114 protein-coding genes, 1 tRNA gene and 2 pseudogenes (2 of these 117 running past the window's edge) are annotated in these 109861 nt (G+C 70.2%); 57 read left to right on the top strand and 60 right to left on the bottom strand.

Annotated elements, in window-relative coordinates:
• From Leucomu_RS14020 to Leucomu_RS13995, 6 genes are all read right to left on the bottom strand, one after another.
• A protein-coding gene (locus Leucomu_RS14020; RefSeq protein ID WP_128387592.1) for an ABC transporter ATP-binding protein crosses the window boundary here: on the bottom strand, positions 1-644 show its 5' portion. Its footprint begins 427 nt before the window's first position; 644 of the gene's 1071 nt are visible here — the first part of the coding sequence; it begins with the start codon at positions 642-644; its stop codon lies off the left edge, out of view.
• Between the two features lies 1 nt (position 645).
• Positions 646-1536: an ABC transporter permease gene (locus Leucomu_RS14015; protein WP_128387591.1), complete on the bottom strand. Its 891-nt coding sequence runs from the start codon at positions 1534-1536 to the stop codon at positions 646-648.
• Positions 1533-2381, bottom strand: coding sequence for an ABC transporter permease (locus Leucomu_RS14010; protein ID WP_128387590.1), 849 nt, complete (start codon positions 2379-2381; stop codon positions 1533-1535). The genes Leucomu_RS14015 and Leucomu_RS14010 overlap by 4 nt, the downstream gene beginning before the upstream one ends.
• 65 nt (positions 2382-2446) lie before the next feature.
• Positions 2447-3589 (bottom strand): ABC transporter substrate-binding protein, encoded by a 1143-nt coding sequence (locus tag Leucomu_RS14005; protein WP_128387589.1) that lies wholly within the window; start codon positions 3587-3589, stop codon positions 2447-2449.
• Between the two features lie 153 nt (positions 3590-3742).
• Positions 3743-4045, bottom strand: coding sequence for a hypothetical protein (locus Leucomu_RS14000; protein WP_128387588.1), 303 nt, complete (start codon positions 4043-4045; stop codon positions 3743-3745).
• A 53-nt stretch (positions 4046-4098) separates the two neighbouring features.
• Positions 4099-5067, bottom strand: coding sequence for an AraC-like ligand-binding domain-containing protein (locus Leucomu_RS13995; RefSeq protein ID WP_164884576.1), 969 nt, complete (start codon positions 5065-5067; stop codon positions 4099-4101).
• A gap of 212 nt (positions 5068-5279) precedes the next feature.
• On the opposite strand from Leucomu_RS13995, the gene Leucomu_RS13990 reads away from it, so the two are divergent.
• The 8 genes from Leucomu_RS13990 (at position 5280) to Leucomu_RS13955 (ending at position 13744) form a co-directional block, all read left to right on the top strand.
• Positions 5280-5693 (top strand): carboxymuconolactone decarboxylase family protein, encoded by a 414-nt coding sequence (locus Leucomu_RS13990; RefSeq protein ID WP_017882624.1) that lies wholly within the window; start codon positions 5280-5282, stop codon positions 5691-5693.
• A 24-nt stretch (positions 5694-5717) separates the two neighbouring features.
• Complete coding sequence (locus Leucomu_RS13985; RefSeq protein WP_128387586.1) at positions 5718-6605, top strand: NAD(P)-dependent oxidoreductase; 888 nt, start codon at positions 5718-5720, stop codon at positions 6603-6605.
• An 8-nt stretch (positions 6606-6613) separates the two neighbouring features.
• Complete coding sequence (locus Leucomu_RS13980; protein WP_128387585.1) at positions 6614-7159, top strand: TRAP transporter small permease; 546 nt, start codon at positions 6614-6616, stop codon at positions 7157-7159.
• Between the two features lie 39 nt (positions 7160-7198).
• The gene (locus Leucomu_RS13975) at positions 7199-8656 is read left to right on the top strand and encodes a TRAP transporter large permease (RefSeq protein ID WP_017882627.1); all 1458 of its coding nucleotides are present in this window, start codon (positions 7199-7201) and stop codon (positions 8654-8656) included.
• A 121-nt stretch (positions 8657-8777) separates the two neighbouring features.
• Positions 8778-9935 carry a TRAP transporter substrate-binding protein DctP gene (gene dctP / locus Leucomu_RS13970; protein ID WP_164884575.1) on the top strand — a complete coding sequence of 386 codons (1158 nt, stop codon included), beginning with the start codon at positions 8778-8780 and terminating at the stop codon, positions 9933-9935.
• Between the two features lie 35 nt (positions 9936-9970).
• Positions 9971-11374, top strand: coding sequence for an aldehyde dehydrogenase family protein (locus tag Leucomu_RS13965; protein WP_128387583.1), 1404 nt, complete (start codon positions 9971-9973; stop codon positions 11372-11374).
• Between the two features lie 29 nt (positions 11375-11403).
• Positions 11404-12258, top strand: a complete 855-nt coding sequence (proC, locus tag Leucomu_RS13960) for a pyrroline-5-carboxylate reductase (protein WP_128387582.1) — start codon at positions 11404-11406, stop codon at positions 12256-12258.
• Between the two features lie 148 nt (positions 12259-12406).
• Positions 12407-13744, top strand: coding sequence for an MFS transporter (locus tag Leucomu_RS13955; RefSeq protein WP_017882632.1), 1338 nt, complete (start codon positions 12407-12409; stop codon positions 13742-13744).
• A 10-nt stretch (positions 13745-13754) separates the two neighbouring features.
• Here the strand turns inward: Leucomu_RS13955 and Leucomu_RS13950 are convergent, their stop codons facing one another.
• Together Leucomu_RS13950 and Leucomu_RS13945 are read right to left on the bottom strand one after the other, a co-directional pair.
• Positions 13755-14678, bottom strand: a complete 924-nt coding sequence (locus Leucomu_RS13950; protein WP_017882633.1) for a LysR family transcriptional regulator — start codon at positions 14676-14678, stop codon at positions 13755-13757.
• Entirely contained in the window at positions 14671-15171 is a 501-nt protein-coding gene (locus Leucomu_RS13945; RefSeq protein WP_128387581.1) for an HtaA domain-containing protein, read from the bottom strand. Before Leucomu_RS13945 ends, Leucomu_RS13950 begins: the two co-directional genes overlap by 8 nt.
• A gap of 114 nt (positions 15172-15285) precedes the next feature.
• Between Leucomu_RS13945 and Leucomu_RS13940 the strand changes: the two genes are divergently transcribed.
• Entirely contained in the window at positions 15286-18291 is a 3006-nt protein-coding gene (locus tag Leucomu_RS13940; protein WP_128387580.1) for a cytochrome P450, read from the top strand.
• Between the two features lie 132 nt (positions 18292-18423).
• On the opposite strand, the gene Leucomu_RS13935 is transcribed toward Leucomu_RS13940, so the two are convergent.
• Together Leucomu_RS13935 and Leucomu_RS13930 are read right to left on the bottom strand one after the other, a co-directional pair.
• A complete protein-coding gene (locus Leucomu_RS13935; protein ID WP_031289485.1) occupies positions 18424-19089 on the bottom strand; it encodes a potassium channel family protein in 666 nt (221 codons plus the stop codon).
• A gap of 56 nt (positions 19090-19145) precedes the next feature.
• Positions 19146-20519, bottom strand: coding sequence for a TrkH family potassium uptake protein (locus Leucomu_RS13930; RefSeq protein ID WP_128387890.1), 1374 nt, complete (start codon positions 20517-20519; stop codon positions 19146-19148).
• Positions 20520-20721: 202 nt separating this feature from the next.
• Between Leucomu_RS13930 and Leucomu_RS13925 the strand changes: the two genes are divergently transcribed.
• From Leucomu_RS13925 to Leucomu_RS13910, 4 genes are all read left to right on the top strand, one after another.
• Entirely contained in the window at positions 20722-21204 is a 483-nt protein-coding gene (locus Leucomu_RS13925; RefSeq protein ID WP_017882637.1) for an ArsR/SmtB family transcription factor, read from the top strand.
• Positions 21205-21316: 112 nt separating this feature from the next.
• Positions 21317-21415 carry a 30S ribosomal protein bS22 gene (locus Leucomu_RS13920; protein ID WP_005504750.1) on the top strand — a complete coding sequence of 33 codons (99 nt, stop codon included), beginning with the start codon at positions 21317-21319 and terminating at the stop codon, positions 21413-21415.
• Between the two features lie 109 nt (positions 21416-21524).
• A complete protein-coding gene (locus tag Leucomu_RS13915) occupies positions 21525-21815 on the top strand; it encodes a glutaredoxin family protein (protein WP_017882638.1) in 291 nt (96 codons plus the stop codon).
• A gap of 50 nt (positions 21816-21865) precedes the next feature.
• Positions 21866-22168: a Dabb family protein gene (locus tag Leucomu_RS13910; protein WP_128387579.1), complete on the top strand. Its 303-nt coding sequence runs from the start codon at positions 21866-21868 to the stop codon at positions 22166-22168.
• Between the two features lie 87 nt (positions 22169-22255).
• Here the strand turns inward: Leucomu_RS13910 and Leucomu_RS13905 are convergent, their stop codons facing one another.
• Positions 22256-23056, bottom strand: a complete 801-nt coding sequence (locus tag Leucomu_RS13905) for a helix-turn-helix domain-containing protein (protein WP_128387578.1) — start codon at positions 23054-23056, stop codon at positions 22256-22258.
• A gap of 96 nt (positions 23057-23152) precedes the next feature.
• On the opposite strand from Leucomu_RS13905, the gene Leucomu_RS13900 reads away from it, so the two are divergent.
• On the top strand, positions 23153-23656 hold the full coding sequence (locus Leucomu_RS13900) for a VOC family protein (protein WP_017882641.1): 504 nt from the start codon (positions 23153-23155) through the stop codon (positions 23654-23656).
• A gap of 16 nt (positions 23657-23672) precedes the next feature.
• Here the strand turns inward: Leucomu_RS13900 and Leucomu_RS13895 are convergent, their stop codons facing one another.
• Positions 23673-24236 carry a helix-turn-helix domain-containing protein gene (locus Leucomu_RS13895; protein ID WP_017882642.1) on the bottom strand — a complete coding sequence of 188 codons (564 nt, stop codon included), beginning with the start codon at positions 24234-24236 and terminating at the stop codon, positions 23673-23675.
• Positions 24237-24304: 68 nt separating this feature from the next.
• Between Leucomu_RS13895 and Leucomu_RS13890 the strand changes: the two genes are divergently transcribed.
• Positions 24305-26068 (top strand): FAD-dependent oxidoreductase, encoded by a 1764-nt coding sequence (locus Leucomu_RS13890; RefSeq protein ID WP_128387577.1) that lies wholly within the window; start codon positions 24305-24307, stop codon positions 26066-26068.
• A 22-nt stretch (positions 26069-26090) separates the two neighbouring features.
• Here Leucomu_RS13890 and Leucomu_RS13885 read toward each other — a convergent pair whose 3' ends face one another.
• The 5 genes from Leucomu_RS13885 to aspS all read right to left on the bottom strand — a co-directional run bounded on the left by Leucomu_RS13885 (position 26091) and on the right by aspS (position 31884).
• Positions 26091-28004 (bottom strand): choice-of-anchor G family protein, encoded by a 1914-nt coding sequence (locus Leucomu_RS13885; protein WP_128387576.1) that lies wholly within the window; start codon positions 28002-28004, stop codon positions 26091-26093.
• Complete coding sequence (locus tag Leucomu_RS13880; RefSeq protein ID WP_128387575.1) at positions 28001-28723, bottom strand: hypothetical protein; 723 nt, start codon at positions 28721-28723, stop codon at positions 28001-28003. Before Leucomu_RS13880 ends, Leucomu_RS13885 begins: the two co-directional genes overlap by 4 nt.
• Positions 28720-29433, bottom strand: coding sequence for a S24/S26 family peptidase (locus Leucomu_RS13875; RefSeq protein WP_128387574.1), 714 nt, complete (start codon positions 29431-29433; stop codon positions 28720-28722). Before Leucomu_RS13875 ends, Leucomu_RS13880 begins: the two co-directional genes overlap by 4 nt.
• Before the next feature lie 97 nt (positions 29434-29530).
• Entirely contained in the window at positions 29531-30238 is a 708-nt protein-coding gene (locus Leucomu_RS13870) for a hypothetical protein (RefSeq protein ID WP_031289490.1), read from the bottom strand.
• A gap of 302 nt (positions 30239-30540) precedes the next feature.
• The gene (gene aspS / locus Leucomu_RS13865; protein ID WP_228407119.1) at positions 30541-31884 is read right to left on the bottom strand and encodes an aspartate--tRNA(Asn) ligase; all 1344 of its coding nucleotides are present in this window, start codon (positions 31882-31884) and stop codon (positions 30541-30543) included.
• Between the two features lie 136 nt (positions 31885-32020).
• Between aspS and Leucomu_RS13860 the strand changes: the two genes are divergently transcribed.
• Genes Leucomu_RS13860 through resB form a run of 4 tightly spaced genes read left to right on the top strand, consistent with a single transcriptional unit; the run spans position 32021 to position 35742 of the window.
• Complete coding sequence (locus Leucomu_RS13860; protein ID WP_017882650.1) at positions 32021-32665, top strand: histidine phosphatase family protein; 645 nt, start codon at positions 32021-32023, stop codon at positions 32663-32665.
• The gene (locus Leucomu_RS13855) at positions 32662-33348 is read left to right on the top strand and encodes a TlpA family protein disulfide reductase (RefSeq protein WP_128387573.1); all 687 of its coding nucleotides are present in this window, start codon (positions 32662-32664) and stop codon (positions 33346-33348) included. Before Leucomu_RS13860 ends, Leucomu_RS13855 begins: the two co-directional genes overlap by 4 nt.
• A gap of 2 nt (positions 33349-33350) precedes the next feature.
• A complete protein-coding gene (locus Leucomu_RS13850) occupies positions 33351-34094 on the top strand; it encodes a cytochrome c biogenesis CcdA family protein (RefSeq protein ID WP_128387572.1) in 744 nt (247 codons plus the stop codon).
• Positions 34078-35742 carry a cytochrome c biogenesis protein ResB gene (gene resB / locus Leucomu_RS13845; protein WP_128387571.1) on the top strand — a complete coding sequence of 555 codons (1665 nt, stop codon included), beginning with the start codon at positions 34078-34080 and terminating at the stop codon, positions 35740-35742. Before Leucomu_RS13850 ends, resB begins: the two co-directional genes overlap by 17 nt.
• A gap of 289 nt (positions 35743-36031) precedes the next feature.
• Here resB and Leucomu_RS13840 read toward each other — a convergent pair whose 3' ends face one another.
• From Leucomu_RS13840 to Leucomu_RS13830, 3 genes are all read right to left on the bottom strand, one after another.
• Positions 36032-36736 (bottom strand): hypothetical protein, encoded by a 705-nt coding sequence (locus Leucomu_RS13840; RefSeq protein ID WP_128387570.1) that lies wholly within the window; start codon positions 36734-36736, stop codon positions 36032-36034.
• 552 nt (positions 36737-37288) lie between these two features.
• Positions 37289-38542, bottom strand: coding sequence for an IS256 family transposase (locus Leucomu_RS13835; RefSeq protein ID WP_228407350.1), 1254 nt, complete (start codon positions 38540-38542; stop codon positions 37289-37291).
• Positions 38543-38900: 358 nt separating this feature from the next.
• The gene (locus Leucomu_RS13830; RefSeq protein WP_017882655.1) at positions 38901-39536 is read right to left on the bottom strand and encodes a CHAP domain-containing protein; all 636 of its coding nucleotides are present in this window, start codon (positions 39534-39536) and stop codon (positions 38901-38903) included.
• Positions 39537-39727: 191 nt separating this feature from the next.
• On the opposite strand from Leucomu_RS13830, the gene Leucomu_RS13825 reads away from it, so the two are divergent.
• The 3 genes from Leucomu_RS13825 (at position 39728) to Leucomu_RS13815 (ending at position 43111) form a co-directional block, all read left to right on the top strand.
• Positions 39728-39815 (top strand) — tRNA-Ser (locus Leucomu_RS13825).
• Between the two features lie 227 nt (positions 39816-40042).
• A complete protein-coding gene (locus tag Leucomu_RS13820; RefSeq protein WP_128387569.1) occupies positions 40043-42325 on the top strand; it encodes an ABC transporter substrate-binding protein/permease in 2283 nt (760 codons plus the stop codon).
• A gap of 3 nt (positions 42326-42328) precedes the next feature.
• Entirely contained in the window at positions 42329-43111 is a 783-nt protein-coding gene (locus Leucomu_RS13815) for an amino acid ABC transporter ATP-binding protein (protein WP_017882657.1), read from the top strand.
• 81 nt (positions 43112-43192) lie between these two features.
• Here the strand turns inward: Leucomu_RS13815 and Leucomu_RS13810 are convergent, their stop codons facing one another.
• The 4 genes from Leucomu_RS13810 to Leucomu_RS13795 all read right to left on the bottom strand — a co-directional run bounded on the left by Leucomu_RS13810 (position 43193) and on the right by Leucomu_RS13795 (position 47354).
• Positions 43193-44002 carry an ABC transporter permease gene (locus tag Leucomu_RS13810; RefSeq protein WP_017882658.1) on the bottom strand — a complete coding sequence of 270 codons (810 nt, stop codon included), beginning with the start codon at positions 44000-44002 and terminating at the stop codon, positions 43193-43195.
• Between the two features lie 18 nt (positions 44003-44020).
• Entirely contained in the window at positions 44021-44905 is an 885-nt protein-coding gene (locus Leucomu_RS13805; protein ID WP_017882659.1) for an ABC transporter permease, read from the bottom strand.
• Positions 44906-45033: 128 nt separating this feature from the next.
• Entirely contained in the window at positions 45034-46215 is a 1182-nt protein-coding gene (locus Leucomu_RS13800; RefSeq protein WP_017882660.1) for an extracellular solute-binding protein, read from the bottom strand.
• Between the two features lie 50 nt (positions 46216-46265).
• Positions 46266-47354: an ABC transporter ATP-binding protein gene (locus Leucomu_RS13795; RefSeq protein ID WP_017882661.1), complete on the bottom strand. Its 1089-nt coding sequence runs from the start codon at positions 47352-47354 to the stop codon at positions 46266-46268.
• A gap of 196 nt (positions 47355-47550) precedes the next feature.
• Between Leucomu_RS13795 and Leucomu_RS13790 the strand changes: the two genes are divergently transcribed.
• From Leucomu_RS13790 to Leucomu_RS13750, 9 genes and pseudogenes are all read left to right on the top strand, one after another.
• Complete coding sequence (locus Leucomu_RS13790; RefSeq protein ID WP_017882662.1) at positions 47551-48366, top strand: FadR/GntR family transcriptional regulator; 816 nt, start codon at positions 47551-47553, stop codon at positions 48364-48366.
• A gap of 25 nt (positions 48367-48391) precedes the next feature.
• The gene (locus Leucomu_RS13785; RefSeq protein ID WP_128387568.1) at positions 48392-49102 is read left to right on the top strand and encodes a cache domain-containing protein; all 711 of its coding nucleotides are present in this window, start codon (positions 48392-48394) and stop codon (positions 49100-49102) included.
• A 240-nt stretch (positions 49103-49342) separates the two neighbouring features.
• Entirely contained in the window at positions 49343-50272 is a 930-nt protein-coding gene (locus Leucomu_RS13780) for a ribokinase (RefSeq protein WP_017882664.1), read from the top strand.
• Positions 50269-51267, top strand: coding sequence for an ABC transporter permease (locus Leucomu_RS13775; RefSeq protein ID WP_017882665.1), 999 nt, complete (start codon positions 50269-50271; stop codon positions 51265-51267). The genes Leucomu_RS13780 and Leucomu_RS13775 overlap by 4 nt, the downstream gene beginning before the upstream one ends.
• A 54-nt stretch (positions 51268-51321) precedes the next feature.
• Positions 51322-52347: pseudogene (locus tag Leucomu_RS13770) on the top strand (sugar ABC transporter substrate-binding protein).
• Between the two features lie 42 nt (positions 52348-52389).
• Positions 52390-53910, top strand: a complete 1521-nt coding sequence (locus Leucomu_RS13765; RefSeq protein ID WP_128387567.1) for a sugar ABC transporter ATP-binding protein — start codon at positions 52390-52392, stop codon at positions 53908-53910.
• A 19-nt stretch (positions 53911-53929) separates the two neighbouring features.
• Entirely contained in the window at positions 53930-54385 is a 456-nt protein-coding gene (gene rbsD / locus Leucomu_RS13760; RefSeq protein ID WP_128387566.1) for a D-ribose pyranase, read from the top strand.
• 47 nt (positions 54386-54432) lie between these two features.
• On the top strand, positions 54433-55134 hold the full coding sequence (gene deoC, locus Leucomu_RS13755; protein WP_128387565.1) for a deoxyribose-phosphate aldolase: 702 nt from the start codon (positions 54433-54435) through the stop codon (positions 55132-55134).
• 92 nt (positions 55135-55226) lie between these two features.
• The gene (locus Leucomu_RS13750; protein ID WP_031289496.1) at positions 55227-55964 is read left to right on the top strand and encodes a GntR family transcriptional regulator; all 738 of its coding nucleotides are present in this window, start codon (positions 55227-55229) and stop codon (positions 55962-55964) included.
• Between the two features lie 28 nt (positions 55965-55992).
• On the opposite strand, the gene Leucomu_RS13745 is transcribed toward Leucomu_RS13750, so the two are convergent.
• Complete coding sequence (locus tag Leucomu_RS13745) at positions 55993-57123, bottom strand: mannose-1-phosphate guanylyltransferase (RefSeq protein WP_017883866.1); 1131 nt, start codon at positions 57121-57123, stop codon at positions 55993-55995.
• Positions 57124-57442: 319 nt separating this feature from the next.
• On the opposite strand from Leucomu_RS13745, the gene sdhC reads away from it, so the two are divergent.
• The 6 genes from sdhC to Leucomu_RS13715 all read left to right on the top strand — a co-directional run bounded on the left by sdhC (position 57443) and on the right by Leucomu_RS13715 (position 63403).
• Positions 57443-57775 (top strand): succinate dehydrogenase, cytochrome b556 subunit, encoded by a 333-nt coding sequence (sdhC, locus tag Leucomu_RS13740; RefSeq protein ID WP_031289961.1) that lies wholly within the window; start codon positions 57443-57445, stop codon positions 57773-57775.
• 16 nt (positions 57776-57791) lie between these two features.
• Positions 57792-58238 (top strand): succinate dehydrogenase hydrophobic membrane anchor subunit, encoded by a 447-nt coding sequence (locus Leucomu_RS13735; protein ID WP_017883864.1) that lies wholly within the window; start codon positions 57792-57794, stop codon positions 58236-58238.
• Positions 58239-58283: 45 nt separating this feature from the next.
• A complete protein-coding gene (sdhA, locus tag Leucomu_RS13730) occupies positions 58284-60116 on the top strand; it encodes a succinate dehydrogenase flavoprotein subunit (protein WP_017883863.1) in 1833 nt (610 codons plus the stop codon).
• A 3-nt stretch (positions 60117-60119) separates the two neighbouring features.
• The gene (locus Leucomu_RS13725) at positions 60120-60917 is read left to right on the top strand and encodes a succinate dehydrogenase iron-sulfur subunit (protein WP_017883862.1); all 798 of its coding nucleotides are present in this window, start codon (positions 60120-60122) and stop codon (positions 60915-60917) included.
• A 37-nt stretch (positions 60918-60954) separates the two neighbouring features.
• Entirely contained in the window at positions 60955-61953 is a 999-nt protein-coding gene (locus Leucomu_RS13720; protein ID WP_228407118.1) for a YihY/virulence factor BrkB family protein, read from the top strand.
• 145 nt (positions 61954-62098) lie between these two features.
• Positions 62099-63403, top strand: a complete 1305-nt coding sequence (locus Leucomu_RS13715; protein WP_128387563.1) for a thymidine phosphorylase — start codon at positions 62099-62101, stop codon at positions 63401-63403.
• A gap of 8 nt (positions 63404-63411) precedes the next feature.
• Here Leucomu_RS13715 and Leucomu_RS13710 read toward each other — a convergent pair whose 3' ends face one another.
• From Leucomu_RS13710 to Leucomu_RS13695, 4 genes are all read right to left on the bottom strand, one after another.
• The gene (locus tag Leucomu_RS13710) at positions 63412-64353 is read right to left on the bottom strand and encodes an ADP-dependent NAD(P)H-hydrate dehydratase (RefSeq protein WP_128387562.1); all 942 of its coding nucleotides are present in this window, start codon (positions 64351-64353) and stop codon (positions 63412-63414) included.
• Entirely contained in the window at positions 64350-66203 is a 1854-nt protein-coding gene (locus Leucomu_RS13705) for a phospho-sugar mutase (protein WP_128387561.1), read from the bottom strand. The genes Leucomu_RS13710 and Leucomu_RS13705 overlap by 4 nt, the downstream gene beginning before the upstream one ends.
• A gap of 118 nt (positions 66204-66321) precedes the next feature.
• Entirely contained in the window at positions 66322-67485 is a 1164-nt protein-coding gene (locus Leucomu_RS13700) for a PucR family transcriptional regulator (protein ID WP_128387560.1), read from the bottom strand.
• Between the two features lie 28 nt (positions 67486-67513).
• Entirely contained in the window at positions 67514-68743 is a 1230-nt protein-coding gene (locus Leucomu_RS13695) for a flavin monoamine oxidase family protein (protein WP_128387559.1), read from the bottom strand.
• Between the two features lie 291 nt (positions 68744-69034).
• Here Leucomu_RS13695 and Leucomu_RS13690 point away from each other — a divergent pair, with 291 nt between their 5' ends.
• From Leucomu_RS13690 to Leucomu_RS13675, 4 genes are read left to right on the top strand one after another with little or no spacing between them, the layout of a single operon-like run.
• A complete protein-coding gene (locus tag Leucomu_RS13690) occupies positions 69035-70162 on the top strand; it encodes an extracellular solute-binding protein (RefSeq protein ID WP_128387558.1) in 1128 nt (375 codons plus the stop codon).
• Between the two features lie 3 nt (positions 70163-70165).
• On the top strand, positions 70166-71065 hold the full coding sequence (locus tag Leucomu_RS13685; RefSeq protein WP_017883854.1) for an ABC transporter permease: 900 nt from the start codon (positions 70166-70168) through the stop codon (positions 71063-71065).
• A complete protein-coding gene (locus Leucomu_RS13680) occupies positions 71065-71850 on the top strand; it encodes an ABC transporter permease (protein ID WP_017883853.1) in 786 nt (261 codons plus the stop codon). Before Leucomu_RS13685 ends, Leucomu_RS13680 begins: the two co-directional genes overlap by 1 nt.
• Positions 71851-71855: 5 nt before the next feature.
• A complete protein-coding gene (locus Leucomu_RS13675; protein WP_128387557.1) occupies positions 71856-73037 on the top strand; it encodes an ABC transporter ATP-binding protein in 1182 nt (393 codons plus the stop codon).
• 111 nt (positions 73038-73148) lie between these two features.
• Here the strand turns inward: Leucomu_RS13675 and Leucomu_RS13670 are convergent, their stop codons facing one another.
• From Leucomu_RS13670 to Leucomu_RS13660, 3 genes are all read right to left on the bottom strand, one after another.
• The gene (locus tag Leucomu_RS13670) at positions 73149-74558 is read right to left on the bottom strand and encodes an MFS transporter (protein WP_164884574.1); all 1410 of its coding nucleotides are present in this window, start codon (positions 74556-74558) and stop codon (positions 73149-73151) included.
• Between the two features lie 140 nt (positions 74559-74698).
• Positions 74699-75949, bottom strand: coding sequence for a M24 family metallopeptidase (locus tag Leucomu_RS13665; protein ID WP_128387556.1), 1251 nt, complete (start codon positions 75947-75949; stop codon positions 74699-74701).
• A gap of 143 nt (positions 75950-76092) precedes the next feature.
• Positions 76093-76833 (bottom strand): TetR/AcrR family transcriptional regulator, encoded by a 741-nt coding sequence (locus Leucomu_RS13660; RefSeq protein WP_128387555.1) that lies wholly within the window; start codon positions 76831-76833, stop codon positions 76093-76095.
• Between the two features lie 138 nt (positions 76834-76971).
• Between Leucomu_RS13660 and Leucomu_RS13655 the strand changes: the two genes are divergently transcribed.
• The 16 genes and pseudogenes from Leucomu_RS13655 (at position 76972) to Leucomu_RS13580 (ending at position 89567) form a co-directional block, all read left to right on the top strand.
• The gene (locus Leucomu_RS13655) at positions 76972-78027 is read left to right on the top strand and encodes a polyamine ABC transporter substrate-binding protein (protein WP_128387554.1); all 1056 of its coding nucleotides are present in this window, start codon (positions 76972-76974) and stop codon (positions 78025-78027) included.
• A gap of 88 nt (positions 78028-78115) precedes the next feature.
• On the top strand, positions 78116-78967 hold the full coding sequence (locus Leucomu_RS13650) for an ABC transporter permease (RefSeq protein WP_128387553.1): 852 nt from the start codon (positions 78116-78118) through the stop codon (positions 78965-78967).
• A complete protein-coding gene (locus Leucomu_RS13645; RefSeq protein WP_017883846.1) occupies positions 78964-79782 on the top strand; it encodes an ABC transporter permease in 819 nt (272 codons plus the stop codon). Before Leucomu_RS13650 ends, Leucomu_RS13645 begins: the two co-directional genes overlap by 4 nt.
• Positions 79779-80912, top strand: coding sequence for an ABC transporter ATP-binding protein (locus Leucomu_RS13640; protein WP_128387552.1), 1134 nt, complete (start codon positions 79779-79781; stop codon positions 80910-80912). The genes Leucomu_RS13645 and Leucomu_RS13640 overlap by 4 nt, the downstream gene beginning before the upstream one ends.
• Positions 80867-81268: a cupin domain-containing protein gene (locus Leucomu_RS13635; protein WP_128387551.1), complete on the top strand. Its 402-nt coding sequence runs from the start codon at positions 80867-80869 to the stop codon at positions 81266-81268. The genes Leucomu_RS13640 and Leucomu_RS13635 overlap by 46 nt, the downstream gene beginning before the upstream one ends.
• 34 nt (positions 81269-81302) lie before the next feature.
• Positions 81303-82424 (top strand): arginase family protein, encoded by a 1122-nt coding sequence (locus Leucomu_RS13630; protein WP_128387550.1) that lies wholly within the window; start codon positions 81303-81305, stop codon positions 82422-82424.
• Positions 82425-82557: 133 nt separating this feature from the next.
• Positions 82558-83196, top strand: a complete 639-nt coding sequence (locus tag Leucomu_RS13625; RefSeq protein ID WP_017883842.1) for a helix-turn-helix domain-containing protein — start codon at positions 82558-82560, stop codon at positions 83194-83196.
• Positions 83193-84563, top strand: a complete 1371-nt coding sequence (locus tag Leucomu_RS13620) for an NAD(P)/FAD-dependent oxidoreductase (RefSeq protein ID WP_128387549.1) — start codon at positions 83193-83195, stop codon at positions 84561-84563. Before Leucomu_RS13625 ends, Leucomu_RS13620 begins: the two co-directional genes overlap by 4 nt.
• A 40-nt stretch (positions 84564-84603) precedes the next feature.
• Positions 84604-84843: pseudogene (locus tag Leucomu_RS13615) on the top strand (cupin domain-containing protein); the annotation flags it as partial.
• A 226-nt stretch (positions 84844-85069) separates the two neighbouring features.
• Positions 85070-86239 carry an FAD-dependent oxidoreductase gene (locus Leucomu_RS13610; protein ID WP_128387548.1) on the top strand — a complete coding sequence of 390 codons (1170 nt, stop codon included), beginning with the start codon at positions 85070-85072 and terminating at the stop codon, positions 86237-86239.
• 238 nt (positions 86240-86477) lie between these two features.
• Complete coding sequence (locus Leucomu_RS13605; protein WP_128387547.1) at positions 86478-86753, top strand: hypothetical protein; 276 nt, start codon at positions 86478-86480, stop codon at positions 86751-86753.
• A 56-nt stretch (positions 86754-86809) separates the two neighbouring features.
• Positions 86810-87055, top strand: a complete 246-nt coding sequence (locus Leucomu_RS13600) for a hypothetical protein (protein ID WP_128386391.1) — start codon at positions 86810-86812, stop codon at positions 87053-87055.
• A 366-nt stretch (positions 87056-87421) separates the two neighbouring features.
• A complete protein-coding gene (locus tag Leucomu_RS13595; RefSeq protein ID WP_128387546.1) occupies positions 87422-87628 on the top strand; it encodes a hypothetical protein in 207 nt (68 codons plus the stop codon).
• A 60-nt stretch (positions 87629-87688) separates the two neighbouring features.
• A complete protein-coding gene (locus Leucomu_RS13590) occupies positions 87689-88318 on the top strand; it encodes an SOS response-associated peptidase family protein (protein ID WP_128387545.1) in 630 nt (209 codons plus the stop codon).
• Between the two features lie 122 nt (positions 88319-88440).
• Positions 88441-88776: a hypothetical protein gene (locus tag Leucomu_RS13585; protein WP_128387544.1), complete on the top strand. Its 336-nt coding sequence runs from the start codon at positions 88441-88443 to the stop codon at positions 88774-88776.
• Positions 88773-89567 carry a hypothetical protein gene (locus Leucomu_RS13580; protein WP_128387543.1) on the top strand — a complete coding sequence of 265 codons (795 nt, stop codon included), beginning with the start codon at positions 88773-88775 and terminating at the stop codon, positions 89565-89567. The genes Leucomu_RS13585 and Leucomu_RS13580 overlap by 4 nt, the downstream gene beginning before the upstream one ends.
• 67 nt (positions 89568-89634) lie before the next feature.
• Here the strand turns inward: Leucomu_RS13580 and Leucomu_RS13575 are convergent, their stop codons facing one another.
• The 28 genes from Leucomu_RS13575 to Leucomu_RS13440 all read right to left on the bottom strand — a co-directional run.
• A complete protein-coding gene (locus tag Leucomu_RS13575; protein ID WP_128386627.1) occupies positions 89635-89958 on the bottom strand; it encodes a hypothetical protein in 324 nt (107 codons plus the stop codon).
• Between the two features lie 4 nt (positions 89959-89962).
• Entirely contained in the window at positions 89963-90211 is a 249-nt protein-coding gene (locus Leucomu_RS13570; RefSeq protein ID WP_017883455.1) for a hypothetical protein, read from the bottom strand.
• Positions 90212-90214: 3 nt separating this feature from the next.
• Positions 90215-90745 carry a hypothetical protein gene (locus tag Leucomu_RS13565; RefSeq protein ID WP_128387542.1) on the bottom strand — a complete coding sequence of 177 codons (531 nt, stop codon included), beginning with the start codon at positions 90743-90745 and terminating at the stop codon, positions 90215-90217.
• Entirely contained in the window at positions 90742-91488 is a 747-nt protein-coding gene (locus Leucomu_RS13560) for a hypothetical protein (protein ID WP_128387541.1), read from the bottom strand. The genes Leucomu_RS13565 and Leucomu_RS13560 overlap by 4 nt, the downstream gene beginning before the upstream one ends.
• A 22-nt stretch (positions 91489-91510) precedes the next feature.
• A complete protein-coding gene (locus Leucomu_RS13555; RefSeq protein WP_128387540.1) occupies positions 91511-92425 on the bottom strand; it encodes a hypothetical protein in 915 nt (304 codons plus the stop codon).
• A 22-nt stretch (positions 92426-92447) separates the two neighbouring features.
• Positions 92448-93002 carry a hypothetical protein gene (locus Leucomu_RS13550; protein WP_128387539.1) on the bottom strand — a complete coding sequence of 185 codons (555 nt, stop codon included), beginning with the start codon at positions 93000-93002 and terminating at the stop codon, positions 92448-92450.
• Complete coding sequence (locus Leucomu_RS13545; protein WP_128387538.1) at positions 92995-93612, bottom strand: hypothetical protein; 618 nt, start codon at positions 93610-93612, stop codon at positions 92995-92997. The genes Leucomu_RS13550 and Leucomu_RS13545 overlap by 8 nt, the downstream gene beginning before the upstream one ends.
• Entirely contained in the window at positions 93609-94127 is a 519-nt protein-coding gene (locus tag Leucomu_RS13540; protein ID WP_128387537.1) for a hypothetical protein, read from the bottom strand. Before Leucomu_RS13540 ends, Leucomu_RS13545 begins: the two co-directional genes overlap by 4 nt.
• Positions 94124-94972 carry a hypothetical protein gene (locus Leucomu_RS13535; protein ID WP_128387536.1) on the bottom strand — a complete coding sequence of 283 codons (849 nt, stop codon included), beginning with the start codon at positions 94970-94972 and terminating at the stop codon, positions 94124-94126. Before Leucomu_RS13535 ends, Leucomu_RS13540 begins: the two co-directional genes overlap by 4 nt.
• 1 nt (position 94973) lies before the next feature.
• A complete protein-coding gene (locus Leucomu_RS13530) occupies positions 94974-98426 on the bottom strand; it encodes a phage tail protein (RefSeq protein ID WP_128387535.1) in 3453 nt (1150 codons plus the stop codon).
• A gap of 18 nt (positions 98427-98444) precedes the next feature.
• On the bottom strand, positions 98445-98738 hold the full coding sequence (locus Leucomu_RS13525) for a hypothetical protein (RefSeq protein ID WP_228407117.1): 294 nt from the start codon (positions 98736-98738) through the stop codon (positions 98445-98447).
• Positions 98739-98803: 65 nt separating this feature from the next.
• Complete coding sequence (locus tag Leucomu_RS13520; protein WP_128387534.1) at positions 98804-99202, bottom strand: hypothetical protein; 399 nt, start codon at positions 99200-99202, stop codon at positions 98804-98806.
• An 85-nt stretch (positions 99203-99287) separates the two neighbouring features.
• A complete protein-coding gene (locus Leucomu_RS13515; protein WP_128387533.1) occupies positions 99288-100061 on the bottom strand; it encodes a hypothetical protein in 774 nt (257 codons plus the stop codon).
• Between the two features lie 69 nt (positions 100062-100130).
• Positions 100131-100550 (bottom strand): hypothetical protein, encoded by a 420-nt coding sequence (locus tag Leucomu_RS13510; protein ID WP_128387532.1) that lies wholly within the window; start codon positions 100548-100550, stop codon positions 100131-100133.
• Positions 100547-100837 carry an HK97 gp10 family phage protein gene (locus Leucomu_RS13505; RefSeq protein WP_128387531.1) on the bottom strand — a complete coding sequence of 97 codons (291 nt, stop codon included), beginning with the start codon at positions 100835-100837 and terminating at the stop codon, positions 100547-100549. The genes Leucomu_RS13510 and Leucomu_RS13505 overlap by 4 nt, the downstream gene beginning before the upstream one ends.
• Positions 100838-100854: 17 nt before the next feature.
• Complete coding sequence (locus Leucomu_RS13500) at positions 100855-101256, bottom strand: hypothetical protein (RefSeq protein WP_128387530.1); 402 nt, start codon at positions 101254-101256, stop codon at positions 100855-100857.
• Positions 101253-101780, bottom strand: a complete 528-nt coding sequence (locus Leucomu_RS13495; protein WP_128387529.1) for a hypothetical protein — start codon at positions 101778-101780, stop codon at positions 101253-101255. The genes Leucomu_RS13500 and Leucomu_RS13495 overlap by 4 nt, the downstream gene beginning before the upstream one ends.
• 8 nt (positions 101781-101788) lie before the next feature.
• Positions 101789-102166 (bottom strand): hypothetical protein, encoded by a 378-nt coding sequence (locus tag Leucomu_RS13490; protein ID WP_128387528.1) that lies wholly within the window; start codon positions 102164-102166, stop codon positions 101789-101791.
• Between the two features lie 2 nt (positions 102167-102168).
• Positions 102169-103398: a phage major capsid protein gene (locus Leucomu_RS13485; protein WP_128387527.1), complete on the bottom strand. Its 1230-nt coding sequence runs from the start codon at positions 103396-103398 to the stop codon at positions 102169-102171.
• Positions 103395-104210 (bottom strand): HK97 family phage prohead protease, encoded by an 816-nt coding sequence (locus Leucomu_RS13480; protein WP_164884573.1) that lies wholly within the window; start codon positions 104208-104210, stop codon positions 103395-103397. Before Leucomu_RS13480 ends, Leucomu_RS13485 begins: the two co-directional genes overlap by 4 nt.
• Complete coding sequence (locus Leucomu_RS13475; protein WP_128387525.1) at positions 104207-105886, bottom strand: phage portal protein; 1680 nt, start codon at positions 105884-105886, stop codon at positions 104207-104209. The genes Leucomu_RS13480 and Leucomu_RS13475 overlap by 4 nt, the downstream gene beginning before the upstream one ends.
• Positions 105856-107472, bottom strand: coding sequence for a terminase large subunit (locus tag Leucomu_RS13470; protein ID WP_128387524.1), 1617 nt, complete (start codon positions 107470-107472; stop codon positions 105856-105858). Before Leucomu_RS13470 ends, Leucomu_RS13475 begins: the two co-directional genes overlap by 31 nt.
• A 13-nt stretch (positions 107473-107485) precedes the next feature.
• Entirely contained in the window at positions 107486-107845 is a 360-nt protein-coding gene (locus tag Leucomu_RS13465) for a terminase small subunit (RefSeq protein ID WP_194294559.1), read from the bottom strand.
• A gap of 90 nt (positions 107846-107935) precedes the next feature.
• A complete protein-coding gene (locus Leucomu_RS13460) occupies positions 107936-108238 on the bottom strand; it encodes a hypothetical protein (protein ID WP_128387523.1) in 303 nt (100 codons plus the stop codon).
• A 14-nt stretch (positions 108239-108252) separates the two neighbouring features.
• Entirely contained in the window at positions 108253-108558 is a 306-nt protein-coding gene (locus Leucomu_RS13455; protein WP_228407116.1) for a hypothetical protein, read from the bottom strand.
• Positions 108559-108622: 64 nt separating this feature from the next.
• A complete protein-coding gene (locus tag Leucomu_RS13450; RefSeq protein ID WP_128387522.1) occupies positions 108623-108925 on the bottom strand; it encodes a hypothetical protein in 303 nt (100 codons plus the stop codon).
• Between the two features lie 119 nt (positions 108926-109044).
• A complete protein-coding gene (locus Leucomu_RS13445) occupies positions 109045-109368 on the bottom strand; it encodes a hypothetical protein (RefSeq protein WP_128387521.1) in 324 nt (107 codons plus the stop codon).
• Positions 109365-109861 carry the 3' portion of a hypothetical protein gene (locus Leucomu_RS13440; protein WP_128387520.1) on the bottom strand. The gene runs 445 nt beyond the window's last position, so 497 of the gene's 942 nt are visible here — the last part of the coding sequence; the start codon falls outside the window, past its right edge; it ends in the stop codon at positions 109365-109367. Before Leucomu_RS13440 ends, Leucomu_RS13445 begins: the two co-directional genes overlap by 4 nt.

Below are 109861 nucleotides of genomic sequence, written 5' to 3'. Positions count from 1 at the left end.
ATCACGGCGACCCGGTCCGAGACGGCGAGCGCCTCCTCCTGATCGTGGGTGACGAACACGGTCGTGATGCCGAGCTCGGTCTGGATGAGCCGGATCTGCTCGCGCAGCCGCACGCGCACCTTGGCGTCGAGCGCCGAGAGCGGCTCGTCGAGCAGCAGGGCCCGCGGCCGGGTGACGAGGGCGCGGGCGAGCGCCACGCGCTGCTGCTGGCCGCCCGACAGCTCGTGCGGAAAGCGCTCGGCGAGGTGCGAGAGGCCCACGATGTCGAGCAGGTCGGCGCTGCGCGCCGCCCGCTCGGCCCTCGGCACGCGCCGCATCTCGAGGCCGAACTCGACGTTGCGCGCCACCGTGAGGTGGGGGAAGAGCGAGTACTGCTGGAAGACCATGCCGATGTCGCGGCGGTTCACGGGCACCTCCGTGACGTCGTCGCCGCCGATGAGCACGCGGCCGCCCGAGACGGGCTCGAGCCCGGCGATGCAGCGCAGCGCGGTCGTCTTGCCGCAGCCCGAGGGGCCGAGCAGGCAGATCAGCTCTCCGGGGGCGAGCTCGAGGTCGACGCCGTGCAGCACCGTGGTGGAGCCGTAGGACTTGGCGACCCGCTCCAGGCGGACCGAGGAACCGGTGGTCGAGGGATCGGTGGACACGTCAGGACTCCTTGGCGGTGGCGGAAACGGGGGCGGGCGCGGCCGGGGCGCCGGGTGCGGCGAGCGCGCCCGCGACGGGGCCGCCGACGCGTCGCGCGCGTCGCCGCGTCGCCGATCCGGTGCTGCTCACCGCGAGCAGCACGGCGAAGGCGCCGATGAGCGAGAGCAGCGAGACGATGACGGCCGCGAACGGGTCGGACTTCGACACCTGCAGCAGCGCGACCTGCAGGGTCGTGCGGTTGAGCAGCGACGAGACGGTGAACTCGCCGAGCACGATCGCGATGGTGAGCAGCGAGGCGGCGAGCAGGCCTCGCCGCACGCCCGGCGCGATGACCCGCACGAGCACGGTGCCCCAGCCCGCGCCGAGCGACCGGGCGGCCTCGGCGCGGGTGCGGGCGTCCATGCCCTGCAGATCGGCCACGATGGCGCGGTACGCGAACGGCAGCACGAGCACGCCGTAGGCGAGTCCCAGCGTCCAGACCCCCGACCCGAACAGCTGCCCGATCACCCGGTAGACGGGTGCGAAGCCCACCACGAGCACGATCGCGGGGATCGCGATCGGCAGCACGGTGAGCAGGTCGAGCGCGCGCTCGAGGCGCGGGAAGCGCAGGTGCACCAGCACGATCGTGGGGAAGAACAGCACGAGCACGATCGCGAGTGCGATGGCCGCGAGCGCGAAGGAGTTGCCGATGCCCTGGAACAGCGTGCGGTACCTGCGCGCGTTCTCGGGATCGAACAGCGCCGCCCAGTGCTCGAGGCCGTAGCCGCCGGCGGTCTGCCGCAGTGTGAACTCGAGCATGGCGACCAGCGGGATCAGGAAGAGGCCGCCGACGACCGCGACGACGATGCGGGCGGCGACGGGCGAGGGGCGCCCGGGCACTCGCGCGCTCATCGCTGCCACCTCGCGGCGCGCGCCATGAGCCGCCCGTAGACGAGCATCACCGCGGTCATCACGACGATCATGCCGAGCGCGAGGGCGCCCGCCGTGCTCGCGCTGCTGCCGCCGGTCTCGCCGATGAGGGCGGCGCGGATCTGCAGCGGCACGATCTGCGAGCCCTGGCTGATGAGCGCCGCCGCGGTCGCGTACGACGAGAACGCGTTGGCGAACAGCAGCAGCAGCGAGCCGAGGAAGGCGGGCGCGAGCACCGGCAGGCCGACCCGCAGCCAGTACGCGCCGCTCGACCCGCCCAGCGTGGCGACCGCCTCTGCCCAGCCCGGACGCAGCGCGCTGACGGCGGGCAGGAAGGTGATGACCATGAGGGGCACCTGGAAGTAGAGATAGGGCAGGATGAGGCCGGGCAGCTCGTAGAGCCAGACGCCGCCCGAATAGATGTCGACCCCGCCCCGCTCGCGCAGCAGCACCGTGACGATGCCTTGGATGCCGATGGTCGCGATGAACGCGAAGGCGAGCATGACACCGCCGAACTGCGCCAGCACGGAGCTGGCCGAGTCGACGACCCGGCGCAGCGGCCCCGTCTCGGGCAGAGCCGCGAGGGCCCAGCAGAGCACCGCTCCCACCACCGCGCCGATGGCGGCGGTGAGGGCGCTCACCCAGACGCTGGCGCCGAACGCCTCGAGCGTGGCGGGGGCGAGCAGCGCGCCCAGGTTGTCGAGGGTGAACCCCTCGTCGTCGAAGAACCCGCTGCCGATGGCGAGCAGCGTGGGCACGGCGAGGAACAGCAGCACGTAGGCCGCGAACGGGGCGAGCCCGAGTGCCGGGAGGATGCGCGACTTCATGAGGGAAGCGGAGCGGCGCCCCGCGCGACCCGGCTCGACCGGGAGGCGCGGGGCGCCGCGAGCCGTCACTTGATCGTCGCGGCCCAGCGCTCGGCGAGCACCGCGTTCGCGGCCTCGGTCTGCGCCTGGTCGGGCGAGATCCAGTCGTCGCCCTCCGTTCCGAACGTCGCTGCCTCGATGAGACCCTCATCGGCGGCGCCCGAGGCCTTCAGGGCGTCGACGCGCACGGGCACGGCGTTCCCCTCGAGGAACAGGGCCTGCGCCTCGTCCGAGAAGATCCACTCCTGCCAGAGGCGGGCGGCCGCCGGGTGCGGGGCGTCGGCATTGATGGCCTCGTTGTAGAAGCTGACGTACGCGGCGCCGGGGATGACCGTGGTCTTCCAGCTCGGCTTGTCGGCCGCGGCGGCGACGTTGTTGAACGACCAGTCGAACACGGCCGGGGTCTCGCCCGACGCGATGGTCGCGGGCGTGGGGTCGAGGGTGAGGAAGTTGCCCGCTCCGCGCAGCTGACCCACGAAGTCGATGCCGGGGCCGAAGTCGTCGACGCCGCCGCCGTTCAGCGCCGCGATCCAGCCCACCGCGGCGAACGCCGCACCGGCCTGCGTCGGGTCGCCGTTCAGCGCGACCGCACCGCGGTAGTCGTCGCTCAGCAGATCGTCGAGCGAGGTGGGCTCGGGCAGCTTGTCGCTGTCGTAGCCGATCGACATGACGCCCGAGTAGTTGTTCACCCAGAGCCCTTCGGGGTGCTTGTTCTCGTCGGGGATGTCATCCCAGGTCTCGACCTTGTAGGGCGCGAACTTGTCGGTGTTCTCGAGCGCGACGGCCGCGCCGAGATCGAAGACGTCGGGGGCGGTGTCCTGGCCCTTGAGGTTCTCGGCGGCCTGGATCTCCTCGGCGCTCGACGCGTCGGGCGACGCGGAGTTGACCGTGATGCCGTACTCCTCCTCGAAGCCGGCGATGATCGCGCCGTAGTTGGCCCAGTCCTCGGGCAGCGCGATCACGTTGAGCTCGCCCTCGGCCTGAGCGGCCTCGACGAGCGCGTCGAAGCCGCCGAGATCGGCGGCGCTGGTGGCGGTCGAGGCATCGACGACGCTCCCAGAAGCGGTGTCGTCGCCGTCGCCGTTCGAGGAGCAGGCCGCGAGGGTGCCGCCCAGCAGGAGGGCGGTGGTGACCAGGGCTGCGGAGCGCAGGAGTGCGCGAGAATTCACGTGGATTCCCTTTCGTGACGTGGGTGCGGATCGCCGGGCCGGCGCTCGCGGCACCGCCCGGGGCGGTGCCGATCCGACACCACGCTAGGGAGCGCGGATGTCCTCGTGGGGCTCGGCGCGTGACGCGCCGGTGAACTCTCGGTGCCCGACGGGTCAGTCGTACGACAGCGTGACGATGGAGCTGGTCGACGGCGTCGCCGCGTTCGGGTCGAGGTAGACGTCGGGCTCGAGGTAGATCACGGCGACCTCGGCGACCGCGGCCTGCACCCGGCGCTTGGCCTGGTGCAGCACGAACGAGACCTCGCGCATCGTGAGATCGGGATCGAGGTCCACCTTCGCCGCGACCATGAGTTCGCCGTCGACCTCTCCGAGGTCGAGGCTGATCACCCGGGAGATCCTCGCGCCGTCCAGCAGCGCCTCTTCGATGTGTGCCCGGTGCTCGCTACTCGCGGTCATCTCGATCCCTTCGTCGCTTGCCCACATTCTACGGGGGAGGCCTCCGGATCGGGTCATTGAAGCGGGACTGCGCGGAGATGCGCGAGTCGGTGCTCGCGCGGCGTGCGACCGTAGGTCGACTTGAAGAGCTTGCTGAAGTGGCTGAGGTCGACGAACCCCCCGGCCTGCGCGATCTGCAGCACCGTGCGCTCCTGCAGCGCGGAGTCCTCGAGGTCGATGCGGCAGCGCTCGAGGCGCCGCGACCGGATGTAGCCCGAGACGGTGAGCCCCTCCTCCTGGAACAGGTACTGCAGCTGGCGCGTGGAGATGAAGTGGGTCTTCGCGATGGAGTCGGTGTTGAGATCGGGGTCGCAGAGGTGCGAGTCGATGTACATGCGCACCGACTCGAACGCCACGCCGTGCTCGTCGCGCGTCGACGTCGCCTGGATCTCGGACGAGAGCAGCGCCGTGATGAGCTCGAAGGCGCTGTGCATGATGCGCGAGCCGTTCACGCCCTCGAGCTGGTCGAGGTTCTCGGCCATGTGCTGCATGAAGGGGCAGATCACGCGGCCGATCCCCGTGTCGCCCGCGAGCCGCGCCGCGGTGACCGTGTGCACCATGCTCGCCGAGAGCCCCAGCATGGAGTGGGGGAAGAGCATGACGAGCGACCGCATGGGCCCGCCGTACTCGAGGGTGTAGGGGCGCGACGTGTCGTAGATGGCGGCGTCGCCCGGGTTGAGGTGGGCGCTGCGACCGTCCTGCATCACGAGACCGGTGCCCTCGAGCTGCATGCTCAGCTTGAGGTGGTCGTTCTTGTCGCGGCGGATGGCGTTCGAGAGCCGGTGCACGCTGTGCGACGACGCGGCGATGTCGGTGACGCAGATGCCGCCGATGGTGCGGGTGCGGATCGTGCCCGTGAAGGTCTCGGGCGAGCCGGTCGACAGCGCGAGCGGCACGAAGCGGTTGCCGACCAGCCGCACCCACTCGTCGAATCCGACCGACTCGTGCGACTCCATCGAATACTGGGGATCGTGCGCCGACATCGGCATGCCTCCTTGCCCGTTGAACATCATCGTCCGTGTGCAAGAGTACGACCAACCTGCCGCCGCTTCCAGCCCGGGCGGCGGGCCGCGCGACGGGCTGCGCGATCTGCCAGCGGGACTGCGGCAGCGGACAAGTGACGCGCCCGCCGCCTCGGGCACACTGATGAGCAGCGCGGCGACGCGGCCGCGGCGAATCTTCGAAGGAGTGGATCGTGATCCGAGACGAGCTGTACGACGTCGGCCTGCGTCAGCGACGCACCATGTTCGGACCCGAGGGGGCGGAGGGTCAGGTGGAGCACACCACCGACCTCAACGACAAGCTGCAGGACTTCGTCACCCGGTACTGCTTCGGCGATATCTGGCAGCGCGACGGGCTCTCGTACGCCGAGCGCAGCCGCATCACGTTCGCGATGCTGATCGCGCAGGGCAAGTCGCACGAGCTGCGGGTGCACGCGCGCGGTGCGCTGGCCAACGGCGTCTCCCCGGTCGAGCTGCGCGAGGTCGTCGTGCACTCGATCCTCTACTGCGGCATCCCCGCCGCGGTCGAGGGGCTGCGCGCGCTCGAGGAGATCCTCGAGGAGCGGGGCATCGCGCTGGATCTCGACGGGGAAGCGGAGCGCCCCTAGCGGGTGCGGGAGAGGAGCAACGACATGAACGAGCGGATCATACGGGTCGGCTTCATCGGTCTGGGCACGATGGGCGACCCCATGTCCAGCAACATCGCGGCGTCGGGGGAGTTCGACCTGGCCCTGTTCGACGTCGATCACGACCGTGCGCGAGAGCTCGCGGGACGCGTCGGCGCGTCGGCCGTGGAGCGCGTCGCAGACCTCGCCGATCGCGAGGTGATCGTCATGATGCTGCCGACCAGCGCCATCGTGCGCGAGGCGCTGCTCGACGGCGACGGCGCCCCCCGTATCCCGGCCCGCCCCGGCACGGTCTTCGTCGACATGAGCTCGTCGGATCCGACCGAGACCGTCGAGACGGGCGAGGCGCTGCACCGCGCGGGGTACGCCCTCGTCGACGCCCCCGTGTCGGGTGCGCGGGAACGAGCGGTCGACGGCACCCTCTCGATCATGCTCGGCGCCGACGACGCCGCCGCGGCCGAGCGGGCGATCCCCGTGATCGAGACGATGAGCTCGCGCATCTTCCGCACCGGCAGGCTGGGCACCGGGCACGCGATGAAGGCCCTCAACAACTTCGTGGCCGCGGCGGCGTTCACCGCGGCCTCCGAGGCGCTCGCCGCGGGCGCCGACTTCGGCCTCGACCCCGATGTGATGGTCGAGGTGTTCAACGCCTCGACGGGGCAGAGCTTCGTCACCACCCACGTGCTGCCCGCGCACGTCGTGGGCGAGCAGTACGCGAGCGGCTTCGCGCTGCCGCTCTTCACGAAGGACGTGAGGATCGCGCAGCGGGTGCAGCAGGCCGCCGGCCGCGAGGCGCCCGTCTGCGACGCCGTGACCCGCGTCATGGGCGAGGCGCTGGACGCCCTCGGCAACGTGGACCACACGCGCGCCTTCGAGTTCTGGCGGGACCGCTAGGGCGCGCCATGGAGACCTCGGCAGAACCCGGCGGGTCGGCCTTCGACCGCTGGCTGAAGCGGTGCAGCGCCGCGCTCGGCGTCATCGCGGCGGGCGCCCTCGTGGTGCTCATGCTCGCGACCGTGATCGACGTGCTCGTGCGCTGGACCACCCGCGCGAGCCTGCCCGGCATGATGGAGATCGCCGAGACGGCGCTCGTCGCGTCGGTGTTCCTCGGCCTCGCGTGGACCTCGATCCAGGGCGGCCATGTAGCCGTCACGATCGTCACCGACCGCTTGAAGCCCGGCCTCGCGCGGGCGGTGTCGGTGCTCATCTGGGCGCTCAACGCCGTGATCCTCGCCTGGATGACCGCCGCCCTCCTCGCGCGCGCCGTGCAGTCGACGAGCATGAGCGAGACCCGCTTCGGCCTCGTGCAGTGGCCCATCTGGCCGCTGCGCTGGATCATCGCGGCCGGCGTGCTGTTCTGGGCGATCGTCGCGCTCGTCAACCTGGTGCGCGTGATCCGCGGCCGCACCGCCTACGGAGAAGACGCGGAGGTGGTGCTCGATGCGTAGCGCCCGCCCCCGTTCCACACCTCGGACAGGAGACCCGTCATGCTCGTCACAGTGATCGTGCTCACGATCGTCGTGCTGCTGCTCGTGCTGCTGATGCTGCGCATGCCGGTCGCCCTCTCGCTCGCCCTCTCGGGCGCGCTGGGCCTCGGCATCCTGCAGGGCACCGGCTACACCACGAACGTGCTCGGCTCCGTGCCCTTCAGCGCGACCGCGAGCTTCTCGCTGACGATCATCCCCATGTTCATACTCATGGGCATGTTCGCCATGCGGGCCCGGATCGCGGAGCACGTGTTCGCGGTCGCGAACCACATGGTCAGCCGCTTTCCGGGAGGCCTCGGCGTCGCCACCGTCATGGCGTGCGCGGGCTTCTCGGCGGTCTCGGGGTCGAGCATCGGCACGGCCGCCACCATGTCGAAGCTGTCGGTCGGCCAGATGCGCGCCTACGGCTACCCCGCGGCGCTCGCGACGGGCATCGTGGCCATCGCCGGCACCCTCGGCGTCGTGATCCCGCCGAGCACCTTCCTCGTGCTGTACGCGATCATGACGGGCGAGTCGGTCGCGCAGATCCTCGCCGCGGGCATCATCCCGGGCGTGCTCTCGGCGCTCGGCTACATCGTGTACATCCTGGTCGTCGGGCACCGGCAGATCGTGCGGCCCGAGGCGACGCTCGCCGAGGCGGTCGCGGTCGCGCACTCCGACGCCGCCGAGGCGCGCGGCGCGAGTCGCGCCCGCACCGCGGAGCCGACCGCGGCCGCCGCCGCGCTGCCTCCGGGCACCCCGGACACGGAGGCCGTGCAGCAGGTCTACGGCCGCACGCTGCGCACCCTGCCGTGGCGGGGGCTCGTGCGCCTGAGCGTGATCTTCCTGATCATCCTCGGCGGCATGTTCTCCGGCGTCTTCACCTCGACCGAGTCGGCCGCGATCGCCGCGTTCGTGGCGCTCCTCATCCTGCTCTGGGAGTTCCGGCGCGACGGCTGGAGCACCATGTGGGGCAACGTGAAGGGCGCACTGCTCGACACGGCGCAGACCACGTCGATGGTGTTCATGATCCTCGTCGGCTCGAGCGTGTTCTCGACCTTCCTCATCGCGGCCCACGTGCCCGACACCGTGACCAGCTGGGTCGCGGGGCTCGACGTGCCGCCGCTGCTGACGATCGGGCTGCTCCTGCTGCTCCTGCTGCCGCTCGGCACCGCCCTCGACGAGATCTCGGTGCTCATCATCACGATCCCGATCATCTATCCGATCGCGATGGAGCTCGGCTTCGACGGCATCTGGCTCGGCCTCATGGTCGTGAAGCTCACGGCGATCGGCATGGTGACGCCACCGGTCGGCATGACGTGCTTCGTCGTCTCCGGGGCCACGGGCGTGCGCACCGAGACGGTGTTCAAGGGCGTGCTGCCGCTCATGCTGATGGATCTCGTGGTCTCGGCGATCCTCTTCTTCGTGCCCGCGATCACGCTCTTCCTGCCGTCGCTCGTCGCTCAGAGCGCCGGCTGAGACTCCTTGCGCGAACGCCTCATCCGTCTGCGCCGCCTGCCAAAGACAGTGCCGGCGCACCGCTGAACAATGAAGTCAACCTCGCTCCGTACGGCAGCGGGACACCCACGAAAGGACAATGATGTTCTCCACCCACCAGCACCCCCGTCGGGTCGGCCGCACCGCCGCCTCGATCGGCCTCATCGCGGTCGCGGGCCTCGTGCTCGCCGGCTGCTCCGGCATCAACAACGCGTCGTCGGGCGGAGACGGCGGAGACGGCGGGGAATCGGTCACCTGGACGCTCGTGACCGGCGCTCAGGCCGACACCCCGAACGCGGCCGTGCAGAACTGGTTCCTCGACCGCGTCGAGGAGGTCGCCGAGGGCCGCATCACCTTCGAGCGCACCGCCACCGAGGCGCTCTGCAAGGCGCCCGAGGTCGCCGAATGCGTGCGCGACGGCCGCGCCCAGATCGGCGTCACGGTGCCCGACTACACGCCCCAGTACTTCCCCTCCACCAGCATGGTGAGCATCCCGTTCCTCAGCCAGAACGCCCAGGCCGCGATGCAGTCCATCTACGACCTGCACGAGGACTACGATCCCGCGAAGGCGATCATGGAGCGCAACGGCCTGCACCACGTCGCGACGTGGCCGGTCGGCCGCTTCCTGATCGGCGGGCACGAGCCGATCACGAGCGTCGCCCAGTTCCGGGGCGCCCAGGTGCGCGTCTCGGGCCCGATCATCCAGCAGGCCATCGGCAACGAGGGCGCGAACATCGTCGCCGTCACGGCGCCGGAGACCTACGAGGCGGTCGAGCGCGGGGTCGTCTCCACGATCGGCGGCGCCATCGACTTCCCGGTGAACTACGGGCTGATGGAACTGCTGCCCGACTGGACCGACCCGGGCATCGGCCAGTACTCGACCTTCGGCATGTGGGTGAACGCCGACGCCTACAACGCGCTCCCCGACGACCTGCGCGAGCAGTTCGACCAGGTGACCGAGGAGCTGAACACCGGTGAGGGCATCGCGGCGTTCAACGAGGTCGCGGCCGGCCAGTGCCAGCAGATGAAGGATGCCCCGACCGTGAAATCGCTCACGGCGTGGGCCGAGCAGGACACCCAGGCCTGGAAGGACGCGCTCGGCGACTCGGGTCAGGAGATGTGGATCGAGCTCGCCACCGAGCAGGGGCTCGAGGACGCCGAGGGGGTGCTCGAGCAGTACCTCGCCGGGCTGGAGAGCTACGACGACGTGGCCTACGACGACGCGACGAGCGCCTGCGTGGCCTCCTTCGGCGACCGTTGAGCGGTGCGCCGGTACGAGACGAGAGGAAGACTGAGATGACCGACAACACGCTGCTGGACGCGATCTCCGCGACGCAGGAGGAGGGGCGCCCGATTCCGGACGCCGCCACGGGCGAGACCATGGGCTACGCCCCGGTGCACACGACGGCCGATCTCGACGCCGCGGTGGAGGCGGCGCGGGCCGCCCAGCCGGCCTGGGCCGGCCTCGGGCACGACGAGCGCGCGCGACTGCTGCGGCTCGCCGCCGACGAGATCGAGGCGAACGCCGAGGATCTCGCGCGGATCATCGCGCGGGAGCAGGGCAAGCCGTTGAACGGCGCCGGGGCGCGGTTCGAGGCCGGCGGCTGCGCGGTCTGGGTGCGCAGCGCGGCCGACACCGCGATCGAGCCCGAGGTGCTGTTCGAGGCGGAGGGCACCCGCTCCGAGCTGCACTACGTGCCGCTCGGCGTGGTGGCGGCGATCGGGCCGTGGAACTGGCCCGCGCTGATCGGCATCTGGCAGATCGCCCCGTCGCTGCGCATGGGGAACGCGGTGGTGGTGAAGCCGAGCAGCTACACCCCGCTCAGCGTGCTCGCGGTCGTCGAACTCATGAACCGGCGCCTGCCGGAGGGGGTGCTGACCGTCGTCTCGGGCAACCGGGAGGTAGGAGCGCGCATCGCGAGCCACCCCGGCATCGACAAGGTGATGTTCACCGGGTCGACCGAGACGGGCCGGGAGATCGTGCGCAGCTCGGCCGACAACCTCGCGAGGCTCACGCTCGAGCTGGGCGGCAACGACCCGGGGATCGTGCTCCCCGGAGCCGATGCGCGGGCGATCGCCGAGGGGCTCTTCTGGGGCATCTTCATCAACACCGGCCAGACCTGCGCCGCGTTGAAGCGCCTGTACGTGCACGACTCCGTGCACGACGAGGTGGTCGCCGCGCTCGCGGAGCTGGCGGAGTCGATCCCGATGGGGCCCGGGACGGATGAGGGCAGCCTGCTCGGGCCGCTGACGACGCCGCAGCAGTTCGAGATCGTCTCGCGCCTCGTCGACGACGCGCGCGCCCGGGGGGCGAGGATCGTGACCGGCGGCGAGCCCGCGGAGGAGCTCGGCGCGCAGTTCTACCGCGCGACGATCGTCACCAACATCGAGGACGGCGCGGCTCTCGTCGACGAGGAGCAGTTCGGCCCGGTGATCCCGGTGATCCGCTACTCCGATCTCGACGACGCGATCGCCCGCGCCAACGCCTCCGAGCAGGGCCTCGGGGCCTCGGTCTGGGGGGATCCGGGGGAGGCGCGTCGCGTGGCGGAGCGCATCGAAGCCGGCACGGTCTGGATCAACCAGCACGGCACGCTCAACCCGATGGTGCCGTTCGGCGGGGTGAAGGCCTCGGGCTACGGACTCGAGTTCGGCGCGCACGGTCTGAAGGCCGTCGCCGCCCCGAAGGTCATCACGGTCTGATCCCCGGGGAGTACCTACACTGGGGAAGCATGAGCAACTCAACGCAGTCAGCAGCACTTCCGCGCACCGCCATGATCGGCGTCGGCTCCATGGGCGGCGCGATCCTGGCGGGGCTGCGCGCCCCCGGGGTGGAGATCGAGCTCCCGATCGCGGTCACCGCCCGGTCGGTCTCGAGCGCCGCGGCGTTCGAGGGCGCGGATGACGTGGTCGCCTACGCGGGCGAGAGCGATCCCGACGCCAACCGCCACGCGGTGCGCGGCGCCGGGCTCGTGATCCTCGCGGTGAAGCCGTGGACGGTCGCCGAAGCGGCGCGAGGGATCGCCGACGCCCTCGAGCCGGGGGCGATCGTCGTGAGCGTCGCCGCGGGCGTGCCGAGCAGTGCGATCGAGGCCGAGCTCCCGGAGGGCGTGGCGGTCGTGCGGGCGATGCCGAACACCCCGTCGCACATCGGGCGCGGGGTGACCGGCATCGCCGGCGGGGCCTCGGCGGGCGAGGAGGCCGTCGCCACGGTGCGGCGCCTGTTCGAGACCGTCGGCGAGGTGCTGGTGGTGCGCGAGGATCAGATCAACGACGTCGCGGCAGTCTCGGGATCCGGCCCGGCCTACGTGTACCTCTACGCCGAGCACATGATCGCGGCGGCGCGGAGGCTCGGCTTCGACGCGGATCAGGCCCGCCTGCTCGTGCAGCAGACGATCGCGGGCGCGGCCGAGCTGATGGTGCGCAGCGACGATGAGCCCGAGCAGCTGCGCCGCAACGTGACGAGCCCGAAGGGCACCACCGAGCGGGCCGTCGAGGTGCTGCAGGCGGCCGACTGGGGCGATCTCTTCGACCGGGCGCTCGCCGCGAACGTGCGGCGATCGGAGGAGCTGGAGCGGGGCGAGTAGACCGGCACCCTCCCTATTCTTCGGTTTTGCAGCATTTGATATGCAGTTAAATCCGTTTGATCCGTGTATGGCCGACGGCCGATGATGTGTGTGGCCCGCGCCGAGGAGGTGCGGGCCGCACATCTCACTACGGACAAGGGAGTCTGTCATGTCCACGTCGGCACCGAGCCGCCCGCGTCGCGAAAGCCGCCGCGTCGCCATCGCCACCATGGTCGGCACCACCATCGAGTGGTACGACTTCTTCATCTACGCGAACACGGCCGCGCTCGTGTTCGCCCAGCTCTTCTTCGAGCCGCTGGGTCAGCAGGCCTCGCTGCTCGTCTCGTTCGCGACGGTCGGCATCAGCTTCCTGTTCCGACCCCTCGGAGCCATCGTCGCCGGGCACCTCGGCGACCGCGTCGGGCGCCGGGCCATGCTCGTCATGACCCTCGTGCTCATGGGCGCCGCGACCACGCTCATCGGCGTGCTGCCGACCTACGCGCAGGTGGGTGTGCTCGCGCCGGTGCTGCTCGTGCTGCTGCGCATCCTGCAGGGCTTCTCGGCCGGCGGGGAGTGGGGCGGCGCGGCGCTCATGGCCGTGGAGCACGCCCCCGACGGCAAGCGCGGGCTGTTCGGCTCGGCGCCGCAGCTCGGCGTGCCCTTCGGCATGCTGCTCGCCTCGGGCGTGCTCGCCATCACCACCGCGGCCTACGGCCCCGAGGGCTTCCTCGAGTTCGGCTGGCGCATCCCGTTCCTCATCGGCGTCGTGCTGCTCGTGGTGGGCTTCATCATCCGCCGCTCGGTCGAGGAGAGCCCCGTGTTCCTCGAGCTGCGCGAGAGCAAGGCCCGCTCCAAGATGCCGCTCGTGGAGCTGCTGAAGAAGCACTGGTGGCTCGTGATCCTCGTCGCCCTCACCTTCGCGGGCAACAACGCCGCCGGCTACATGTCGACGGGCGGCTACGTGCTCTCGTACGCCACGACCGTGCACGGCATGGACCGCACGGCGGTGCTGTGGTGCGTCACGCTCGCCTCGGCGGTGTGGGCGCTCACCACGCTGCTCGGCGGCTGGCTGTCGGACCGCTGGCAGAGCCGCCGCAAGGTGTATCTCGTCGGCTACGCCCTGCAGATCCTGTGGGCGTTCCCGCTCTTCCTGCTCGTCGACACGCAGATCGTGGCGATGGTGGCCGTCTCGCTCGCCGCCTGGATGGTGTCCACCGGACTCACCTACGGCCCGCAGGCCGCGTACTTCGCCGAGATCTTCCCCTCGCGGGTGCGCTACTCGGGAGTCTCCCTCTCCTACGCGCTCGGCGCGATCCTCGGCGGCGCGTTCGCCCCCACGATCGCGACCTGGCTGCAGCAGAGCACCGGGTGGATCGGATCCGTGTCGATCTACCTCGCCGTCATGGGCGCCATCTCGCTCGTGGCCGTGCTCGTCATCAAGGACCGCTGGGGCACCCCGCTCATCGAGCGCTCCGAGGAGCCGCAGCGGGAGGCGGCCACGGTCTGACCCGCGGCCCTCACGAGGGCCAGGCGACGCCCCGCGCGAACTCGATCAGGGCCCGGGTTCGCGCGGGGACCGGCCGATCCGGAGCCCAGATCATGTCGATCGCGACCGGGCGCACCGGCGGAACGATCGTCTTCGCGACGAGGGGCAGGCCCTCGTAGCTCTCGGGGTTGGCGACCCGCGTCACCAGGACGCCGTACCCGAGGCCGCGGGCGACGAGCGTGCGCACCACCTCGTAGCTCGCCGTGCGATGCCTGATGCGCGGGCGCAGACCGCGCTCGGCGAACACGGAGAGGGTGTGCTCGCTCGAGGGCGGCGCATCGAGCAGGATCAGGTCGTCGCCCACGAGCTCGTCGAGCCGCACGCTCGCTCGCCCCGCGAGCGGGTGGTCGGCGGCGAGCAGCGCGTGCGCCTGCAGCTCGTAGAGCCTGGCGCGCTCGGTGTCGCCGGGCACCAGCATGTCGTAGACGAACGCCACGTCGATGCGGCCCGACGCGAGATCCTCGGCCAGCCGATCCTGCGTCGCCTCGCGGATCGAGAGGTCGATGTGCGGGTGCAGCTCGGCGAAGTCCTGCAGCAGCGGCGGCAGGACGGTCGGCGCGAGCGTCGGATAGCAGCCGATCACCACGGGGCCGGACAGCTGCCCGCCGCCCCCGACGGAGCGGCGCAGCTCCTCGGCCTCGGCGAGCATGAGCCGGGCGTGGCGCACGAGCTGAGCCCCCGCGGGCGTGAGGGTGAGCCCGTGGGCCCGGCGGCGCACGCACAGCCGCTCGCGCATGACCGATTCGAGCTCGGTGATGGCGTCGGACATCGCCGAGGGCGAGACGCGCAGCAGCTCGGCGGCGCCCGTGATGGTGCCCTCGTCGGCGGCCGCGACGAAGTAGGCCAGCTGGCGCAGGGTGAACCCGGGCAGGGGCGCGTCGAGCGGTTCAGCCACGCGCGACCACCACCGGGTCGTCGAGCTCGGTGCCGGCGGCGTAGGGACCCGAGGCGAAGAGGTCGGCGCCCGCCGCGGTGAGGCGGGTGCCGTTCGCTGCGCCGCCGCCGGCCGCGTCGAGTTCGAGGCGCTCGATGGCGGCGAAAGCCAGGCGCGATCCCGGTTCGTAGGGGTCTGCGATCGTGAGCTCCCACGCCTGGCCGGGGCGCGCACCCGGCACCAGCCAGGGGTCCTCGAACACGAGCCTCAGCATGCCGCTGTGCCCGCTGAGCGTCACCGTTCCGGTGAAGCGGAGCGTTCGGTCGGAGACGCCGGCGGCATCGGGGTCAGTGGTCCGAGCGGGGTCCGCCGCCGGGAAGCGGAACCCCTCGCGGGCCACCCGGGCGGGAGGGAGCACGCTCGCCGAGCCGTCGGGCATGCCGATCACGTACTGCACGAGGGAGCGCTTGATACCCCACTCGAGCGCGGGGCCTTCGGACGAGGTGCGGATCATGCCGCCTATTGTTGCACGTTATCGAATAAACAATGCAGATAATTCCGCTTTTGTTTCGTTTATGCGCCGAGCATACTCGAAGGCGTACGGCAGTTCAGAACGACGAGGTGCGCCATGACGAGCAACGAGGCTCCGGTCGCCGACTGGGTGACCATTCCCGATCTCTATCGCGATCCATTCCCCATCTACGAGCGGCTGCGCGCCGAGGGCGGCGTGCACTGGGTGCCGCAGGTCGGCCGCTACCTCATCACCTCCTACGAGGCCGTGCACGAGACCGAGCTCGACCAGCAGATCTTCTCGGCCGACGAACAGGGTTCGCTGCAGATCCGCGCGATGGGCCACTCGATGCTGCGCCGGGACGACCCCGAGCACTACATCGAGCGCAAGGCCTGGCAGCCGGCGCTGCGCCCGGGCGCCGTGCAGCGGGTCTGGAAGTCGAAGTTCCAGCGCAACGCCGAGCGCTACCTCGAGGAGTTCATCGCGAAGGGCCCCGGCGCAGACCTGATCTGGGACTTCTCGGCCCCCTTCGCCGCCGAGAGCCTGCGCGAGCTCATCGGCCTGCACAACGCCACCCAGCAGGATCTGCAGCGCTGGTCGCAGACGATGATCGACGCCACCGGCAACTACGCCGACGACCCCGACGTGTGGGCGCTCGGCAAGCAGTCGTTCGACGAGGTCGACGCGGCGCTCGACGAGATGCTCGCGTGGCACGCCGCCAACCCGAACGAGTCGCTGCTCTCGCAGCTGCTGCGCATCCCCGACTACGAGATGCCGCTCGACCGCATCCGGGCCAACGTGAAGATGACGATCGGCGGCGGCCTCAACGAGCCCCGCGACGCCCTCGGCGTCGCCGCCTGGGGGCTGCTCACCCACCCCGAGCAGCGCGCCGCCGTCGAGAGCGACCCCTCGCTGTGGCAGGCCGTCTTCGACGAGACGATCCGGTGGGTGGCGCCCATCGGCCTCTACTCGCGCCAGGTGACGCGCGACACCGACCTCGTCGGCGTGCGGCTGCCCGCGGGCGCCCGCCTCGGCATCTGCATCCTCTCCGCCAACCGCGACGAGCGGGTCTGGGACGATCCCGCGTCGTTCGACATCCGCCGCGAGTCCAAGCCGCACCTCGCCTTCGGCAAGGGCGTGCACGTGTGCCTCGGCGCCTGGGCCGCCCGAGCCGAGGTCGCGGAGGTCGCGCTGCCGCTCCTCTTCTCATCGCTCGACGGCCTCTCGCTCGTGGAAGACGATCCGGCCGAGATCGGCGGGTGGGTGTTCCGGGGCATGACGAAGCTGCCCGTCGCCTGGAGCGGCCGCCGCTCGGCCCGCCCCGCTGCTGCCGCAGCGGGCGAGGCGGCGCCGCGCGTCGCGATCGTGGGATCCGGCCCCGCGGGCAGCTTCACCGCCCAGGCGATGCGACGCAGCTTCCCCACCGCGCCGATCGAGGTGTTCGACGAGCTGCCCACGCCCTACGGCCTCGTGCGCTACGGGGTCGCCGCCGATCATCAGGGCACGAAGGCCGTGGCCCGGCAGTTCGATCGGCTCTTCACCGAGGAGGGCGTGCGATTCCGCGGCAGCTGCCGCGTCGGCGCCGACGTCTCGCTCGAAGACCTGCGCGGAGCGTACGACGCGGTGGTGCTCGCGACCGGCATGCACCGCGACGCGCGGCTCCCCGTTCCCGGCGCAGACCTCGTCCGTGTGCGCGGGGCGGGCGCGGTGACCCGCTTCCTCAACTGCCACCCCGACGAGCCCGTGCCCGACCCGCTCGGGGAGCGCGTCGCCGTCGTCGGCCACGGCAACGTGGCCATGGACATCGTGCGGCTCATCGCGCGCGACGCCGCAGGCCTCGAGGGATCCGACATCGACGACGCCGCGCACCGGCGCTTCACCGAGCGCGTGCGCACCGTGCACGTGGTGGGCCGCAGCGGTCCGGCGACCGCGCGCTTCGACCCGGTCATGGTGCGGGAGCTCGCGGGCCTCGCGGGCGTGCGGCACGTCGTGCACGGGGCGGGCGAGCTCGCCGACGACGGCCGCGACGCGCGCATCGACGCCGTGCGGGCGCTCACCGCGCGGGGCGCGGGTGCGGGCGGCGCTGGCGGTGCGGGTGCCGCGGGACCCGGGGCACCCGCGGGGGAAGCCGAGCCGCGCATCACGATCGAGTGGTGGTTCGGGCTCGCGCCCGAGCGGCTCGAGGGCGAGGGGCGCGTCGAGACCGCGGTGTTCCGGGGAGCTGAGGGCGAGACGAGGATCGCCGTCGACGACGTCATCACGGCGATCGGCTTCGCGGCCGACGACGGCAGCCCGCTCGAGCCGGGGGCGCACCCCGACGGGCGGGTAGAGCCCGGCCTCTACACGGCCGGGTGGCTGCGCCGCGGCCCGCAGGGCACGATCCCGGACCAGCGCGCCGACGCCCGCGATCTCGCCCGCGTCATCGCGGCCGACCTCCAATCGGGAGCGGTGACCGTGTCGGCCGCCGGCCTGCCCCCGATCGCGGGTGAGACCGACTTCGACGGCTGGCGCCGCATCGACCTGCGCGAGCGCCTCACGGCCGCGCCCGGTCGCGAACGCGCGAAACTGCCCACCCGGGAAGCGCAGCTCGAGACCGCGGCCGACACCGGCCTCGAACTGCCACCGCTCGAGACGGGTGCGGCATCGGGCATCGGGCCGGCGGCGCCCACCACGATCCTCTTCGGCACCGAGTCGGGCGGGGCCGAGCTCGTGGCCGACGAGCTCGCCCGCGCGTTCGGCGAGGGAGCGGACCTGGTGGTGCGCGATCTCGCCGAGGTGCGCGCGGCCGACCTCGACCCGTCGCGCATGCACCTCGTGATCTGCTCCACCTACGGCGACGGCGAGGTGCCGAGTGCGGCGCAGCCCTTCGTGCGGGAGCTGACGGACGACCGGCCGGAGCTCGCGGGCGTGCGCTACGCCGTCTTCGGCATGGGCGACCGCAGCTACGAGCGCACCTACTCGCGGGGCAGCGAGCTCGTCGACGAGGCGCTGCAGGCGTGCGGCGCGACGCGAGTGGGGGAGTACGGGCGGCACGACGCCGGCGGCTCGATCCCGGCCGCCGAGGCGGCGCGCGACTGGGCGGCGGGGGTCTTCGCCGAGGTCGCCGCGGCCGTCGCCGGCTGACGAGGCGGTCGATCCGCGCCCGCGGGCCCTGCGCGATACCCGCCGAGAGGCGAGAAAAGCATGTGACCGGCGCCGATCACGTGCGTTTCCCGCCTCTCGACGGGTCCGGGACGCGCTCGCGCGATCCCGAGCTCAGCCGATCGCGGCGAAGCGCTCCACGTCGGCCGCGGTGCCGCTCACGATGATGAGGTCGTGCGGCGAGACCACCGTGTCCTGCGTAGCGTGCGTGAACGGCTGCCCCGGGGTCTTCACGCCGACCACCGTCACGCGGTAGCGCGTGCGCACGCCGCTCTCCGAGAGCGAGCGGCCCCGGATCGAGCGCGGCGGGTACATCTTCGCGATGACGTAGTTGTTGTCGAACTGGATGAAGTCGAGCATGCTGCCGCTCAGCAGGTGCGCGACCCGCTCGCCGGCCTCGCGCTCGGGGTAGATGACGTGGTTCACCCCGATGCGCTCGAGGATCTTGCCGTGCGAGAGCGAGATCGCCTTCGCCCAGATCTGGGGGATGCCGAGGTCGACGAGGTTCGCGGCGATGAGCACGCTCGACTCGATCGAGGCGCCCGTCGCGACGACCGCGATCTGGAACTCGTCGGCGCCGATCTGGCGCAGCGCGTCCATCGAGCGGGCGTCGGCCTGCACGGCGTGGGTCACACGATCCGCCCACTTCTGCACGAGCTGAGGGTCGGTGTCGACCACCAGCACCTCGCGGTCCTGGCGGTCGAGCTGTCCTGCGGTCGCGGCGCCGAACCGGCCGAGGCCGATCACGATCACCGGGGCGTCACTGCGAATGTCAACCAACGATCTCCCTTTCGTGGGGTGCTATCACCGGTGCGGCGGTGATCTCAACACGGATGTCAACCAACGATCGGCCTCTCCTCGGGGAGCTTGAAGAGGCGGGAACGGCTCGAGGCCGCGACGGCGGCGGCCAGCGTCACCGTGCCCACCCGGCCCGCCCACATGGTGGCCGCGAGAATGTACTTTCCCGGGTCGGAGACCTCGCTCGACAGGCCCGTCGAGAGCCCGCAGGTGCCGAACGCCGAGATCACCTCGAACAGCACGATGTCGAGCGGACGGCCCGTCAGCTGCAGCAGCGCGACCGTCGCGACGAGCACGATCGTCGCGCCCCAGATGAGGATCGAGACCGACACGCGCAGCACCTCGTTCGGGATGCGGCGGTCGAACACCTGGATGTCGCGGTAGCCGCGGGCCTCGGCGTAGGCGGCGAGGAAGAGCACGGCGAGCGTGGTGACCTTGATGCCGCCCGCGGTCGACGCCGATCCGCCGCCCACGAACATCAGCATGTCCATGACCAGCAGCGTCGAGCCGTTCATGTCGACCGGGTCGATGATCCCGAGCCCGCCCGAGCGGGTCATGACCGACATGTAGCCCGAGCTGAGCAGCGTCTCCCAGAAGCCCTGGCCGCCGAGCGTGGCAGGGTTCGCGAACTCGAGCCCGGCGATCGCGATCCACCCCACCACGACGAAGATGAGCGTCGTCGAGAGGGTGAGCTTCGCGTGCAGGCCGAGGCGCTTGTGCGCGCGCCAGCCGCCGCCGGTGATGTAGCGGTAGAGCGCGAAGATCACGGGGAAGCCGATGGCGCCGAGGAACACGCCGATGGCGAGCACGCTCAGCAGGTAGAGGTCGGTGTTGAACGGCTCGAGGCCGCCGGGCAGCGGCACGAAGCCGGTGTTGGTGAACGCCGAGGCCGCGAGGTAGAAGCCGTTCCAGAGCGCGTGCCAGAAGTCGTAGCCGGCGGCCATGAGCCGCGGCGTGATGAGCGCCGTGAGCGCGACCTCGATCACCACGAGGCTCGCCGCCACCGCCACCAGCAGCCCGCCGATCTCGCCGAGGCCCACCGCCTGGCTCTCCGAGACGTCGCGGCCCATGCGCATCGGGTTCGTGTCGCCCGCCGCGAGCAGGCGCTGCCTGAGGCCCAGCCGGCGGGTGACGGTGAGACCGAGGATGCTCGCGAGGGTGAGCACGCCGATGCCCCCGATCTGCAGGCCGGCGAGGATCAGCAGCTCGCCGAACAGCGACCAGTGACCCGACATGTCGACCGTCGAGAGGCCGGTCACGCAGATCGCGGAGACCGCGGTGAAGAGCGCGTCGGCGAGCGGCGTCATCTCACCCGTGCGGCTCGCGATGGGCAGCGAGAGCATCGCCGTCCAGAGCAGGATCAGGCTCGTGAAGACGAGCAGCGCGAAGCGTGCGGGCGAGGAGTGGATCATGGCGCTGACCCACGACTTCTGCGAGAGCGGGGCGGAGGCCCGACGGCTCACGGCGTGTGCCCTCACGACTCCTTCTTCCCCTGCGGCAGTGCGAGACCGGGCGCCCCGGTTCGCTTCGATAGCAGTCATGCTACACACGCCGGAGCGATCCGGCACGGTACGCCGCGGGCGAGAAACGCGCGGGCCGACTAACCTTGACACCATGCCAGATATTTTCGGAGTCATCGCCGACGCGACCCGGCGCGACATTCTCCGCGTGCTGCTCGAACGTCACCAGCAGGACGCCGAGATGAGCGTCTCCGAGATCGTCGGGCAGCTCGAGATCAGCCAGCCCACGGTGTCGAAGCATCTGAAGGTGCTGCGCGAGGCCGAGCTGGTGACCGTGCGCGAGGAGGGGCAGCACCGCTTCTACGCCCTCGATCCCGAGCCGCTCGAGATGGTCGAAGACTTCGTGATCCCGTTCCTGTCGGCCGGCTTCGACACCGAGGTGACGGTCGAGTACCTCTCCGAGGACGGCGACCGGGTGCCGGGCCCCGACGGCGACGACCCGTTCGGCGACCCCCTCGACGGCGACGAGGTGCTCTCCGAGGAGACCGCCGCGGCGGCCGAGCGCATCGGCCGCGCCGCGGCCCGGGCCGAGCACCGCGTCAAAGAGCTGGTGGCCCGCTTCAAGCTGCGCGCGTAGCATGTTTCGCGCTTCGAGCCGCCCGCCGTTTCGCGCTCGTGGGCATGAACCGGTAATATAAGTGTTTTGTGGGCCGCGATACCTTCGGCCCGAGAGACGTTGTGAGGTAACCGTGGGTTCAGTAATCAAGAAGCGCCGCAAGCGCATGTCCAAGAAGAAGCACCGCAAACTGCTGCGCAAGACGCGTCACCAGCGTCGCAACAAGAAGTAATCGCGCCGGCGGCGCCGTTCACGGCACCGCCCGGAGTGCGAGACGCGAGAGGGCGTCGGGCCGAGGCCCGGCGCCCTCTCGTCGTTCCGTCGGGCTACACTGGTCGATCGTGACGACCGTGCAGCTCACCCTCATCGGCAAGCCCGGCTGCCATCTCTGCGACGACGCCCGTGCGGCGATCGCGGAGGTGCGCGATGAGCTGGGGCGGCGCGGGATCGTCACCGAGCTCACCGAGCTCGACATCCTGCGGGACGAGGAGCTCGCGCGCCGCCACTCGGAGGACATCCCGGTGGTGCAGATCAACGGGCGCCGCCACGCGATCTGGCGGGTCGATCCCGCCCGGCTCTCCGCCGCGGTCGAGAAGGCCGCCCGCCGCCCGCGCCTGTTCTCCCGCAACTGACCCCCGCTCCGCTGCACCGGCGGCGAGCCCCCCCCCACGAAGGAGCCCCCATGACCCTGCGCCACATCGTGAGCTGGAAGTTCGCCGGTGAGACCCGCGAGCAGCGCGACGCCCAGGCGGCCGAGGCGATCGCCCGCATCGCGCCGCTGCGCGAGCGCGTGCCCTCGGTGCGCGCCCTCTCGCTGCACCGCAACGAGCTGTTCGACGGCGCCAACTACGATCTGACGCTCATCGCCGACTTCGACGACGCCGCCGGTCTGGCCGAGTACGCCGAGCATCCCGAGCACCTGCCCGTGATCGACTACATGAAGACGGTCACCGCGGCGCGCGCCGCGAGCGACTTCACGATCTGAGGGCCGCGGCCCGCGGCTCCCGGAGCGGGCTCTCGCGGGCGCGGTTCCCGGCCCATCCGCGTTGCGCGCAGCGTCGAGGGTGCCGGATCAGTCGCGGGCCCGCTGCCGGTACTCGCTCGGGGTGACCCCGAGCAGCCGCTTGAAGTCGGTCGTGAAGTGCGCGTGGTCGGCGTAGCCGAGCTCGCTCGCGAGGTCGGCGATCCCGAGCCCCGTGTGCTCGCGCAGCCGTTCGGCGCCCTCCTGGATGCGCCGCCTGCGGATCATCGAGTGCAGCGACAGCCCGAAGAAGCGTTCGGCGACGCGCTGCAGCGTGCGGGCCGAGACGTGCAGGCGAGCCGGCAGCTGGTCGACGCGGGTCAGTGCGGGATCCGCGAGCGCCTCCGCGAGACGGTTCGCGATCGCACCGTCGCCCTCCTCGGGCGAACCCGGTGCGGGCACCCGCTCGGCGATCCAGTGCGAGAGCCGCGCCACGGCGCGTTCGCGGCGCTCCCGCCCCGATGCCGACGGATCCGACATCGCGCGTGTCACGTCGGCGAGCAGGCCCGGGTCGTCGACGGGCCGGGCGGCATCGCGGATCGCGGCGGGATCGGGGGCCAGGGTCGGCACCGCCGCGGGCCGCAGCAGCGCGCCGACGGCCCAGCCGCTGCCGGTCAGCACGCGCTCCGAGCGCTGCGTCGCCGGGCCGACCGCGATGGCGCCCTCCGGTTCCACCACGATGTTGCACGCGGGGAACGGCAGCAGCTCCTGCCGCGACTCCTCGCCCTCGGCGAGTCGCCACTCGGGGATCCAGAACCAGCGCACCGCGTGCTCCAGCCCGGCGCACGGCGGCACCCGGTGGAACTCGGGCAGGCGCTGCGGGTAGAGCACGCCGCGCCGGTCCTCGCCCATCGCCCCTCCGCCGTCTGCCGGGGCGGCACCGCGCCGCCGTGGAGATCTGGCGCGAATCTGCAAGCCGCGCCCCTGCGGCGATCCTACGCTGAGGGCATGGACGCACATGAGACGCGCGCCGCGAACGGCGCGCACACCACAGCAGGCATGCCCCACGGTTCGACGAGCCTGACGCCCTTCCTCGCGATCCCGAGAGCCGCCGCCGCGATCGAGTTCTACCGCGACGTGTTCGGGGCGCGGGTCGTCGACGTCACCGAGATGGGCGGCGCGGTCGCGCACGCCGAGCTCGACTTCGGCGCCGGTCACCTGCAGCTCGGGGAGCCGATGCCCGATTATCACCTCGTCGCCGCGCCAGAGGGCGAGGATGACTGCTACTCGATGGGGCTGTACGTGCCCGACGTCGACGCCGTCGTGGAGCGGGCCGTCGCGGCGGGGGCGACCGTGCGCGAGGCGCCCGCCGACTTCGTGTCGGGCGACCGCTTCGCGAGCATCCGAGACCCCTTCGGGGTGCGCTGGTCGGTGATGACCCGCGTCGAGGATCTCTCGGAGGAGGAGAGCGCCGCCCGCGTGCGCGAGTGGGCGAGGTCGTTCGAGGGCTGAGCGCCCCTGCGGGCCGCTATCGCGGCTCGGCGTCGGGGGTGTGCAGGTGCAGGCGCTCGCCCACGGTGTTGAAGATGCTGATGACCTCGGCGGGGCGGCCTCCCGCGGCGCGCATGCGATGCGGCACGGCGGTGTCGAACTCGGCGGCCTCGCCGCGGCCGAGCACGAGCTCCTGCTCGCCGAGCGTGAGCTGCAGCCGGCCCGACATCACGTAGAGCCACTCGTGGCCGGGGTGCGTCTGCGGGGGGCATTCGGGCGCCTCCGGGTGGTAGGTGATCTTGAAGGCGCGCACCTCGGACTCCTCGCGCGTCAGCGGAGCGATCGTCATGCCCTCGCGGCGGATCGCGCGGCGGTGCACGCGGGGGTCGCGGTCGGGCGGTTCGAGCAGGTCGTCGACGCGGATCCCGAGCTGCCTGGTGAGCGGGAGCAGCAGTTCGAGGCTCGCCTGCCGCTTGCCCGACTCGAGTCGGGAGAGCGTGCTGGCCGACATGCCGGCGCGCTCCGCGAGCTCGTCGAGCGTCCATCCGCGCTCCTGCCGCGCCGACCTCAGCCGGGGGCCGAGCCTCTGCAGTTCGTCCATCACGCACCGTCCTTGCCGATTCTGCAAACCTGATTGCGAGTATCGCATGCATCGCGCAGTCTGGTGCCATGACGAACCGAATCTGGGACACCATCGTGATCGGCGGCGGGGCCGCCGGGCTCAGCGCAGCGCAGGCGCTCGGCCGCTCGCTGCGCCGCACGCTCGTGCTCGACGCCGGCAGCCCGCGCAACCGCTTCGCCTCGCACATGCACAACGTGCTCGGGCTCGACGGCACGCCGCCCCTCGAACTGCTCGAGCGCGGCCGGGCCGAGGTCGAGCGCTACGGCGTCGAGCTGCGCGCGGCATCGGTGATCGCGGTGCGCGACGGGAACGAATCGGGGTCGGGATCGCCGGACACCCTGCACGTCGAGCTGGAGGCGGGCGAAGTGCTCGAGACGCGCGCCCTCGTCGTCGCGACCGGCCTCGCCGACGAACTGCCCGCCATCCCCGGTCTCGCCGAGCACTGGGGCAGCGGGGTTCTGCACTGCCCCTACTGCCACGGCTGGGAGGTTCGTGGGCGCCGCCTCGCGGTGCTGACGACGTCGCCCCTCGGCCTGCACCAAGCACGGCTGCTGCGCCAGTGGACCGACGACCTCACCGTGTTCACCGCCGGCCTCGGCGAACTGGGCGACGAGCCCCGCCGCGAGCTCGAAGCGCGCGGCGTGACCCTCGTCGAGGAGCCCGTCACCGAGGTCGTCGGCGACGGATCCGGGATCACCGCCGTGCGCACCCCGCGCGGGGAGATCGGCATCGACGCCGTCTTCACCGCCGGCGCCCTCGTGCCCCACGACGGCTTCCTCGCCGGCCTCGACCTCGATCGCTCGGAGACGCCGATGGGCTCCTTCATCGCGGTCGACCCGACGGGGCGCACGAGCCACCCGCGCATCTGGGCGGCGGGAAACGCGGTGAACCCGGGGGCGTCCGTGCCGATCGTGATGGGCGCGGGCACCCTGGCCGGTGCCGCGGTGAACGCGGCGCTCGTCGACGACGACTTCGAGATCGCCGTCGCCGCCGACGCCGCCCCGAGTCCCGTCGAGGCGGTCCGCCCCGACGCTGCCGGGCGCCGCTCCGACGAACCCGCGGGCGCTGCGGAGCACCAGCACGGGCAGGGCCATCGCCGGGGGGCCCGCGAGCGCCGCGAGAGCCAGGGCGGCCACGGGGCCCACCCGCACCCGGCGGCGGCGGACGCGCCCGATCCCGGCGAAGACCCGGTGGCATTCTGGGAGCGCCGCTACGGCGATGCGGGCCGCATCTGGTCGGGGCGCGTCAACCGCTCGCTCGCCGACGCGGTCGCCGACCGCAGGCCGGGCAGCGCGCTCGACCTCGGCTGCGGCGAGGGCGGCGACGTGCTCTGGCTGGCCGAGCGCGGATGGCGGGCCACGGGCATCGACCTCTCCGAGACCGCGGTCGCGCGGGCCTCTGCGGCCGCTGATGAGCGCGGGATCGCGGAGGCGCGCTTCATCGCGGCCGACCTGGGCGAGTGGCTCTCGGATCCCGAGCGGATCGACGGATCCCCGACGGGGTTCGACCTCGTCACGGCGAGCTTCCTGCAGTCGCCCGTCGAGTTGCCGCGCGAGCGCATCCTGCGCGCCGCGGCCAGGCGGGTCGCGCCCGGCGGCAGCCTCGTGGTGATCTCCCACGGCGCCCCGCCCCCGTGGGCGGAGGGCCACTGCGGGCCGTTCCCCAGCCCGGAGAGCGAGCTCGCACTGCTCGACCTCGATCCCGAGCGCTGGACGGTGACCGCCGAGACCCGCACCCGCCCGGCGACCGGCCCCGACGGCGCCGAGGACCTGCTCGACGACACCGTCGTGGTGGCCACCCGCGTCGGGTAGCGCCGGCGACGGATGGGCTCGCTCAGTATCCGGCGCACGCGCTGCCGGGGAGCGCGGCCTGCGCGGCCGAGCAGCCCGGTCCGACCGAGGCGCGTCCGAGGTAGAGGCGCACCCCGTTCGGGCCGAGTCCGTCGAGGACGCCGACGCGCAGCGCCGCCACCTCGTACCGGCCCTCGGGCGGCGCCGTCGGCCGACCCGGCTGCCAGTCCGGCGGCGGCGGACCGCCCGAGGCGGGGGCGTTCTGCGCGTTCACGGTGATCGAGAGGACGCTCGAGAGGAACAGTCCGGTGTACACGCGCGTCACCAGCGAGATCAGCGGGGCGGTGACGCCGGCGAACTGCGAGGGAAGGTTCGCGACGGCGGGGAGCACCCCGTCGACGACGCCGCCGATCACCCCGCCCGCGCCGCCCAGCAGCGTGTTCAACAGCAGATCGAGCACCGGTTTGAGCAGCCCCTTCGTGAGGAGATCGGTCAGGGCTCCGAGGAGGCCGCTGAGGAGCTTCACCTCTGTCGAGACGGTTCCCGGCGCGTTCGAGCGCAGATCGGCGAGGGTGCCGTCGACCGAGACGGCGATGTGGCCGACGTCGATGAACGGCGTGATGGCGAGCAGGCGCGCGCGCAGGTTGACCGAGAGCGTCGAGGTGATCCGGACGCGGTCGACGGCCTCGACCAGCCGGGTCTCCACCTGACCGAGCCACTCGGTCAGCGCCTCGGTCAGGCTCTGGGTCAGGGCGTTCAGGATCGCCGGGTCGGCGAGCAGATTCGTATTGGGCGGCAGCCCGTTGAGCCCGTCGCCCACACGGTCGGGGTACGCCTGCTGCAGCAGGGCGCTCGTGTCGATCGAGACGGTGCCCGACGCGGCGTCGACCGAGATCACGCCGCCGCTGTCGTGGAACCCGGTGTCGATGAGCGAGCGCACGGGCGCCAGATCGATCTGCGCGGTGAGCGTGTTGAGTTCGACGGAGCCGAGAGTCAGCAGCGGGGTGGAGAGGACGGCGTTGAGCAGCGTGGCGACCCCCGATTCGATGCCCGGTTTCACCCCGCCGGCTCCGATCAGGCCGTTCACGGTGCCCTCGAGGCCTCCGAGCAGTGCGTTCAGCTCCGAGGAGAGCGCGCCGACGACGGGGGACGCGAACCGCAGATCGGCCGAGGCGGCGAGGTAGCGGCGTTCGAGCCCCGCGACGACGTCGTCGGCCGCGATGGCCGCCACCGTGCGGGCGGCGCTCCCGGTGCCGCCCCCGCTGCTCCACGCCTCGGCGCAGGCGTCGAGGCGCGCTTCCCCCGCGACCGCTCCGACCTCGAGTTCGAGGTCGGAGACGCCGCTCAGCGTGCTCCCGAGCCCGATGTCTCCGAGCAGCGGCGAGTTCAGCAGATCGGAGAGTCTGAGGGTCGCGAGACCCGGATACCCGCCGGTCTGCTCGTCGGCGAGATCGATGCCGCCCGAGTCGGTGACGTACCCGCCCGCGCCGTGCGCGAGGCCGTCGGTTCGGGCCTGGCCGAACTGGCCCACCACTCCGGTGCTGTTGTCGGTCGGCAGCTCGAGCAGGCCGGTGAGGGGCAGCTGCAGGGCGGTGAGCGCGTTGACGGTGAGCGGATCGCGGAAGGCCCCCTCGAGCCCGGAGACCGGCGCGCCCGCCGTGTGCAGGGTGCGCTCTCCGTTGTTCGTGACGGTGACCCCTTCCACCTCGGCGATGGTGTCGAGGTCGACGCCGAGCAGCGATCCGCTGAGCGCGCGGCCCTCGCCCCGCGCCGCGAAGTGCCCGGCCGCCGCAGCGCAATCGGAGGTGCCGACGGCCGTCGCGGGCGCGTGCGCCCACTCGGCATCGTTCCACGTCGCGTCGGTCGCGATGCCCCCCTGCGCGACGAGCGCGGTCGACACGAGCACCGCGGCCGCCACCCCGCCGACCCCGCGCCGGTTCCGGATCCGCCGGCTCATCGTCGACCTCCGTGAGCGGCGGGAGCCCGGCGGCGCAGCGCGGCGGCCGCGCCAACACCGACCAGGCCGACCGAGAGCAGGCCGAGCGCGAGCACGTCCGAACCCGTCGCCGCGAGCGCCCGGGGTGATCGAGGCGTGCCGAGCGGCAGGACCCCGGTGGCCGGCGCGTCTCCCGAGGCGTGCACGCCGAGCCCGATGCGGGCGCTTCGCCCTTCGATCCCCGAGGCGGGGGTCGTCGCGGGGATCGCGAGGGTCACGAGCACCTGACGAGGCGTGCCGCTGCTCACATCGGCGAGGTCGCGGCGGTGCCCCTGCTGCGGGATCTGCGCGAGCGGCGTCGGCGGGAGAACGGTGGCCCGGGAGCCTTCGCAGCCGACGGGCGAGGCGGTGATGTCGAAGGCGACCGAGCAGGTCTCGACCTCGGCCGTCATGCCCGAGTCGGAGACCAGGTCGCCGCCGGCCTGCAACTCGACCGCGAGGGTGCCCGAATCGGAACCGTGCAGCGAGGCCTCGACCAGCCAGCGCATCGAGTCACCCGGTTCGAGCTCGGCCCAGAGCGGTGTCCCGGAGTGGAGCGCGAGCTTCAGATACCCAGGTCTGCCCGTCTCGGCGAGCTCGTGGAACACGGCCGAGGCCCGTGTCGCCGTCAGTGCGGCACCCGCGCAGGCCACAGCGGCGAACACGGCGATGAGCAGGCCGGAGGCGGCGCGCCGGCTCATCGCCGCGCCCCCTCCGCGTGACGGGCTCGGGCCACGGGATCAGCGGCGCGGGGCGGCGGATCCGCGATGCCGGCGGCGCGGACTGTGGAATCCGCGCCGAGCGCCGCGGGATCCGCGCCGATAGCCGCGGTGCCGCCCGCGGCGGGCTCCTCGAGCTCCCGCGGGGTCCGCGGCCAGAACGCCCAGACGACGAGCACGCCGGCCGTGAGGATCAGCGCTCCCATGCCGATCGGCGTCTGCGCCGTCATCAGCGCGGCGCCCGCGTGCGGCAGGGCGAAGACCACCCGACGCCCGTCCTCGAGCGCGTAGGGCAGGTGGTCGGGCGTATCGTTGTCGTCGCCCTGCATGACGATCCGGCGCGCCTCCGGGCTGCTGAGATCCGGCGGCCCCGATCCCGGAGCCGCGGCGCGGATGTCGACCGCGGTCGCCTCCCCGATCAGTGCCGGGCCGATCTCGACGACGCGGTGCGTGACCGGCGTCTCCTCGCCCGCGCGCTGCACCGTCACCACGTCTCCGACCTCGAGCTCGGACGCCGGCACCGGCACCGTCACCGCGATCGCACCCTGCGGCATCGTCGGGCTCATCGAGCCCGTGCGGAACGCGATGAGGGTGGCGCCCGTCGCGGCGGAATAGCCGAACCACGCTGCGAGGCCGACCGCGGCGATCACGAGCACGATGGTCGTCACCGTTCCGAAGAGCCTCCCGATCATGCCGCCCCCTTTCCCCGGGCCACTCGATCCAGCGCCTGACGATCGGTACTCGCGGGCGCATCCCCTCGGCGCGCCCCAGCGAGAGCCTCAGCGTCGCTCAGCCCGAGATCGAGCGGAACTCCCACGCCGGAGCGATGGTGCGCCCCTGCAGGTCGTCCAGCGCGGTGACGGCGACCCCGGGCTGCAATGTCGTCGGCAGGTGCAGCGCGAAGCAGTAGTGCTGCGTCGAACCCGCCTCGGCATCGACCGTCTGGGTGGCCGGCGCCGCCGTGTCCAACGGGACGTCGCTGATCAGCGGAACGCCCCAGGCGGACGCGTTCGCCGCGTCGCAGGCGTTCGTCGGTGCGGCGGGGGTGGTGCGCGTCTCGGTGTACACCGTCACCCGGATCGACTTCCAGAGATCCTGATCCTCGTCCACCGCCGTCACGCCCGCGGCCGGCACGGCCTCTCGCAGGGTGACCGTCGCCGACGACGACTCCGCCGTCGTGCGCAGCGCGACGGGCGCGTAGACCGTGTCGCCCGGCGAGAGCGAGATCGCGCCCGCCGTGAAGGTGAGCCCCCCACCCGGGTTGGTCTCGCGATCGGCCCAGTCGGCGGGGGCGTCGGTGAACGGCGATGTGGTGTTCTGCTGAACCTCGAAGGTATCGGTGCCGACGCCGGGCACGCCGTCGGCTCCGCCCCAGACCCACTCCGAGTCGTTCCAGGTGGCGAGCGTGTAGGTGGCGCCGAGCCCGACCACGAGGGCTCCCGCGGCGATGGCGGCGATCTTGCGGGTTCTCCGCGATGGTGTGTGCTGTGTGGACAACGTCGTCCCCTCCCCTGAAGCGGCGGAGCCCGCCGCGCGCCACGAGTGATGGTACGCGCCGCGCGGAGGGCTCCGGATAGCTCCGCAACCGGCTGGAGAGGGCCCCAGCGAGGCGGCGGTGAGCACACACTAACAGCAGAAAAATACCCGGTCAAAAGCATATTCTGAGTTCTCAGAGGTGGGTTCTGCGGCCTTCAGCGGGGGGCGGCATCGGCTCTCAGTAGAGCGCCCAGGGAAACGCAGTAGCCCCGCGCCTCCCGAGGGAGACGCGGGGCTACCGGAGCGCGCCCGGGCGGCCGACGCTACGGCAGCAGGCGGTTCGGGCCGCGGAAGAGGTAGGTCACCTCGCGGATCGACGGCTGCTGCAGCATGAGCATCAGCACACGGCCCAGGCCCATGCCGAAGCCGCCGTGCGGCGGAACCCCGTAGCGGAAGAAATCGAGGTAGAAGTCGAGCTCCTTCGGGTCCATGCCCTTCTCGACGGCCTGAGCCTCGAGCACCTCGATGCGGTGCTCGCGCTGCGCGCCCGTGGAGATCTCGGTGCCGCGGTAGATGAGGTCGTAGCTGTTGGTGAGCGACGCGTCATCGGCGTGGCGCATGTGGTAGAACGGGCGGATCGACCACGCGTAGTCGGTGAGGAACACGAAGTCGTGCCCGTACTTCTGCTTGACGTGCGCGGCGATGCGGCGCTCGCCCTCGGGGTCCATGTCGGCGTCGGCGCGGGGGATCTCGTAGCCCTCGGCCTTCACGATCTCCTTCGCCTCGGCGAGGGGGATGCGCGGGAACGGGCGCGACGGCACCTCGAGCTCGATGCCGAAGAGCTTCTGGATCTCCTCACCGTGCTTCTCCTTCACGGCCGAGAGGCCGGCCACGACGAGTTCCTCGTGCAGCTCCATGACGTCCTCGTGCGAGTCGATCCAGCTCAGCTCGGTGTCGACCGAGGTGAACTCGGTCGCGTGCCGCGAGGTGAACGAGGGATCGGCGCGGAAGGCGGGACCCACCTCGAAGATGGCGCCGAAGCCGGCGGCCTGCGCCATCTGCTTGAAGAACTGCGGGCTCTGCGCGAGGAACGCCTTGCCCTCGAAGTACTCGACCTCGAACAGCTCGGCGCGCGACTCGGAGGCGCTCGCCATGAGCTTCGGCGTCTGGATCTCGATGAAGCCGCGGTCGATCCACACCTGGCGCAGCGCGTGCAGGAACGTGGTCTGCACGCGGAAGACCAGGTTCTGCTCGGGGCGGCGCAGGTCGAGGAAGCGCCAGTCGAGGCGCACGTCGATGCCGCTGTCGGCGGCGATCGGGTTGTCGGGCAGCGCCTTCGAGACGACCTCGATCTGCTCGATCTGGATCTCGACGCCGCCGAGCTTCACGCGCTCGTTGTGCTGCAGTTCGCCCTCGACGGTCACGAACGTGCCGTGGGTGAGCTCGCTGATGGTGGTGGTGCGCGGCACGAGGATGTCGGATCGCGGGTTCTCGGGATCCGGCTCGCGCAGCACGCCGCCGTTCACCAGCTGCACCGCACCGCTCTCGTCGCGCAGCACGACGAACTGCACGTAGCGCTGGTCGCGCACCTTCTCGACCCAGCCGGAAACACGCACGGGGCCGTCTTCACGGGCGGCCAGATCCTTGATCAATACACGCTCAGTCACCCGCACAGTCTACCGGGCCGCCCGCCGGGCCCGATGCCGCTCCACCGCCGGCGCGAGGGCTGGAGCCGCTCGGGGCCGGGACGCACAGCGTCAGCCGCCCGGGAACTCCCAGACACGGCAATCGTAGAATGGAGCCGTGAGCGACAAACTGCTGCATCTGGTGCGCCACGGCGAGGTGCACAACCCGGATCGAGTGCTGTACGGCCGCATCCCGGGCTTCCGCCTGTCCGAACTCGGGCACCGCATGGCCGAGGCGGCCGCCCTCGAACTGGCCGGAAGCGACCGACTCGTCGCGAGACTGCTCGCCTCCCCCCTCGAACGGGCGCAGCAGTCGGCGCGTCCCATCGCGAGCGCGCTCAACCTCGAGATCGCCACCGAGGATCGCATCATCGAACCCACCAACGCCTTCGAGGGCATGGTGAAGTCGGGGCAGGGCACCGTCTTCAAGAACCCGCGCTACTGGTACCGCTTCGCGAACCCGCTGCGGCCCAGCTGGGGCGAGCCCTACCGGCAGATCGCCTCCCGCATGCGCGAAGCGATGGACGACGCGTGGGAGACGACCCGCGGTGGCGACATCGTGATGGTCTCGCACCAGGCGCCCATCTGGGTGACGCACCTCGACGTCGCGGGCAAGCCGCTCGCGCACAACCCCGCCAAGCGCCGCTGCGACCTGTCGAGCATCACCACCTTCGAGAAGCGCGGCGAGCGCTGGTTCGAGGTCGAGTACCGCACCCCGGCGGCCGGCCTCACCGACGAGGCCGTCGACGTGGGAGCCGTATGACCGCGCGCATCCGCAGCCGTGCCCGTCTCGCCGCGCTCGCGGCGCCGCTCGCGGGCGCGCTGCTGCTGGCCGGATGCAGCGGCGGCGGCGAGAACCTCGCGCAGCAGTGGGAGGAGTCGAGCGAGAAGGGGTACGTCTCCGGAGACGGATCCTCGCTGAGTCTCGCCCCCTCCGAGCGCACGCAGCCCGTCGAGTACTCCGGCGAGACCGAGACCGGCGACACGTTCGGCTCCGACGACACCCTCGGCAGCGTGACCGTCGTCAACTTCTGGTATGCGGGCTGCGCGCCCTGCCGCGCCGAGGCCCCCGACCTCGTGGCGGCCTACGAGGAGTTCGGCCCACGGGGCGTGCAGTTCGTGGGCGTCAACACCCGCGACCAGGTCGCCCAGGCGCGCCAGTTCTCCGAGCAGTTCGGCATCGAGTACCCCTCGATCATGGACAGCCCCGGCGGCCGCGAAGTGCAGCGCGCATTCGCGGGCCAGGTGCCGCTCAACGCGGTGCCCACCACGCTCGTGCTCGACGCCGAGGGGCGCGTCGCGCACCGCGTGCTCGGACAGCTCGCCGGAGAGTCGCAGCTGCGCACCCTCATCACCGAGACCCTCGCCGAGACCGGCGGCGCCGAGAGCGAGGGTGCCGGCGGCGCGGGCGACTCGGCAGACGGCGCGAACCCCGGCGAGCAGTAGCGGTGGATCTGCAGCACCTCGTGGCCGACGGGCAGCTGCTCGTCGCGTCGCTGATCGCGGTGGCGGCGGGCCTGCTCTCGTTCCTGTCGCCGTGCGTGCTGCCGCTCGTGCCGGGCTACCTCGCCTACGTCGGCTCCACGGCGGGATCGGCGCCCGGCGAGAAGCCGGCCCGGGCCCGCATGGTGCTCGGATCGCTGCTCTTCGTCGCCGGTTTCACGGCCGTGCTCGTCGCGTTCCTCGCCGCTGCGGGCACCGTGGGCGTGTGGCTGCTCGAGTGGGAGCAGCTCATCACGCGCCTCATGGGCGTCTTCGTGATCGTGATGGGGCTCGTGTTCATCGGCCTGTTCGGGGCGATGCAGACCACGAAGAAACTGCGCGTCAAGCCGAAGTTCGGGATCGTGGGCGCCCCGCTGCTCGGCGCCGTGTTCGCCATCGGCTGGACCCCCTGCATGGGGCCCACGCTCACGGTGATCATGGGGCTGAGCCTGCAGCAGGGCTCGGTCGGCAGATCCGTGATCCTCGCCCTCGCCTACTGCCTCGGCCTCGGCCTGCCGTTCATCCTCGCCGCATTCGGCTTCGGGTGGATGGCGCAGACCATGACCTTCTTCAAACGGCACATCCGTGCCGTGAACCTGATCGGCGGCGCGCTGCTGATCCTCATCGGTCTCCTCATGGTGACCGGACTCTGGAGCCGGATGATGTACGCACTGCAGGCGGTGATCGGCGGATATGTCACGCCCCTCTGATTACGATGACGGAACCGGCTCCGGCGGCTCGCTGCGGGCGGAGTCGCCCGAGCTCGGCTTCACCGGCTGGCTGCGCTGGTTCTGGCGCCAGCTCACGAGCATGCGCGTCGCCCTGATCCTGCTGCTGCTGCTCGCCGTCGCGGCGATCCCGGGGTCCCTCGTGCCGCAGCGCAGCGCCGACCCCAACGGCGTGATCCAGTACGAGCAGGATCACCCCGAGCTGTTCCCCATCCTCGACGCCTTCCCGATCCAGGCGTTCGACGTCTACGGCTCGGTGTGGTTCTCGGCGATCTACCTGCTGCTGTTCATCTCGCTCATCGGCTGCGTGCTGCCGCGCATCGTGCACCACTGGAAGGCCTGGCGCGGGCAGCCGCCGAAGACGCCCGCCCGCCTGCAGCGCATGGCCGGCTACACCGAGATCCGGGTCTCCAACCCCGACGCGAGCGAGGCGGATCGCGCGGCCTTCGCCGAACGCGCCGTCACCGAGGCGGCCGGCGTGCTGCAGAAGCTGCGCTACCGAGCGCAGGTGCAGCGCGCATCGCGCCGCGGCGCCGAGGAGATCTCGGTCTCGGCCGAGCGCGGCTACCTGCGCGAGACCGGCAACCTGCTGTTCCACGTGTCGCTGCTGGGCGTGCTCATCAGCGTCGGCATCGGCGGCGTCTTCACGTTCAACGGGCAGAAGGTGATCGTCGAGGGCGAGACCCTCATCAACCAGCTGATCGACTACGACACCGCCACCTCGGGGCGCTCCTTCGACAGCTCGACCCTCGAACCCTTCAGCCTGCGCCTCGACTCGCTCGACGTCTCGTACAACACCCCCGACGACGGCAACATCGACGCCATCGGCCTCGTCAAGGACTACGTGGCGAACGTGACCCTCAGCGACGGGGCCGGGGCCGAGAGCGACCACACGATCCGCGTCAACCACCCGCTGCGCGTGCACGGCTCGCCGATCTACCTCATCGCCAACGGCTACGCGCCGCAGATCACGATCCGCAACGCCGAGGGCACCGTCGTGTACAGCGAGGCGATGCCGTTCATCCCGCAGGACAACCTGAACATGACCTCGCTCGGCGTGGTGAAGGTGCCGCACGGCATCGTCGATGAGGCCGGCGAGAACACCCAGCTCGGGCTGCGCGGCTTCTTCTACCCCACCCAGACCGAACTCGACACGGGAGCCTACACCTCGAACTACCCCGACCTCGAGAACCCGGTGCTCACCCTTGACGTGTTCACCGGAGACCTCGGCATCGACAGCGGCATCCCGCAGTCGGTCTACGTGCTCGACACCGAGAACATGGAGCAGCTGACCGGTCGCGCTGTCGACAGCGACTCGCTCGAGCTCAAACCGGGCGAGACGGTCGACCTGCCGAACGGCCTCGGCACGATCACCCTCGACTCGGTGCCGCGCTACGCGTCGTTCGACGTGATGCAGAACCCCGCCCAGGAGTGGGTGCTGATCTTCGCGCTGCTCGCGCTCGGCGGGCTGCTGTGGTCGCTGTTCGTGCCGCGCCGCCGCATGTGGGTGAAGGCCGTGCCGACCGAGGACGGCGTCGTGCTGCAGTACGCGGGGCTCGCCCGCGGCGACGACCCCGCCCTGGAGCGCGCGGTCGAAGAGCTGCGGGATCGCCACCGCGAGCTGCTGTAGGGGCTGCGCGGGCTGACGCGCGGAAGGGGCCCGCCGGGCGGGCCGGCCCTGAGGGCCCTTTCGTTCCGCGTCGCCCGCTCCCACACCCTCCCCCCACTCCTCCCCGCCCGTCCCACCCCCTTTCCGCCCGGAATAGACCGGGGAACCCCGCCGAGAGGCGAGTTCTGCAGCTCCCGCCGCCGAATCCCGTGCGATATCCGCCTTTCGACGGGGTTGGTGCGGGGACGGGCGCGGGGAGCTGGGAGGGTCGCGCGGAGCGGGCGGCCGTGGCCGGGCCCGGGGCGGCCAGTTAGCCCCGATCGAGGCGCCGGCGAATCGGGATCGCCGACTCCGACGCACCCGCAGCAGTTTCGTCGAGCAGTCGGGCGAGCCCGGCCGGAACGCGACGAGCGAGGCGCCCGCTGAACTCGAGCATGGAGCGGCCGGCCGGGAGCAGATCGCCGGTCAGCTCCTCGCGATAGAACACCAGGATCCTCCAGCCGGCGTCGCGGGCGCCCTGATGCTTGCGCGCATCGCGCTTCCGCTGGCCGAGCGTCAGCAGGTGCTGCTCGCCGTCGAACTCGAAGAGGCTGCGGCTGGCGCGATCGGCGCCGTCGAATCGCCCGATCCAGACTCCGGCCCGGTCGCGCACCTCGAACTGCAGGTCGAGCTCCGGCATTCCGGCCCGCGCCCCAGCCAGCCGCATCAGTGTCTCCATGCGCGAGTCGGCCCCGACACGAGCGAGTGCCGCCGCGGCTCGGAAGCGGACGACCCCGCGCCCGGCGGCGGTCTCCGCAGCCCGGCGCAGTTGCTTCGGAAGCACGCGGAGCTGCGGATCGTAGCGCTGCGGATCGCGCCGCAGCAGATGATCGAGGGCCACGACGAGTTCGCGGACCGGCAGGGTCGACGCCGCCTGCAGCACCGCGTGCAGCGGCGAGACGACCGGGATCCACTCTTCCTGCTCGGGAACGACGCACGGGTACTGCGGCGCCTCAGCCGTGTGCCGGTGCCCCACGACGCCGTCGCAGGCGACCCGGCCGCGGGCCGCCGGTGATGAGACGTCGACGGGCGCGCCCGGGGCCCCCGGATCGGACAGCCCAGCAGGGCGAGCGCCGTTGCGTGGCTGAACCGGTCGCCCGGCCGGAGCCGCGGCACGTAGTCGAGCGCGCGCCCGGAGAGCGTGCTCGCGGGCGGGGCGCCCGTGCGCACTCCGCTGAAGGGGCGGTGCCAGCGCGGGTGGGCGAGGGCGCCGCGGCCGTAGCCCTGGTGCAACGCCTCCCGCACCAGGAACGCGCGGCCCGGGAGAGCGCGGTGCGCCTGCTCGGAGATCGAAGCCATGCCTCATCATCGCCTGCGGGACGTCACCCGAGGGGCTTGTCCACAGACCATGCCGGAGATCGCGAGAGTTTAGCGCAGGTCCGTCCGCTGTGAGCGGAGTGCGGCGACCGGACTGGGATCAAGAGGGCACCGCCGAAAGGCGGAAAACGCACGTGATGGTCGCGCAGAAGATGCAAAACCCGCCTCTCGCGGGTCTGTCCGATAAACGGTGTGTGGGATCCGGCGGTTTTCATTCGTGAGTGGTTTTCTCGAACCGTCCGGCGAAGGTGATCGCGAACGCGTTCAGCGCGGGCTTCCACCTCATCACCCAGCGTGCCCTTCCGCCGCCAGTCGGGTCAAGCGACCGCGTCACGAGGTAGAGACATTTCAGCGCGGCGGCCTCGTTGGGAAAGTGCCCCCGAGCTCTCACGGCGCGCCGATAGCGAGCGTTGATTGACTCGATCGCGTTGGTCGTGCAGATCACCCGCCGGATCTCGACGTCATACTCGAGGAACGGCACGAACTCCGCCCAGCTGTTCTTCCAGAGCTGCACGATCGCCGGATACCGTCCGCCCCACTCGGCGGCGAACTCCTCGAACCGATCCTTCGCCGCCTGCTCCGACGGGGCCGTGTAGACGGGTTTGAGGGAACGGACGATCGCGTCGCGGTGTTGCCGCCCGGCGTAGCGGAAGCTGTTGCGGATCAGATGGACGATGCACTGCTGGACGACCGTTTGCTCCCAAGTGGTGTTGATCGCCTCCGGGAGACCCTTCAGCCCGTCGCAGACCGCGATGAGCACGTCCTCGACACCCCGGTTCTTCAGCTCGGTGAACACCTGCAGCCAGAACCTCGCACCCTCCTGACCGTCACCGGCCCAGATGCCGAGGATGTCGCGTTCCCCGTTCACGGTGACGCCCATCACGACATAGAACGGGGTGTTCCTCACCTGCCCGTCACGGACCTTCACCACGATCGCGTCGACGAAGATCACCGGGTAGAGCGCATCCAACGGCCTGCTCGACCATTCGGCGAGTTCCCCGGCGACCTTCTCGGTGATCCGGCTGATCGTGTCCTTGGAGACCTTCGCCCCATAGACCTCGTCGAAATGCGCAGCGATCTCACCGGTCGTCAACCCCCGAGCGGAAAGGGACAGAACGATCTGATCGATGCCGTCCAGTCGGCGTTTCCGCTTGGGGACGATCACCGGCTCGAACGACCCGTCTCGATCTCGCGGGACTTCGATCTCGACGGGGCCGATCTCTGTCAGCACCGTCTTGACCCGCGTCCCGTTACGCATGTTCTCGCCGATTGGGGTCCCGCCGTGCTCGTGGCCGAGGTGCTCGGTCAACTCGGCATTCAGCGCGGTCTCGAGGACGTTCTTCGTGAGCTGGCTGAGCAGGCCGCCCGGCCCCGTCAGGCTCACGCCCTGCTCCTTCGCCTGCGCGAGCAAGCGTTCTGCGAGTTCTTTCTGATCGATGATCTCCCCGGTCACGGGATCAATCATCTCGTCGTCAACAACGACAGTGGTCGTGTCAGCCACGGCCATCTCCTTTCGGATCAGGCCGGACCCTCACACACCATTATTCAGACAGTCCCCCTCTCGCTGGGGGAGGAGGGGGAAGGGGAGGAGGGGAAGGGATGGGAGGAAGGGAAGAGGAGGAAGGGATGGGAGGAGGGGAAGGGGAGGAAAGGACGGGAGGAGGGGGGAGGGAAGGAGGAAAGGAGAAAGGGAGAGGAGGGGAGGGAACGAGAGAAGGGAGAAGGGAGAAGGTGGGAGAGAAGGCGGGCCCGCCCGGGCACGCGAAAGGGCGGGGCCGGGATCATGCGATCCGACCCCGCCCTGTCGCGCGGAGAATGCAGACTCAGAAGCGCCAGACGGCGGCCTGGAAACCGGCCGGGGGCGCGGGCGTCCAACTCTCGTTCTTGCTGACGAGGCCGGAACCGCCGGGGTTGTTCGACTCGATGATGGTGAAGGTGCCGTCGTCGTGCACCTCGGTGATGAGCACGGTGTGCACGCCCGTCACCCACGAGGTGGGGGAGTCGATGTTCTCGTACTGGATGACGTCGCCCGGGGCCGCGGTGGCGAGGGTGACGCGGGTCGCGTTGTCGTAGTTCGAGACGGGGTTGCCGCCGCCGCCCCAGTTGCCGCCGCCCGCGCGGATCCAGCGCTGGGCCGACATGATGCACTCGCCGGGGGCGCTCCAGCCGGTCGCGCGGCTCGTGCCGACCTCGCTCTCAGCAAGGGCGATCGTAGCGGCCACGTCGAAGCCGTGGGGAACGGTCGAGACCTCGTCGATGGCCACGACCGCTTCGATCGATGCGCCCGCGATCACGTCGTCGCTCGTGGTGTCGAGCGTCTGGGAGATCTGGGCGGCGGGCTGCACCGCGGCGACCGAGAAATCTTCGACGGGCGTGCTCGCCATGGCGGGTGCGGCGCCGAAGGCGAACGTGACGGATGAGACCAGGCCGACTACGAAGGCCTTGGCGGGTACTCGCACGCGTTTGCTCCAGGGATTGTCCAACAAAAAACGCCGGGCAGTGGCCCGAGCGCCTCGTCTAGTATGCGTTACCAATCCGTTACTTTCAAGTGCAGGTCTGAGAACGCTCTCAGTTTCGGCCCGAACAGCCGGTTTCGGAAGCGTGGCGGGAACCCGCTAGACTGGTGGGCGTTGGCCTTTTCGGCCAGCGAGGAGGATTCGCCTAGCGGCCTATGGCGCACGCCTGGAACGCGTGTTGGGTTCACGCCCTCGGGGGTTCAAATCCCCCATCCTCCGCCAAAACCCCACTGCTTCGCGGTGGGGTTTTCGCGTCGTCCCGGGGCTTTTTTTGTGAACCCCTGAACTGGCGCCGAGGGCACCGCCCGCGGACACCGCCGATGCCGCACCGCTCGAAGCGCCCCGACGCGGGGCCCGCTCGACCATCGCGTAGGTTGGAAGGCGTCGCTGCACACCGCAGCCCAGCAAACAGGCAAGTACACAGAAGTCAACGACGACAAGAGGACTCAATGACTCTCATCAGACAGACCGCGGCCTGGTGGCGCGAGTACAGGGCCTTCACCCTGGCGAGCATCACCGCGCTCTTCGTCCTGCTGTTCACGGTCGGGGGCGCCGTCGGCGCCGCGAACGCGCTCATGCAGACCAAGGGCGCCGAGGGGCAGACCTACACGATCGCGACCGACACCACGTGGGCGCCGTTCGAGTTTCAGCGAGACGGCGAGCTCCGGGGCATCGACATCGACCTCATCAACGCCATCGCCGAGGATCAGGGATTCGACGTCGAGATCGACGTGCTCGGCTTCGACGGCGCGCTCGCGGCGGTGCAGTCGGGCCAGGCCGACGCCGTCATGGCCGGCATGTCGATCACCAAGGAGCGCGAGAAGACCTTCGACTTCTCGAACCCCTACTTCGATTCCGGTATCCAGATGGCGGTCGCGCAGAACGACGACACCATCGCGAGCTACGAGGATCTGGCCGGCAAGACGGTGTCGGCGAAGACCGGCACCGAGGGCTTCGCGTTCGCCGAGACGCTCGGCGAGGAGCACGGCTTCACGGTCACAGGCTTCCAGGACGCCTCCGACGCGTACGGCGACGTGACGGCGGGCAACTCCGCCGCGGTCTTCGACGACTACCCGATCCTCGCGTACGGCATCGCGACGGGCAACGTCGCGCTCAAGACCGTCACCGACCAGGAGAAGGCGTCCAGCTACGGCATGGGCGTCAAGAAGGGCGAGAACGCCGAGCTGCGCGAGGCGTTCAACGAGGGCCTGAAGAACGTCATCGAGAACGGCACCTACCAGGCGATCCTCGACGACTACCTCGGCGCCGACGCCCCGGAGGCTGCCACGATCGGCAGCGGCAAGGCGGCCCTCGGCAACGAGGAGCTCGACCTCGGCGAGCCCGGCGAGCTGCCGGTGAACCCGAACTTCGCGACCGACACCCCGAAGACCAACGGCGAGTTCGTGATCGCGACCGACACGACCTTCGCGCCGTTCATCTACCAGCTCGACGGTACGAACGTCGGCATCGACATGGACCTGCTGCGGGCGATCGCTGCGAACCAGGGCTTCGAGGTCGAGGTGAAGACCCTCGGGTTCGATGCGGCTCTGCAGGCGGTGCAGGCGGGCCAGGCCGACGGGGTGATCGCGGGTATGAGCATCACCGACGAGCGCAAACAGGTGTTCGACTTCTCCGACTCCTACTACGCGTCGGGCGTGCAGATGGCGGTCGCCGAGAACAGCGACATCGCGTCGTACGAGGACCTCGCGGGCCAGACGGTCGCCGTGAAGACCGGCACCGTCGGTTACGACTTCGCGCAAGAGCTCAGCAAGGACGTCGGCTTCGAGGTCAACGCGTTCCAGGATTCGGCCGACATGTATAACGACGTGGCCACGGGCAACTCGGCGGCCACCTTCGAGGACGCCCCGGTGCTGCAGTTCGGCATCGCGTCGGGCAACGTGCCGCTGAAGATCGTCACCGATCCCGAGCCGGGCGCCGACTACGGCTTCGCCGTGCTCAAGGGCCAGAACGCCGAGCTGCTGCAGCTGTTCAACGACGGCCTGCAGAACGCGAAGGATTCGGGAGTCTACCAGATGATCATCGACCGCTACCTGGCGATCGAGGACGCCGAGGGCAGCGGCACCTCGTTCTGGAGCCTCATCGGCGCGTCGATGCCGACCCTGCTGCAGGGCCTCATGCTGACGCTGCTGGCGACGGCGCTGTCGATCTTCTTCGCGATGATCCTCGGCATCGTCTTCGGCATCCTCAAGCTGTCGACCAATGTCGTGCTCAGGCAGCTCGCGTCGGCGTACGTGAACATCTTCCGCGGCACCCCGGTGCTGGTGCAGGCGTTCTTCTTCTACTTCGGCGTCCCCGCGGTCACCGGGCAGCCGCTCGACGCGCTCACCGCTGGTGTGATCACGCTCTCGCTCAACGCGGGCGCGTACATCACCGAGGTGGTGCGCGGCGGCGTGCAGTCGGTCGATCCGGGTCAGATGGAGGCCGCGCGCTCGCTCGGCCTCGGCTGGGGCTCGTCGATGCGCCGCGTGGTGATGCCGCAGGCGTTCAAGATCATGACGCCCAACCTCATCAACCAGTTCATCATCACGCTGAAGGACACGTCGCTGCTGTCGGTGCTCGGCTTCGCCGAGCTCACCTATCAGGGCCGCATCGTGATCGCCTCGACGTTCCGCTCGTTCGAGATCTGGATCGTGGTCGGTGTGATGTACTTCGTCGTGATCTGGCTGCTCACGGTGCTGTCCAACTGGTTCGACCGGAAGTTCAACAAGTAGGGGATGATCATGACGAACAACGAACCCGCGTACACGCGTCCGGTCGCCACGGTCGACAATCCGATCGAGGTGCGGGATCTGCACAAGTCGTTCGGCAAGAACCAGGTGCTCATGGGCATCGACCTCTCGGTCGCGAACGGCGAGGTGGTGGCGGTGATCGGGCCCTCGGGCTCGGGCAAGTCGACGCTGCTGCGCTGCCTCAACCGCCTCGAGGAGGTCACGAGCGGCGAGGTGCTGATCGTGGGCGAGAACATCGCCACCGCGAAGGGGAAGGACCTCGATGCCGTGCGCCAGCGCGTGGGCATGGTCTTCCAGCACTTCAACCTGTTCCCGCACATGACGGCGCTCGAGAACGTGATGCTGGCGCCCACCGAGCTGAAGAAGCAGGGCAAGGCCGACGCCCGCTCCCGAGCGTTCGAGCTGCTCGAGCGCGTGGGGCTCGGCGACAAGGCCGATGCGCGCCCCGCATCGCTCTCCGGCGGTCAGAAGCAGCGCGTCGCGATCGCCCGCGCGCTCGCGATGAGCCCCGAGATCATGCTCTTCGACGAGGCGACGAGCGCGCTCGACCCCGAGATGGTGGGCGAGGTGCTGCAGGTGATCCGGGATCTCGCCGCGTCGGGCATGACGATGGTGCTCGTCACGCACGAGATGGGCTTCGCCCGAGAGGTCGCCGATCGGGTGGTGTTCATGGCCGAGGGCAAGGTCGTCGAGAGCGGCCCTCCCACGGAGATCTTCGACCACCCTCGCGAGGAGCGCACCCGGGACTTCCTCTCGAAGGTGCTCTGATCCGGAACCGGGGCCGGATCCCTCGCGGGCCGGCCCCGGGCCCCGCTGCTGCGTCCCCGAGAGGCGCGGGTCGATCCGCCCCTATTTCGCGTCGCCCGCGGCCGAGGCCTTCTGCGAGAAGTACACGGGGATGAGCGACAGCAGGATCATCACGGTGGCGACCACGTTCACCTGGTTCACCTCGTTGGGGCGCGCCATCTGGTTCATGATCCACAGCGGCAGCGTCTCGACGCCGGGCGGAGCGGTGAAGATCGTCACCACGATCTCGTCGAACGACAGGGCGAAGGCGAGCAGGCCGCCCGCGATGAAGGCGCTGCGGAACTGCGGGAAGGTGACGAGCCGGAAGGTCTGGCCGATGCCGGCGCCCAGGTCCATCGAGGCCTCCTCGAGGTTGGGGTTCATGCGGCGCAGGCGCGCGATCACGTTGTTGAACACCATCACCACGCAGAAGGTGGCGTGCGCGATGATCATGCCCCAGTAGCCCACGTGGATGCCCATCGGCTTGAGCACCTGGTGGAAGGTGTTCGAGAGCGCCACGCCGGTGACGATGCCGGGCAGGGTGATCGGCAGCACGATGAGCAGGTTGACGGTGTGCTGGCCGAAGAACTTGAAGCGCTGCAGGGCGAAGGCCGCGAGCGTGCCGAGCAGCAGGGCGAAGGCGGTCGCCACGGCCGCGACGACGACCGAGTTGAGCAGCGCGGCGTGCACGGCCGGGTTGGCGAGCGCCTTGCCCCACCACTCGAGCGAGAAGCCGGGGATCGGCCAGCCCGCCACCCGGCCCGAGTTGAACGAGTTCATGACGATCACGAACAGCGGGATGTACATGAATCCCATGACGACGAGCGTGACGGCGGCGAGGGCGATCTTGGTGGCGCGGTTCAGGCGAAGCATGTCGGGGTCTCCTTCGGCCTACAGGTTGTTGAGCGCGCCCGTGCGGCGCACGGCGGCGAGATAGATGACGACCAGCACGATCGGCACGACCGAGAAGGCTGCGGCGAGCGGCGGGTTGAGGTTGATGTTCTGGGCGATGATGCTGCCGATCATCTGGGTGGAGCCGCCCACGTACATGGCCGCGATGTAGTCGCCGAGGCTGAGCGAGAAGGTGAAGATGGAGCCGGCGATGAGCGACGGCAGCAGCAGCGGGGCGACGACGGTACGGATGGTGCGGAAGCCGCTGGCCCCCAGGTCGGAGGATGCGTCGAAGAGGTTGGCGGGGATCTGCGCGACGGCCGCGTAGACGGGGATCGCCATGTACGGGAACCACAGGTAGACGAGCGTGAGGATCACGGTCAGCACCCCGAGGCCGGGCCCCTCGACGCCGAGCGGGGCGAGCGACCAGTTGAAGAAGCCGTTGTCGGTCCAGACGAGGCGCATCGCGATGATCTTCACGAGGTAGCCGGCCCAGAGGGGCAGCGTCACGAGCACGGCGAGCACGGCCCGCAGCCGCGGGCCCGCGACCTTCGCCATGAACACGGCGAGGGGCACCGCGAAGATCGCGCAGATCGCGGTCACGGCGAGGGCGATGCCGAGGGTGCGCAGGGCGGTGTCGCGGAAGGCGGGCACGGTGACGACCTGCTGGAAGTTCTCGAGCGTGAAGCCGGGCTTGACGCGGGAGGTGAAGGGATCCGTCGTCCAGAAGGCCGTGATGAGCAGCAGCGCGAGCGACAGGATGTAGACCCCGACCAGCCACGTCATCGGCAGGGTGAGCAGCGAGGCGAGGCGGCCTCTCGGGTGGCGGTAGAGCGCTGTCGAGATCGGCTTGGGGCGGCGTTCGAGAACGTTCTGGGAGCTCATGGGGGGCCTCGCTGACGGTGGGGCTTGCGGGTGGAGGGATTGCGGATGGGGTGGATCCGTCGGCCGGGCGAGGGGTCTCGCCCGGCCGACGGGAGCGGATCGTCAGGATCCGCTCGAGGGGGTGAGGATCAGCCCTTCACCGTGGCCCAGGCGCTGGTCCAGTCCTGGTAGTTGGTGCACTGCACGTCGGTGCGGCCGTCGAGGCACTGGTCGATGGGCGTGGTCCAGAACCACACCTTCTGGTAGTAGTCCTCATCGGTGGCGTTGTAGTAGTCGCAGTGCTCCTTGGCCTCGTCGCTCGAGTCGCAGAATGCGGCGTTCGCGGGGGCCATGCCGAAGTTCATGGCGATCTGGCCGTTCACGTCGGGCGCGCTGGTGTAGTCCATCCACGCGTAGGCGCAGTTGGGGTGCTGGGCGTCGGCGGCGAGCATCCAGGCGTCGGACCAGCCGGTCGAGCCTTCCTCGGGCAGCACGCTCTTGAACGTCTCGTCCTGCGTCGCCTTGCGCAGCACCTCCCACGAGGTGCCGACCACGGAGTTGCCGCCGGTGAACGAGGTCACGTTCGTGGCGGGGCTCCAGTATTCGGAGACCATCTCGTTCTGCTGCTTGAGCAGGTCGACGGCCGCCGCGAGCTGCTCCTCGTCGAGCGCGTACGGGTTCTCGATGCCGAGATCGGGCTGCGTGGCCATCAGGTAGATGGCCGCGTCGGCGATGTAGATCGGGCTGTCGTAGGCGGCGATCTTGCCGGCGTAGGGGCTGTCGGCCTCCCACACCACGTCCCAGCTGGTCGGCTCGTCGGTGACGACCGAGCTGTTGTACTGCAGGATGTTCGCGCCGCGGCCGATCGGGATGCCGTAGACGTTGCCGTTGAGGGTGTCGTAGAGCTGGCCCTTCATGCCCTCGACGATGTCGTCGCCGAAGTTGGGGATCAGCTCGGTGTTGAGCGGCTGCACGTTGCCGTCGACGATGAGTCGCAGGCTCGCGTCGCCCGAGGCCGAGACGAGGTCGTACTCGCCGGTGCGCATGAGCTGCACGGCCTCGTCGCTCGTCGCGAAGACCTTGCGGTTGACGGTGCAGCCGGTGTCGGCGGTGAACTGATCGGCCCACGCCGGCTCGACGAAGCCGGACCAGGCGAGGATGTTGACCTCGTTCTCGGTGTCGCCGAGCTCCTCGATCATGGGGATGTCGGGCACGTCGATCTGGAGGCCGCCGGCTTCGCCGCCTGCGGTGCCGCTCTCGCTGGCGCAGCCTGAGAGTGCGAGGCCGACCGCGGCGACGAGTGCCGCGGGGGCGAGCAGTTTCTTGTTCATCGTTACTCCTTTGTAGTGCGGGTTCGGGGCTGGTGGCGGGGCGAGGGCGGTCAGACCGCGGCCGGTTCGCCGGGTGCGGCGACCGCCGTGCCGGGGACCGCGACCGCGTGGCTGCGCTCGAAGCGCAGACTGACGGTGTCGCCGCGCTGCACGGGGTCGGTGCGGGGGCTCTGGTTGTTCTGCTTCTCGGAGATGAAGCGCATGCCGCTCTCGGTCTCGACGAGGTAGCGGGTGTGGGCGCCCGCGTAGACGGTCTCGAGCACTCGGCCGGAGAGCGAGATCGTGCCGTCGGTCGCGGGCGCGGCGGGGTCGGCGATCTGCACCCGTTCGGGGCGCACGCTGTGGGGCGAGCTCTCGCCCAGGATGGCGAGGGCGGCGTCGCCGGCGAGCAGGTTCGTGATGCCGAGGAAGCGGGCCACGAACTCGGTCTGGGGAAACTCGTAGACCTCTCGGGGGCTGCCGACCTGCTCGATCCTGCCGTTGTTGAACACGGCGACCCGGTCGGAGAGCGTGAGCGCCTCCTCCTGGTCGTGGGTGACGAACACGAAGGTGATCCCGACCTCGCGCTGGATCTGCTTGAGCTCGAACTGCATCTGCTCGCGCAGCTGCTTGTCGAGAGCGCCGAGGGGTTCGTCGAGCAGCAGCACCTTGGGGCGCAGGATCAGTGCGCGTGCGAGTGCGATGCGCTGCCGCTGGCCGCCCGAGAGCTGCGAGGGGCGGCGCTCGGCGACGTGGGAGAGCTGCACCTGTTCGAGGGCCTCGCCGACGAGGCGCGCCCGCTCGGCCTTGGAGATGCCGCGCACTGTGAGGCCGTAGGCGACGTTCTCGGCGATGGTGAGGTGGGGGAAGAGAGCGTAGTCCTGGAAGACGGTGTTGACCTCTCGGTCGAACGGCGCGGAGGCGGTGACGTCCTGGCCGTGCAGCAGGATGCGGCCGGAGGTCGGCTCCTCGAAGCCGGCGATCATGCGCAGCACCGTCGTCTTGCCCGACCCGGAGGGGCCGAGCATGGAGAAGAACTCGCCGGCGCGGATGTCGATGTCGAGGTCTTTGACCGCGACGAGGTCGCCGAACTGCTTGTGGACGCCCTGGACGGAGACGGCCGCCTGGCCGTGCTCGTCGGCGGGGGTGGTGTGGCGCATGGTGCGGATGCTCCTCAACGTCGTTGTCGGAAGGGCTCGTGACGAGCCGATAAATGAAACATAACATATGGGTTTATAGGTTTGAATGCGAGAATGATTCCGGCAAGTCACGTTTTCATTACGTTGCGGCTCAGCGAATCCTCACTCGCGCCGTGGGAAACTCTTCACGGATCCGCAGGCAGATCGGAGGTCGTCGGTGAACAGCTCGCTCACGCAGTCGCCTCCGAGCCGCCTGCGCACCGCCGCCTTCGCCCCGATCGGCGAGGAGGGCCGCACCGAGCAGGTGGTCTCGCGCATCGTGCAGGCGATCTCGGTCGGCGCCTTCACCGAGGGCGAGCGGCTGCCGAGCGAGACCGAACTCTCCGGGCTGCTGGGCGTGGCCGTCGTCACGGTGCGCGAAGCGCTGGGCGCGCTGCGGCACCGGGGCCTCATCGAGACGCGGCGCGGGAGGCACGGCGGCAGCTTCGTCCGGTCGAGCCACGGCGCGGTCGAGGAGGTCAACGCGCGGGCGCTCGCGGCGATGCCGCGCGTCGCGCTCGCCGACCTGGGCGTGCACTACGAGGTGATCGTGGGAGCCTGCGCCGACTACGCCTGCCTGCGCGCGACGGCCGAGGAGCTCGACGTGGTGCGCGGCCTGCTCGACGCCGCCCGCGATCTGACCCCCGAACTCTGGCGCCGACGCGTCACCGAGGTGCAGCTCGAGCTCGCGGCGCTCAGCCAGTCGGTGCGCCTCACCAACGAGCACGTGCGCGTGCAGACGGAGTTCACCCCGCTGCTCGCCCTGCAGGACCTCGACGCGGCCGCGCGCCGGTGCACCCACGATGCGCTCGCCTCCCAGATCGAGGCGACCCGCGCGGGCGACGCCGCCGCGGCGCGCTCCGTCGTGCGCGAGAGCGTGCGGGGCTCGGTGCGCTGGCTCGTCGCCTTCCGCGCCGAGCTGCTCGCCGACCCGCGCGACGAGGTGTTTCGTGCCACACTGGACTCACGCCGGGCGGACGACCGCTCCGGGTGACGGCCTCGAAGGGGAGGGGACTGAGGTGATTACGGCAGCGGATCGCGCGCTCGAGAGCGGGATCGAGACGGTCGACGAGTTCTTCGACGGCGTCTTCGCGCCGCTCGACGCCTGGCTCCCCCGCCTGAGCGAGCAGTTGCGGCAGCAGCTGCGCGGCGGCCCGATGAGCGGCGCCCAGCTCGCGGCGCTCGTGGAGCCCGAGGCTCACGCGATCCTCGACGCCTCCGACCGCCCGCTCTACGGCGCCGGGTACTGCGCGAGCGAGAGCGTGGTCTCGGAGGGCAATCCGCTCGCCTGGTGGCAGGGCCCCGAGCGCAGCCTGCTCGCCTCGTCCACCTTCGGGCCGGGCCAGGCCGCGATCGACCTCGTGCGCCTCGAGTGGTACCGCGTGCCGCTGGCCACGGGCGAGCGCCACGTCGCCGGCCCCTTCGTCGACTACCTCTGCTCGAACGAGATCACGATCACGTCGTCGATCCCCGTGATGCTCGACGGCGGCTTCGCCGGTGTGGTCTGCGCCGATGTGCTCGTGTCGTCGCTCGAGGGCGTGCTGCTGCCGAGCGTCGCGGAACTGCCCGAGGCGACGCTCGTGAACGCGGGCGGGCGCGTGGTCGTGTCGAGCGACCCGGGGTACGAGACGGGCGATCGATTCGCGGGCGGCGGCCTCGACTCGCTCGACGACTCGGTGCGGGTGGCCCGCTCGTCGCGCTACCCGTTCGCGCTCGTCGCCCCGCGCTAGCGCCGATCCTCGCCTCTGATCGCGGCGGCGACCCGCGGGATCGCGGCCGCGCGGCGTTTCGGCGCGCCCATCTGCCGGCCGCGCGAGGCGCGCTCGGCGGCGCCGCCGCGCGAGCGCTTCTCGGGTTCCGCGGCCCGACGCGGAGCGTGCGGGGGCGCCGCTTGACGCGCGCGCCGAATCGCCCTACAAATTCGTAATTGTTCATAGTTGTCCACGTACAAAGAAGTTCGGTGCGAATCAATGAAGATTGCGGTAGTCGGAAGCTACGGCGTCGGCCTCACGATGCGAGTGCCGCGCTTCCCCTCAGCGGGTGAGACCGTCAGCGGCGGCTCGTTCGCGAGCGAGCACGGCGGCAAGGGATCCAATCAGGCGATCGGCGCCGCGCGCCTCGGCGCGCGCGTCAGCTTCCTGACCGCGATCGGAGACGATGCCCACGGAAGGGCGGCCCGCGAGCTCTGGGCCCGGGAGGACGTCGACGCCGAGCGCGTCGTCACCGCGCAGGGGCCGACGATGGTCGGCTTCATCGAGGTCGACCCCTCGGGCGAGAACCGCATCGCAATCGCCCCCGGCGCGCTCGACGAGCTCGACGCCGAGGCCGTCGAGGCGTTCCGCCCCGAGATCGAGCGGGCGGACGTGCTCGTGGTGTCGATGGAGATCCCCCGTGCGGCGGTCGCCGCGGCGCTGCGCATCGGCCGTCTCTGCGGCACCCGCACGCTGCTCAACCCCGCCCCCGCCAGGCGGCTCCCGGACGAGGTCTGGGCCGACATCGACGTGATCACCCCGAACCAGACCGAGGCGCCGGTGCTCCTCGGCCTGGTCGCCGACCACGGGCTCGACGACGTGGCGCTCGCGACCATGCTGCAGCAGCGCACGGGCGGGTGCGCGATCCTCACGCGCGGGGGCCACGGCGCGCTCATCGCCGACGCCGAGGGGGTGCGACCGGTGCAGGCGCACGCGGTCGCCAACGTGGTCGACACGACCGGCGCCGGCGACTCCTTCACGGCCGCCCTGGCCGTCGGGCTGGCCACCGCCCGCTCGGTCGACGCCGCCGCCGAGCTGGCCGCGGCCGCCGGCGCGCACGCCGTGACCGTCGCCGGCGTCATCCCCTCACTGCCCACCGCCGAACAGCTCGGCCTGCCCCGCCCCACCCAGAACGGAGAAGCCCGATGACCACCACCGCTGCGCTTCCGCAGAAGAAGTTCGACGTCCGCGCGTTCGTGCACGCGCGCGAGGCGGGGGTGCTCGCGGCGCTCGTGCTGCTGTTCATCCTGGGAGCGGTGCTCTCGCCCAACTTCGTGCAGGCCGACAACCTGCTCTCGGTCGGTCAGCAGATCGCGCAGATCGGGATCATGGCCATCGGGGCGACGTTCGTGATCGTCAACGGCGAGATCGACCTCTCGGTGGGCTCCATCTACGCCCTCGCGGCGATCAGCACCGGAATGGTGATCGCCGCCGGCATCGCCTGGCCGGTGGCCGTGCTCGTCGGCCTGGCCGTCGGCGTGCTCGCCGGGCTGCTCAACGGCCTCGCCGTCGTGCTGCTCGGAGTGCCCTCCTTCATCGTGACCCTCGGCACGCTGAGCGTGTTCCGGGGCGCCACCCTGCTCATCTCGGACGGCGCCCCCATCTCGCTGAGCTCGTCGCAGCCCGGAGTCGCCGAGTTCACCCTGCTCGGGCAGGGGCGGCTGTTCGGGATCGTGCCGATGCAGCTCATCTTCTTCGCCGTCATCGCGGCCATCGGCGTCGTGCTGCTCTCGCGCTCGCGCTTCGGGTTCAACACCTACGCGGTCGGCGGCAATCAGGAGGCCGCTCGTCTCGTCGGCATCAACGTCAAGCGGGTGAAGGTCGGCGCCTTCGTGCTCTCCGGCCTGACCGCAGCCATGGCGGGCGTGCTCGGCCTCTCGTTCCTGTCGTACGTGCAGGGCGTCACGGGCACCGGCCTCGAGCTGACCGTGATCTCGGCGGTGATCATCGGAGGCGCGGCGCTCTTCGGCGGCAGCGGCACGATGCTCGGCACCGTGATCGGGGTCGCGTTCATCGGGCTGCTGCAGAACATCCTCAACATCAACGGCATCTCGTCGTTCTGGCAGACGGTCGTCACCGGCCTCGTGATCATCGCGGCCGTCGCCGCCGACACCTGGCAGCGCAAGCGCAAGACCCGCGCCTGAGCACTCGAGCACTTCACCATCACCAACGGACACACCAGCACAAAGGAGTCATCGATGTCCCTCGTATCAGCTGCCAGGAAGGCGGCCGTCGCAGGAATCGCGGCGGCGGCACTCGCACTCGGCATGACCGGCTGCGGCGCCATCACCACGGGCAATGAGGCCGCCTCGCCGGACGGCTTCCAGCTCGCCGACTACATCCAGAAGCGGATCGACGACGGCGAGGAGCTGCGCATCAAGCTCAGCTACCACGACCCGTCGCTCGCCTTCGCCACTCCCATCACCGCGGGCATGGAGCGCGCCGGCGAGGAGTTCGGCGTCGACGTGCAGCTGATCGGCCCCACCGGCGGCGATGCCGCGAAGCAGGTCGCCGAGCTGCAGACAGCGATCCAGCAGAAGTCGGTCGACGGCCTCGCCGTCTCCTCCGCCTCGAGCGACGCCCTGAAGCCGGTGATCGAGCAGGCGTACAACGCCGGCATCCCGATCATCTCGTTCAACACCGACAACCCCGACTCTCAGCAGATGGGCTTCGTGGGCCAGGATCTCAAGGCCTCGGGCCAGGCTCAGGCCGAGGAGCTGGTCTCGGTGCTCGGCGAGGAGGCGACCGGCAAGGTCGTGGTCTTCTAGCTCGACACCGGCGCCGGTTGGTCGCACGACCGCTTCGGCGGGTTCGAGGAGGGCCTCTCGGGCACGGACCTCGAGATCGTCGGCCCGGTGAACGTGGGCAACGAGCCCAACGCGGCCTACAACACCGTCGAGTCGACCATGGCCGGTCAGTCGGACGTCGTGGCGATCGCGGGCCTCGACTGCTGCTCGACGACCGCCGCGGCCCAGTGGGTCGAGCAGTCCGGCAACACCGGCAAGATCAGCATGGTCGGCTTCGACCTGCTGCCCCAGACGGCCGAGTTCCTCGAGAAGGGCGTCGTCACGTTCACCATCAGCCAGAACCCCGAGGAGCAGGGCTACCAGGCGGTCAAGACGCTCGTCGACTTCCTCACCGAGGGCACCGAGATCACCGGCGTCGACACCGGGGCCCAGTTCATCACCAAGGACAACCTGGGCGAGGCGACGGTCGAGGGCTGACCCCGGCCGGCGGGTCGCAGACGGAGAGACAGGAAGACGAACATGGCACACATCGAGCCGGCGGTCCGGGTGCGCGAGCTGAGCCGCGCCTTCGGGCCGGTACGCGCCCTCGACGGCGTGAGCTTCGACATCCCCGAGGGCGAGATCACCGCCCTGCTGGGCGAGAACGGGGCCGGCAAGTCGACGCTGCTCAAGATCCTCGCCGGCCTGCAGCCGCCGAGCAGCGGCACCGTCACGGTGTTCGGGGAGGAGGTCGCCTCCTTCGACCCGAACACCGTGCTCACCCGGCACAGCGTGGCCATCGTGCCGCAGGAGCTCTCCCTGCTGCCCGACCGCACGGTGGCCGAGAACGTGCTCGCGGGCGTCGAACCCGGCAACCGCTGGTTCCCCTCGAAAGCCGGCATGCGGCGGCGCACCGCCGAGCTGCTGGCCGAGCTCGATCTCGACATCGACCCGGGCACGGTCGTGCGCGAGCTGGACCTCGCGACGCAGCAGCTCGTGGTGGTCGCCCGCTCGATCGCCCGCGGCTGCCGCGTGCTGATCCTCGACGAGCCCACCGCGATGCTCACCCCTGCGGAGGCCGCCCGGCTCTTCGCCCTGATGGGCCGGCTCAAGCAGGCCGGCACGACCATTATCTACGTCTCGCACCGCATGCCCGAGGTGTTCGAGCTGTGCGATCAGCTCGAGGTGCTGCGCGACGGCAGGCATGTCGCCTCGTGGCGGCGCGACGAGACGACGCCCGAGCAGGCCGTGGCCGCGATGGTTGGCCGCCAGCTCGGCCAGTTCGCCACCCGCGCCGAGCAGGGCTCCACCGCGCGGGAGTCCGCCTCGCCCGTGCTCGAGGTCGAGCAGCTCGGCGGGCGGCGCCACGCGGACGTGAGCTTCACCGTTCGGCCGGGCGAGATCCTGGGCGTCGCCGGGCTGCCCGATTCGGGGCGGGTCGAACTGCTGCAGAACATCTTCGGCGCGCAGCCGGGAGGATCCGGCTCCGTGCGCGTGCTCGGTGAGGACTACGCCTCCCGCTCGCCGATCGCGAGCGTCGAGCGGCGGCTCGCCTTCGTGCCGGGCGAGCGTCGAGCCCAGGGGCTGCTGACGACCATGAGCGTCTCCGACAACATCGGCGCCCTCACGGCCCGGTCGCTCACGAGACTCGGCCTGATCCGCCGTCGCGAGTTCGATCGACGGGCCCGCGAGCAGGCGGGGCGCCTGCGGGTCAAGACCGCGACCATGAGCCAGGGGATCACCTCCCTGTCGGGCGGCAACCAGCAGAAGGCGATGCTCGGCCGGTGGCTCGCCATCGATCCCGGCGTCATCATGCTCGACGAGCCCACCCGCGGCGTGGACGTCGGGGCGAAGGCCGAGATCTACGAGCTGCTGTTCGACCTCGCCGCTCAGGGGGTCGGGATCCTGTGCTCCTCGTCGGACCTGCCCGAACTGCTCACCATCACCGACCGCATCGCGGTGATGCGCGAGGGGCGGCTCGCCGCGGTGATCGACAGCGGCGCCGCGACCGAAGAATCCATCATGGCGCTGGCGACCGGCGCCACCGCATCCATCGCCTAGGCGACCGAGAGGAAGACCCATGAAGAAGTCAGGAATCCTGAACGACAAGCTCAGCGCCGCGCTCGCGACGCTCGGCCACACCGACCTGATCCTCGTCGTCGACGCGGGGTTCCCGATCCCGCGCGATGCCGACCGCATCGACCTCGCGATCGCCGAGAACCTGCCCGACCTGCGCACCATTCTCGGCCTCATCTCGCAGGAGCTCGTCGTGGAGGGGGTCGTGCGCGCCGAAGACGTGGTCTCGAACAACCCGCGGCTCGACGAGTGGCTGCAGCAGACGTTCGCGGGCGCCGAGTTCACCACCCGCAGCCACGCGGACATGCTCGGCGAGCTCGCCCGGCAGGCGAAGGTGATCGTGCGCACGGGCGCGTTCGAGCCGTGGGGCAACATCGGCCTCGTCTGCGGCGTCGACGTGCCGAAGTGGTTCGGCGGCGACGGCGTCGTCGTTCCCGACTACTACGCCGACAAGCTCTGACCTCTCCGCGTACGCGGATCCACCGAAACAAGAAAAGAGAACTGACATTGTCTAGTGCAGAGGAACTCACGCTCGCACCCGCCGAGCTCGCACCCTACGTGCAGCACACGCTCATCGAGACGGGCATCACGAAGGAGCGGATGGTCGCGCACGCGCGCGAGGCGGTGGAGCACGGCTTCAACGCGGCGATGGTCCCCGCGTCGTGGGTGCCGCTCGTCGCCTCCGAGCTGGCGGGCACGGGCGTCGAGCTCGCGTCGGCCCTCGACTTCCCCAACGTCGGCGTCATGACCAGCGCGGGCAAGGCCGCGGAGGCGGCGGAGATCGCGCGGCTCGGCGCGACGCAGCTCGACATCGGCGTGCAGATCGGCTGGCTGAAGAGCGGCATGTACGACGAGTTCCGCGAGGACATCGCGGGTGTGGTGCGGGCGAGTGGCATCCCGGTCAAGGTGATGCTGGAGCTGCCGCTGCTCACGGAGGCGGAGCGGGAGGCCGCGGTCGAGCTGTCGCAGGAGGCGGGCGCCGCGTTCTTGAAGAACGCGAGCAGCGGCCAGATCGAGACGGCGAACCCCGAGAGTGTGCGCTACCTCGTGGACCGCGCGCGCGACGGCGTGCAGGTGAAGGCCTCGGGCTCGATCAAGACCTACGACCAGGCGCTCTCGCTGCTGCGCGCGGGCGCCGTGCTGCTCGGCACGAGCGCGGGGCTCAAGATCGTCACCGACACCGGCGACGAGAGCACCGTCAGCTACTGAGAACATCCGCCGCCCCGGTTGGACACGCCACCCGGGACGGTGGTATTCAGGGAGCACGCAACGAGCCGGCGACAGATGATGGGGAGGCGAGCGTGAGCACAATCGATCGTGACGCTCCGGTGGCGATTCACACGCAGATCTCCGACCGGATCCGGCTGAAGATCGCCTCCGGCGAGTGGCCCCCGCACTACCGTCTCAAGAGCGAACCCGAGCTGGCCCAGGAGCTCGGCGTGAGCCGGGGCACGCTCAGACGGGCCCTGTCGACGCTGATCGAGGAGGGGCTGCTGCGCCAGGTGCGCGGGCGGGGCACCTTCGTCACCTCGACGATCATCGAGCCGGCGATCGCCCAGAAGCTGTCGACCCTCACCGAGGACTTCGCGCGTCAGGGGGTGGTGACGGAGACCGCGGTGATCGCCTGCGAGCTCATGGATCCGCCGAAGCCGGTGGCCGCGCTGCTCGAGGCCGGCGTCGGAAGCCGCGTGCTGCGGCTGGTGCGAGTGCGCAGCACCGAGCAGGGTCCGGTGGCGCTGCTGCACAACTACGTGCGCGCCGACATCGCGCCCGGCATCGAGCAGCAGGACTTCGGGGTGCAGAGCCTCTTCGGGGTGCTCGAGCAGACGTACCGGCTGAAGATCGCCTCGGCGCGGCGCACGTTCAGCGCCGAGCCGGCCTCCGACGAGGTCTCGGCCGCGCTCGGGCTCCCGGAGGGGGCGCCCGTGCAGTACCTGCAGCAGGTGACCTACCTCGACGACGATCGCCCGGTCGAGTACTCGGACGTCTGGATCCACAGCGGGCGCCTGCAGGTGACCTCGCTGCTCTCGCGCCGCTGAGGCGCCGCGGGCGCCGCCGCGACGCCGGCTAGAGCAGGTGGCCGCCGCCGGCCAGCTTCATGCGGTTGACGAGGTTCTTCACGTCTTGCGCGCGGCTCTTCGTGGTGACGAGCAGCACGTCGGCGGTGTCGACCACGACCACGTCCTCGACGCCCACGAGCGCGACGAGGCGCTCGCTCTCCGAGACGACGATGCCGCTCGAGGCGTCCGACAGCACCTGGGCGCCGTCGCCGAGCACGGCGAGGTCGCTGCCGCGGCCGCGCGTCAGCAGGTTCGCCACCGAGGCGAAGTCGCCCACGTCGTCCCAGTCGAAGTGGGCCGCGACGCAGACCATCTTGCCCGCGGCGGCGGCCGGCTCGGCCACGGTGTAGTCGATCGCGATCTTCGGCAGGGCGGGCCAGAGGCGCTCGCGCACGTCGGCGCCCCGGTCGGTGTCCCAGCTCGCCGCGATCTCGCGCAGCGCGCTCACGAGCTCGGGATCGGCGAGCGCCATCTGATCGAGCAGCACGGTGGCGCGGGCGATGAACATGCCGGCGTTCCAGAGGTAGCCGCCGTGGGAGAGGTACTCCTCGGCCTGCTCGGCGTCGGGCTTCTCGACGAACTCGGACACGTCGTAGACGTCGAAGGGGGCGAGGTCGCCGCGGGCCTCGCCGCACGAGATGTAGCCGAAGCCGGTCGCGGGGTGCGAGGGGTGGATGCCGATGGTCGCGATGTAGCCGCGGTCGGCCGCCTGCACCGCGGTGGTGACGGCCCGCTGGAAGAGCACGTCGCCGCGGATGACGTGGTCGGCGGCGAAGGAGCCGAGGATCGCGTCGGGGTCGCGCAGCTCGAGCAGCGCCGCCGCGAGCCCGATCGCGGCGGAGGAGTCCTTGGGTTCGCTCTCGGTGATGAGGTTCTGCGGCAGGAGTTCGGGGAGCTGGCGCATGACCGAGTCGCGGTGCGAGACGCCGGTGACGACCATCACGCGTTCGGCGGGGGCGATGGGGGAGAGGCGGTCCCAGGTGGCCCGCAGCAGCGAGTCTCCCGAGCCGGTCAGGTCGAGCAGGAACTTTGGCGCGTTCGCGCGCGACAGCGGCCAGAGGCGGGATCCGACGCCTCCGGCCGGGATCACGCAGGTGAGGCGCTCGACGGCGGGGCGCGGGACGGTGGCGTCAGACATGGTTCCAGACTAGCCAGTCGGGGCCGCGGACGAGACCGGCGCGGGCCGAATCATCAGATGAAACGGGGCTCACGCCCGAGGATCGGGCGTGCGGGGGCGCGCCCGAAATGGTGACATAATGGTGGGCGCAGCGGATTCTCAGTTTGGAGAGATCATCGGGTGCGCCCGCGCTCCCTGAGACCGCGCTGTCAGCCGCCGAGCCGAGCTCGGTGAAGCAGGACCAAGGAGGAAGCCCGTGTCAGCCCAAACGGCAGAGGCCGCACCCGCGGCGAAGAAGAAGAGCCGCCCGGGCGGCACGCTCTACCGCGGCAACGAGGGCATGTGGTCCTGGGTGCTGCACCGCATCACGGGCGTCGCGATCTTCTTCTTCCTGCTCGTGCACGTGCTCGACACCGCGCTCGTGCGTGTGAGCCCCGAGGCCTACAACGCGGTCATGAGCGTCTACAAGACCCCCATCATGGGTCTCGGCGAAGCCGCGCTCGTCGCCGCGATCGTGTTCCACGCCTACAACGGCATCCGCATCATCCTCGTCGACTACTGGCGCAAGGGTGCGCACTACCAGCGCGCGATGTTCTGGATCGTGATCGCCGCCTGGGCGATCACCATGGCCGGCTTCCTGCCGCGCCACCTGATGAACGTGTTCGGGCACTAGGCGAGGAGAGACAGACATGACGATGACGATCGAATCCCCGCGCTCGAAGGCCCCCGCCAAGAAGCGCACCAACTGGGAGAAGTGGGGCTGGATCTACATGCGCGTCTCGGGCGTCCTGCTCGTGGTGCTCGTGTTCGGCCACCTCTTCTCGAACCTGATCGCCACGCCTGGTGGCGTGCACGCGATCGACTTCGGCTTCGTGGGCGGCAAGCTCGCCAACCCGTTCTGGCAGGTGTGGGACGTGCTGCTGCTGTGGCTCGCCCTGATCCACGGCGCCAACGGCATGCGCACCATCGTGAACGACTACGTCACCCGCCCCGGTCTCGCGAAGACCTTCAAGGTGCTGCTGTTCCTCTCCGCCGCGCTGCTGATCCTGCTCGGCACCTTCGTGGTGTTCACGCTCGATCCCTGCCCCGCGGGAGCCGATCCGTCGCTCGTGGCGTCGTTCTGCAACGCGTCGTAGCGACCGCGGCATCTCAGGCTTACAGACTCGAAGAATAGGACTCACGTGACCACAGACACCCATCAGGGCGAGGACGTCACCGTCAAGGACGGTGTCACCTACCATCAGTTCGACGTCGTGATCGTCGGCGCGGGCGGCGCGGGCATGCGCGCCGCGATCGAGGCCGGCCCGAAGGCGAAGACCGCGGTCATCACCAAGCTGTACCCCACCCGCTCGCACACCGGCGCGGCGCAGGGCGGCATGGCGGCGGCGCTCGCGAACGTCGAGGACGACAACTGGGAGTGGCACACCTTCGACACGGTCAAGGGCGGCGACTACCTCGTCGACCAGGACGCGGCCGAGATCCTCGCCAAGGAGGCCATCGACGCGGTCATCGACCTCGAGAACATGGGCCTGCCGTTCAACCGCACGCCCGAGGGCAAGATCGACCAGCGCCGCTTCGGCGGCCACACGCGCGATCACGGCAAGGCGCCCGTGCGCCGCGCCTGCTACGCGGCGGACCGCACCGGCCACATGATCCTGCAGACGCTGTTCCAGAACTGCGTGAAGCTGGGCGTCAACTTCTACAACGAGTTCTACGTGCTCGACCTCGTGATGACGGGCGAGGGCAAGCACCGCCGCCCCGCCGGCGTGGTGGCCTACGAGCTCTCCACGGGCGAGCTGCACGTCTTCCAGGCCAAGTCGATCGTGTTCGCCACCGGCGGCTTCGGCAAGATCTTCAAGACCACCTCGAACGCCCACACCCTCACGGGCGACGGCGTCGGCATCATCTGGCGCAAGGGCCTGCCGCTCGAGGACATGGAGTTCTACCAGTTCCATCCGACGGGCCTCGCCGGCCTCGGCATCCTCCTCACCGAAGGAGCCCGAGGCGAGGGCGCGATCCTGCGCAACGCGAGCGGCGAGCGCTTCATGGAGCGCTACGCCCCCACCATCAAAGACCTCGCGCCCCGCGACATCGTCGCGCGCTGCATGGTGCAGGAGGTGCTCGACGGCCGCGGCGCCGGCCCGCACAAGGACTACGTCTACCTCGACTGCACCCACCTGGGCGCCGAGGTGCTCGAGACCAAGCTCCCCGACATCACCGAGTTCGCGCGCACCTACCTGGGCGTCGACCCGGTCGTCGAGCCCGTGCCGGTGTTCCCCACCGCGCACTACGCGATGGGCGGCATCCCGACCAACAACGCGGCCGAGGTGCTCATGGACAACGACACGGTCGTGCCCGGGCTCTACGCCGCCGGCGAGTGCGCCTGCGTGTCGGTGCACGGCGCGAACCGTCTCGGCACCAACTCGCTGCTCGACATCAACGTGTTCGGCAAGCGCTCGGGCAACAACGCGGCCGACTTCGCGCAGACCGCCGACTTCGTCGAGCTGCCCGCCGATCCCGCCCGCGAGATCCGCGAGCTCGTCGATCGCTTCCGCACCGGCACCGGCACCGAGCGCGTCGCCGACATCCGGCGCGAGCTGCAGGAGGCCATGGACCGCGGAGCCCAGGTGTTCCGCACCGAGGAATCGCTCACCGAGGTGCTCGGCGTGATCCACGACCTGCGCGTGCGCTACATGAACGTGGGCGTGCAGGATCGCGGCAAGCGCTACAACACCGACCTGCTCGAGGCGATCGAGCTGGGCTTCCTGCTCGACCTCGCCGAGGTGCTCGCGTACACCGCGCGCAACCGCAAGGAGAGCCGCGGCGGCCACATGCGCGACGACTACCCGAATCGCGACGACGAGAACTACATGCAGCACACCATGGCGTACCTCTCGGGAGACCCGCACTCGGCCGACCCCGACGATCACATCCGGCTCGATTGGAAGCCCGTCGTGTTCACGAAGAACGAGCAGGGCGAGTTGAACTACCCGCCCATGGAGAGGAAGTACTAGGCCATGAGCACCGCTACCGCAGAAGCGACGGCCGTCGACTCCACGGAGACCGCAGCAGCCGGAGACGCTCCCGACGCGCCGAAGCCCTTTACGGTCACCCTGCTGGTGCGCCGTTACAACCCCGAGTCGGGTCGTGACGCGTACTGGGAGGACTTCGACGTCGAGATGTACCCCACCGACCGTATCCTCGACGCGCTGCACCGCATCAAGTGGGACCAGGACGGCACGCTCGCGTTCCGCCGCTCCTGCGCCCACGGCATCTGCGGCTCCGACGCCATGCGCATCAACGGCCGCAACCGTCTCGCGTGCAAGACGCTCATCAAGGATCTCGACATCTCGAAGCCGATCTACGTCGAGGCGATCAAGGGCCTGCCCCTCGAGAAGGATCTGATCGTCGACATGGAGCCGTTCTTCGCGGCCTACCGTGCGGTCAACCCGTTCCTCATGCCGGACTCGGCCCCACCCGTGCCGGGCAAGGAGCGCCTGCAGACGATCGAGGATCGCGAGCGCTTCGACGACACCACGAAGTGCATCCTGTGCGCCGCGTGCACGACCAGCTGCCCGGTCTTCTGGACCGACGGCCAGTACTTCGGCCCGGCCGCGATCGTCAACGCGCACCGCTTCATCTTCGACTCGCGCGACGACAACGCCCAGGTGCGTCTCGACGTGCTGAACGACACCGAGGGCGTGTGGCGCTGCCGCACCACCTTCAACTGCACCGACGCGTGCCCCCGCGGCATCCAGGTCACCAAGGCCATCGCCGAGGTGAAGGCCGCGATCCGCACCGGCAAGACGAAGTAGCGCCCGCGCCCAGCGCCGGGTGGCTGCACTCGACGGCATGACGACGCCCCGCGATCCCCGCTCCTCCGACGAGGAGCGGGATCGCGGGGCGTCGCGCGTCTCGGCGGTGTCGCGAGAACTCGTCGAACAGGGGCAGGGCGTCTGGGCCCGGCTGCGGGATTCGCGGCCGTTCCGCTCCTTCTTCCACTTCACCGACGTGGGCGGATCGGTGCTCGCGGCCGGCATGAGCTATCAGGCGGTGTTCGCGGTGTTCGCGGCGCTCTGGATCGGCTTCAGCGTGTTCGGCATCGTGCTGCGCGGCCGACCCGAGCTGCTGGAATCCCTGATCGAGCAGCTCAACCTGTTCGTGCCCGGCCTCGTGGGCACGGGCGACGGCGGCGCGGTGCAACTGGCGATGCTGCTGCAGAGCCGAACGCTCGACTGGAGCAGCGCGATCGCGGGCGCCGCGCTCGTCTACGTCGCGGTGACCTGGTTCACGGGCACGCGCCGCGCGATCCGCATCATCTTCGGCCTCGAGGTGCGGCAGTACCGCAACGTGGTGCTGCTCAAGCTGCGCGACCTGGTGCTGGCGCTGGGCTTCATGCTGGCGATCATCGTCTCGGCGGCGCTCACGGTGTTCAGCTCGAACCTCACCGATCTGCTGGTGTCGTGGTTCGGCGGCGATCCCGACGGCTGGCTGCTGGGCGGTCTCGGCACGGTCGCCCGATACGGCGCGATGTACGTCTTCGACACGCTCGTGCTCGTCGCCATCTTCCGGCTGCTCGCCGAGGTGCGGGTACCGAGGTGGAGCCTGCTGCGGGGCTGCGCCCTCGGCGGGCTGGCGCTGTTCGGCATCAAGGTGCTGGGGTCGTCCCTGCTCGGCGGCGCCTCCCACAACCCGCTGCTGGCCTCGTTCGCGGTGCTGGTGGGGCTGCTGATCTGGTTCAACGTGATCTGCCGCACGCTGCTGCTCACCGGCTGCTGGATCGCGGCCGGCCAGGACGACGAGCTGGGGCGGCCGGATCCCGATCGCTCGCGCGTGCTCGACGTGTTCTGAGGACCTCGAGGGTCTCTCCTCCCCTCCGTATGGGATCTGCCGTCCGTATGCCGGACCGGGCCGACTCCTGCATACGGACGGCTGATCCCATACCGACGGCGGGGATCGGGGAGCGGGGATCGGGGAGCCGCCATAGGCTGGTGGCATGGAGCAGCTCAGCGATCCCGAACCCTTCGACGTCGTCGACCTGATCACGCGCAAGCGCTTCGCAGGCGCCCTCACCCGCGCCGAGATCGACTGGCTGGTGGACGCGTTCACGCGCGGCGTCGTGGCGCCGGAGCAGATGAGCGCACTGCTCATGGCGATCGTGATCCAGGAGATGGAGCGCGAGGAGATCCGAGATCTGACCGCCGCGATGATCGCGAGCGGTGAGCGCCTGAGCTTCTCGGGGCTCGGCCGACCCGCCATCGACAATCACTCGACGGGCGGCGTGGGCGACAAGATCACGCTTCCGCTGGTGCCGCTCATGGCGTCGCTGGGGGTGGCGGTGCCGCAGCTGTCGGGGCGGGGTCTCGGGCACACGGGCGGCACGCTCGACAAGCTCGAGTCGATTGCCGGGTGGCGGGCATCGCTGTCGAACGACGAGATGAAGCGGATGCTGCGCGAGGTGGGCGGGGTGATCTGCGCGGCGGGGTCGGGGCTCGCCCCCGCGGATCGCGCGATGTACGCCCTGCGCGACGTCACGGGCACGGTGGCGTCGGTGCCGCTCATCGCCTCGTCGATCATGAGCAAGAAGATCGCGGAGGGGGCCGACGGCCTCGTGCTCGACGTGAAGTTCGGTTCGGGCGCTTTTCTTCCCGCCGTCGACGACGCGCGCGAGCTGGCGACGACGATGGTGCGGTTGGGCGCCGATTCTGGGTTGCGCACGGTGGCGCTCCTCACCGACATGGATGCGCCCCTGGGCCGAGCGGTCGGCAACGCGAACGAGGTGCGCGAGTCGGTCGAGGTGCTCGCGGGCGGCGGGCCCGCCGACGTGGTGGAGCTGACGCTCGCGCTGGCGCGGGAGATGCTGGAGCTCGCGGGGAAGAGCGACATCGATCCGGCCGGGGCGCTGGCCGACGGTCGCGCGATGGACGCGTGGCGGCGCCTCGTCGCCGGCCAGGGCGGCGATCCCGACGCACCGCTGCCCGTCGCGCGTGAGACCGAGACGGTGCGAGCGGCGGCCGCCGGTGTGGTGCAGCGCGTCGACGCGCGCGCCGTCGGGGTGGGCGCCTGGCGTCTGGGCGCGGGGCGGGCGCGGCCCGGCGACCCCGTCGACCACGCCGCCGGGGTCGAGGTGCTGGTGCGCCCCGGCGATCGGGTGCGGGTCGGCGATCCGCTGTTCGAGGTGGCGTGCGATTCGCCGGGCCGCATGGTGCGCGGGGTGGAGTCGCTCGCGGGGGCGGTGGAGCTCGGCGAGGCGGTTCCGGATCCGCGCCCCCTCGTCGCGGATCGCGTCACCGCGGGCTGAGGCCCGGGTCAGGCGAGCGCGGCGACGGCGGCCGGCACGGCGCCGGCGACGTCGAGCGCGGTGATCGGCCGACCCGACCCGGCGGCCTCGGGGTCGCCGGCCGCGATCCTGGCCGCCGCGTCGTGCAGCAGCGCGGCGGTGGCGCCGATGCGGGCGAGGGAGGCGGGATCCTCGCGCACGCCGGCGGCGTGCGCCGCGACGAGCGCGCCGAGGATCCCGGCGAGCACGTCGCCGGTGCCGGCGGTCGCGAGCCAGGGCGTCGAGGGGCCGACGAGCAGCGGCGCCTCGCCCGGCGCCGCGCACACGGTGACGGAGCCCTTGAGCAGCACGGTCGCCTCGAGGCGCTCGGCGAGGCGGGCGGCGGTCTCGGCTCGTCCGCGCTGCGCGTCGCCGTCGGCGCCGCCGCGCGGATCCCAGTCGTCGGGCAGGGCGCCGAGCCCCGAGGCTCGCCACAGGCGCTCGAACTCGCCGCCGTGCGGGGTGAGGATCGCGGGCGCCCCGTCGCGGGGGCCGTCGTCGCCGGATCGGGCCTGCGCGACGAGATCGAGCGCACCGGCGTCGATCACGAGCGGAGCGCCGCCGCGCAGCAGTTCGAGCAGCGCCGATCGCTCGGCCGTCGAGCGGTCGGCGGGATCGGTGCCCGATCCGAGCACCCAGGCGTCCGACGGCCGGGATCCGGGCTCCCCGAACACCGTCTCCGGGTGCACCGCGAGCACCGACGCCGCGGGCGAGGGAAGCCCGTGGGGCGACGGGGCGTCGTCGAGGGCCGGCACGTAGCGCACCATGCCCGCACCCGTGCGCCACGCCGCCGAGACGCCCAGCAGCGCGGCGCCCGGGTACTGCGCCGAGCCGGTGCGCATGCCGAGCACGCCCCGCCGGTACTTGTCGTCGCCGGCGCTCGGACGGCGCAGCCATTCGGCCGCGCGCTCCCGCGACCAGTGCCCGATCATGACGCTCCGGCCCCCGGGGCGCCGGCCTCGGAAGCCCCAGCCTGCAGCCGATCGAGGTAGTCGCGCACGGCTCGTTCGAGGGTGCTCAGCGCCCGCCCGGCCGTGCGACGGCGCTTCCTCGCGGACCCCGCATCGCTGAAGGTGTCGAGATAGATCTTGAGCTTCGGCTCGGTGCCGCTCGGCCGGATCATGACGCGCGAGCCGTCGGAGAGGTCGTAGCGCAGCACGTCGGCGGGCACCTCGGCGAGCCCGGGCGTCAGCAGATCCTGCGCGGACGCCACCTCGACGTCGCCGAATGCGCGGGGCGGATCCTGCCGCACCCGTGCGGCGAGCGCCGACGCGGCGGCCATGGAGGGGAACCGCAGCGTGATCTGCCCGCTGGCGAAGTGGCCGAAGCGCTCGCTCGCGTCGTCGAGCAGGTCCCACAGCGTGCGCCCCTCGGACGCGGCTTCGCGGGCCATGGCGATCGCGTCGGCGCTGGCCGAGATGCCGTCCTTGTCGCGCACGATGCCGGGGTGCGTGAGATAGCCGAGGGCCTCCTCGAAGCCGAAGACGAGGCCCGGCACGCGCGACACCCATTTGAAGCCCGAGAGGGTCTCGGCGTAGTCGAGCCCGTACTCGCGGGCGACCGCGCGCAGCGCGGGCGAGGAGACGATCGTGCACGCGAGGGCGCCGGACGGGGCCGTGCCCGCGAGGGCCGCGCGGGCGCGCTCGCGCTCGGCCGCGCGCCAGCCGAGCAGCAGGCCGAGCTCGTTGCCGGTGAGCCGGCGGTAGCCGGAGGGCTCGTCGGGGTGCGGCAGCGCGATCGCGAGACGGTCGGCGTCGGGGTCGTGCGCGACCACGAGATCGGCTTCGATACCGCGGGCGGTGCGGAAGGCGAGATCGAGGGCGCCGGGCTCCTCGGGGTTCGGGAACGCGACGGTGGGGAACGCCCCGTCGGGGCGATCCTGCTCGCGCACCGGCACGACCGAGGGCAGCCCGGTCGAGGCGAAGACCCGCTGGGCGATGTCGGAACCCACGCCGTGCATCGCCGTGTAGGCGATCCGCAGTCCGGTGCCGGCCCCGAGCGCCACGCCGGGCGTCTCGGGAGGCTGGGGCAGGCCGCCGAGCAGGGCGGCCGCGGTCTCCGAGACGTAGGCGTCGGCGACGCCGCGCCCCAGCACCGTGTACTCGGTGGATCGGGGCAGCTGCGCGACCGGCGTCTGCGCGACCCGCTCGATGCGGGCGGCGATCTCGGCGTCCGCCGGCGGCACGATCTGCGATCCGGCGTCGTCGTCGCCGAGATAGACCTTGTAGCCGTTGTCGCGGGGCGGATTGTGGCTCGCCGTGATCATCACGCCGGCCGAGACGCCGAGGTGCCGCACCGCGAACGCGGTGAGGGGCGTCGGACCGGCGTCGGGCAGCAGGAAGACGCGCACACCGGCGCCCTCCATCACCTCGGCAGCGTCGCGGGCGAACACGGCAGACCCGACCCGCCCGTCGTAGCCGATCACGATCGATGGCGGGGTGCTCGCCCGGCCCGAGGCCGCGCGCTCCAGCAGGTACGCCGCGAAACCCGCGCTCGTCTGCGAGACCACGACCCGGTTCATGCGCCGCGGCCCGGGCCCGATGCGCCCCCGCAGGCCGGCCGTGCCGAAGGCGAGCCTGCCCCCGAACGCGTCGCTCAGCTCGGCGGCCGCCTCGGCGTCGCCGTCGAGCGTCGATGTGATGAGGCGCCTGGTCTCGGCCTGCGCGTCGAGATCGATGTCGTGCTCGGCCCAGGCGCTCGCCTCGGCGATGCGCTCGAGCAGCGTCTCCTCGGAGTGCGCGGATCCGTCGTTCCCCGGCTTCCCGTCGTCAGGCAGTGCCATCGCGGTTCCTCCCTCCCCGCCACGAGCGTCGCGGTGTTTTCAAGCTACCATTCGCAACGGGTCCGGGCGCACAGCGCGTGAGGGCTTCTCCCCGCGGTTGCGAGCGCCCCGGGGCCGCTCAGTGCACCTCCCCGGGCTGGCCCGAGGGCGCCGCGGCCTCGGCGGGCTCGAGGTCGCCGCAGCTGATGGCCGCCTGCACGGCGAGCCAGCACTCGGCGGTGTCCTCGATCGACGAGAGATCGCGGTCGATGATCTTCTCGATGCGCGAGATTCGGGCGATGAGGGTCTGACGGTGCACGAAGAGGCGCTCGGCGGCGCGCACCCAGCTGCGGTTCTCCTCCAGGAAGACGCGCAGGGTCTGCGTGAGGGAGGTGCCGCGCTGCTCGTCGTAGGTGCGCAGCGGCCCCAGCACCTGGTTCGCGATGCGGCGCAGCTGCTCGGCGCTGCTCGGCAGGAAGAGCGAGGTGGTCTCGTGCTCGCCGAAGTGCAGCACGCCGCTCGCGAGGTGGTTGCGCACCAGTGCGCTGCGCGCCTGCTGCACGGCGTTCGGCAGCTCGTCGAGACCGTCGAAGGGCGCGCTCGCCCCGACGCGGGCTCCGGCGGTCGCGATCGCGTCGAGCGCCCGGCCGAGCGCATCGCCCGCCTCGGCGAGCAGCAGCACCTGATCGCCCTCTGCCGCGGTGAGCACCGGCAGCTGCTGCGCGGCGAAGGCCTCGCGGATCTGGTGGTGCACGGCCCGGCCCCCGGCCCCCTGGACGACCGCGATGAGCGAGGGCTGGCGGATGCCGTGCGGCTCGAGCAGGCGCGCGGCCGACGGGCCGGGGATCGCACCGGTGCAGAGCTCGGCGAGCAGCAGCGCGCCGTAGCGCTGCTCGGTCTGCTGCACCAGCTTGTCGCGGCCGCGCTGCACGGCCTCGGCGACCGCCATCGCGAGCGTGATGTACCGCACCTCGTGCGCCGTCGACAGCACCGGGAAGCCGATGTGGGCGGCGTACGCGAGCGCCGGCTCGGTGAACGACGCGTCCATCATGTGCTCGTCGACGGTCACGGCTGCGATCCCGACCGCCTGCATGCCCCGCAGGTAGGCGCACTGCTCGTCGGTGGTCTCCGGCACGCCGAGGCCGGTGGTCATGACCAGCGCCCCCTCGCCCAGCCAGCGCCACGGATCGGGCTGCTCGCAGACGTGGGCCCACGTGATGACGCGCTCCTCCCCGACGCCCGGGGCCAGGGACACCGTGCGCGCGGCTGGCAGGTCGAGGAGCGACCTCACTGTGAAGGTCATGAGTCAAGGGTACATTTGCGCGGCTTCGTCATGAGGAGAGTGCGCGTGCGATGGCCGCTGCGGCCCGGTAGCCCGACTCGACGGCGCCCGAGAGCGACTGGGCGAGACCCGTGTGCTCGCCGGCGACGGCGACGCGGCCCGCCGCGCGCTCGAAGACGCGCGCGTCGGCCGCCTCCCACTCGAGGCCGGGGGCGGTGTAGGCGCCCCGGGTCCACGGGTCGTCCGCCCACGTGGTGAGCAGCACGTCGCCGTCGATCTCCAGCTGCGGGCGCATCTCGCGCAGCGCGCGCACCCAGCCCTCGGCGCCCGCTTCGATCTGCAGCGCTTCGAGCGCGAACGGACCGCCGGCGAACGACGAGAGCGCGTCGATGCGGTGCTCGCCGTCGATCGAGAGCGAGCGCCACGACCACCACGTGTGGTCCGGGTTCTGCAGAGCGACGTCGTCGTCGACCCGCGAGAGGGGCACGCCGAGCTTCGCGGCGACCCCCATGAAACGGTGGTCCAGGGCGCGCTGCTGGTCGTCCGGCAGTGCGAAGCCGAGCTCGAGCTCGCGCAGGATCGGCAGCGGCACTGCGACCACCGCCGCATCGGCGTCGATCCTGGTGCCGTCGGCGAGCGTCACCTGCACCGCGGTGTTCGACTGATCGATCGCGCGGATCGGGTGCTCGAGGCGCACCCGATCGCCGAGGCGGCGCGCGAGTTCGATCGCGAGCGCCTGGTTGCCTCCCACGAAGCGCCCGCCGTCCTCGACGTAGCCGCCAGCCGTCGACGACTCGTGCAGCAGCACGGCCTCGGCGCTGACCAGCGCCGGATCGGCCGCGGCCGACGTGGTCGTGCGCCGGTAAACGGGGTCGAGCCGGTAGCCCTCGCCCAGAGCTTCGGCGAAGGCGCGCTCCAGCGACACCTCGCGCTCGCCGTCGGCGAGCATCCGCGCGAGCGTGTCGCGCACGCGGCCGCCCGTCTCGCCGAGCTCGGCGAACGAGATCACGCGGCCGTTCACGGTGCGGCGGCCGTAGCGCACGCCGTGCGACATGATCGCCACGCCCACCTCGGCGGCGAGCCGGCGGATCGGGAACTCGGTGGGGAAGACGTACTCGCCGCCGCGCTCGGTCACCTCTCCGTTGCCGAGACGCTGCGACCAGGTGCGGCCGCCCACGCGATCCCGCGCCTCGAGCACGGTGCACCGATGGCCGGCCTTCTCGAGCTCCCACGCTGCGGTGAGGCCGGCGAGACCGGCTCCGATGACGACGATGTCCATTGCGTTCCTCCTCGAACGGTGAGCGGTGCCCGACACCCATGCTAGGGATCGAGGCGGCCCGACGAGCCCTCCCCGGGCATACTCGTGGGCGAAACCTTATGTTCGTACTACCGCCGCCGGGCTCGCCATACGAATCTATGAAAGATGCCTCGCCGCGGTAACGAAGGGGTAACGGGCCGGGGTCGGCCCCGACGGCGGCTACTAGGTTCGGGAAGCGGCAGGGCGGAACATCCGCTCATCCGCAGGGGCAGCTGGGAGCGGCCCCACCATCACGATGAAGTGAGGAAGTACATGTCAATTCTCAGAGACACGAAGGTTCGCCGCGGCGTTTCGCTCGTGGCCGGAACCGCGGCGCTCGCGCTCGCGCTCGTGGGCTGCAGCGGAGGCGGCGACGCAGAGCCCGCGCCCGAGCGCGACCTCGGCACCCCCGTCGCAGGCGAGATCAAGGAGGGCGCGCTCGACGGCGTCACCCTCACGTTCGCGGGATCCGGCGGCGTCTTCCAGGACGGCCAGACCGAGGCCCTGTGGAACCCGTTCGCCGAGGCCTCCGGCGCGAAGTTCAACCAGGACGCCTTCGACGCGGGCAAGCTCAAGGCCATGGTCGACAGCGGCAACGTCAGCTGGGACATCGTCAACACCACCCAGTTCGACACCGCGCGCGGCTGCGGCACCCTCTACGAGGAGTACGACTACTCGCAGATCGACACCTCGAAGATCCCCGAGGGCACGATCACCGACGACTGCATGGTGCCGCAGATCCTCTACGGCCTCGTGGTGGTCTACAACACCGAGAAGTTCGGCGACAACCCGCCCACGAGCGCGGCCGACTTCTTCGACACCGAGAAGTTCCCGGGCAAGCGCACCGTGAGCCAGTCGACCTACGTCGACCCGCAGACGGTCGAGTTCGCGCTCACCGCCCAGGGCAAGGACGTGAAGACCCTCAAGCCCGAGGACATCGAGAGCGCGTTCGACATGTACCGCGACCTCGGCGACGACGTGATCGGCTGGACCACCGGCGCCCAGGCGCAGCAGCAGCTCGAGGCCGGCGAGGCCGTGATGGGTCTCGTCTGGTCGGGTCGCGGCTACGGCGCGGCGGCAGCCGGCGCACCCGTCGCCCCTATGTGGGACGAGTGGATGATCATGGTCGACTCGAACGGCATTCCGAAGGGCGTCAAGGACAAGCAGGCCGCCTTCGCCGCCGTGAACTACTCGATCGGCGCCGAGCAGCAGGCCAAGATGACCGAGCTCACCTCGTACGGCGGGGTGAACATCGACGCGAAGCCGCAGATGGACGAGCAGCTCACCGAGTGGATGACGACCGAGCACCTCGACACGGGTATCGCCCCGAACGTCGACTTCTGGGTCGAGAACTACGACGCGCTGTCGGCCGCCTGGGCCGGTTGGGCGACCGGAAACTAACCCATGAGCGAGGGCACTGTCACCGAGACCATCGCGGTCTCCGGTGCGGATGCCGGGCGGCGGAAGCGGGGGCCGAGGAATTGGCGCCCGCTTCTGCTGCTCATCCCGGCATTCGTGATCGTTTCTCTGTTCTTCCTGGCACCGCTCGTGGATGTGTTCATCCGCTCGGTCACCGACCCGCAGCCGGGGGTGCAGAACTACGTCTGGCTCGTCACCACCCCGGCGAACCTCAACGTGGTGCTGCGCACCTTCGGCACCGCGATCCTCGTGACGATCGTGTGCCTGCTGCTCGCGTACCCGTACGCGTACCTGATGACCATCGTGTCGGATCGCACCCGCAATCTGATGCAGCTCTTCATCATGATGCCGCTGTGGACCTCGATCCTGGTGCGCACGCTGGCGTGGATGGTGCTGCTGCAGGACACGGGCCCCATCAACGGGCTGCTCGCGGCGTGGTTCGGGATCGGTCCGATCCCGCTGATCCGCACGACCTTCGGCGTCGCGCTCGGCATGTCCCAGGTGCTGCTGCCGTTCATGGTGCTGCCGCTCTACTCGTCGATGGCGAAGATCGACAAGCGGCTGCTGCCGGCGGCGTCGAACCTGGGCGCGAACCCCGTTACGGCGTTCTTCACCGTCTACCTGCCGCTGTCGAAGCCCGGCATCTTCTCGGGCGGCGTGACCGTGTTCATCCTCGGTCTCGGCTTCTACATCATCCCCGCACTGCTCGGGTCGTCGAAGGAGATCATGATCTCGGCCCTGATCCAGCAGCAGATCAGCGTGTTCCTCATGTGGGGCCAGGGCACCGCCCTCGGCATCTTCCTGCTGGTGTGCACGATTCTGATCCTGGTGATCGTGTCGCGGTTCAACCGCGGCGGCAGCCTGTTCCCGGGGGTGGACCGCTGATGACTTCGAAGCGCATTCTCGGGGCGTTCTCGGTGCTGATCGTGCTGTGGCTGATCGTGCCGACCCTCATCATCATCCCGATGTCGTTCAACGAGGCCTCCTCGTTCAACTTCCCGCCGAAGGGCTTCTCGACCCGGTGGTACGAGAACTTCTTCACCGATCCGTCGTGGCTGCAGGCGCTGGGCTCGTCGCTGCAGGTCGCCGTGCTGACGATGATCGTCGCCACCGCGGTCGGCGTGCTGGCGGCGCTCGGCCTGTCGAAGGTGAGGTTCCGCGGCAAGGGCCTGATGGAGGGCTACTTCCTGCTGCCCCTCATCGTGCCCGGCATCGTGCTGGCGGTGGGCCTGTACTCGCTGTTCCTGCGCATGGACCTGCTCGGCACCCTGCCGGGGTTCGTGCTGGCGCACACCATCGTGTCGATGCCGCTGGTGATCACCAATGTGATGGCCTCGCTGCAGGGCCTCGATCCGCGGCTGGAACAGGCGTCGGCGAGCCTCGGGGCGGGGAAGGTGCGCACCTTCTTCAGCATCACCCTGCCGCTCATTGCGCCGGGTGTGACGGCGGGGGCGCTGTTCGCGTTCGTCACCTCCTTCGACGAGGTGATCCTCTCGCTGTTCATCCAGTCCCCGACCCTGCAGACGCTGCCCGTGAAGATCTTCAACAGCGTCACCCAGACCAATGACCCCACGGTGGCGGCGGTGGCGGTGATCACGATGCTCACTTCGGTGGTCGTGATGCTCATCGCCCAGTTCGCCACGAGGAAGAGAAAGCGACCGGTAGCGTGAACGCTATGACTCACAACGAGATCCCCGTGCCGGACGAGCACGAGCAGGAGCTGCGCGCGGAGGGCCTGAACACCTCGGCGATCCACCAGATCGGCGAGGCGGGCATCAGCCTGAACCAGGTGACGAAGCGCTACGGCGAGAACACCGTGGTCGACGAGATCGACCTCGTGATCGAGCCGGGCGAGTTCATGACCTTCCTCGGGCCGTCCGGTTCGGGCAAGACGACCACCCTCAACATGATCGCGGGCTTCACCTCGGTCACCGAGGGGCACCTGCACATCTACGGCAAGCCCGTGGCGAAGCTCCCTCCGCACAAGCGCGACATCGGCATGGTGTTCCAGAACTACGCCCTGTTCCCGCACAAGACGGTGGCCGAGAACATCGCCTATCCGCTGCAGCGCCGCAAGCTCGGCAAGGAGCAGCAGAAGAAGATGGTCTCCGACGCGCTCGCGATGGTGCGCATGGGCGAGTACGGCGACCGCTACCCGTCGGAGCTGTCGGGCGGACAGCAGCAGCGCGTGGCGCTCGCCCGCGCGCTCGTCTACGAGCCGCGCGTGCTGCTCATGGACGAGCCGCTCGGCGCGCTCGACAAGAAGCTGCGCGAGTGGCTGCAGGGCGAGATCAAGCGCATCCACCGCGAGGTGGGCTCCACGTTCGTCTACGTGACGCACGACCAGGAGGAGGCGCTGTCGATGTCGGATCGCATCGCGGTCTTCAACAACGGCAGGATCGAGCAGGTCGGCACGTCCGAGGATCTCTACGAGGCGCCGCAGACGCTGTTCGTGGGCCGGTTCCTCGGGGAGTCGACCGTGCTGCTCGGCAAGGGAGTGAAGGACGGGGATCGCCGCACCGCGATCGAGGTCGCCGGCCACCGCGTGGTCGCCGACGGCCAGTCGTCGCACGAGGATCTGGCGATCCTGATCCGCCCCGAGAACCTGCGCCTCGAGACCGCGGGCACGCCCGTGGGCGAGAACGAGAACTCGATCCCGGTCACCATCACCGACGTGACGTACCTGGGCGCCTCGCGGCGCTACACGGTGCGCCTGCCCGACGGCACGGAGGGGGCGGTGCGGCTCGGCCAGGAGGCCCGCATCCACAATCGCGGCGACGAGGTCGCCATGATGTGGAGCATCCCCTCGGGTGTGCTGCTCGTCGACACCGGCGAGGCGGGCGAGTCGACGACCTGAGATCGCTGGAGACGCCGCTGCTGCTGACGCAGACGGCGAAAGGCGGATATCGCACGCGAAGCCCGAGGGCCGCGTGCGATATCCGCCTTTCGCCGTGTCGGGGCGGGCGCGCTACGCCTCCATGTCGACGTCCTTGGTCTCGGGCGTCAGGATGAGCGAGACGAGCGTCAGCACCGCGGCGCCGGTCAGGTAGAAGCCCACGAAGACCGGGCTGCCCTCGGCGAGGCCCCACAGCCACACGGCGATGATCGGGGCGAGCGCGGCGCCCAGGATCGACGAGACGTTGTAGGCCACGGCCGATCCGGTGTAGCGCACGTTCGTGGGGAACATCTCGGGCAGGAACGCGCCCATGGGCCCGAAGGTGAGACCCATGAGGGTGAAGCCGAGGGCGAGGAAGAACATCACGGCCGCGGTGCCGCCGCCCAGCAGCGGCACGAAGGTGAAGCCGAAGAGGGCGATCGCCGCGGTGACCGAGATGAGGGTGCGGCGGCGGCCGAAGCGGTCGGCCAGCGGGCCCGACACCAGCGTGAAGATGCCGAAGAACACCACGCCGAACACGAGCATCAGGATGAACTGGTTGTAGCTGTACCCGAGGCCAGGCACGTAGGCGGAGGCGTCGAACGAGGCGCCCGCGGCCTCGGCGGCCCGCTGCGCGGCTTCGAGGCCCGGGCGGGTGCCGAAGGTGAGCGTGTACGAGGTCATCAGGTAGAACAGCACGTAGGTGGCGAGCATGGCGAAGGTGCCGAGGATGAGGCCCCTCCAGTGGTGCTTGAACGCCTCGGCGAGCGGCATGCGCGTCACCTTGCCGCTCTGCTTGACGCTCTCGAACGCGCTCGACTCGACGAGCTTGAGCCGCACCCACAGGCCCACGATCACCATGAGGGCCGAGAACAGGAAGGGCACCCGCCAACCCCAGTCGAGGAAGGCCTCGGAGGCGACGCCCGGGTGCTCGGGGTCGGCCAGCGCGTTGTTGATCACGAAGAACAGCATGTTCGCGATGATGAAGCCGAGCGGCGCGCCCAGCTGCGGGAAGGTGCCGTACCAGGCGCGCTTGCCCTGCGGAGCGTTCTCGGTGGCGACGAGCGCGGCGCCCGACCACTCGCCGCCGATGGCGAAGCCCTGCGCGAGGCGCAGCACGAGCAGCAGCACCGCGGCCCACACGCCGATGTTCTCGTGGGTGGGCAGCAGGCCGATCAGGAAGGTCGCGATGCCCATCGTGAGCAGCGATGCGACGAGCGTGGTCTTGCGGCCGAGACGGTCTCCGAGGTGGCCGAAGAACACGGCGCCGACGGGGCGGGCGAGCATCGCCGCGCCGAAGGTCGCGAACGATGCGATGAGCGCGGTGGTGTCGTTGCCCGTGGGGAAGAAGAGCACCGGGAAGACGAGCACGGCCGCGGTGGCGTAGACGTAGAAGTCGTAGAACTCGATCGTCGTGCCGATGAGGCTCGCGAGGATCACGCGGGACGGCTTGTTGCGGGGCGCACCGCTCGGGCGGGCGGGAGTGACGGAGGTGGCGGACAAGATGGGGGCAGCTTTCGGTCGCGGTGATGCGCCGGCCACGCAACGTCGTTGTGGTGTCGATGGCTCAGCGCCATTGACTGTGCGGCTCCCTTGTGGGGAACCGCACACCAGTGTACGCCCCCGCGCCGGGGGTCGGCCCGTTACCGCCCGACGACCATGATCTCGTGGGGGAGCTTCGACAGCAGCCGGGTGGCGTCGTCCTCGATGATGAACGTGTCGAGCAGACCGATGCCGCACATGCTCTCGAAGTTCGCGACCATGCCGGACTCGAAGACGCGATCGTCGCTCTCGCCGCCCACGACGGTGAACTTCCACTCGCCCACCCAGTCGGGCGGGAAGGCGATGCCCATCTCGTAGCCGCCGATCCAGACGCTCGAGTTGAGCTCGAACACCCCCGCGTCGCGGTAGTAGGCGTAGAGCTCGGCGTTGACGTCGCCGATGCGCACGCCGGGACGGGCGCGCTCGGTCAGGATGTCGAACGCGCCGGTGAGGATGCGCATCAGCTCGACCGCGCCGCTCGGGGGCTCCTTGAACGCGTAGAGCTGGGACCGGTTGGAGTGGTAGCGCTTGTAGACGCCGCAGGGGTCGACGTCGAGGAAGTCGTCCTCGGTGATCACCCGGTGGCCCGAGATCTCGTGGTAGACGCCGAGGGCGGCGAGGCCGACGAACGCGACCTGGTGCAGCCCGGCGGGCTCGCCCCCGGCCGCGGAGAGGCCGCGGATGAGCTCGCCGTGGGCTTCGAGCTCAGTCATGCCGGGGCGCAGCACGTTCGCGAGGTGCAGCAGGCCGGCGTCGCAGATCTCGGCCGCGCGCTTGACGGCGGCGATCTCGTCGGCGGACTTGATCATGCGCACGCGGCGGGCGGTGAGCGTGGCGTCGACCACGCGGGCGCCGGCGTCGAGCAGCGCGCCCTCCATCATGCGCGAGACCGCGGGGTTCGGGATCGCCGAGAACAGCTCGATGCCGACCCGCGAGCCGGCGACCCAGCCCTCCCCGGCGATCTCGGTGACGATGAAGCGCAGCATGCCGTCCCGCTCGTAGCGGGGGAGGAGCCTGACGTCGCGCGCGACGGAGGTTCTGCGGATCATCTCCGTGTGCTCGATGCCCTCGAACAGGATGTAGCCCGCGTCGACGCGCACGACGGTGCAGGTGAGAGGGCGCCAGTCGCGCGGGCCGTTCGCCTTGTACCAGCGCAGGGCGAGGCCGTGCAGCCAGTTCTGGGCCTCGGGGGAGGAGAGGACGAGCGTGTCCACGCCGTCCTCGGCCATGGCGCGCTGCAGCCGCACCAGTCGCGACGCGTACTCCTCGTCGGAGAAGGCGACGTGCGGGTCGGTTCCGGAGATCCGCTCCTGCTGTTCGGCGAGAAATCGGGTAATCGTTGAATCGAGCATGCTCACCTCTGAGTATCCCTGGGTCGAATCGGCGACGCCGAACCGGGCTCGACGTCGAGAGAATGCGATAATAACATATTATTGCGCTGTGGGCCGAGGGAGTCCGACTGGGGGCGCGGCCCCGGGTGTCGGCGTCGAGAAGGCTAGGCGCCGTGCTCGAGGAGCGCCGCGGCCACGACCTCGGGGGTGAGGGCGCGCGGCCTCGTCGCGTCGCCTTCGGCGGCGAGGCTCTCGATGTGGCGGGCCGCCTCCTCGGGGGTGACGCCGAGCTGCGTCGTCGCCCACTCGTTCAGGATCTGCAGCATGAAGTCGGGCGTGAAGACGTCGGGCTCGGCGAGGGTGCGGATGGAGAGGCCGTCCATGAGCGCGAGCATCCCGGCCGCGATGTGCCCCGGATCTGCGCCCTGCGGGAGTCGGCCCGCGTCGGCCAGGCGGTGCAGCGCCGCCTCGAGGGGCCGCGCCCACAGCTGGTAGACCTGGGTGGCGACCTCGCGCAGGTGGTCGGAGCGCCCCGACGCCGCCCACAGCTCGCTCCAGAAGCCCCAGCGCTCCGGGAATCCGACCGTGCCGAGCACGTGCAGGCGATTCATTCCGAAGATGAAGCGCAGTGGGTCGTCGTCGGAGCTCACCCGCTTCGCGCTCTCGTGCGAGACGACGCGCATCATCGCCGCGAAGGTGGCGTCGACGAGGTTCTCGCGAGTGTCGAAGTAGTGCTGGATCAGGCCGAGGCTCACGCCGGACTCGCGGGCGATGTCCTTGAGCTTGGCCGCCACGACGCCGTCGCGAGCGATGACCCGGATGGCGCCGGTGAGGATCTCGGCGCGGCGGCGGGTCGCGAGGTCGAGCTCCCCGGCGGGGGCGGTGTGCTCCATTGCGATGGTCACGCGTGTTCCCTTCTGGCGGGTTGCGGGCCGGCCCGCTCCGATCGGTGTATTCACCCTATGGGAACCCGACGGGTCTTGCACCGTAACAATAATGCGTTATTATAATAGTCCATTCATGCTGACGAAGGAGTCACGAAGATGAGAAAGTCACCCTTGAGGCTGGTGCCCGTCGCGGCGGTCGCCGTGCTGTCGCTCGCCGCGTGCTCGTCGGGCGCGGCGCCGGACGCCGCCGAAGGCGGCGGCTCGCTGGTGTTCGCGAGCTACGGCAGCGCCTACCAGGACGCGCAGAACGAGGCCTTCCTCGATCCCTGGGCAGCCGAGTCCGGCGTCACCGTGCAGAACGACGGCCCGACCTCGTACCCGAAGATCCAGCAGATGGTCGAGTCGGGCAACACGATCTGGGACGTCGCCGACACCGAGCCCTACTTCCCCGTGGCGAACTGCGGCACGCTCGTGGAGGAGATCGACTTCAGCAACATCGACACGTCGAACTTCCCCGAGGGCACCTGGTCCGACTGCTCGATCCCGATCGCCCAGTACTCCACGATGATGATCGTGAACACGAAGACCTACGACGGCGCCGACGCGCCCTCGACGCCGGCCGACTTCTTCGACCTCGAGAAGTACCCGGGCACCCGCATGGTTCCGGGTTGGGCCGGGGCCGGGGCGCTCGAATTCGCCCTGCTCGCCGACGGGGTCGCCCCCGAGGAGCTGTACCCGCTCGACACGGAGCGCGCCTACGCCAAGCTCGACACCATCCGCGACTCGCTGACCTTCTGGAACACGAGCTCCGAGTCGCAGCAGTCGATGGAGGACGGCTCGGCAGACCTCTGGCTCGCCTGGTCCGGGCGCGGCTACGAGGCCGAGCGCAACGGCGCCGAGATCGCACCGGTCTGGCAGGACAACCTGCTCGCGTGGGCGAGCATCTCGATCATCAAGGGCACCAAGAACCCCGAGGCCGCCCAGAGCTTCATCGAATACGCCGCCCAGGCCGAGCCGCAGGCCCGCTTCGCCGAACTGCAGCCCTACGCCCCCGCCGACCTGTCGGCGCAGCCCGAGCTCGACGAGCTGCAGCAGAAGTGGAACGTCGCCGACGCGGAGGTGCAGCAGCAGTCTGTCGTGACCGACGTCGAGTGGTGGGCCGAGAACTCCGCCGACGCGGAGGCCGAGTGGACCGCCTGGTCCACGAGCTGAGCCGGTGACCGCTTCGCCGCCAGCCGGAGGCGCCACCGCGCCCCGGCCGGCGGCACCCGGATCCCGCTCACCAGACCCTGGAGGTTCCATGCGCGCCTCGCGCCTCTTCAGCGGCGTCGCCATCGTGCCGGCGCTCGCCATCGTGCTGATCTTCTTTCTCCTGCCGATCGCCGTCATCATCGTGCGCTCGTTCACCGATCCCGAACCCGGGCTCGGGCAGTACACGGCGGCCCTCGCCGACCCGACGACCCTTCGAGTGCTCGGCCGCACGTTCGCGACGGCGGTCATCACGGTGATCGTGTGCGTGCTGCTGGGATACCCCTTCGCCTACCTGCTCACGCTGGTGGGCCCGACCGCGCGCACCCTGCTCATGGTGCTCGTGCTCGTGCCCTTCTGGACCTCGCTCATGGCGCGCACCTTCGCCTGGATCTCGCTGCTGCAGCGCGATGGCCCGGTCTCGGCGATCCTCGGCTTCTTCGGCGCCGAGAACGCGACCCTGCGCGGCACGCTCGCCGGCGTGGTGCTCGCCATCGTGCAGATCCTGCTGCCCTACATGATCCTCACGCTCTACACCGCTCTCGCGGCGATCGACCGGCGTCAGCTCGCCGCGGCGCAGAGCCTCGGCGCGAACCGATACCGCGCGTTCTGGCAGGTGTACCTGCCGCAGTCGCTGCCCGGCCTCTTCGCCGCGAGCTCGCTGGTGTTCATCCTCGCGCTCGGCTTCTACATCACGCCCCAGCTGATCGGCAGCCCGAAGGAGGCCATGATCGCCCAGGTCATCGGGCAGCGCGTGGAGAAGATCGTCGACTTCGCCGGGGCCGGTGCGCTCTCCGGCATCCTGCTGCTCGCCACGCTCGGCCTCTTCTGCGTGGTGATCCTCGCGGTGGCCCCGCTGCGACGAGGCGTCTCGCAGATGATCTCCGGAGGTGAGGCCCGATGAACGAACCCACACGCATCCGCCTGCCGCTGCGCATCTGGGCCGCGGTCGCGGCGCTACTGCTCGTGGCGCCGACGCTCGTCGTGATCCCGCTGTCGTTCTCGGACAAGCGCAGCTTCGCCTTCCCGATCGAGGGCTGGTCGCTGCAGTGGTACGAGAAGTTCTTCACCGACCAGCGCTGGCTGGGTTCGCTCGGCACGAGCCTCTGGATCGCGCTCGTCGTCGCGATCGTCGCCACCGCACTCGGCACCCTCGCGGCGCTCGGGCTGCGCGGTCTGCGGGCGAGGCTCGCGGCGACCGCGCAGGTCACGATGATGCTGCCGATCCTCGTGCCGGGCATCGTCGCGGCGATCGCCATCTTCGGCATGTACCTGCGCTGGGGGCTCAGCGGCTCGCCGCTCGGCCTCGTGCTGGCGCACCTCGCGCTCGCCCTGCCGTTCGTGCTGATCCCCGTCGGCACCGCCCTGCGCGGCCTCGACGAGACGCTCGTGCGGGCCGCCGCCGTGCTGGGCGCCGGGCCCGTCGCCCGCTTCACCCAGGTGCAGCTGCCGATCCTGCTGCCCGGCATCGTCACCGGCTTCATCTTCGCCTTCGTGACGAGCCTCGACGAGGTCGTCGTCGCGTACTTCCTGCAGTCGCCGACGGTGCGCACGCTGCCGGTGCAGATGTACAGCTCGGTGACCGTCGAGACCGATCCGAGCATCGCGGCGGCCTCCACGCTGCTGCTCGTGCTCTCCACCCTCATCATCCTCATCCCCCGCCTCGTGCAGGTCGTCCGAGAACGGCGTGCCGCGAAACGACTAGGAGACGTCGAATGACTGTGACCGCCACCGCTGGCGCCGAGCTCCGGCTCAGCGGCCTCGTCAAGCGCTACGGAGGCGCCGCCGCCGTACAGGACGTCGATCTCGACGTCGCATCCGGGGAGTTCCTGACGCTGCTCGGCCCGAGCGGTTCGGGCAAGACGACGACCCTCTCGATGGTCGCGGGCTTCACCACCCCGAGCGCAGGCAGCGTCGTGTGCGACGGCGCCGAGATCACGTCGGTGCCGCCCCACAAACGGGGCCTCGGCATGGTGTTCCAGAACTACTCGCTCTTCCCGCACCTCACCGTGCGGGAGAACGTGGAGTTCCCGCTGCGGCAGCGCGGCGTGCCGAAGGCCGAGCGCACGGAGCGCGCGCTCGCCGCACTCGAGCTCGTCGAACTGCACACGCGGGCCCAGGCGAAGCCGGGGCAGCTGAGCGGCGGCCAGCAGCAGCGCGTCGCGCTCGCGCGCGCCCTCGTCTTCGAACCCCGCCTGCTGCTCATGGACGAGCCGTTCGGCGCGCTCGACCGGGCCCTGCGCGAGCGGCTCCAGCTCGAGCTGCGCCGCCTGCATCGCGAACTCGGGATCACCGTCGTGTTCGTGACTCACGATCAGGAGGAGGCGCTGACCCTCTCCGACCGGATCGCGGTGTTCAACGAGGGACGGATCGAGCAGGTCGGCACCCCGGAGGAACTCTACGAGCACCCCGCGACGCTCTTCGTCGCGCGCTTCATCGGCGAGTCGAACGCGGTCGCGGGCGAGGTGGTCGGCGGCGAGTTCGTGGGCGCCGCGGGCATCCGGCTCGCCGCGGGCGACCTCCCCGACGGCCCGGCCGTGGCGATCGTGAGGCCCGAGCGCGTGCGGGTGCTCCCCGCCGGTGCGCCCGCCGACGAGTGCGAGCTGACCGGCATTGTCACCGATCTCACCTACCTCGGGGCGCAGAGCCGGCTCGAGATCACCACCGGCGCGGGCACGCTGATCGTGCGCTCCGGCGTCGAGTCGCCCACCCCCGCCGTGGGCGCCGAGGTGCGACTCGGCTGGTCGGCCGACCGCACCACCGTCTTCCCCACACGCGACGAAGCAACAGAAACGAGGAATCCATGGACCGCAACCCTCGCCCAGTCCACGTCAAGCTCGCAGAGCTGACCCCGGTCGACGCGGGATCCGCACCCACGAAGGTGCGGATCAACCGCATCATCACGCGCGCCGAGCACCAGAGCGAGCTCACGCAGGGCGTCTGCTGGATGGATCCCGGCGAGCAGACGAACCGCTGGTCGAGCCGGGAGAGCTTCGACCCCGCCGAGGCCGACCACTGGTACGGCCCCGTCGACGAGACGTACTACATCATCCGCGGGCGCCTGCGGCTCACCTGGGACGAGGGCGTGTTCGACCTCGGCCCCGACGACACCGTGTACCTCGCCCCGGGATGGACCTACCACCTCGAGAACGTGGGCGACGAGCCGGCCTTCTTCGTCTACAACATGACCCCGGCGCAGGAGTGACCATGGGAGCGACGACATCGGAGGGGGTGCGCGCATGACACGACGGGACCCCCTGGCCGTGCACTTCGACGCGCGGGTGCTGGACCACGACACGGGCAGCGCGCTGCACGAGACGGCCCCCAGCCCCTGGTTCGCGGCGAACGAGCCGCACACCGAGGGCCGGCTGCGCATCGAGCGGATGCACGACGTGCTGGGCCGCGGCCCGGCGGCCGACGCGATCCGCTTCGCACCCGGCCGGCTCGCCTCCGAGGAGGAACTGGCGCGGGTGCACGAGGCGGACTACGTCGCCGAGATCCGGCGGGCCGCCGAGCGGGGCGGGGGCTGGGTGACGGGCACGACCCGCCTGGCATCCGGCTCGTACGAGCCGTTGCTCGCCGCAGCCGGCACCGCGCTCGCCGCTGCCGAGACGGTGCTCTCGGGCGCGGCGCCCCTCGCGTACGCGCTGACGCGGCCGCCGGGGCACCACGCCCAGCGCGCGCAGGCGGACGGGTACTGCTTCTTCAACGGCGCCGCGCTCGCGGCCGACGCGGCCCGCCGGGCCGGGGTGGAGCGCGTGCTCGTGATCGACTGGGACGTGCACCACGGCAACGGCACGCAGGACATCTTCTACGAGCGCGACGACGTGCTCACCGTGAGCCTGCACATGGATCACGGCGCCTGGGGCGCGAGCCATCCGCAGACGGGCCGCCTCGAGGAGCGCGGAGCCGGAGCGGGCGAGGGGTTCAACCAGAACGTGCCGCTGCCGCTCGGAGCGGGCAACGCCGGGTATCTGCGCGCGTTCGACGAGGTGATCGCTCCCCTCGCCGAGCGCTTCAGGCCGGGCATGATCGTCTGCGCGAGCGGGCAGGACGCCAGCGCGTACGACCCCAACGGCCGCCACAACGTGTCGATGCCGGGCTTCCACGGCATCGGCGGACGGGTGCGCGAGCTGGCCGACCGCCACACCGACGGCCGGGCGATCCTGGTGCAGGAGGGCGGGTACAACCCGTCGTACGCGCCGTACTGCCTGCTCGCCACGGTCGAGGGTCTGCTGGGCCTCGACGCGACACCCGATCCGCTCGCGTACGTGCCCGATCAGACGCTCGGGCTCGACGACCTCTTCGCCGAGATCCGCGGGTTGACGGCTCTGCCCGGCGGTCCTGCGGCGGGGGAGTAGCGGCCTGCCGGCTTCGGCGACGGAGGCGCCTGCCCCCTTGCGCCGGAGCCGGCACGGTTGTACGTTGTGAAAAGAATACTGAACACACTGTTCAGTGAGCGTGCGGCTCCGGCCGCGGCATCGAGGAGGAGCCATGGGCGCGGCACCGCGCGACACCCCGGGGGAGGGCGACCTCGGCCGTCGCGTCGCGTCGTTCCGCCGGCTGCGAGGCATGAGCCTGCGAGCGCTCGCCGCCGCCGCCGGCGTCAGCTCCAGCTTCCTCAGCCAGCTCGAGAACGGGCGCACGAACGCGAGCGTCGCGTCGCTGCGCAAGGTCGCCGCCGCGCTTGGCGTCGCGCCGGCCCAGCTGCTCGACGACTCCTCCGCCCACACTCGTGGTGTGCTGCGCGCGGCCGATCGACCCACCCTGCCGCTCGCCGGTGCCGAGAAGCACGTGGTCGCCCTGCCGCCGCTGCGCAACCTCGAGATCTACGCCGGCCGCTTCCAGCCGGGCGGCTCGACCGGGGCCGACGCCTACACCCACGGCCACTCGCAGGAGATCGTCGTGGTCACCGAGGGGCGCGTGGTGCTCGAACTCGACGGCGCCCGCTACGACCTCGACACCGACGACTCGATCGAGTTCCTGAGCTCGGTGCCGCACCGGGTCGTCAACGAATCGAGCGCCCCCGCAGCGATCCTCTGGATCAACAGCCCACCCACTCCGGACGAGGCCCCGCACGCGCCGACGCCCGCCGAGACCCGTATCACCCGACAACGAAGGAACCCCGAATGATCAACGGCAACGTGTCCCACTGGTGGCAGCAGATCGGCGCTCCGAAACAGCGGCCCGAGCTGCCCGGGAACCTCACCGCCGACGTCGCGATCGTGGGGGCCGGCTACACCGGCCTCTGGACCGCGTACTACCTGAAGCAGGCCCGACCCGAGCTGCGGGTCGTGATCCTCGAGCAGCGGCACGTCGGCTACGGGGCATCGGGTCGCAACGGCGGCTGGCTCACGAACGCGATCACGGGCGGTCGCGAGCAGTACGTGCGCACCCACGGCAGGGATGCGGCCGAGCGCCTGCAGCGAGCCATGAACGAGACGGTCGACGAGGTCATCCGCGTGGCGGCGGTCGAGGGCATCGAAGCCGGCATCGTGAAGGGCGGCGAGTTCAACGTCGCGTACACGCCCGCGCAGGAGGCGCGCATCCGCTCCTTCGCCGCCGCGGAGCAGACGTGGAAGCACACCGACCTCGAACTGCTCGAGGCCGACGAGGCGAAGGCGAAGATCAACGTCGCGCACACGAGGGCCGCGGTCTGGCATCCGCACGCCGCGCGCATCCAGCCCGCCAAGCTCGCCGCGGGTCTCGCCGACGCCGTCGAGCGCCTCGGCGTCGAGATCTACGAGCGCACCCGCGTCGTCGAGATCGAGCCGCACCGCGTGCGCACCACCCACGGCACGGTGTCGGCCGAGTTCGTGGTGCGCGCCACCGAGGGGTTCACCGCGAACCTCAAGGGCCTGCACCGGCTCTGGTTGCCGATGAACTCGTCGCTGATCGCGACCGAGCCGCTCGCCCCCGAGGTGTGGGACGAGCTGAACTGGAACCGGGGCGAGGTGCTCGGCGATTTCGCGCACGTCTACATGTACGCGCAGCGCACCGCCGACGATCGCATCGCGATCGGCGGGCGCGGCGTGCCCTACAAGTTCGGATCGAAGACCGACACCGACGGTCAGACCCCGCCCGTCACGGTCGACACGCTGAGCGAGATCCTGCACCGCTTCTTCCCGGCCACCCGGGGCGCCGGCATCGACCACGTGTGGTCGGGGGTGCTGGGCGTGCCCCGCGACTGGGCCGCGACCGTGGGTCTCGACCGCGAGACCGGCATCGCGTGGGGCGGCGGCTACGTCGGCACGGGCGTCACCTCGACCAATCTGGCGGGGCGCACGATCGCCGACCTCATCCTCGGCGACGACACCGAGATCGCCTCGCTGCCGTGGGTGAACCACCGCGTGCGCAAGTGGGAGCCCGAGCCGCTGCGCTGGCTCGCCACGAAGGGTCTCTACGCCGCCTACGGCGTCGCCGACCGCAGCGAGCTCGCCGGCCGCGCGAAGACCTCACCGATCGCGCACATCGCCGACGTCATCACCGGCCGCCACTGATCCGCGCCGCCACCCCACCCCGAGACACCAGGAAGACCCCATGAGCGACACCATCGTCACCCACTCGGCCCACGACACGGCCGCCGCCGACCTCGGCGCCCACGCCCCCAAGCCGACCGCCCTCACCGACGGCCTCACCGAAGCCGCGACGACCACCTGGTCGAACGGCCGCATCGACACCGGCCTGTGGGAGTGCACCCCCGGAGACTTCACCGCCGAACGCAACGGCTACACCGAGATCTGCACCATCCTCGCCGGCCGCGTCACGATCGAGGTCGAGGGGCAGCAGCCCGAGCAGTTCGGGCCCGGCGACGTGATGGTGATGCCCTCCGGGTGGAGGGCGTCTGGCGGGTGCACGAGCCGCTGCGCAAGCACTTCACCACCATCGACGACTGACCCGGCCTCGGGGCGCTCGCTCGGAGGGGCGGCGGGATCCGCGGATCCGGGGCCCCTCCGAGTCGGTCTCGCCGAGCGAGCAGCCCGCCCGGGCCGAGAGGAACCGCACCATGAGCGACACCGCGATCGTCATCGGCGCAGGCGCCTGGGGCCTGCCCACCGCGCTGCAGCTGCAGGATCGCGGCTGGCGCGTCACCCTGATCGAGCGCTTCGACGCGGGCGGACCCTACGCGTCGAGCGGCGGCAGCACCCGCCTCTGGCGGCTCGCCGACACCCGGGTGTGGCGCGCGCGGGCCATGCTCGGCACGCTCGGGGCGATGGAGCGGCTGAGCGAGCGCCTCGGCACACCGGTCTTCCGCCGCACGGGACTGCTGTGGCGAGACCACTCATCCCTGCCCGACGTGGCCCAAGCGCTCGCCTCGATCGGCCAGCCCGTCGAGCGCGTCGCCGCCGACCGGGTGGCGGAGCGATTCGCGGGGCTGCGGCCCGACGGCCGTGACGCGCTGTTCGTGGAGCAGGCCGGCGTCGTGCTCGCCGATCGCCTGCTGCGGGAGGCCCTCGCCGCTTTCACTGCGACGGGCGGTCGGTACCGCCCGAGCACGCGCGCGACGGGGATCGAGCCCGGAGTCCGATCGGTGCGGGTCGCACTCGCCGACGGCGACGCCCTCGAAGCCGACCAGGTGCTCGTCGCGGCCGGGCCGGGCACCGCCGAACTGCTGCCCGGGCTCGATCTCGCACTGCCGCTCACGCCCTACATCGAGCAGGTGGTCACCATCGGCGATCCCGCCGCCTCGCCGCCGGCGCCGGATCTGCCCGGCCTCATCGACTGCCCCACCGGCGACGCGCCCGGCGTCTACGCCATGCCGAACGGAGCGGCTGGCTACAAGGTGGGGCTCGACCAGCCGCTCCGCCCCCTCGCGGGCGGCACGCTCGGCGACGACCTCGACCGAGCCGAGCACCCCCGCCGCACCGAGCAGATCCGCGCCCGCGTCGAACGCGACCTCACTGCCGTGCCGCCCCGCGTGCTCGCGACGCAGGTGTGCACGTGGACCGACTCCGGCGACGGCGACTTCATCGTCGGCCGCACCCACCCGCGGGTTGTGCTCGCGTGCGGCGACTCCGGCGAGGGCTTCAAATATGCTGCCTTCATGGGCGAGTACCTCGCCGATCTCATCGAGGGAGGAGCGGGGGATCCCGAGTTCCAGCGGCGCTGGCGCCCGGGGCGCTTCGGCCGCGACACCCCGCCCCGCACCCGCTTCGACGCCATCGGCAGGCACTGACCCCGCCTCCGATCCGTCGCCGGGGGAGGCCCACGCACCCAGACCCACCCACATCGAACGCTATCAGGCCCATCACCGTCGATTACAGTGCAGTGCGGTGCACCACCGCGCACCGCCTGGACCCGCATCAACACGCCAATCTCGGGGGTCCAGGGTCACCGCGTGGGGCAGCGCACTACCGCCTATTACAGTCCCCCTCTGCCCCACGTTTGCCCCACGCGCGCGGTAGTCTCGGATCATGTTGCTCACCACAATCCGCCAGGTCGAATCGGTCGCCATCGAGGTGAAGGGAGAAGGGCTCCCCGAGGTGCAGGAGCAGCTCGAGAAGAACCGCCCAGAAGGGTTCGTGCTCGTGCAGGCCCCGGTCACCATGAAGAAGGGCGAGACCGCCATCACCGCGCTCGGCACCTACGCGCGGCGCGACGCAACGCGAGAGGTCGAGGGATCGAGCTACGCCGAGCTGCGGGCCGCGGCGCCCGCGGGGTGGCAGATGCTCAGCGTGCGTCGGGTCTGATGTCGGGGGTCGCGGCTACTCTCGCCCGCATGGGAGGAATGCCGTGGAGCCCGATGATGACGCTGACGCGCGTCAGCGATGAAGAGGCGTGGATGTACGACGGGGCGATCCGGGTCGCGATCATCCGCCGGGTGCGAATCGGGCGCCCGTCCGCGCTGCTCTGGCGCTCGGTGACCGGCGACGAGGATCCCGACGTACGCGCCCTCGTCGGGTACTTCCCGAGCGTGCAGATGGCTGCCGCGGTGACGTGGCGATCCTGGGATCAGCGACACAAACCCGTCGAGGGGCGCAGCCTGTCGTGATCGGATCGACCCCCGCCGCGTAACATCATGTTGCACAATTGTGCCACATGATGTTACACTAGAGACGTCGGGGAGATACCCCGACAGAGAGGGAGGGAAACATGGAGATCATCGGGTTCTTCACCGCACTGGTCAACCTCATCACCGCCCTCATCCTCTGGCAGACCGCGAAGCGCAACCGGCGCAACCGCGACTGACAGAGAAGGGCCCCGAGTAGCCGTTAGATACTCGGGGCCCTACCCCTCCATCCTACGTCCACCAGGAGCCCCTCATGCAGACCCTCACCCTCACCCTCACCCTCATCATCTCCATCGCCGCCGCGGTGATTGCTGTGGCCGCGCTCATCTACGCGATCCGAGGCCGACGATGACCAACCACGCCCGCGCCCTCACAGCCGCCGCCGACCGCCTCGAGCAGGCCCACGCCGCCCGCGACGCCGCGATCCTCGACGCCCACGCCGCCAAGATCCCCCAGACCGCGATCGCCGCCGCCGTGCGCCTCTCCCGCATGCAGGTAAGCCGCATCATCGCGGCGGCGAGCGCTGCCGTCGATCAGGAGTCGCGCTCGGAGTAGCCCCTCGCCCTCGTAGGGCAGGGGGTATCTTCGGCCGGCGCGGCGGCGTAGCCTGAGCGCATGTGCAACTCGTACGGGCTCGGCGGCTACCTCCACCCTGGCGAAGAGCCGCGTGACCCCCTCCGCCCGCTCGACCAGCGCGAGTCCGAGCGTGCGATCGCGGAGTGGGCACAGGGCCGCGACGGCAGGGCCGCGATCACGGGATCGAAGGCCCGCAACCTGAACCCCATCATCAGAGCCGGAGGTGGTGATCGTGAGCTCGTGTTCGCGTGGTGGTGGCTCTGGCTCGACGGCAGCGGGCCGGTGAAGTTCTCCGCGTTCAACTCTCGCGACGACCGGCTGTTGCGCTCGTGGAAGCGTCCGTTCCAGCGCCGCGCGCTGCTGCCGGCGAGCTGGTACGTCGAGAAGAAGGGGCGCTTCGCGTTGCCTGAGGGCGAGCAGTTCGGGATCGCCGCGGTCACCTCCACCGTCACCACCGACGACGGCGAACTCACCACGTACTCGATGGTCACCCGCGACGCGCCGGCGGGGAGCGAGGCGGCCGACTACTGGCCGCGGATGCCGCTCGTGCTCCCGCGCGACGAGCACGACGAATGGCTCGACCCCGAACGCGCTGGTGATGCCGAGCTCGTGGCGCGGGTGAAGCTCACGAGCGAGGAGATCTCGCGTGCGATGACGACCTCGGTATGACTGCAGAGAAAGGGCCCTAGGGATATACAGCCACCATTTCCGCTGTATGAATCGTCGAGAATATTGGTCCACGTTTCACTCGACACTTTGAGGTACTGTGGGGTAAGACTACGGAGGATGCGATGAAATACGAATTGCAGACCACGTTGGGTGTCATCCTGGATGCAGGCGACTCGATCGATCAGGTTATCGAGCGCTTCAGGAATGCCATGCGCGCGGTGTTGAGCGATGCTCAGTACGCCGGTGTTGCCGCACACCGAGTAGTTCTCGGCGACCGCCCCCTAGAGATCGTCGTTGGCATCCTCTTCACTGACGGCGTACGCGCGGAATACGCTGACGATATGGCGACTGAGATCCTGGACCAGGCGATCACTCGGTTCCGCAACGAGGAGAAGAACAGCCGCGAGGATACTCAGGTCAGCGAGGAGTCTGTCCGGCTGCAGTCGGTTTATGCATGACGCCCGGCCGACCTAGCACTCCCGGTGAATCGGCTGGTGCTTGGGTAGAAGATAAGCTTCGTCGCTATGGCACCGAGTTCCTCTCAGCCGTCTCAATCTTCGCCACGGCAATTGCCTCGGTACCAGGAGTGTTTCTCGGCCCCATAATTTGGATCGGCATTGGCGTAGCGCTTGCCCTGGTTGCCGCCGTGTTCCGCGGCAAGTTAACCGAGTCCCTCCATTCGATTCGGAACGAGAGGGACGACGCTGTCGAACGCGCCGATGCCAGCATCCAGGCCTTGCGCGATGCGATTCAGCCGCTGGCTCACAACCTAAGCGCTTACCTCGAACTCACCGAGTCACATCAGCGCCTTTCCGTGTACTGCCACCACGTGAGCGAGTTTCGGATCCTCGCCCGGGTCGCCAAGAATCCCCACTTCCAGTCGGGCGGCCGATCGAGCTACCCAGAAACCCAAGGGGTCATCGGCACCGTCTGGACTGGAGGCAATGCTTCTGTACGCGCAGGCAACTCCGAAACCTGGGAGGACTGGGTGGCCCGTTTTGGATTCACTCCGGAAGAGGCCGCAGGCCTGAAGATGAAGTCACACTCCATCGCGGCGGTTCGTCTCGAGTACAACCGTGAGCCGGTGGGGATCGTGCTCATCGAGAGTGAGAATCGCAATGGGATCAAGCCTGCGCAATTCGAGAAGTTGCAGAATTCGTACATCACCAGTTCTCTCGCAGAGCTGCTAGCCATTGCTGGCCCCCTCATACTTTTTCCAGCAGATCAAGACGCCGAGCAATTTAGGTAGTAGCTTCATACGCAGAAGATGCCCCCACCCTCCCGGAGGAGAGTGGGGGCACATTGCGTCGGTGGGGTCAGTCGGCGGCGTAGCGGGGCACGTAGTGAGGGCGGGCGTCGGATCCGAGCATGATGCGTTCAACGGCCGGCCAGCGATCGCCGAGCCACTGCGCGAGCCTCTGGTAAGCGAGGATCACGAGCGCGATCACGAGCGCCTGCAGCAGCGCGAGTGCCGGCACCGACACGATGCCGGCCTCCGCGATCACGCCGTCGACCCACGCGAGCGCGGCGGCCAGCGCGGGGATCTGTGCGACGAGGCGGGCGACGAGCACGGCGATCAGGGCGGCCATGATCGTGCGCCGGTCCTGGTTCTTGCGATCGGTCTTGGTCTGGGTGGTCATGGGGTTACTCCTTCATGAAGGGGGGCAGGGTGTCTTGGGTCCAGGTGCCGGTCTTGAGCATCTCGACGCGGTGCGCGTGCAGGCTCTCCTTGAGTTTGCGGTTCTCAGTGAGCGCCGCGGCGTGCGCGTCGACTTGCTGGCGGCGCTGCTCGGTGGACTGTTGGATGCGGTTGGCGAGGATGCGGCCGAGCCACACGAGGAGGGCGCCCGCGAGGGTGTACCAGAGCTTGTCGGGGCTGTCGATGATTCCCACCGGCTACCCCCTCGGCTTGAACGGGTACCGCCAGATCATCCCGAGACGGAGCGCGAGCACGCAGGAGGCGATGAGGATCACACCGGCCTGGGTGAGTCGCGACCCGGTGGACTGGAAGTGGAGCACGATCACGATGTACGCGTACGCGGCGAGACCGGCGACCATCGCGACGATCGCCCACCGCTCGAGCTCCCACCATTCCCGCCAGCCCGCGAGCATGCCGAGCGCACCACCGACGAGGAACATCAGGCCAACGACGGTCATGCCGCCGGCCCCGAACACGCCCTCGAGCGATTGCGGCGGCCACGCGAGCGTCACCACCCCCGTCGCGACGAACAGGGCGTAAGCGCAGGCGTACACCGTGGACGCGTAGCGAGGTTCGGGGACGAGGCGCAGCCAGCGCGCCCGCACCCACCCCGCCACGGCGCGGGCAGGCTGTGCGCCGTGCTCGCGCGCCCACACGGTCGCAGTGAGCGCCGCGAGCACGAGCAGCGCGAACCCAGCTGCGGCGAGCGCGGTCGCGATCGGGCTCACGCGTACTTCTCCTTGAGCTCGAGCCAGCGCTCCACGGTGACTTCCATCGGCTGTCCGAACTGGCTCGCGAGTGCGTTCGCGTACTGCTTGCGGGCGCCGTTCTTGTCGTACTCCTCCCAGGAGCCCTTCACGCCGGGGCGGTAGATCGCGTATGCGGGAGAGCCGTCCTGCCGGGCGCCAGTGGTCAGAACAATGAGATGCATGGGGTCGTCCTTTCGTCGTCGCGCACGCGCGAGCGCCGCGGCCTTCTGCGACGCGGCGAGCGCCGGCGTCTTGGAGGTGTGGAAGGCGCCCACGGTGAGCGCCTTCGGGCGGAGCGCGCCGAGCACACCCCGCGGGATGAGATCCGCGATCTGCACCGCGCCCGGGTTCTGGGTGAGGCAGCGCAGCATCCCGTTCGCGAGCACCTCGAGCAGGGTCGCGATGTGCGAGAGCGGGTACCAGACCGACCCGAGCTCCCAGATCACGACGTCGCCCGGGCGGAAGGGTTGGCCGGCGGGGATCTTCTCGAACCACTGCCCGAGGCCGGAGCGGTCGAAGTGGTGCCAGACGTTGCAGGCCCAGCCCGCGTGCGGGCCGGTGCCGCCGGCGTTCGTGTATGTCGGCCACGACGGAACGCCGAGGAAGTTCGTCGCGTAGTGCGACCACTGGTCCCAGCACTGCGCGCCGAACACCTTGTCGACGTCGATCCACTGGTAGCGGACGCGCTGCACGTAGGCGGCGAGATCTGCTTCGGTGAGCACGATGGCTCCTTTCTGTCGCAGGTCAGGAGCGGATCGCGGTGACGCGCCATCCGACGGTCACGGGGCGGGCCGCGTTGCCGAACTGCATGACGCGGCAGGCTACCGTGGTGTTCCCGGTGCCGGGCGTGACCGATGCCACCGAGAAGAACGCGAAGCCGGAGCCGGTCTCGGTCGCCTCGATCTGCAGGAACTCCCGCGCGGGGTCGATCTGCACCGGGATCGTGAGGTTGAACGAGCGCCCGAAGAGGCCCGCCCCGAGGTCGGTCCATGCGGTCGTCGGGGCCGGGATCACACCCGATGCGCCGTCCTTCCGCCACGTGCCTCCGATCCTGATGTACGTGGCCTTGTCGGCAAGGCAGAATGCTTCGGGCCCATCGGCGGGCGCCCAGGTGTCGAGCTCGGCCGCGGTGCGCACGACGAGCGTGCCGCCGGCGGCGCAGGTGAACGGGGCGATGTCGACGCCCGCGACGCCGGCGGCCTGCGTCGAGGTGACGCCCGCGGGGACCACGAACCGGGCGAGTTCGAGCGCGCCGACAGGCAGTGAGGGGTCGACAGGGTTCACGGCCGGGGTGCCCTGGCGCACGCCGAACTCGGGCGTGGAGGATCCGTCGGCGTTCGCGGTGAACCGGGCTCGCATGTAGACGATGTCGATGCGCGAGTTCGAGGCCGGCGCGGCCGTGGTCGGCACCGTGACCGCGCCGTCATTCGCGACGAACTCGACCCCGCCCGGGGTGCGCATCGTGACCGCGCGCAGATCCCGCACGAGGTACGCCATCGACGCCGTCGGGCTCACAATGCGCGCGGGGGAATCGAAGACCACGCCCGGGCGCGGCACGCCGGCCGCGTCACGGACGACGAGGGCCGCGTTCGTGAGGCGGGTGTCGGTGACGGACTGGCCGGCGGTGCTGTCGGTCGGGAAGCTCTGTCTGAGGGTCATCTGGGGCTCCTTCGTGAGCTCGTTAGGGGGCGACCCGGGCAGAGACCGAGCCGCCGAAGACGTACAGGTTGGGGTAGGCGTTGACCGCGAGCACCTCGAGCCGCACCGTGACCGGCTCCCCGATGGGCACCTGCAAGATCACGGTCTTGTAGCCGGTGGGTTGGAAGGTCGCGCCGCCGGAGACGCCGACGCGGCGGGCCGGGTTCTCGCGCACGCTGTCCCGGGTGACGATCACGCCCGCGTTCTGCCCGGTGATCGTGTAGCAGAAGTAGCCGTCTCCGTTGTTCACCGACCCGCCGAAGGTGATCTCGATGCGGCCCGTCGGCGACGTCACCTGCACGGCCGGCATCCCGGCCGCCCAGGATCCCTGCGACAGCTGCTTCTGGTCGGTGAACTCCGCGTACCGGACATCGGCGACCGCGCGCAGCATCTCGACCGTCTCGGTGAGATCGCGCAGCACGAGGTTGCGCTGCGTGCCGGACGGGGCCTCGAGCTCGCGCAGCCGGCGGTCGACCTCGCCGAGCATGCGGGCGAGGATGCCCTGCTCGGTGTCGGGCTGCGGCATCGGGTCAGCCATCGCTGTAGTCCATGCCCGTGGTGATCTTCACCCACTCCGACCCGGCCTCGCCCGCGAGGGTGAGGATCCGCCGCCGCACCGGCTCCCCGGGCAGGTACCTGCCCCGGTCGACGTTGAGCACGCAGTAGTCACCCACCCGGTACTCGTCGAGCCGGGGCGACACCGACTTCTGCACCGAGAAGTCCCAGAACTCGGGAAGCTTCGCGGCCTTCAGGATGCCGGCGCGCGCGTACCCGTCGATCGTGTCCTGCCGGGTGACGGTCGTGTGCGAGGTATCGACGATGTCCATCAGCGGGAAGCCGGCCTGCACGAGGTAGGGATCCCAGGCGTACCCGCAGAGCACGAGGTCATCGCCTCGGCCGGCGAGCGCCCACGACGCGGAACCCATCGTGCTCGGGTCGATCTCGACGGTCACATCCGACATCGGCGACCACTCCGCCGACACCTCCCACACGTGCTCGATCGGGGAGGCGAGACGAGGCTGCGCCTCTGTGCCGCTCACCATGTCCCAGACGACCCGATTCGGGCCGTCCCAGCGGGGCCTGAAATCGAAGTCTGGGCCGCCGATCACGTCCGAGAGCTGGGTGAGTGCCTCGTCGATTTTCTTCATCTCGGCACCCGAGTAGTTGCGGTCGCGGGTGCCGCCGCGCGGGGCCTGCAGCGTGATCGGGAGCTGCCCGCCCGGGGCGAGCATGGCCTGCGCGACGAGCTCGCGCCCGATCGACCCGAGATCAAGTCCCGACAGGTTCGTGTCGCAGGAAGGGTCCGGCTCCCCGTGGGGAGCACGACGGTGCCCTGCGCGTACGCGATCGGGGGCAGCACGCGCCGCTGCAGCATCATGTGCCGCATCCCGCGCGCAGTGAACGCGAGATCCTGGCCCGGCTCGTACTGGTGCGGCACGATCGGGCCGCCCATCAGCCGCCCCTCCTCCTCGACGACGAGCGAGTGCTTCCACGGCGTCGCTAGGTTGCGCCAGTCGCGCTCGTACTCGTCAGGATCCTCGATCGACGCCGTGTAGCGAATCGTCTCGGGCCGGTTCAGTGCCGCATCCCACTCGTAGGTCGGGTCGACCTCGTCGACCACGTGCCCGGTCGTCGTCTCGACGATGAATGCTCTGCTGCTCACCATGCGCTCCTCACTCGTCCCGCGTAGTAGGCCCCCACCCCGGGGGCGTCGTACTCGGCCTGCACCGTCACCTGCTCGCCGGCCTCGACCGTCCACCACTGCCGCCACGTGAGATACCGCGACACGTCCGACTGGCCGTCGAGCATCGCCCGCCGCGTCCGAAAGTCGATCTCCACATAGCTGCCGTAGGGCACGATCAGGTCGATCCCGACGCGCTGCTGCGTGTCGATCCGCACCATCTCCGCCGCCGAGAACCCTCCATAGAGCCGGTAGCTCGGCGCGCTGGCCTTCTGGCCGTGGTTCGTGAGGGTGAGCCGCCCATCCGAGCCGCTCCCGGTCCCCCACACGAGCGGCCACCGCGCCGGCCACGTCAGACCCCCAGAGGCGTCCTCCCGCAGCCTTGCCGACACCCACTCATCACCGACCGAGTACCGGCGTGGATCGTCAGCGGAGAGCTCGATGGTGATCAGGTTGTGCTTGCGGCCACGGTAGGAGGGCACGTCGACGTCGATGACGCGCACCTCGCGCTCGGTGGTGCGCACGTGGTCAGTGACGAGCATCAGGATCGGGGCGTCGGCGCCGAGCGCGCCGATCCGGTCCTGCTCGGCCACGAGCTCGGCGGGGCTCGTGGCGAGGAAGTGGGCCTCGACGGTGATGCCGAGGCTCGAGCGGAGCGACCGCCGCGCACGGAATGATCCGTGCGCGGTCGGCCGCTCGCGCCGCTCGGTCTTGTCGCTCGAGAGATCGAACCACCCCTCGAGCGACTTGAACCCCCAGCCGCGATCGGCATGATCGGGCATCTGCACCGTGCCGAGCACGGGGTCGACGAACTCGATCAGCGCCATCTCACACCCCTTCCGCAGCGAGAACGGCCACCGCTTCGCGGCGTGCCTTCCGGGCGAGCGCGGCCTCGTCGAGGCCGGCGGTTTGGAACACCTGCGTGAGCTGTGCCTGCCCGCCGCCTGGGCCGCCCGTGGCGCCCGCGCTCTCGCTGCCGGGAGCCGCGGAGAGGGCGACGGTGGCCGAGACGGTCTCCATCGCGTCCTGCGCGCGCTTCGCCGCGCTCTGGGCCATCTCCACGAGGGAGTCGCCGAGGCTGTCGGACTGCTGGTCGACGCCGACGACCGCACCGCGCACGATGTCGCGGCCGGGCTGGATCATCTTCCTCGCCGGCGAGCGGATCCCGAAGAAGTCCTTGAACCCGTCGAAGGCGCTCGAGGCGAGGTCGACGATCGCGTCGACCACGGCGCCGACCATCGATCCGAGCCCGTTGATGATGCCCATCACGATCTGCACGCCGAGGTCGAGCCAGTTCACGCCCATCAGGCCGCCCCAGATCGCGGAGATGATCTGAGGCATCATCTGCAGGATCTGCGGGATCGCCTCGACGAGTCCCTTGATCAGCGCGACGACCAGCTCGATGCCGGCTCGGATCAGCTCCGGCAGCATCTTTAGCAGTCCGGCGACCAGGCGCAGCACGAGGTCGATCGCGGCGGTGATCAGCTGCGGCAGCGCGCCGATCAGCCCCTCGATCAGCGCGACGACCAGCTCGATGCCGGCTCGGATCAGCTCCGGCAGCATCTTTAGCAGTCCGGCGACCAGGCGCAGCACGAGGTCGATCGCGGCGGTGATCAGCTGCGGCAGCGCGCCGATCAGCCCCTCGATCAGCGACATCAGCAGCTGAATGCCGGCCTCGATGATCATCGGCAGGTTGTCGATGATCGCGCCGAGCAGGCCCATCACGAGATCGAGCGCGGCCTGCAGCAGTTGCGGGAGGGCGTCGACCAGGCCCATCACGAGGGCCATCAGCAGCTGCACGCCGCCCTCGATGATCATCGGCAGGGCGGCGACGATCGCCGAGAGCAGCCCGGAGACGAGCTGCAGCGCGCCCTGCACGATGAGCGGCAGCGCAGTGATGATGCCCTGCAGCAGCGCCGTCACGAGCTGGATCGCGCCGTCGATGATCATCGGCAGGTTCGCGGTGATCGCCGAAACGATCCCCTCGAGCAGCTGCACCGCACCCGACACGAGCATCGGGATCGCGGCGACGAGCCCGTCGATGAGCGCGGTGATGATGCCAGCAGCAGCGGTCAGCAGCAGCGGGACCTGCGCCACGATCGACGAGACGAGCTGCGGGACCACGGTGGCGACCTGCTGGACGATCCCGGCCAGCGCGGCGACGACCTGATCGAGTATCCCCGTCAGCGCCGACACGACCGCGCCGGCGTCCCCGCCCGAGAGCGCGAAGCCGGCCAGTGCGGCCGCGACGATGCCGAGCGGCGACCCGAGAGCCGCGAGCGCCCCGCCGAGGCCGGGCAGCATCGCGCCCAGCGGGCCGAGCCGTGCGAGCACACCGGCGAGCCCCCCGGCGCCCAGAGCGGCGAACGCGGCCCCGAGTGGGGCGATCACGCTGCCGAGACCGTCGAACACGGACAGCACGCCGCCCGCACCCGAACCGATCTGGTTCAGCGCGTTCGTAACCCAGTCCATCGCGGGCCCGAGCACGGTCGTGAGAGTTGCACCGAAGGCCTTCGCTCGTTCCTCGATGGGGCCTAGGGCGGAGGTCGCGGCGGCGATCAGCGGGCCGATCTTGCCGTAGATCCCCTCGAGCGCGTTCGCGCCGATCCGGCCCATCGCGGCGAAGAAGTTCTTCGACGCGCCGGGCACGGTCGTCCCCATCTCGGCGGCGACGGTGCCGGCGGCTTTCTCCGCGGCGGCCGAGAAGGTCTCGAAGTCGATCTTGCCTTCGGAGGCCATCTTGAAGACCTCGCCCGAGGTGACCCCGAGTTGGTCCGCGAGGGCCTGGTAGATCGGGATGCCGCGGTCGGCGAGCTGGGAGATGACGTCGTTCTGGACGCCGTTGGCCTGGGTGGCGGCCTTGTTGAAGATGCCGCCCATCTCTTCCATGGACATGCCCGCTGCGGAGGCGTTGTTCGCGATCCGCTTCAGGTGCCCCTGCAGGGCTTCCCCGGGCCGGATGCCCGCGGCCACCGCCGAGGCGGCGACGGTCGCGGCCTCACCGAGGCCGAAGCTCGTGCCCTTCACGGACGCCATGGCGTCGCCCATGATCGCGGTCACGGTGCCGGCGTCGTTCCCGAGCCCGCGCAGCTTCGCCTGGGCGGTGTCGATCGCGGTGAGGCGACCGAAGCCCTTGCCGAGCGCGACACCGATTCCCGCAGCTGCGGCGGTGACGCCCGCGGTCGCGGTGTTGCGGAGCCCGTTGCCGAGCGCCGCGCCGGCGCGGGAGGCTACGCTGCTAGCCGCGGTGACGACCGACTGCAGCGCCGACGAGGTCGCCGAACCGATCCCGGCCAACCCGGAGCGGAAGCGGGCGATCAGACCCTGCGCGGCGGGGCCGCCCGCGGCCGCGATCTTCGAGAAGAGGCCCGACACCTGCGTGGTGACCGGCGACAGCCAGCTCGACACGCGGGCGCCGAGGCGCATGAACGGGGCTGCCATGAGCGTGCCGGCGGCGGCCGCGTACTGCCCCATCGGGGCGAACGCGGAGCGCACGTAGGAGCCGACACCCGAGATCCAGCGCGAAGACGCCTGCCACGCCTTCGCGAGGCCGCCGCCGACCATGGTCGCCATCGACGTGAACGCGAGGGAGGTCTGCTGCGCGGCCGTCGCGGCCCACCGCCCGAGGGTGGTGTTCCGGGCGAGAACGAGGGTCTCCTTCGCGATGCCGCCGATGGACCCGGCGACCCCCGTGAACGCGGACTGCGCGGCGCGCGCATCCGAGTAGCCGGCGTGGAGATTCTGCACGAGTGCTTTCAGTCCGCCCGCGCTCTTGACCGTGGAGGCGGTCACCGCGCGGTTGGCGGCGTTGACGGCGTCCTGCGCGGTCTTGAGCCGCTTCGACGCGGCGGAGACGGTATCGACGGCGGCCGCGTGGTTGCGGCGCGCGGTGGCGAGGCGCTCCTCGGCGGCGACGGCCTGCGACGACCCCTCGCCCGACTTCGCGATCGCCTCCTGCAGGCGCACCTCGGCGACGCGCACCTTGCCGGCCTCGTCCTGCTGCTTCAGCCGCGCACGGGAGAGCGCGGCCGCCGCCGCGGAGACGTTGCGGTTCAGCTTCGACAGCTCCGCCGCGCCGAGGTTGCCGGCCGAGGTCGACAGCGACGACTTCAGGTCGGCGCCGAGCGACCGCCCCGCCTTCTGGCCGGCGCCCTTGAAACCGGCGTCGAACGACTTCGCGCCGGCAGCGCCGGCCTGCTTCGTGTCCTTCGACACGCGGCTCTTGAAGCCGGTCATGACGGGGAAGATACTGATGTGGGCGGAGCCGACCTCGGACGACATGGCACCTCCCCCGGGTGGTTAGGTCGAGAACACGATGCCGTCCTCGAGTGCTGCGGTGGCCTCCGCGACTTCTTCGGCGGTGGCGACCGTCTTCTTGCGGCGCGGGTTCTCGAGCGCCCATGGCAACAGCCGCTTGGACGCTCTCGGGTTCCCGATCTGCGCGATCAGGCCGATCAGCTCGGGAGTGGTCGCCGGGTAGGCCCACCCCGCCAGCGCCGCTCCGAGCACTGTCGAGGGGTCGCTCGCGGCCTCCTCGAGGAGCGTCTTCGTTTCACCCCATGAGACGGCGCCGCCCAGGTCCGAGAGCCCCACGCCGAAGCGTTCGCGCAGGGTGCGCGCGACGTCGGCGTGGTGCTCGCGGATGAACTGGGCGACGCTCAGGATTCCGGGAATGCGAGCGTCTGCGCGCGGCGCAGGGCCCGGAAGTACTTCTCGGTCATGATCGCCACCGAGATCAGGTTGCGCTCGTCCAGGCCGTCGGCGAGCTGGGCGCCGGCGTAGGTCTTGATGAGGTGCCGGAACTGGTCGGTGGGCTCGTCGAACTGCTCCTGCAGCTCGTCGATGACGGCGAGGCTCAGGCTCAGCGGGATCTTCACGATCTCGCCGTCGGAGAAGCGGCCGACGAAGTCCTGGCCGACGATGATGTACTGCACGTCGTTGAGGGCGCGCAGCGCGGCTTCCTCGGCTTCGGGCGTCCAGCTGTCGAAGTCGTACTCGACGGCTGTCTCCGGTTCGGTCTGGGTGGGCTTGCTCTTGGTGGTGCGGGGTGCGGCCATGGTGGCTCTCCTTCGGGTGGGTCGGGTTCGGGTGTGAAGCTGGCCGGGGCGACCCGATAGCGCCCCGGCCAGCGGTCAGGTGGGGTTACGCGGCCTCGCCGGTGGTCCAGTCAGTGCCGTCCCAGTGGGCCTTCATGCCGTTGCCGTACTCGACGTACTGGCCGGTGGTCCACGCGGTCGTCTGGCCGAGCGGGCCGAGGGCGCGCAGCGCGGCGATCGTGGTCGGAAGCGCGGCGCCCGTCGGGGTGAACGCTCCCGGGGTGCCAGCGGTGACCCCGGTCGGGTCGACCGGTGCGCCGGGGACCGCGGGGCCCCACTGCCAGAACGGGGAGCCCTCGAAGAGCTCGTGCTCCTGCCAGGTGAAGGTGACGTTGGCGCCCTTCACCGAGCCCCGCTCGGCCTGGTCAGGCTCGACCGCAGTGATCGACGCGACACCGATCTGTCGCTCCTCGAGGCCGCCGCGGTAGCGGATGGAGGAGAACAAGATGAATCGGTTGTCGGGCAGGTTCGACGACACCTTGTAGACGCCGTGCTCGTCCGGCTCGACACCCTCGATGAGCGCGAGCACGGTCGGGTTGTTCTCAGCCAGACCGATCGTGAGTGCTCGGGTGCCGTCGCCCGACTTCTTGTAGCCGATCTGGAAGAACTCGAGCGCGTCGCCGGACTCGCGCGAGGGCGAAGGGCCGCCGTCCTGCTTGTACAGACCGAGCTTCTTGAACCCTGCGGGAAGCTCCAGCGGGCTCGCGGCGAGCTGCGCGGGCGTCAGCACATTCTCCGGGCTCAGCGGCGCGTACGCCGCCATGCCGGTAATCGGGACGCCAACGGCGTCGAGGTCGAATCCCTGCTCATCAGCAGCCATGGGTGTACTCCTTCGAAAAAGCAGAAGCCCCGCGATCTGCGGGGCTTCAGGTGTGGGTGGTGGGGTGGCTCACCAGGAGCCGGCCGCGACGTACTGTGCGGTGAGGTACTGCCGCGATACGTCGTGGTCCTCGGTGACGGCGTAGGGGCCGTTGCAGCCGTCCCAGTCGACGCGGACGACCGGGCTGCCCGCCTCGTCGGGCAGGGCGTTGTCGAAGAGGATCCCGGCGAGCCACGTCGCGAGCTCGATCGCGTGGGTGTCGTACCTGCGGGTTCCCGCGAGCACGGACGCCGCGATCGAGCAATCGAACGTGGTCCAGTCGAGCCGCGTAGACGAGTCCGTACGGAGCACGATGAGCGGCCGCGCGAGCGGGGCCTGCAGCGTCTCGGGCTCCTTGTTGCTCACATCAACCGTGTGGCCCTCAGCGGCGGCGAGCGCGCGGACGTGGTTGGTGAGCCAGAGGTCGAGGGTGGGTGGGTTGACTCTCATCGTTTGGCGGCTTTCACGGATCGGGCGAGGTTGCCGGTCTTGGCTTCGATGAGGAGTGATTTCGGGTCGGTGGCGACGACGCGCTCGACGGTGCGGTAGCGGCTCTCGCGGGACTCGCGTTTGATGCCGTGCTGGTAGTCGCCGCTGTCGACCGGCGCGGAGGCTTTCGCGGCGGTCATGCTGCGGTCGGCGGCCTGCGCGGTCTTCGCTCTGACCTTCGGGGTCTTGAGGATGGTGTCGAACCAGGCCTGGTTCGGGGTGAAGTCGGTGTCGCCGTGGCGGGCCATGGGTGCTCCTTCCGGGGTCAGCCGGTGACGGCTTCGAGGGGGATCTCGCGTACGGGCCGCCACCCGGTGAACGGGTTCGTGTCGGCGGCGGGTGCGCCGTCGACGAGGAACGGGGCGGGCCCGGTCGGGCCCTGCCGGATGCGGTCTCCCACCTGCACGTCGGCGTCCGGGTCGGTGAGGTAGAGCGACTTCGACTCGAGCACCTGTGTGCGTGCGGCGCCCGTCACGATCGCGGTCGAGGACTGCGCGATGAACGCGCCCGGCAGTTCGAGCTCGTCCGGGTCGGACCAGTCCCCCGGGATGTAGGTCTTCGAGTAGCGGTCCCAGACCATCTTCGGGCGGAGCCGGTAGACGGTCTCGCCGTGCTCGAACACCATCGGGGCGCCGGTCGTGGGGATGTCGTCGAGCCACCCCATCACGGCCCCCAGGTGAGAACGTAGGGTGCGAGCGTGGCGCGTTCGGACTCGAGGAGGGGCACGCCGAGGGCGGCGCCGTCCTTCCCCGTCGCGAGACGCTGGGAGGCTCCCCCGATGGCCTGCTGCACGACGATGCCGCCCGCGGCGGCGCGCTTCGTGAGCGTGACGATCAGCGCGGCCACCTCGGGCACCTCGTCGGCGGCGAAGCCGTGCTTGAGTTTCACGGTGATCGCTCCGACGTCGCGGCTCCACCCCGATGCGAGGGTGAGCACGCCCGCGGTGCGGGAGTGCTTCACCCGTTCGGTGACGTCGACGCCGTCGCTCACGACCTGTTGAATCTCGCGGACTCGGAGCGACGGGATGAGCAGCGTCGTGCCGCCCATCCCGTCGAGCTCGAGGGTTTCGTCGATGATGGGCGCGACGTGCCATCCACACTCCCGGCGAATCGCGCCTTGCGCTGCCTTCATCCAGAAGGCCGGATTGACTTGCGTGGTGGCTGGGATGATGTCGTCGATCGCCACGCCCATCACCTCCACTACTTGGTTGCCGGGTCGCCTTCGCCCGCCTTCGGCGAACGCTGGCGCTTGGGCTTCTCGGGGTCCGCCGCGCCGCCGGGCTCGGGCGCCGCGGCGGCAGCCTCGGCGAGCGCCGTCTCGAGGCGCGTCTCGAACTCCTGCTCGAGAGCCTGGGCCCGGGCGGCGTGCTCCGCCTCGATGGCGGCCACTCGGGTTTCGTGCTCCGTTTCGAGGTCGGCTCGGATCTCGGCGACGCGCGCCTCGACTACGGCCTCGACGTCGACGATCGGGCCGGCGTCCGGATCGATCAGACCGCGCTTGGCGGCGTCGGCTTCGCTGAGGAGCATGGTGTGCGGCACGCCTTCGATCTCGACGGTGTACTCCTTGAGTTCGGCCATGATCAGCCCTCCTCCCCGATGGTGACCTTCACGAACGCCGAGGGGCGGCGGACGGCGAGCGCCAGGCGCTCCTCGCCGAGGATCGTGATCTTGTTGTTCACAAAGTCGTCCTCGTTGGTGTTGGTCGCCTGCAGCGTCAGGCCGCCCTTGCGGTAGACCGTGGCGGCGAGCTGGCCGGCGCCCACGAGCACAGTGCCCTGCGCGATCGCGGGGGTGACGATGGTGCGCTTGCCCCAGATCGGCGGGTTGTCGAGCTGGTCGCCGTTGCCGTACTGGCCCTGGAACGGGCCGCCTGCGATGTACTGCCCGTTGCCGTCCTTGGTGAGGCGCAGCTTCTGGTAGTCGATCGGGTTGATCGCGACGCCGTCGGCGACGAGGTCAGTTGCCGTCTCGACCTTGGTCATCGCGCGGAAGATCGCGTCGAAGACGTCGGCCTCGCCGGCGGCGGTTTCGGTCTGAATGCCGGAGCGGTTCAGGAGTCCGAGCACGTTGGTGCCGGTGCCGGTGCCGTTGAGGAGCTGGTCCTCCTCGGCGAGCTGCAGCTGGTACAGCAGGCGGCCCTCGATCTCGGAGACCAGGAACGCGGCATCCTCGGTCATCTCGTCCGAGATCTTGATGTAGCCGGCGACCTTCTTCAGGGTCTCCGTCACCGGGTCGTAGTCGGGGAAGTGCAGCTGGGGCTTCTTCGAGCCCTCAGCGACGGTCCCAGCGGCGCCCTCGACGAGGGGCGACTCGGTGAAGTAGACGAGCGTGTTGCCCGTCAGGGTACCGGTGCCGAGCCACTCCGCGAGGAAGGGGCGCTGGCGCTTGCCCTTGACGATGTTCAGGTCGTACTCGGGAAGGATGATCCCCTGGCCCGTGGTGGTCGTCAGGTGCGTGTCGGTCGCGGCCTTGAACTCGGGCAGCACGAGGTTCATGCCTCGGGTGCCCTTCAGACGGTTCAGTTCGCCGAAGGCGCTCTTGATGAAGTGCTGTCCGATCCGGATCTCGGACCCGTCAGCCTCCTTCTTCTCGACCTCGGGCATCTGGTCGATCGAGTCGAGCAGCGACTGCGCGTCCATGCTCGATTTGATCTGCTCGTCGTAGGCCTTGATCTCGGCGGTGAAGCTCTTCAGCTCCTCGATCTGCTCGGGCGTGAAGCCCTCGCCGGCCTGCTCTGCGGTGGCGAGGATGCCGCGCGCCTTCTCGGCGACGGCCTTGCGCTCCTCGACCAGCTTCTTGATCGCGCTCATGCGTGATCTCCCTTCAGGGTGGTGATGTCGACACCGACCAGGCGGCCGATGTCGTGGAGTGCGAGTGCGTGCTCTGCCGTCTGCGACTTGACCTCTGCAGGCTCCTCATCCTTGGCCGGTGACGGCTCCTCAGACTTGGCCTGCGCGGGTTCCTCACCGCTGTCAGATTCCGACTCATGGGATCCCGCCTCGGCGGCGGGAAGTTCGATGTTGGCGGCCTTCGCAGCCGTGGCGGCCCCGATCAGGGCGCCCTTCGCGAGGCTGAGGTGCTCGAGCGCCTGCGTGAACAGCTCGACGGCGAGCGCGGCGTCGCCTGCGTCGCCGGCCGCCTTCGCCGCGAGAACCTCGGTTTCCTGGTTCGCGCCGATGGGCACCACCGACACCTCGTGAAGCTTCAGCTTCCGCAGCTCGTAGTAGAAGCCATGCTCCTCGGACTCCACGTAGGCGCCCTCGATGACGTCGTAGCCGAAGCTCATCTGCTTGACGCGGCCCTCTTTCAGGAGTTTGAGCGTCTGCTTCGCGTTCTGGGTATCGAGATCGAGCTGCACGCGAACGCGCAGACCTCGAGAGTCTTCTTTCGCCCAGATCGTCGCGCCGATGTTCTTGAAGGGGTCCTTGAAGTCGTGGCACCAGTACGTCGGCACGCCCTGGCCGTCGGGGCCGAAGTCGGCTGCCAGCGTGTCGGCGAACGCCCCGGCGACGATGACGTCGCCGTAGGAGTCCTTGTTGCCGAACACCGCCGCGTACCCCTCGAACTGGCCGGCCTCGAGGTCGATGACCTTCACATCGATCTGAATGGATTTGGTCTTCACGACCCCACCTCCAACATGGTTTGAATCGCCGGCGAGCCCGACGAGTAGTGCTCGAACATGAGCGTGTTGATGCCGTTCGCCACAGGCCTCGCCAGGTGCGGGCTCAGCCCGCTCTTGCTGAGGTCGTCGGCAAGCTCCCGATCCCAGCGCTGCTGGTCCCACCAGCGATCAACACCGCCGTGCCGCTTTGCCTGCACCGCCTCGTACTGGCGGACGAGGAAGCGTTCGGTTGCGGCCTTCACTGCGTCGTCTCGCACCGTCACCGGCAGCAGGCCCAGGTGCTCGATCGGGTCGAGCCCGACCGCGCCGAGCGAGGCCTGCGGATCGAAGCCAGCGCGGATGAGCGCCGTGGCGGCAGTGATGAGCTTCGCGATGTCGTCCGCGGTGGGCCCGACTTTCACCGGGGCCGCTTCCAGCTCGGGGGCCGGCCCCCCGCCGCCGGCGGTCTGGCCGTCCCTGGGGGATGCCTGCCCGCCGAAGAGCACGTTGAGGGGGCGCACCATGTCGTCGCCGCCCTCGACCGGGGAGAGGTTGAACAGCTTGCGCGACTCGTTCACCGTCTGCCACGGCGCGCCGGTCGCGGTCGAGACGACCGCCGCCTGCTCCTCGAAGGATCCGCGCAGCTTCGCCTCGACGTTGAACTCGACGTACTGGTTCTCGGGGGCGCCGAGCGCCGGCAGGATGAAGCTGTTGAAGCGGTCCTCGATCTTCTTCACGATCGGTCCGAGCGAGTCACCGTAGAGGGATCGACGGAACTCGCGCACGTTGGCGAAGTTGGCGTTGTCCAGCAGGCCGACCATCGTCGGGTTGATGTAGTACACCTGGGCGCACATCTCGAGCGAGGCGCGGACGGATTCGAGCCACTGATCTTCCTTCGCGGCGATGCGGGCGGTCTTGTATTCCATCCCGTCCTCGAGGAGGGGGGCGTCGCCGGCGCGGGCCCCGCCGTTGCCGGTGAACGCCTGCCACATGCGATCGAAGCGGCCGCGCGCGGCGTTGTCCCACTTCGGAGCGCCGGCGGGGCGCGTGAGGAACCCACCGAATCGGCCGCCGCGCTTCCACACCTGCTTGCGGAACATGCGGGCGCTGTGCTGCTCTTCGAGCATCAGTTTCAGCGTCTCGACGGGCGAGGTTGCCTTCAGCGGCTCCGACGGGGTCCACCCCTTGAACCGGAACACCTGCTCGGTGGTGAGCTCGTGGCTCTCGCCGTTCTTGGTGACGAGCTTGTAGCCGTCGACCTGGAACGCATTGCGCTTCACCGGGGTGATCCACTTGGCAGGGAACACCCGCAGTTCCCCGCCGAGCAGCACGAGGTAGGAGTCATCTCGGAGTGCCCACTCGCCAACGAGCGCGTACATCAGCTCGGAGAAGGTCTCCTCCCCGTTCGGGGTGCGCAGCAGCTGCGCGACCTTGCCGGTTCGGACACGTTTGATCTCGTCGCCGTCGCGCTCGTAGAGCTTCAGGGACAGCTGCGACATCTGACGGGCGATGAACCCCACCACGGTGCGCAGGTGCGGCTGCGACTTCCACAGCGCCTCGATCGTGTGGCCCTCGATGCCATCGCCGCCCGAACTCATGAACGCATAGGCGGTCACGTCCTGCCCGTTGAATTCGCCTGCGACCTGCCCCTGCTGCTTCCCGGCGATCATGCTCGTGAATACGTCGAGAAACCCCATGCGATCACCACCAGTCCTTGTCTTCTTCGCCGTCGGCGAGCGCGTATGCCGACTCGTCCTCGGCGGGCGGGTCGGTCGTGAGTAGGGCGTAGAGCGCCATGGTGATCGCCACGATTGGCGCCACGTCTACGGGTCCACTCCGATCCCATACGGGCATGCCGTTGAGGTTCTTCGTGGAGCCGTTCTCGACGGCCATGGTGAGGATCGGCTGCGCGCGCTGGCGGACCAGGCCGTCGCGCACCGCGTCGTTCAGTCGGCCGGCTGCGTTCAGGAGCGGGGTGCCAGAGACCTCGTGTACGACGAACCCGGCCTGTTGCAGAGGCTTCACGAGATCCGCGGCGGGGCAGCCCTTGGACTGCAACGCGACTTCGTTGATCCCAGTTTTCTCGCGCACTTTCACGAGGTAGGGCACCACCCAGAGGATCCCGGCACGCTGCGCGATGACTTCGACGTGGGCGCGTTCGTCTTCGCGGAGACCCGCCACGCCGACATAGGACATCTTGCGATCTCCGGACACGTCGACGCCGAGCACGCGGCGCGCGTCTGGGGGGGAGTTGCGATCCGACTTCCACGAGCACGCCCCGTTCGTCGATTCTCGGTGGGTCCTCGCACGCCTCCCACTCCGCGAGGTTCAGGTACGGGGTCACCTCGGCGGAGACCCACTGCCCGAGCACCTCAATGCGTTCGACGATCAGGGCTCCGGGCTTCGAACGGGCGTTGCGCGCGGTGCGCATCAGCTTCTCGATCGTCATGCCCGGCAGGTATCCGGCGGAGGGGTTGGCCTGCTCGAACGCGGTCGGGTCGTCAATGGTCTGATCGGGATGAGCAGACCACTCCGCCACGAACCATTCAGCGTCCGGATCGTCGACCTCAGCGTGCGCGATGTCACGAGTGTCCTTCAGCACCTCGGAGCGGTCGGTGCCAGCGTTGGAGAGGGCGAGCAGGAACGAGTCGAATACTGCAGTGTCGGCCTTCGTGATCGCCGACCATCCCTCATAGTCGTACTGCTTGCGCAGCTCGTCGAGGATCATGCGCGCCGCAGTGAGACCGCGCACGGCCTCGAATGTGCGGGGCTTGTATGCCGCACCCTCATGGGTCTTCAGCTCGACCTCGCCGTTGACCATGCGAGGCGGGTAGGTGCACGCCTGCAGCATCGGCACCCGGTCGGGGGCGATCCCGATCTTGCGGTTGTCGGGGCCCGCCCAGGCACGCACCTGCCGCCATGGCTTCATCGCAACGTCGAGCTTCTGCGCCGAGCCGTAGATCTCGAAGGTGTGCGCCGGCGACAGATCGCCCCATCGGACCGCATCAACGAACATCCAGTAAGCCGACAGTACGGCCGCGAGCAGCGTCTTCCCGTTCTGGCGGCCGACGATGACGAGCGCCTTGCCGAATCGGAGCGTGCCGTCGCCGTTCAGCTCGAACATATGGATCAGGAGCCACTCCTGCCAGGGCAGGAGCTTCACGTGCAAGACGTCGCGGGCGAACGCGATGACCTCGAAGCCGCGCGAGGAGGCCGGTGTCAGCTCGACGCGCGGCTTGGTGAAGATCCGCGGTTCGGTGCGGCCGTAACGCTTCTTCGCCACGACACCTCCCGGGTCAGCCGCCCGCGAGCTTCCTCCGCATCGCTTCGAGATCGTTCTGCTTCGGCACCCCGGCGCCCGCGGCGCCGGTGACGCCAGCTCCCTCAGCCTCGGGCGGGAGGAGCTTGAGCTTCTCGAGGTACTTGAGGAAGCTCGCGATCGACACGTTGTCGTTCGCGGGCACCGCGGGCCGGACGCCCTTCGTCTCGGATGCGTCTTCGAGGGCCCAGTCGACGATCACGTCCCAGGCATCGATCTTGCGTGCGAGCGCCCGCGCCGCGGCCACCGCCGGGGCGTCGCGCACTCGCAGGTGCCGCGCGTTCTTCACCGATCGCTCGAACGCCTCGGTGACGCTCTCGTCGACGAAGTTTGTCACGTCGCACCTCCCTACTACGCGCACGCGCGCGACCCCCTATCGGGGTCGGCGGGGAGAGAGGAACAGGCCGGGCGGGAGGTGTTCCGGCGGTCAGCCCTCCCGAGATCTGACCGCCCCTCCCCCTCGCGGGACGCCGCCAACCGGTCGCCCACGGTCGGCGACGGTGCCACGGAGACTCTCGGCGAGTGCGTCGGCAACGGTGTCGTGATCATGCGCGTTGAGGTGAAGCTTCACGTGCGCGTGCGCGTCGTCGCCCTCGCGGCAGCGGCACTGCGGCGCCTGGCTTGTCGATGCGGAGATGCTTCCGATGTCCAGCGTGCCGACCTCGATGGCGTCGCCGTCGCCGATCTGGATAAGCACTCGGCCGATGACCGAACCGATCTGTACCGCCATGTTGTTCCCCTTCACTAGGTCCATGCCTGGCTGAGAATGCCGAGGCCGGGCCGCGGCGGCCCGTTGCTGCGTTCGTTGTTGCAGCCGTGCGCTGACGGCCGGAAGTTCGCCGGATCCTCCTGCAGATGCGGGTGGGTGGACACCGGGTAGAAGTGATCGAGCTCGAAGCGGTCGTCGTTCTCCCAGTCGTCGAACGGCGCCTCGTAGTCGATGTGGTCCTGCCCGCAGATCCAGCACGCCGCCTGCTCCGCCGCACACTCGGCCCGGAACCTGGCGCGCAGTTCGATGAACCGACGGGTGATCTTCCGCTTGCCACTCACGGCCACCTCCGGGAACGACAAAGCCCCGGGGCTGTGAGGCTCCGGGGCTCGGTGAGTCGGTGGGTTAGTTGCGTGCCGCGCGCTGCTTCTTCTTGATCTTGCCGTTCGGCATGAGCGTGTAGGTGGTGACCTGCCCGCCGGGCGAGAGCGCCCCGAGCACGAGCAGGATGATCGGCACGATGAACGCGGTCAGAATGCCGAGGATGACGAGCAGGATCAGGCCACCACAGCCCCACTGGTTCTTGCGGTACACGACGACCTGCTGCTCGCTCGAGTAGCGGATCTCGAGGCCGTTCTGGATCGCCTCGTCGAAGATCTTCGCGAGCTTCGAGTTACTCGGGCGCACGGCCCCGATAGGTGCGTTCATGGCACCACCATATCCGAGGCACAGACCCAGTTGCTCCGACGACAACGACCACCAGAAACGCGAAGACCCCGAACCTCAGTTCGGGGTTAATTCACGCGCAGGCTAAGCCTAACACTTCTTCAGATCACTTTTTCCACTTTTCCTCGCCCGCCGTCCCGCAGCAGACCCGCCACACGCAGCGCATCGACCGCGGCCTCAGCGTCGCCGCCCCGCCCGATCGCTTCCTCGACCACAGCCACAGGATCCGGCCGGCGGCTCGACCCCGCCCCGCGCGGACGACCACGGCGAGCCCGCATCTTCCGGTCGGCCTCGAGCAACTCGGACTCCCGCACCATCCCGAGCACCGGATGCAACAGCTCAGCCTCCACCCACCGACGGATCGTGCTGCGGCTCTTCCCGACGCGCGCCGCCGCCCGGTCAAAGTCCAGGAACCCCCCACTCATCGCTCCGCGCCACCCCCAATCCCCTCCGCGTGCACATCCTCGGCAGCCTCTCGAATCGCCTCCGCCACGAGCCGGGCTCCCGCCGCCAACAGCCCACCGTTCTTGTAACTCGAGCGCGCAACCGCCGCGACCTGCTCAGCAAGCCGAGCGAACGCCTCCCCAAGCTCCGGCACAGCACCGACCATGAACACCTCGAACACCTCCCCCGGCTCGCGCCCATCACTCACCAGCGCCGCACGCGCCGCACCCGACGAGATCGCCGGCCGCAGATCGAGATCGGGATGCAGCGCCGCCTCCGGCGCCACCACACCCTCCTGCGCCGGCGCATCAGCATGAAGACCGAACGCACTAGCCCACACCCCATCATCATCACGCTCCGACCGGCGCCACTCGCACTTCGAACACGAAAACCACGTCAGCGCATACCGATGCCGCGGCGGACTAATCCGCACCGACTTCAACCCGCACTGCGGGCACGGCTGCGCCGCCCACC

The organism is Leucobacter muris (assembly GCF_004028235.1).
Classification (GTDB): Bacteria; Actinomycetota; Actinomycetes; order Actinomycetales; family Microbacteriaceae; genus Leucobacter; species Leucobacter muris.
This window is presented reverse-complemented; position numbering and strand designations above follow the sequence as displayed.

Excerpts from the sequence above, each read along its gene's own strand:
- Leucomu_RS13955 (WP_017882632.1), top strand. The coding sequence starts at position 12,407 with ATGTCCACGTCGGCACCGAGCCGCCCGCGTCGCGAAAGCCGCCGCGTC.
- Leucomu_RS13475 (WP_128387525.1), bottom strand. The coding sequence starts at position 105,886 with ATGGGGTTTCTCGACGTATTCACGAGCATGATCGCCGGGAAGCAGCAG.
- Leucomu_RS13835 (WP_228407350.1), bottom strand. The coding sequence starts at position 38,542 with ATGATTGATCCCGTGACCGGGGAGATCATCGATCAGAAAGAACTCGCA.
- rbsD (WP_128387566.1), top strand. The coding sequence starts at position 53,930 with ATGAAGAAGTCAGGAATCCTGAACGACAAGCTCAGCGCCGCGCTCGCG.
- Leucomu_RS13700 (WP_128387560.1), bottom strand. The coding sequence starts at position 67,485 with ATGACCTTCACAGTGAGGTCGCTCCTCGACCTGCCAGCCGCGCGCACG.
- Leucomu_RS13655 (WP_128387554.1), top strand. The coding sequence starts at position 76,972 with ATGAGAAAGTCACCCTTGAGGCTGGTGCCCGTCGCGGCGGTCGCCGTG.
- Leucomu_RS13450 (WP_128387522.1), bottom strand. The coding sequence starts at position 108,925 with ATGAACGCACCTATCGGGGCCGTGCGCCCGAGTAACTCGAAGCTCGCG.
- Leucomu_RS13665 (WP_128387556.1), bottom strand. The coding sequence starts at position 75,949 with ATGCTCGATTCAACGATTACCCGATTTCTCGCCGAACAGCAGGAGCGG.
- Leucomu_RS13805 (WP_017882659.1), bottom strand. The coding sequence starts at position 44,905 with ATGAGCTCCCAGAACGTTCTCGAACGCCGCCCCAAGCCGATCTCGACA.
- Leucomu_RS13735 (WP_017883864.1), top strand. The coding sequence starts at position 57,792 with ATGACGATGACGATCGAATCCCCGCGCTCGAAGGCCCCCGCCAAGAAG.
- Leucomu_RS13745 (WP_017883866.1), bottom strand. The coding sequence starts at position 57,123 with ATGTCTGACGCCACCGTCCCGCGCCCCGCCGTCGAGCGCCTCACCTGC.
- Leucomu_RS13815 (WP_017882657.1), top strand. The coding sequence starts at position 42,329 with ATGATCATGACGAACAACGAACCCGCGTACACGCGTCCGGTCGCCACG.
- Leucomu_RS13460 (WP_128387523.1), bottom strand. The coding sequence starts at position 108,238 with ATGGCGGTACAGATCGGTTCGGTCATCGGCCGAGTGCTTATCCAGATC.
- Leucomu_RS13945 (WP_128387581.1), bottom strand. The coding sequence starts at position 15,171 with ATGATCCGCACCTCGTCCGAAGGCCCCGCGCTCGAGTGGGGTATCAAG.
- Leucomu_RS13940 (WP_128387580.1), top strand. The coding sequence starts at position 15,286 with ATGACGAGCAACGAGGCTCCGGTCGCCGACTGGGTGACCATTCCCGAT.
- Leucomu_RS13640 (WP_128387552.1), top strand. The coding sequence starts at position 79,779 with ATGACTGTGACCGCCACCGCTGGCGCCGAGCTCCGGCTCAGCGGCCTC.
- Leucomu_RS13980 (WP_128387585.1), top strand. The coding sequence starts at position 6,614 with ATGGAGACCTCGGCAGAACCCGGCGGGTCGGCCTTCGACCGCTGGCTG.
- Leucomu_RS13445 (WP_128387521.1), bottom strand. The coding sequence starts at position 109,368 with ATGAGTGGGGGGTTCCTGGACTTTGACCGGGCGGCGGCGCGCGTCGGG.
- Leucomu_RS13535 (WP_128387536.1), bottom strand. The coding sequence starts at position 94,972 with ATGGCGCTGATCGAGTTCGTCGACCCCGTGCTCGGCACGGTGCAGATG.
- Leucomu_RS13625 (WP_017883842.1), top strand. The coding sequence starts at position 82,558 with ATGGGCGCGGCACCGCGCGACACCCCGGGGGAGGGCGACCTCGGCCGT.
- Leucomu_RS13855 (WP_128387573.1), top strand. The coding sequence starts at position 32,662 with ATGACCGCGCGCATCCGCAGCCGTGCCCGTCTCGCCGCGCTCGCGGCG.
- Leucomu_RS13975 (WP_017882627.1), top strand. The coding sequence starts at position 7,199 with ATGCTCGTCACAGTGATCGTGCTCACGATCGTCGTGCTGCTGCTCGTG.
- Leucomu_RS13775 (WP_017882665.1), top strand. The coding sequence starts at position 50,269 with ATGACCACCACCGCTGCGCTTCCGCAGAAGAAGTTCGACGTCCGCGCG.
- Leucomu_RS14000 (WP_128387588.1), bottom strand. The coding sequence starts at position 4,045 with ATGACCGCGAGTAGCGAGCACCGGGCACACATCGAAGAGGCGCTGCTG.
- Leucomu_RS13715 (WP_128387563.1), top strand. The coding sequence starts at position 62,099 with ATGGAGCAGCTCAGCGATCCCGAACCCTTCGACGTCGTCGACCTGATC.
- Leucomu_RS13985 (WP_128387586.1), top strand. The coding sequence starts at position 5,718 with ATGAACGAGCGGATCATACGGGTCGGCTTCATCGGTCTGGGCACGATG.
- Leucomu_RS13595 (WP_128387546.1), top strand. The coding sequence starts at position 87,422 with ATGACCAACCACGCCCGCGCCCTCACAGCCGCCGCCGACCGCCTCGAG.
- Leucomu_RS13620 (WP_128387549.1), top strand. The coding sequence starts at position 83,193 with ATGATCAACGGCAACGTGTCCCACTGGTGGCAGCAGATCGGCGCTCCG.
- Leucomu_RS13995 (WP_164884576.1), bottom strand. The coding sequence starts at position 5,067 with ATGTCGGCGCACGATCCCCAGTATTCGATGGAGTCGCACGAGTCGGTC.
- Leucomu_RS13800 (WP_017882660.1), bottom strand. The coding sequence starts at position 46,215 with ATGAACAAGAAACTGCTCGCCCCCGCGGCACTCGTCGCCGCGGTCGGC.
- Leucomu_RS13930 (WP_128387890.1), bottom strand. The coding sequence starts at position 20,519 with ATGATCCACTCCTCGCCCGCACGCTTCGCGCTGCTCGTCTTCACGAGC.
- Leucomu_RS13890 (WP_128387577.1), top strand. The coding sequence starts at position 24,305 with ATGACGAACCGAATCTGGGACACCATCGTGATCGGCGGCGGGGCCGCC.
- proC (WP_128387582.1), top strand. The coding sequence starts at position 11,404 with ATGAGCAACTCAACGCAGTCAGCAGCACTTCCGCGCACCGCCATGATC.
- Leucomu_RS13550 (WP_128387539.1), bottom strand. The coding sequence starts at position 93,002 with ATGGCTGACCCGATGCCGCAGCCCGACACCGAGCAGGGCATCCTCGCC.
- Leucomu_RS13545 (WP_128387538.1), bottom strand. The coding sequence starts at position 93,612 with ATGAAGAAAATCGACGAGGCACTCACCCAGCTCTCGGACGTGATCGGC.
- Leucomu_RS13905 (WP_128387578.1), bottom strand. The coding sequence starts at position 23,056 with ATGGGCGAGGACCGGCGCGGCGTGCTCTACCCGCAGCGCCTGCCCGAG.
- Leucomu_RS13605 (WP_128387547.1), top strand. The coding sequence starts at position 86,478 with ATGTTGCTCACCACAATCCGCCAGGTCGAATCGGTCGCCATCGAGGTG.
- Leucomu_RS13505 (WP_128387531.1), bottom strand. The coding sequence starts at position 100,837 with ATGGCCCGCCACGGCGACACCGACTTCACCCCGAACCAGGCCTGGTTC.
- Leucomu_RS13490 (WP_128387528.1), bottom strand. The coding sequence starts at position 102,166 with ATGGCCGAACTCAAGGAGTACACCGTCGAGATCGAAGGCGTGCCGCAC.
- Leucomu_RS13485 (WP_128387527.1), bottom strand. The coding sequence starts at position 103,398 with ATGAGCGCGATCAAGAAGCTGGTCGAGGAGCGCAAGGCCGTCGCCGAG.
- Leucomu_RS13765 (WP_128387567.1), top strand. The coding sequence starts at position 52,390 with ATGGCACACATCGAGCCGGCGGTCCGGGTGCGCGAGCTGAGCCGCGCC.
- Leucomu_RS13720 (WP_228407118.1), top strand. The coding sequence starts at position 60,955 with ATGACGACGCCCCGCGATCCCCGCTCCTCCGACGAGGAGCGGGATCGC.
- Leucomu_RS13820 (WP_128387569.1), top strand. The coding sequence starts at position 40,043 with ATGACTCTCATCAGACAGACCGCGGCCTGGTGGCGCGAGTACAGGGCC.
- Leucomu_RS13680 (WP_017883853.1), top strand. The coding sequence starts at position 71,065 with ATGACTTCGAAGCGCATTCTCGGGGCGTTCTCGGTGCTGATCGTGCTG.
- Leucomu_RS13810 (WP_017882658.1), bottom strand. The coding sequence starts at position 44,002 with ATGCTTCGCCTGAACCGCGCCACCAAGATCGCCCTCGCCGCCGTCACG.
- Leucomu_RS13910 (WP_128387579.1), top strand. The coding sequence starts at position 21,866 with ATGACCCTGCGCCACATCGTGAGCTGGAAGTTCGCCGGTGAGACCCGC.
- Leucomu_RS13900 (WP_017882641.1), top strand. The coding sequence starts at position 23,153 with ATGGACGCACATGAGACGCGCGCCGCGAACGGCGCGCACACCACAGCA.
- Leucomu_RS13635 (WP_128387551.1), top strand. The coding sequence starts at position 80,867 with ATGGACCGCAACCCTCGCCCAGTCCACGTCAAGCTCGCAGAGCTGACC.
- Leucomu_RS13650 (WP_128387553.1), top strand. The coding sequence starts at position 78,116 with ATGCGCGCCTCGCGCCTCTTCAGCGGCGTCGCCATCGTGCCGGCGCTC.
- Leucomu_RS13695 (WP_128387559.1), bottom strand. The coding sequence starts at position 68,743 with ATGGACATCGTCGTCATCGGAGCCGGTCTCGCCGGCCTCACCGCAGCG.
- Leucomu_RS13600 (WP_128386391.1), top strand. The coding sequence starts at position 86,810 with ATGACGCTGACGCGCGTCAGCGATGAAGAGGCGTGGATGTACGACGGG.
- sdhC (WP_031289961.1), top strand. The coding sequence starts at position 57,443 with ATGTGGTCCTGGGTGCTGCACCGCATCACGGGCGTCGCGATCTTCTTC.
- Leucomu_RS13495 (WP_128387529.1), bottom strand. The coding sequence starts at position 101,780 with ATGGGCGTGGCGATCGACGACATCATCCCAGCCACCACGCAAGTCAAT.
- resB (WP_128387571.1), top strand. The coding sequence starts at position 34,078 with ATGTCACGCCCCTCTGATTACGATGACGGAACCGGCTCCGGCGGCTCG.
- Leucomu_RS13895 (WP_017882642.1), bottom strand. The coding sequence starts at position 24,236 with ATGGACGAACTGCAGAGGCTCGGCCCCCGGCTGAGGTCGGCGCGGCAG.
- Leucomu_RS13630 (WP_128387550.1), top strand. The coding sequence starts at position 81,303 with ATGACACGACGGGACCCCCTGGCCGTGCACTTCGACGCGCGGGTGCTG.
- Leucomu_RS13515 (WP_128387533.1), bottom strand. The coding sequence starts at position 100,061 with ATGGCTGCTGATGAGCAGGGATTCGACCTCGACGCCGTTGGCGTCCCG.
- Leucomu_RS14015 (WP_128387591.1), bottom strand. The coding sequence starts at position 1,536 with ATGAGCGCGCGAGTGCCCGGGCGCCCCTCGCCCGTCGCCGCCCGCATC.
- Leucomu_RS13885 (WP_128387576.1), bottom strand. The coding sequence starts at position 28,004 with ATGAGCCGGCGGATCCGGAACCGGCGCGGGGTCGGCGGGGTGGCGGCC.
- Leucomu_RS13880 (WP_128387575.1), bottom strand. The coding sequence starts at position 28,723 with ATGAGCCGGCGCGCCGCCTCCGGCCTGCTCATCGCCGTGTTCGCCGCT.
- Leucomu_RS13710 (WP_128387562.1), bottom strand. The coding sequence starts at position 64,353 with ATGATCGGGCACTGGTCGCGGGAGCGCGCGGCCGAATGGCTGCGCCGT.
- Leucomu_RS13585 (WP_128387544.1), top strand. The coding sequence starts at position 88,441 with ATGAAATACGAATTGCAGACCACGTTGGGTGTCATCCTGGATGCAGGC.
- Leucomu_RS13725 (WP_017883862.1), top strand. The coding sequence starts at position 60,120 with ATGAGCACCGCTACCGCAGAAGCGACGGCCGTCGACTCCACGGAGACC.
- Leucomu_RS13510 (WP_128387532.1), bottom strand. The coding sequence starts at position 100,550 with ATGAGAGTCAACCCACCCACCCTCGACCTCTGGCTCACCAACCACGTC.
- Leucomu_RS13645 (WP_017883846.1), top strand. The coding sequence starts at position 78,964 with ATGAACGAACCCACACGCATCCGCCTGCCGCTGCGCATCTGGGCCGCG.
- Leucomu_RS13690 (WP_128387558.1), top strand. The coding sequence starts at position 69,035 with ATGTCAATTCTCAGAGACACGAAGGTTCGCCGCGGCGTTTCGCTCGTG.
- dctP (WP_164884575.1), top strand. The coding sequence starts at position 8,778 with ATGTTCTCCACCCACCAGCACCCCCGTCGGGTCGGCCGCACCGCCGCC.
- Leucomu_RS13580 (WP_128387543.1), top strand. The coding sequence starts at position 88,773 with ATGACGCCCGGCCGACCTAGCACTCCCGGTGAATCGGCTGGTGCTTGG.
- Leucomu_RS13780 (WP_017882664.1), top strand. The coding sequence starts at position 49,343 with ATGAAGATTGCGGTAGTCGGAAGCTACGGCGTCGGCCTCACGATGCGA.
- Leucomu_RS13530 (WP_128387535.1), bottom strand. The coding sequence starts at position 98,426 with ATGTCGTCCGAGGTCGGCTCCGCCCACATCAGTATCTTCCCCGTCATG.
- Leucomu_RS13705 (WP_128387561.1), bottom strand. The coding sequence starts at position 66,203 with ATGGCACTGCCTGACGACGGGAAGCCGGGGAACGACGGATCCGCGCAC.
- Leucomu_RS13675 (WP_128387557.1), top strand. The coding sequence starts at position 71,856 with ATGACTCACAACGAGATCCCCGTGCCGGACGAGCACGAGCAGGAGCTG.
- Leucomu_RS13575 (WP_128386627.1), bottom strand. The coding sequence starts at position 89,958 with ATGACCACCCAGACCAAGACCGATCGCAAGAACCAGGACCGGCGCACG.
- Leucomu_RS13555 (WP_128387540.1), bottom strand. The coding sequence starts at position 92,425 with ATGACCCTCAGACAGAGCTTCCCGACCGACAGCACCGCCGGCCAGTCC.
- Leucomu_RS13685 (WP_017883854.1), top strand. The coding sequence starts at position 70,166 with ATGAGCGAGGGCACTGTCACCGAGACCATCGCGGTCTCCGGTGCGGAT.
- Leucomu_RS13795 (WP_017882661.1), bottom strand. The coding sequence starts at position 47,354 with ATGCGCCACACCACCCCCGCCGACGAGCACGGCCAGGCGGCCGTCTCC.
- Leucomu_RS13965 (WP_128387583.1), top strand. The coding sequence starts at position 9,971 with ATGACCGACAACACGCTGCTGGACGCGATCTCCGCGACGCAGGAGGAG.
- Leucomu_RS14010 (WP_128387590.1), bottom strand. The coding sequence starts at position 2,381 with ATGAAGTCGCGCATCCTCCCGGCACTCGGGCTCGCCCCGTTCGCGGCC.
- Leucomu_RS13610 (WP_128387548.1), top strand. The coding sequence starts at position 85,070 with ATGAGCGACACCGCGATCGTCATCGGCGCAGGCGCCTGGGGCCTGCCC.
- Leucomu_RS13875 (WP_128387574.1), bottom strand. The coding sequence starts at position 29,433 with ATGATCGGGAGGCTCTTCGGAACGGTGACGACCATCGTGCTCGTGATC.
- Leucomu_RS13520 (WP_128387534.1), bottom strand. The coding sequence starts at position 99,202 with ATGGCCGCACCCCGCACCACCAAGAGCAAGCCCACCCAGACCGAACCG.
- Leucomu_RS13590 (WP_128387545.1), top strand. The coding sequence starts at position 87,689 with ATGTGCAACTCGTACGGGCTCGGCGGCTACCTCCACCCTGGCGAAGAG.
- Leucomu_RS13925 (WP_017882637.1), top strand. The coding sequence starts at position 20,722 with ATGCCAGATATTTTCGGAGTCATCGCCGACGCGACCCGGCGCGACATT.